Origin of the sequence: Carnobacterium gallinarum DSM 4847 (assembly GCF_000744375.1) — a bacterium.
Classification (GTDB): Bacteria; Bacillota; Bacilli; order Lactobacillales; family Carnobacteriaceae; genus Carnobacterium; species Carnobacterium gallinarum.
On sequence record NZ_JQLU01000005.1, the window covers coordinates 2,306,859 to 2,422,201 of the forward strand.

The window sequence follows — 115,343 nt, forward strand, 5'->3', positions numbered from 1 at the left end:
GAATTTCTTTGTATTGTTTTATGCTAGTAAAGAATTTTTCAAAAATAAAAAAGCAAGAATTAATTGCTAACTCTTGCTCTCCATTTTAATCACTAATTCCCTCACTATCGCCTCAAATAATTTTGCTTGATGGGGCTGTTGGAGTTCATAGAGCATCTCAATTCCACGTTGCGCTTTTTTTTCGCCGGCATCTCTATGATGCTCTATAATTAATAGCAAGCCAGAATAATAAAGATAGACGATTTTAAAGAAAATTTCGGTATATTCACTAGCTAAGTCATTCAATCTTTCCAGAACTTCTCTAGCTAGCTTACTTTCTTTTGCTAGAATTAATTCATGAATGACGTTTGTTAACAAACCACAAATAGCCAATTTGCCACGATCGTAATGTTTATATTTATCCAATAGCGGTAAAATTAATTGAAAATAATCAGCCTTTTCTTCATAGTTGATAAAATCTATGGTGTTGGCAAAAAGGAGAATCTCATGTAATGTCCAAGATTGTAGCGAGGATAAGTAGCTGGTAATAAAGGTCTGATCACTAACGCGGATACTGTTTTTTGTATAATTACCAGTTTGATTAAACTCTTCTAATTGCAAGAAGCGAGATCGAATTTCTGACAGTCGTAACTTAGAATAGATGTCTTCTTTCCCAGAAAAGGTGTGCATTAATTTTTGGAGACTCTCACTGTCATTTTTATTGCCAGCAGTGGAGTAAGCTAGTAAAAATTGTTCGATTTCAGATGGTTGATAGCCTCGATAAATAAAGAGGAATTCATCCAGTGAGATCATTAAGCGTTGGACTATTTGCTCCATCAAACGCAAGGAAATATCATGATTGCCTTTCTCGAAATCAATGGCATAAGATTTTGAGATAATCTCATGATACACGTCTTTTTGCTTTAAACCTTTATTTAAGCGAATATCTCGGATAACTTCGCCGTATGTTTTCATCACTATTCCCCCGGTCCTATATATCAGACTATTTATGTTATGAATTTGAAAAGTAAGTATAGTATACCTATAGTTTATCAGAAAAGATATTGTAAGCTTTGTATCATCCTGATAGAGAGAACTTTAGGAAAGAAGGAAGCAGGAATGAATGAGTTAATCACAAATCGCAAAATAAACCCTATCAATGGGTTCCTTGGATTCGTAATATTAGGGGGTGGCTTTTATCTAGCGACAAATTATAGTTCTACATTAACAAGTGTCTTTGCTCCATTTAGCTTAATGATTGCTGGGATATTGGCTTTCTTGCTTGTTTTTGGACCATCCGGAATCAAAGTGTTATTTAGCAGGCCGAATGATCCAAAAGGGAATAATCGAAATTTTGTTACTTATTTTTTTCTGGCATTAATAATGGGGTTTGCTTCAGGGGCAATAATGAAATTTTTATTTGGCTTCAATTTAACTGCCAATCCGGCAACTGAAAGATTTTTAGCTATTGCTCCAAAAATTCCCTTTATGTTACTAGGTGAAGAGTTGATTAGTTTTTATATTTTAATTGTTTGTGCACAGTTTATCTATCAAAAAACAGCTAATCAGAAAAAAGCCGAGCTAGTTGGAATCGTTATTAGTAGCATTGTTTTTGGTTTGCTGCATTATACAACTTACGATAATGGCACGATTTTTGAAACCTTGGCACATATTCTTTTGATTCAAGGAAGCGCTAGAGTTGCTTTTAATTTAAGTGGATTAAGAGCTAATTCGATTATCTTGCCTTTGCTGATCCATATTGTATATGATTTATTGTTTTTAAGTATCGGTTCATTTTAAAAGTAAATCAAATAGGACTTGACCTAAAGTTAACTTTAGATGATATGATTAGAGTATCATCTAACATAAAATCTATCGTAAGGGAGTTTTAAACATGGAATATGTAAAGCTAGGAAATACAGGAATGGATGTTTCACGGATTTGCTTAGGCGGAATGAGTTTTGGTGATCCGGATAAATGGTTGCATAAATGGGTTTTAAATGAAGAAAATAGCCGAGTGATTATCAAACGTGCTTTGGATTTAGGAATTAATTTTTTTGATACAGCCAATGTTTATTCTCTTGGAGAAAGCGAAACGATTTTAGGGCGAGCATTAAAGGATTACGCCGATCGTGATCAGATTGTTTTAGCGACAAAAGTTCAGGGGCAGATGTTTGAAGGTCCTAATGGATCTGGATTGTCGCGTAAATCAATTATGAGCGAGATTGATAAAAGTTTAAAACGGTTAGATACAGATTATGTAGATTTATATATTGCACATCGTTGGGATTACAATACACCGATTGAAGAAACGATGGAGGCGCTTCATGATGTAGTGAAATCAGGAAAAGCCCGTTATATTGGTGCTTCTGCCATGTATGCTTGGCAGTTTCAAAAAGCGTTGCATGTAGCTGAAAAGAATGGCTGGACAAAATTTATTTCTATGCAGAATCATTTGAATTTAATTTATCGTGAAGAAGAACGTGAGATGTTGCCTCTTTGTCGGGAAGAAAAGATTGCGGTTACTCCTTACAGTCCGCTAGCATCAGGGCGTTTGACTCGCGATTGGTCAGAAACAACAAAGCGTTCAGAAACAGATAATATCGCACGGTCAAAATATGATGCTACGGCGGATATAGATAAGTTAATTGTTGAACGGGTTGCTGAGCTAGCTGCTAAAAAGGATGTATCGCGAGCAGATATTGCGTTGGCATGGTTGTTGCAAAAAGACCAAGTAGTTGCGCCAGTCATCGGTGCGACGAAAGTAACGCAGCTTGAAAATACACTTGGAGCCTTATCTGTAAGTTTAACGGAAGAGGATGTTCATTACTTGGAAGAACTCTATAGTCCACATCGTATTGTTGGCTTTAGCTAAATGTAAGGACAGGCCATTAAATCAAGGGAGAATCTCTTGGTTTAGTGGTTTTTTCGATAAAATAAAAGAGTGCTACTTGACTTAGAGTAAGCTTTAAGTGTTACGCTACAAGAAGATAGAAACAAAGTTAGGAAGAGGGGATCGTATGAATATTAGTGGAGCTAGTGATGCAACTAATGTTTCCGCAGATACTATTCGCTATTATGAACGAATTGGCTTAATTCCACCAGTTAAACGGAAACTTAATGGAATTCGGGATTTTACTGATGAGGATGTTCGTTGGATTATCTTTAGTCGGTAAATGCGGAATGCAGGTTTATCCATTGAGTCCTTAATCGACTATTTAGCTCTTTTTCGTGTGGGGGATCAAACCGTTCCGGCACGAGTTGAGCTATTAAAAGAACGGTATGACGAGCTAGCGGAACGAATTCAGCTTATGCAAAGTGCGTTAGATCGATTAACATATAAAATCGAGAATTACGATACTCATATGCTAGCCGCTGAGAAAAATTTAAAAAAGTTTGAATAAATACAATTTGTACGAAAAGGTGGCGATTATCGATGAGAATCAATGAAGTAAGTCAACAGTGTGGCATTAGTATTCCAACGTTAAGATATTATGAAAAAATTGGATTGATTGACGAAGTTCAACGAGAAAATGGTATCCGGAATTACCAAGCAGCTGATTTGGAGCGGATTGAGTTTATTCTATGTATGAAAGCTTCGGGAATGTCTTTGGAGGATTTGTGTGTTTATTTTGACTTGTATCGACAAGGCGATGATACATTAGAGGAACGGGAGCATTTATTAAGTCAACATAAGCAGCATACCTTTGAAAAATTACAAAAAATTCAGCAATCTTTGGATTATATTGAGTTTAAAATTGATTTTACTAGAGAAAAAATTCAACAAAGGGATGCTGAAAAAATTCTTTAATGAAAAGATTATTTCTCTTGACTTAAAGTTCACTTTAAGGTGTAAAGTGGTTATATTAATGAATAAGGGAGCGATTTAGAATGACAGATTTAAGCAATAGCACTATTTTTCCAAAAGGAACTAAAGTTGCAACTAATTTTATTGGTGATGCCTATTTAGAAATGTTAGTTCAAGGGGATGAACTTTTTGATGTCCCTGTTGGCAATGTAACCTTTGCACCTGGAGCACGTAATAATTGGCATGTGCATGAAAAATATCAAATTTTATTGGTTACGGGCGGAACTGGATATTATCAAGAAGAAGGCAAACCTGCTCAAGTTTTACGTGAAGGAGATGTTGTTCAGATTCCTGCGGGAGTTAAACATTGGCATGGTGCAACAGCATCAGAGTGGTTTGTCCATTTAGCGATGACTAAAGGAGCAACGACTTGGCTAGAAGAAGTGAGTGACCAGCAGTACCACAGCATATAAAAAAAATCCAGTGAAGGCCATTTTGACTGCGGCTTTTACTGGATTTTTTATAGTAAACAAGATACTTTTATAGGTTTTTAAAGCCTAGCTCAGCTAATCTTTCACTATTTTCTATTCGTTCTGCTTCAGTATTAAATAAAGTTAGACCAATGACAGATGAACTAGTTTCTGTACTGTATGCCTCTGGATTCCAAATACTCAAGGGAATAAATGTCTGGGAGTCAACTAACTTATGAAGCTCTTCTAGCATTTTTGGATAGTCATGCTGAAAAGCAAAAGAGCTTAACTGAGCATTGTCTTTTGAATAAGTTTGAGAGATAAAAGGCATTAAAAGTAATGGAGCAGTCGATGCATTTAATCTAAAATTAAGATCAATAAAGTAGAATTGGTCGTTAGAAATAATCACATCAAAACCAGCAATTCCGTGAAAACCTTGTTCAAAGGCTTTTTTCATAATACTAATTCCTTCAGTTACAATAGCAGAATTCACTTCAACAACAGTTCCCAGAATATTGCCTTTATGAATTCCTTGTAAAATCAGTTGTGCCGTTGTGCCTAAATAGCTGATTTCACCAGAAGGACTACAGGCGAACTGAACACAAAAATTTTCTTCTGGATGAATGTACGTTTCAATGATAACTTGAGGAGACTTATCAAAAAATAAGATAGCTTCTGCCAAATCAACGGCATTCATGCAAATATAAACGCCGTATCCTCCTGCTGTTGGTGTACCATCTCCATTTTTTATCACAATTGGTTTTGTAAAAGATAGCTCTTTTAAAGAGTCATAAGTGATGATTTCCCTAGGAGGAATATGTTGCAAGCTAACTAATTTTTCTAGAGTAGTTTTGTCAGATAAATCCAGAATAATCTCAGGAGAAACATGATAGGTTGAATAGTTTAATCTGCTTTTTTTATGAGGATATTGCATGATTAATGTTTGATTTGATTCAGCGCAAGTAGAGAGCAATTCATGGTACTCCTCTGGATTCTTGTAGCGATAGATTTCTTTAGGAATTGAGAGACCAGCATATTTTAATAGCTCAAGCGCATCATTTTGATTCACATTTTCACTACATATGATGGATTGATTCCCCATGATGGCAAATTCTCTACCGGTTATCATGTCGAAAATTTGTGGATTTTTTGGAAGAAATCCATAGTCATCAAAAGATACTCTTGGATTAAAGATATCTTCAGTATCAAAAATGCTGTTCATTAAGAGTGGATAGTTGTCCATATAATTCCTCCTTCATTTTATAGTAAATTTGATTTTAAAGTATTTAGTTTTAACGCATAGAGTAGAACAAAGACAGATAGTGTTAAGGCAATTAAGGAGATGGAAAAGTAGCTGTCAAAAAGATCAAGTAATTTGCTACTAAGATAGACACCAAGTAAGCCACTAAATTGGTGAATCAATATATTTAAAGCCAATAATTTACCTGTTGCTGCGGTTGTATGTTCTACAATCAAGATGACGGCTAGCATAACTACTCCAGAATAGGTGAAGCCGAATAGTAGAACAAATAAGGTAAATTGAAGCATAGGTGCAAGAGGAAGTAGTAGAATAGGGAAGTTAATGGCGCGTCCTAAAAATAACCATTTTAAAATAGTAACCTTTCGCTGATATCGATCAGAGGTAACACCAACTAGCAACCCACCTAGGATAACGCCAATGCCAAATAAAGACATCAACGTACCTGTATGATTTGTAGTCAACTGGTTTTTAATCATCATAGAAACTAACTGAGTATCAATAATCCCCATTGAAAAACCACAAACAAACACAGCACTAAAAACATATTTAATGAGTGGCGTATGAAAAGCAGAGTGAATTGCCATTGTCCATGTACTAGGAATAACCGGGATGGAAGCACTCTTTTTAGAATCTGGATTTTTCAAGGTGAGGATTGTAAGAGGTAAGAGAATAATTAAAAAAATGGCTAGATTTTTATAGGTTGTCTGCCAGGGTTGATTTTTAGCTAACTGAGACCAGACAGGTGCTAAGATCGCCAAACCTATGGAGTTACAATTATTTAGGAGAGCTAAAGCGAGCCCTTTATTTTTTTGAACCAATGAGAGATATAATATTGAGTGGGGACACCCCAAGACATTCCGTAGCCTAACCCACCAATTAGACCATAGATAAGGACAAAGGATTCAGCGGATACGAGTTGAAATAAAATGACGGAAGCTGTTAAAATAACACGGATTCCCATAAAGAACACAGTACGTAGACGAATACGATCAATTAACTAACCTGAAACCACTCCGCCAATTCCAGAAGCGACCATAAATAGTCCTGAAGCGATAGACGTTACGTTACTATTGAAGTCCTTAGCTAAATAAGGCAGAAAGAACTTGAATGAATTTCTTAAAGAATTGATGCTAATGCCATAAATACAAATAATTGCTAAAGTTATCCAAGGGAAATAAGTTGTCTTTTTGTTGAGTTTTATCGTTAGAATTCCTCCTTTAGATTATATAATGATTTCATTATGATTAAAATAAGATGTGAAAAAGAATTGTGTATGTAAATATATCAAATAGCCAGAATGATTACAATACTTTTTGAGAAAAAATTTGGAATAGTAACGACTGCTGAAAAATAACAAGAAATCGAGTAAAAAGCAGCCACCTTAGAAATAATCTGAAGTGGCTGCTTTTGATTGCTGTTTATTCATAAATTTCTTTCGCAAGATTGAACGCAGACCAAGCTTTAGGCCAACCGGCATAGAAAGCAAGGTGAGTAATTATTTCGGCAATTTCTTCTTTAGTAACGCCATTCTTCTTAGCTTTTTCCAAATGAGGACGCAATTGTTCAAAATTCCCACCAGAGATTAGACTACTAACGGTAATTAAGCTTCGATCACGAGCTGAAAGCTGATCTTCACGAGACCAAACTTCTCCAAATAAAATAGCATCATTTAATTCTGCGAATTTTGGTGCAAACTCTCCCAGTTGTTCTTGACCTGCTGTTTGTTTTTCAAATGCCATTATGTTTTCATCCTTTCAAATCAAAGTTTCGTTCTTAAGAAGAGTATAATCCCTAAAGTGGACTTTAAGTCAAATGAAATCAATTGCTTTAATTCTAAAATAAGTAATGCTTGACTTAAAGTGAACTTTAAGTGGTAAGTTAACTTTATCTAATAAAGGAGGAATAAATATGTCAATTAATTCAGGCAAGGTTGTAATAGTAATGGGGGCATCAAGTGGGATCGGAGAGGCAACTGTTCGCCGTTTGGCTAAAGAAAAAAATAAACTAGTTATCGCTGCTCGACGTGAAAGTCATTTAAAAGCAATTAAGGAGTCATTACCTCATGCGGAACTTGTCTATCAAGTAGCGGATGTTTCAAAGTATGATGAAGTTCAAAAAGTGATAGAACTTGCATTAACAACATTTGGTAAGATTGATGTTCTGTATAATAACGCAGGCATTATGCCAACAGCACCTTTAGCAGCAGGGCATCGTGAAGAATGGCAACAAATGTTGGATATTAATATTACCGGCGTTCTAAATGGAATTGCAGCAGTGTTGCCGATTATGGTGAAGCAAAAATCCGGTCATATTATTGCTACTGATTCAGTAGCGGGGCATGTCGTTTATCCGGATTCAGCTGTTTATTGTGGAACTAAATTTGCCGTACGAGCAATTATGGAAGGCCTACGTCAAGAACAACATCAAAACAATATTAAATCAACAATTATTTCACCTGGAGCAGTAGATACCGATTTGTATCAAACGATTAGTGATGCGGCAACAAGAGATGCTGTTATGAAAAATCAACAAACGGCAGGGTTTGGTTTAACCTCAGAACAAGTAGCTGATGCGGTAGCCTACGTCATTGCTACGCCTGATAATGTTTCCGTTAGCGATATGATTATTCGACCTACGAAACAACCCATTTAATTTCTGTTAGTTAGCGAATTTTGTTGTTTTCCTATAATTAGAGTTATAATATTAAGTAAAGATTAGATACCTAAGGAGGCAACTAGAATGACGTACTCAATTGGCGAATTTTCAAAATTAGTTGGTGTAAAGGAACATACTCTGCGTTTTTATGAAAAAGAAGGCTTAATTCAAGTATCAAGGAACAAAAATAACATCCGAATGTATAATGATTTAGATGTAGGATGGATTGAATTCCTATTGCATATGAAGGGAACCGGAATGTCTCTGGCTGATTTAAAAAAATATACAATCTTACGAGCAATCGGTGATTCTACGATCTACGAAAGAATGATGTTGCTAAAAAATCAGAAAAAAGAAGTAGAGAGCGAGTTGGAAAAATTCTTATTTAATTTAGAAGTTTTGACTAAGAAGATTGAATTTTACGAAGATCGTTTAGAGGGGAAAGAATACAGCTTTCGTTTACCAACGAAAAAGTAAAACGTGTCTGAAAGCTACGCTAGCAAATAGGTTCATAATGATGATGGAATTTGTCGTTATAAATACTTACTTATGCATCACATAGGCTAATTTTATTTTCAGGTTTCCACAATGCTTATTGAAAAATTCGGATGTCACTGTTGTTTTCAGATAGACTCTAGTAAAATAAGCATTCGTATATTTCTAAATGTAAGAAAATCGTTGGTCACTCGAGAGATTCAAGTAGGATACTTGTGGTCCCTCTTGAAACAGTCGTTAGTTGTATTCCTCTAGCCATTTTACGATTAAAACTAGCATCAAATGATTTAGCTCTAGCTAGATTGTTTGATGTTTTTTAGATAGGTTTTTCAATATTGTTCAGTAAATTATTTCTAGTGATGAATTAGACTTAATTTTAGATGGTTATATATTTGACAAATGTAGTTTTGTAGAGTAGTTTTACTTTAGACATAAGCTAGTTTTATTTTGTGAAAAAATTATTAAAGTGAGGTTTATTATGATTCAAATAATCTATTTTTCTTGCTCAGGAAATACTCGAGCTTTTGTTAAAAGTTTGATCGAACATAGTCAGTTGCAACATCGTTTTAGTGAAAATAATCCAGTGATTGAAGCGAAAGAAATCACAGACCAAACCGAATTTTTTAAGGAAGAACAATCATTTATTGCATTCGTGCCAACGTATTTAGATGGTGGCAATGGAATTGACAATGGGACGACTGAGATTGTAACAAATACATTAGGTGAATATATAGCATATGAAGATAATTTTGAGTTGTGCCTTGGTGTGGTAGGAAGTGGCAATAAGAATTTTAATTGGCAATACTGTCTAACCGCTAAACAATATGCGGAAAAATTTGGTATTCCTTTCTTAGCAGATTATGAACTTAGAGGAACATCTAAGGACACTGAGCGTATTTATCAAGTTTTAAAGGAGTTAAAAGAAAATGGTTAATAGAAATATGTGTTTGACGGAGCAAAATTTTCAGCTTTTTGACCGAGAAGTGAAACAATTTTTTAAATTAAAACAAATGTATCCGTTAGAAGAAATTGAAGCAATTAAGCGTGATTATAAAACAACTTGGGATTTGTGGAAAGCAATTAACTTATCCGCGTATGAAGAGCTTCAGACAAAGATTGATTTAATGAAACCGAAAGTTGAAAGTTGGACAAATGGTTGGCAAGTTAGAGGGCATTATTGGGTATCTTATCGTAGCATAGATAGACAGTCAGATGCAACATGCATAGGAATTTTATTGAATCGCAAAAATCTTAGAATTAATTTATTATGGCAAAAATATAAAGAAAAGCAGTCAGAAGTTTCTGCTAGTGACTATAATGAAAAATTAAATCGTATTCCTGAGTGGGCTAAAACAGTGAATCCAGAGGAGTATTTTATTTGGACAAGTCGGCAAGAAGAACTAGATGATTATATTAGTTTAGCGACCTATCTAGAGAGTCCGATTGAACAAGCACGAATTGAAACGGAGTTAGCGGAGGGGGAAACGTTCAAAGTTGGACGAGTTATTCCAAAGCAAGTTCTTATTTCAGAAGTTAACCAATTAATTGCACAAAGTGTTGTAGAGTTATATCCACTTTATGAAGCTTAAAGCTAAGACAAGTAACCTGATAGAAAGGTTACTTGTTTTTTTGTATACCGTAATTAAATGGGTTAAGTTATTTACAAACAAAGGTGTTTCAGGTATAATTGAGTAAATTTTCTGAAAAATTAAATTATGGTTAATTTTCAGAGAGAACATACTTATTTTTAGGATGGAAAGTTAGATGAGAGGGATGGATGACAGATGAAAAAGATTTTTGCTGAAGCCAATGAATACAATTTAAAAGATTTTTTTATTGAAGAGGGTTTGTCGGTAAGTAGTTTTAGAATGGGAACAATTTCTGTTTTACCAGGTGAACGCGTTCCAAAAGAAGGTGTTTCAGTTCATGAAGAAAATGAATATAGTTACATTATTTCTGGTGGTATGACTGGTGAAAGTGGCGGAGAAGCCTTTGAAATTAGTGGAGGAATGGGAACCTTGATTCCTGCTGGAGAAGAGCATTGGTGTATCAATGAAAGCGATGTTCCATGTGAGATTTGTTGGGTATTGATTAAGTAAGAAGACATAGGGGGAGTTAGATGAAAGTTAAAGGGTTTTTGGGGGTATTGGCTTTAGGAGTAGTAGCTGTGACGTTAGCGAGTTGTGGTGCTAGTACAGATAAGCAAAGTAAGGATGATAGTAAGGTTGGAAGCAAAACACTTAATTTAATGGTTGCCTCAGAAGTGACAACGTTAGATTCACTAAACATGTTAGATTTTCCTGATGCAGTAGTACAAACAGCAATTTTTGAAGGCTTGTATGCACTGGATTCAGACGAAAAAGTAACGCCAGGGGTAGCGAAAGAGTTGCCAGAAATTTCTGAAGATGGAAAAACCTATACGATAAAATTAAGAGAAGATGCAGTGTGGTCGAATGGAACAAAGGTAACGGCGAATGATTTTGTTTATGCTTGGAAAAAATTAGCGGATCCAGCAGAAGGTTTGGTTTATAGCTTTTTGATTCAGCAGACTATTTTGAATGGCGCAGAAGTTGTCACTGGTGAAAAACCTGTTGATGAATTAGGTGTAAAAGCTATAGATGATTATACACTTGAAGTTCAATTAAGTGAGCCAAAACCTTTCTTTACATCTGTTTTAACGTTCCCAGTTTTCTTCCCACAAAATCAAGAATTTGTGGAAAAACAAGGTGATAGTTACGGTGCTTCTAGTGATAAGGTGATCTACAATGGTCCTTTTACAATTAAAGAGTGGAAACAAGGACAACTTGGTTGGGATTTGAAAAAGAATGAAACTTATCACGATAAGAAGAATGTTAAATCGGATACGATTCACTACGAAGTAATTAAAGAAAGTTCAACAGCTTTGAATTTATATGATAATGATGAGTTAGATGTAGCTACGTTAACGGGTGTTTTAGCTTCGGAAAATACAACACATCCAGACTTTATATCTAAACCAACGGCAATAATCAACTATGTACGATTAAATCAAAAACGTGATGGACAAGCAACACCATTAGCGAATGAAAATGTTCGGAAAGCTTTGGCTTTAGGTCTGGATAAAAAAACAATGGCTGAAAAAGTAATTGCAGATGGTTCTAATGGGTTAGATGGTATGATTCCATCAGGATTTGTAGGGAATCCAGAAACGAATGAAGATTTCCGCAAACAAGCGGGCGATGTGATGAGCTTTGATAAAAAAGCAGCTCTTAGTTACTGGGAAAAAGCTAAAAAAGAATTAGGTAAATCAACGATTGAAGTTGAATTAATGGTGACAGATGATGGCGTCTATAAAAAAATGGGAGAATATCTACAAGGAAATTGGGAAGAAAACTTGCCTGGTTTGAAAATTAGTATTCGTTCGATGCCAACAGAAGCAGCCTTAAATTTTGCTAGAGAAAGTAATTACGATATGTTCTTAATTTATTGGGCACCAGATTATCAAGATCCAATTTCAACGTTAAATGTTTTTAAAACAACGAATGCAATGAGCTATAGCAATCCAAAGTATGATGAATTGTTAGAAAAAGCTTCGACAACCTATGCATTGGATTTGGAAAAGCGCTGGGAGACATTGATTGAAGCTGAGAAATTCTTATTAGAAGATACAGCGGGTACGGTAGCAGTTAGTCAACGAAATGATGCAATTTTACAAAAAGATACAGTTGAAGGAATTGATTATCATTCTTATGGCGCGCCAATCGTTTTAAAAGGTGCTTATAAAAAATAAAAAAAGAGGAGACTGATTTTTTACCAGCCTTGATACAGATAAAAAGCTTGAGACAAAACTTTTTTAAGTTTTATCTCAAGCTTTTTTTATGCATGTTTGCATTTGCATTTTTTCGTTGGATGATGATGATTGTGGTGTTTACGATACTCGGCTTTTTTTAATGCTGAATCTGCTGCATACCAAGCAAGAGCTCCACTAATAATGGTTGCTCCACCTAAAATGGATGCTGCACCAAATCCAATGAATCCATTTCTAATTGCTCGTTTCATTTTTTCATCCCCTATCTAATTCATTCCTATAAGCCAATCCTAGCATATTCAATGAACAGATAGCAACTAATAATCCATTCGTGGTTTAGGGAAATCCCTTAAGCCGTTTTGGCGAAGGCGGAAATCAAAGAGAAAGCCTTATATAATCAGAAGAATACTGACATTTTTTTATGAAATAGATTGACAAAATGGCTGAAATACGATAAATTTAACAGTGTAGTGAGAATGATTATCATTGTCAAATGAAAGAAACTTTATTTTTAAATAAATATGTGAAATGATAATCAAACGAAAGTTTTTTAATTGTAGGGATTTAAATCATAAAATTAGAAAAGAGGCGAAAAAATGGTGACTGAAAAAATGATAGGTGGTTTGCCATTGGCTTTTTTTGAAATAGATCGGCAGGCAGTTATCCTTAAAATTAAAGGTGTTGGAGAAATCAAACAACGCTTGGCTTCAATTGGAATTGCTGAAAATGAAGAGATTATCATTGTAGCTAAAAATGCTCAAAGCTGTATTGTTAAAGTCAAGGAATCCAAAGTTGCTCTTGATTTTAAAATGACAAATAAAATTATTGTAAAGGAAAAAACTGAATGGACAAATTAACCTTAAAAGAAGTCGCAATTGGTGAAACGGTGCTTGTTCAAAAAGTTCTCGGACAAGGGCCTACAAAAAGAAGATTAATGGATATGGGAATTACTCGTGGTGCTAGTATTTTTGTTCGCAAAGTTGCTCCATTAGGAGATCCAATTGAAGTAACCATTCGTGGTTATGAATTATCCTTACGAAAAGAAGATGCTGAATTAATTAGTGTTCAACAAAAAAAGGAGGAGTAAGATGATAACCATTGCTTTAGCAGGAAACCCTAATAGTGGGAAAACAACGCTGTTTAATAGTTTGACTGGATCCAATCAACGGGTAGGGAATTGGCCTGGCGTGACAGTTGAGCGTAAAGAAGGTAGTCTGAAGTCTGATAAAGCAATCCGTATTATGGATTTACCTGGTGTTTATTCCCTATCTCCTTATACAATGGAAGAGATAGTGACAAGAGATTATCTATTAGAACAAAAACCAGATGTGGTTATTAACTTAGTTGATGCTACAAACTTGGAAAGAAATCTGTACTTAACTTCACAATTAGCTGAATTAAATATTCCTATGATTATTGCCTTAAATATGATGGATATTGTTAAAAAAAATGGGGATACTTTAGATTATAAAAAATTAAGTCAGAAACTTGGGCTTCCAATTGTTCCAATTTCCGCTTTAAAAAATGAAGGAATTTCTGAATTGATTGAGGAGGCGAAGGCCAATGTAGAGCAGCCTCCAATAAAAACAGACTTTATCACATATTCTTCCTCTCTTGAAAAAGTAATAGAAAAAATCGAGAGCCAGATTCAACCATTCATTGGATCAGAAAATATCCGCTATTATTCAATTAAATTATTTGAAGCAGATGAAGACACTCTTAGCAAATTAATGAAGATTCCTTCTGAGGCTAAAGCTGAAATGACAAAGTTATCAGAAAGTTATCAAGAGGAACTTGATGACGATGGTGAATCGATTATCACCTGCGAACGCTATGAGAGAATTACTGAAATCGTCGCAACTGTTCAAAAAAAGAAAGCAACTGGACACAGTACAGTGTCGGATAAAATTGATCGAGTCGTAACCAACCGTTTCTTAGGCTTACCAATCTTTGCAGTGATTATGTTTGGTGTTTATTACTTTTCAATTTCAACCATTGGAACGCTAGGAACGGACTGGGTAAATGATGTCCTGTTTGGTGAATGGATTCCAAACTTAGCTACAAATTTCTTGACAGGTATAGGTGTCAATGATGTGGTGATTAGTTTAGTAGTTGATGGCGTTATTGCAGGTGTAGGAGCTATCTTAGGTTTTTTACCACAAATGGCCGCTTTATTTTTATGTTTGGCTATTTTAGAAGATTGTGGGTATATGGCTCGCATCGCATTTGTAATGGACCGTGTATTTCGGAATTTTGGCTTGTCAGGGAAGTCGTTCATTCCATTATTAATTGGTTCCGGTTGTTCCGTTCCAGGAATTCAGGCATCGCGAACAATTGAAAATGTAAAAGACCGACGAATTACCATTATGACCACTTCCTTTATTCCTTGTGGGGCGAAGTTACCTGTTATTGCACTAATTGCAAATGCAATTTTTGGTGGCAATGGTTGGCTAGCAGTGTCAATGTACTTTATGGGAATTATTGCAGTGATTGTTTCAGGTGTTATTTTGAAAAAAAGTAGCTTTTTCGCTGGTGATCCAGCTCCTTTCGTAATGGAATTACCTGCGTACCATTTGCCAAAATTAACTGGTTTGTTGCGTTTGGTTTTAGATAAATGTTGGGCCTTTGTTAAACGCGCAGGTTCGGTGATTTTTGTTTCTTCTTGTATTATCTGGTTTCTTGGTAGTTTTAGCTGGAGTTTTAATCTAGTCGAAGACAGTAGTGTCAGTATATTAGCCGGAATTGGTCGCTTCTTTGCCCCTGTTTTTGCTCCTTTAGGTTTTGGAACGTGGGAGGCCTCAGTGGCGACTATCCAAGGCTTTGTTGCGAAGGAAAATGTAGTTGGAACAATGGGTGTCCTAGCAGGAATCGGAGGCGAGGCAACTGAAACAACAGGTGGTTTATTAGCAGTATTTGCTAGTCAATATACGATTGTTTCAGCCTTATCTTTCTTAGTCTTTAACATGTTATGCATGCCCTGCTTTGCAGCCGTGGGTGCGATGCGGACAGAGTTAGGTTCAAATAAATGGACGGTTATGGCTGTTGCTTACCAAATGGTTTTTGCTTACAGCATTGCTTTTATGGTCAATCAGTTTGGCAATGTAATCTGGTTACAGACTGGATTTTCATTTGGAACAGCTTTAGCGCTAATTATTTTAGCGATTCTAATTTATTTAATCGTTCGTCCAGTTGCGAAAGTTAGCAATAAATATGCCGAAAGAGTCTTACAATCCTAGTAAGAGAAATGAGGGGAAAACTATGAATCTTCCATCTTTAATTGTGTTAGTTCTAATTGTTGGTTTAGTTATTTTCTTTCTAGCTCGTAGCTTTAAAGGACTAAAATCAGGTGAAAGTCAATGCTCTGGGTGTACAGTAACTAGCTGTCCTTTGAGTAGTTACGCGACTAAAGCTCAAGATGACAGCAACCAATCAATCTGTTGCCAAAAAGAAAGTGATAGGTTAAATGAAAATGGTCATCCTGTGACTTAACTATTAAATAAAGAAAAAACTACGACAGATCATTCAATTGGTCTGTCGTAGTTTTTTTGCTTAATGATACGTTTAAGGTGGTTTTTTTGAGATAGATTCAGTACACTTAAATAAAGAAGAAAATTAGGAGGAGATGAGAAATGAAGGGTGTTTTAAGTTTTATTATCTTATTGTTGGTGGCAATAGTTATTTTAGTAAATCTTCAAAAAAAGAACCGAGTAGACCAGATCTTGATTGAACCTAATTTAGTAGAAGATGTAACAAAGGAAGAGTATGAAACGGTGGTTCTAGAGATCGCCAATCTATTATCAATGAATAATCAAGGCTTAGAAGAAAAATTACTTTATTGCATAAATGATTATAGTGGTTACTTTGTTCGTTATCAAGATGAATTAGCTTTAAGAGGAATTGAGAATCCAGATAAAATTAGTTTTAAACTAGTTTTATGGTTAGGAATGATTGATGGGTTACAGCAATTGGATTTAGTAAGTAGCCATGATTGGAAGGATAACTTAGATGGATTTTTAGCGGGAATCCTCTTTACTTCTAAAAAACAAAATAGTCCATTGTCTGTTATCGTAAAACCTAGTGGTTCAGAAGAAATCTTTGCACCCGAAGCTTTTGCTTTGATTGTAAATCAGCTGCCGACGTTGTATCACTTAGTTAATCTAGACTCTGATGGAGATGAATACAACTTAATTGTAGTAGAAGAAACTGTTTTGGTTAAACTACAGAAATTGGCTAAACAGATAAATGTGAAAATAGTGGATTTAAAGTAAAGTGAAGGCAACATGACTTGATAATCGAGAGAGTAGGAATGTTGATTAGTGGAGAGCTCTAATTTTTGAGTTGGATGACCTGTCTTTACTGGCTCATTATGATTGGAAATACGAGTTGATTGAGTTTTATGATAGTGTGGCTAAGTTATCTAAAAATAAAGGGATCGAGTTATCTGTTAAAGAACCGGCTAAGTCAAGGGCGTTATTTGCTTCACAAGCAATTGCTTGGATCGGTTTTATTCAGTTACCAGATGAAGAGTGATGACGTTAATATAGTGATGATTTGGTAATTGATAAGGACGTATTTAGCCAAGCAGAAGAATTGAGGAAGTTAGGGAATTTGAACTATTAAATTGAGAATTTTTATTTTCTTGATTTAATAGTTTTTTTATTTTTATTTTGCTATAATTATATGTATGATATTATTTGAATTAACAATATGTTTTTTACTGGAAAGGTTGGAGAAAATGAATTTAGCTGGTTTCATTTTATTCTCCGTATTATTTTTAATTGCGGTTGTAACTGGAATAATCAATGGTACTAAGAATTCCATTCGTTTAAATGAATGGTCAGATCAAAAGAAATTTAAGAGAGTTGTCTTTTTTCAAAAGTTGTTTATTACTAGAACGATTAAACATATGATTTTGTTATATGGTGGATTTTGTTTATTACTTGCTATACATATCCTCAGAATAATACCGAATACACCAATGAATTATGTTTATTTTACTAAGTTTTTGTTGATACTATTTTTTGCCATGATTTGTCTGGAAGTCATTAATAAATTAATGAATACTCAAACAGTTTTTGCTAATTTGTATCTTTTATTTTTTATCTTATTGAGTTTATTAATGGGTTTGCTTTCCAATATTGAAAAAATGGGGAACTCAAGTTATCTATTTTTTGCTCTTCTATTAGTAGTTTCCATTCGATTTACCTATCTTTTAGTTAGTTTATTGCGAAGCATGAGCTTTTCAACTTTTTTTTATTCATTTATTATGCTTTTTGTTTTTAGTTTCCTCATTTTACTTAATGGTTTTTTCTTCGGACTGATTTATGTTGGAATAGGAACAGAAAATATGACTAATTCATTTATATCCGCCATCGATACAGAAAAATTAACAAGATTAAGCGAGTTATCAGCAAGTGGCAAAGGGATGATTAAGTTTACTTTGTATCTTTCTTATATAGGCAATCTGCCTTTTTTTAGTTCGATTGAACCGCCTAATAGTGGAGTGAATTTTACTTCCTATCTACCTTATCTAGAGCGGTTATTTGGTTATTTTTTCTCAACGATCTTCATCAGTTATCTAATTTTAGGTGAGCTGAAAAATGGGAAAACTAAATTAGAATCTGGGAAAAATAGTAATATTTTATTTAAAGACAATGGATTAGCAAAAGCAATTGGGAAAGAGCTTTATAAATTGACGAAAGATCCAACTTATTTAAGTAAACAAAAAAGATTTAGAGAAAAGGAATTAAGCAAAATTATTACACTTCATGCATACAATTATGAAATCAAAAATTTAGCTGGTTTGGAGTATTTAACTTCTTTACGGGAGTTGGATTTAAGAAATAATTTTATCAAAGATGGAACAAAGATTGCTCATTTAACTTATCTTGAAAAGTTGAGTATTAGTAATAATTTGTTAACAGATAGTCACTTTGTAGAAAAACTGATAGATTTAGAAACATTAATTATTGATAAAAATTATCTTGAAACTAGCGAAGAATTAGTTAATTTAGAGAAGTTAACCAATTTTTCTGGAAAAGATAACGGTTTTCTGGATATATCTTTCTTACAAAAAAATCTGAATTTGAGATATATTGATGTCCGTGAGAATCGCTTAAAAAATTTGCCAACTTTTGAAAGTAACGAGAACCGCTTAATTTTAAGGGCTGATAGAAATCGTATTATGGCTATTCCAGAATCTAAAGGGGTTCGCTATATTGCTCGTAAACAATTGATCCTAACGAAAGAGATCAAAAGAGTTGAGAAGCAGTTGAAGTCTCAAAAAGACATGCTGATTTTCAAAGAAGAATATCAATTAAATGAATTGTTATCTTTTCGATATAAGAGTTCTGGGAAGAAGAAACTTTCAGGCAGGGTTAAAAAGCTGAATACGTTAAAATAAGGAATGGCAGATAGTTCAGTTTCTTATTATCGTGGTAGGTAACTGTAACTACAGAGCTTTTATTGGAGAATTATTTAGAGCTAGTGGATACTTTGTTAGGCTTTACTGGGGGGCCAGTCAGCCAGCCGGGTACGGTAGGGAATCAATGAAACTTCTTTATGAAGGAGTTGGGGTTTGAAATAGAATGATTTATATTTGTTTTTACTTATTCATTGCTAGGTCATTTTGAAAAACTGAATCATTTATCATTTTTATATGTTTATTATTCACGAGCCTTTATTTATTTAAACCCGTCAACTAACATCGTTTCTATGAAATTAAATAGTTATCACTTAATTTCAGCTGTATTTCTTATAGTACATGGTATTCGGGTTAAGATGATGATGTGAAGTACCCTAGTTCAAAGGGGAACAGTTTAATTTTTATGCCTGTATACTTTTGACGATTGTTCAGTTTTTAAAGATATTACAGCTTTTCAGTACGATGCCCAATTACACTTTTTCTGAAATGAAACAAGGGCTTAGCTTCGTTCAAGATCCATTTATCCATAGTTTAGGATGATTTTATCTACGAGTTAATTAGTTATGCTACAGTAAGCTTGTTACTAAATATTTTATAAGGAGCATGTGTACATGAAAAGCGTTAAAGAACTAAATAAAAAAGAAATGCAACAAATTAATGGTGGAGCTACCTCTTATGGCAATGGTGTTTATTGTAACAAAAAGAAATGTTGGGTAAACAAGGCAGAAAACAAACAAGCTATTGCTGGAATAGTTATCGGTGGATGGGCTTCTAGTTTAGCAGGAATGGGACATTAAAGAGGTATCTAGTCATGATAAAAGATGAAAAAATAAATAAAATCCATGTTTTAGTTAAAAGTGCGCTTGATAATACGGATGTTAAGAATGATAAAAAACTTTCTTTACTTCTTATGAGAATACAAGAAACATCAATTAATGGAGAACTATTTTACGATTATAAAAAGGAATTACAACCAGCTATTAGTATGTACTCTATTCAACATAACTTTCGGGTTCCTGACGATCTAGTAAAACTGTTAGCATTAGTTCAAACCCCTAAAGCTTGGTCAGGATTTTAACTTTAGTTCCAGATGAGTTAAAATCATAAAAAATAAGGAATGCTGTTAAATCAGCGTTCCTTATTTTTTTATTCAATCATACTATAACTTTACTTAAAGATGTTCAATGGACTTTTATAGAAATGCTTTATACAAAAGATCATATTGAAATATAGCTGTTTTCCAAGATTTCGACATTTCTGTACGGTTCAGCCCTTTTGTAACGTTATTGTAACATTTCTAAACGATAGGATTTTTCCAATTAACGAAGATTATTGGGAAGACTCTATTTATTTGATTAGATATTTCTAGTTAGTTCGTTAAAGATCGCCAGTTAAAAATTGAGCCTTTCCGTAACCAAAACTCCAATCCTCATCTTCTGTAACAATCATTGAGACAAAGAGGTTTTTTGATTCAATGTGACAGACTTCCTCAAGTTGCTGAGCGAGTTGTTGATAGAATTGTTCTTTTTGGGTCTGGTTTCTTTTTCGAGTAATCACGGTAAAAGAAAGCATTTTTTTTGGATCACGTTGAAAGCCTAAGCCAGTGTCTTCTAAAATCATTTCATAAGGTTTGTGTTGAGTGACAATCTGGTAACGATCACCTGCAGGCACGTTGAATACATCTAAAGTTACTGCATAGGCAACATCTAAAATTGCTTTAATCTCTGATTCTGTTGGACCTTCAATAAGGTCTAATTTTAGTAAGGGCATTAAACTACCTCCATAAGTTTAATTACAAAATAAAAGTTCAATATTATTTTGTTGGCAAAATTCTTGGTATTCTTTTGGCATATCTCGTGTTGTAATGATTGCTTTGACTTTTTGCAAAGGAGCGTAGGTTAGCAGTGTCGAATGATCGAATTTTGACTGGTCGACAAGTAAGTAAATTTCTTTGGCTTTTTCAGCAATGATTGATTTAATATGATGTTCCATTAAATCAGAATTTGTTAAGCCGTTGGCGATTGAAACTCCTGTAGCAGTCATAAAAGCTTTACTAATATTATAAGGTATAGCGTTTTTTTGCGTATCCAGCTCAACAAAAGAACGAGTTTTGCGTTTATATGTTTTCCCGATTAACACAAGTTCAACATTGTTCATTGCTGCTGCTGCATTGATAATATCGAGATTGTTGGTTAAAGTAGTAAAAGCTAAGTTTGGATCGACTGTATTCAGAATTTTGCTAGTAGTTGTACCAGAGTCAATAAAGATAATGTCATTAGCATGAATCAAAGATGAAGCCCTTAATGCAATGGCTTCTTTATTTTCTTTGTTGTGAACAGTACGATTTTCAAAAGAAATAAGGGGAGTTGTTAGAGAAACGACACCACCATATACTTTTCTTAGTTTGCCACTTTTTTCTAGTTGATTAATGTCTCTACGAATTGTATTTTTAGATACGTTAAAGACTTGGCAAAGTTCATCTAACGAAGTACTATCTTGTTTTTGAATGTAAGCTTCAATTTGTTGAATGCGCTGTAGTTTCATGTAGTCACCTTTCACTAATTAAATTTGATACAGTTACTATAACATGTTACCAAAAGTTAATCAATATATGTGCAAAAATGTAATTGTTAAATAAATGACTGAGCAGTAAATATAACGAGTAATATAAAGAGAAGTTGAAAAAATAGATTGACAGAGGGCAAACATTAATTGTAGAATATAACCAAGAGTTACTCAATAATAACCAAGATATACTCGTTTGATAGTGAAATAAATTGAGAAAGAAGTGAATTGTTTATGGTAGCTAGTCGGCAATTAAAGAACTATATTGGAGGAAAATGGGTAGAAAGTCAGACAGAAGAATATGAAAGCGTTTTTAATCCAGCGACAAAAGAAGAGCTCTGTCAAGTTCCACTATCAACAAAGGAAGATTTGAATGTGGCTGTCAGTATCGCTGAAGAGGCATTTGAAAAATGGAAGCAAATCGGTGTACCACGTAGAGCTAGGATATTATTTAATTATCAACAATTATTAGTAAAAAATAAAGAAGAGTTAGCTCATTTAATTACGATCGAAAATGGCAAGAACTTAACAGAAGCTAGGGGCGAAGTTCAACGGGGGATTGAAAATGTTGAATTTGCTGCTGGAGCACCAACCTTAATGATGGGAGATTCATTGGCAACAATTGCGACAGATGTGGAGGCTGCTAATTATCGTTATCCGATTGGCGTAGTTGGAGGAATCACTCCATTTAACTTCCCAATGATGGTTCCTTGTTGGATGTTTCCAATGGCAATCGCTTGCGGCAATAGTTTTATATTAAAACCTTCAGAACGTACACCATTATTAGCAGAACGGTTAGTTGAATTATTTACGGAGGCAGGGTTGCCACCAGGAGTCTTTAATTTAGTCTATGGAGCAAAAGAAATTGTTAATGGAATGTTAGAACATCCAGAAGTGAAAGCGATATCATTCGTAGGGTCGAAGCCTGTAGGGGAATATGTATTTAAAGAAGGCAGCAAACACTTGAAACGTGTGCAAGCATTAACAGGTGCTAAAAATCATTCTATTGTACTGGCAGATGCCAATATAGAAGATGCAGCAACAAACATTTTATCTGCAGCATTTGGTTCGGCTGGAGAACGATGTATGGCTTGTGCAGTTGTAACGGTGGCAGAGAGCGTTGCTGATGAATTTGTTCAACGTTTAGTTGAAAAAGCCCAAAAGATGACAATTGGTAATGGATTAGATGATGGTGTCTTTTTAGGTCCAGTTATTCGTGAAGAAAATCAACAAAGAACAATCAACTATATCGAAAAAGGTGTAGCAGAAGGAGCCGTTCTAAAATTAGATGGACGAGAAAATAGTCCAGCAGAAGGGTATTTTGTTGGCCCAACAATTTTTGATCAGGTAACAACTGACATGGTCATTTGGCAAGATGAGATTTTTGCTCCAGTATTATCAATTATTCGTGTCAAAGATTTAAAAGAAGCGATTCAAACGGCGAATCAATCGGAATTTGCTAATGGTGCTTGTCTATTTACGAATAATGCAGCAGCGATTCGCTTTTTCAGAGAAACGATTGACGCTGGGATGTTAGGGATTAATCTGGGAGTGCCTGCTCCGATGGCATTCTTCCCATTCTCAGGTTGGAAATCTTCGTTTTATGGAACGCTACATTGTAATGGAAAAGACAGTGTCGATTTTTATACTCATAAGAAAGTTGTGACAGCTAGATATCCACAATCTGAAATTTAAAGAAAGGCGGTTTGTTAAACCATGTCTCATTTGAAATATCAAGGAGTAGCAGAAAAATTAAGTGAAGGCGTTACTCTCTTACAAAAAATTGATGGAACCAATGCTCCGTTAAACTATATCGAAGCAAAAGTATTGGCTATGGCGACTTCTAGTGAGTATCAAGAAATACTTGAAAAAAAAGAAGTCTGTGTCGTTGTATTAACAGGCAAAGTCATGGTATCTGATAGTCAGCAAACATTTGCACATCTTGGTACAAGGAAATCAGTTTTTGAAAAGATTCCCACAGATAGTGTCTATCTTTCAGCCGGAGAGACTCTGACTATTCAAGCTGAAACAGACGCAAAAGTAATTCTTTGCTATGCCCCCTCGGAAAAAAAACTACCCACGGCATTAATTAAAGCCACAGACAATCAGATTGAGCATCGCGGCATTTATCAAAATCAACGTTTAGTTCATACTATTCTCTCTGATACTAGTCCAGTATCAGAGAAGTTACTAGTAGTTGAAGTCTTTACAGATGGCGGGAATTGGTCAAGCTATCCACCGCATAAGCATGATGAGGACAATCTTCCGAATGAATCCCTATTAGAAGAAACGTATTATCATGAAATGGATCCTTCCCAAGGATTTGTATTTCAAAGAGTGTATACCGATGATCGTTCATTGGATGAAACTATGACCGTTGAAAATGGAGAAATGGTGGTTGTTCCAAAAGGGTATCATCCAGTTGCTGTTCCGGATGGTTATGATAGCTATTATTTGAATATAATGGCTGGTCCTATCAAAAAATGGCAATTTAAGAACGATGTAGCTCATGAATGGATAATAGATCGAAAGTAAAGGAGAAGATGTAGATGAAGAAAGAGTTTGATTTAATTGCTTTAGGGCGTGCGTGTATCGATTTAAATGCAGTGGAGTACAATCGTCCAATGGAAGAAACGGCGACATTTAAAAAATATGTAGGTGGATCGCCAGCCAATATTGCGATTGGCAGTGCCAAATTAGGTGGAAAAGTTGGATTTATCGGTAAAATTCCCGATGACCAACATGGGCGTTATATTCAACACTATTTTGAAGAAGTTGGAGTAGACACAAGTCAATTAATTATTGATAAAGAGGGGCATAAAGCAGGGTTGGCTTTTACTGAAATCAAGAGCCCAGAGGAATGCAGCATTTTAATGTACCGAGAACAAGTTGCTGATTTGTATTTACAACCAGAAGAAATTGATGAGGACTATTTAAAAAAAACCAACTTACTTTTGATTTCTGGAACGGCTTTGGCACAAAGTCCTTCGCGCGAAGCGGTCTTAAAAGCAATATTTTTAGCGAGAAAGAATCAGGTGAAAATTGCTTTTGAATTAGATTATCGCCCTTATACGTGGAAATCAGTTGAAGAAACAGCGATTTACTATTCTATTGTTGCAGAACAAGCTGATATCGTGATTGGAACACGAGATGAATATGATGCTTTGGAAGGGAGAACGGGAGGAAATAATGAAGCAACAATAGCATATTTATTCAAGTATTCACCGGAACTTATTGTCATTAAACATGGAGTTAAAGGGTCTTACGCGTATCAAAAAGATGGAAGCCAGTATCAAGCATCGTCGTATAAAACAAAAGTATTAAAAACTTTTGGCGCAGGTGATTCTTATGCAGCCGCATTTTTATATGCGTTGACTATCGGGAAAGAGATTGATTTGGCTTTGAAATACGGCAGTGCCTCAGCAGCGATTGTTGTCAGTAAGCATAGTTCTTCAGAGGCAATGCCCACGGCGATAGAGATTGAAAAACTAATTGAAGAACAGGCTTAATGGAGGTCAAAAAATGAATAGAAAAATTCGTTTAACAACGGCTCAAGCTTTAATACGATTCTTAAATCAGCAATACATTCAAATTGATGGAAAAGAATTTCCCTTTGTCGAAGGTGTATTTGGTGTATTTGGTCACGGCAATGTTTTAGGAATTGGTCAAGCGTTAGAAGAAAATCCGGGGCATTTAAAAGTGATACAAGGAAAAAATGAACAAGGGATGACTCATGCTGCGGTTGCTTTTAGTCGACAAAAACTACGGCAAAAAATTTTTGCAGTTACTGCTTCAGCTGGACCGGGATCGGCGAATATTATTACGGCGGCAGCAACGGCATTTGCAAATAATATTCCAGTTTTAATCTTACCAGCTGATACATTTGCCTCAAGACAGCCTGATCCTGTTCTGCAACAATTGGAACATGAAACTAGCAATGCGACAACGACAAATGATGCATTTAAAGCCGTATCAAAATATTGGGATCGGGTGCAACGACCAGAACAGTTAATGAGTAGTTTATTACGTGCTTTTGAAGTCATGACAAATCCAGCAACGGCAGGTCCGGTGACAATTTGTATTTCTCAAGATACTGAAGGCGAAGCGTATGATTATGATGAAAGTTTCTTTAAAAAACGGGTGCATTATATGGATCGTCAGTTGCCATCGCAGCGGGAATTAATCGGTGGAGTTGAACGGATTAAGCAAAGTAAAAATCCAGTCATAATTGTTGGTGGTGGCGCACGTTATTCTAGCGCAGGTGAAGAATTAATGGATCTTTCCAAAGCGTATCATATTCCTTTAGTAGAAACGCCAGCTGGAAAATCAACGGTACCATCCGATTTTGAAAATAATCTAGGCGGAGTTGGTGTTTTAGGGACTGCGGGTGCAAATGCAGTGATTGCTCAAGCCGATTTAATTATTGGAGTGGGGACTCGATATACTGATTTTACAACATCTTCTAAAACAGCCTTTCCATATGATCAAGTAAAGTTTTTAAATATAAACATTAATCGAATGCATGCTTCAAAATTGGATGCGTTTCAAATGATTGGGGATGCCAAAGAAATATTGGCTGTGATTATACCAGAACTATTAGGCTATAAAACAGCTTTTAATAAAGAGATTGGTCAACTGAAGGAGGCGTGGGCAGTTGAGCGAGAACGCTTAAGAACCATTGAGTTTACTAAGGAAGATTTTACACCAGAAGTAAGTAATCATTTTTCACAAGCAGAGTTAAATGAATACGCAAAAGCATTAAAGACAGAGTTTACGCAAACAAGTGCATTTATTACGATTAATGATGAAGTTGCTGAGGATAGCAACGTGATTGGCGCAGCAGGTTCTTTACCAGCTGAAATGCAAAGATTGTGGAAATCTAACGTTCCAGACACCTACCATTTAGAATACGGTTATTCCTGTATGGGATATGAAATTTGTGGCGCACTTGGAGTGAAATTAGCGAATCCAAAGCGAGAAGTATACGCAATGGTAGGGGACGGGAGCTTTCTAATGCTTCATTCGGAACTAGTGACAGCAATACAATATAACCAAAAAATCAATATCATGTTGTTTGATAATTCTGGATTTGGAAGTATTAATAATCTTCAAATGAACAGCGGTGGCAATAGTTATAAATGCGAGTTTAGAGATTATCAAAATAAAGTGATGTCGATTGACTATGCTAAAATTGCTGAGGCCTATGGTGCAAAAGCTTATCGTGCTACTACTCGTGAAGAACTAATTGATGCACTAGCAGATGCTAAAAAGCAAACGGTTTCAACTTTGATTGAAATGAAAGTTTTGCCAAAAACTATGACAGATGGCTATGGTGGTTGGTGGCGTGTTGGGCTTTCTGAACTCTCAAAAAATCCTAAAGTGCAGACAGCCTATAAAAATAGTCAAAAAATGATTCAAGAGCAAGCAAGAGAGTATTAAAAAAATAAATTTTGAGAAACTACCAATTAAACCAGATATAAAAATAGACAGATGGAGGCAAATAATAATGGAAATTAAAGTAGGCGTAATCGGAACAGGTGCAATTGGGCGTGAACATATTAAACGGTTAAATGGAAAAGTTCAAGGAGCTGTAGTTACAGCCATTTCGGATATTGATGTGGCTGGGGCAACAAAGCTAGCCAACGAAATGAATGCTACTTTTTTTAAAACTGGAGAAGAGTTAATTGCTTCTGAAGAAGTAGATGTTGTTTTAGTTACTTCATGGGATCCTACTCACGAACAATATGTTTTAGAATCCATTAAACAGGGCAAATATGTTTTCTGTGAAAAACCTTTAGCAACAGATAGTGATGGTTGCCGAAGAATTGTTGAAGCGGAGTTGGCAGCAGGCAAACAGCTTGTGCAAGTTGGCTTTATGCGTCGTTATGATCGTGGGTATATTGAATTAAAAGAAGCAATTGAGTCGAAAAAATTTGGAGAAGCTTTAATGCTTCACTGTGCCCATAGAAATCCTAGTGCAGATAGCAACTATACGACTCCAATGGCCATCAGTAATACAGCAATTCATGAAATTGATGTTTTAAGATGGTTGTTAGAAGAAGACTATGACACCGTGCAAATGATTTTGCCGAAGAAAACAAAGAATACTCATGAAAAATTACACGATCCTCAGTTATTGATTTTCCAAACAAAATCAGGCGTGACAATTGATTTAGAAGTGTTTGTTAACTGCCGATTTGGGTACGATATAAAATGTGATGTTGTTTGTGAAACGGGAGAAATAGGTTTGGTTGATCCAGTTTATACAAAAATAAAATCTGAAGGAAAAAATTATACACAAGTTTCACCAGACTGGCAAACACGCTTTATTGAAGCCTATGATTATGAGTTTCAATTGTGGATTGACTCCATTCGACGTGGAGTCATTGATGGGCCTTCAGCATGGGATGGTTATGTGGCATCTATCACGATGGTTGCTTGTCATGATTCCAGAGAAAGTGGTGAAAAAGTTAAGATTGAAATTGAAGAACGTCCAGATATGTATAACTAAAAGATAAATTGGAGGAATGAAAATGACTGGAAAAGTTCAATTAGCGATTGCACCAATTGCGTGGACAAATGATGACATGCCAGAGTTAGGACAGGAGAATACATTTGAACAGTGTATTAGTGAAATGGCCTTAGCAGGATATACTGGAACAGAAATTGGAAATAAATATCCTAGAGATGCCGAAGTTTTACGTAAATATTTGGATCTTCGAGGTTTAAATGTAGCGAGTGCTTGGTTTAGCAGTTTCTTAACAACAGAGTCCTTTGAAGAAACTAAAATGGCTTTCTTAAAACATCGTGATTTTTTATATGGGATGGGAGCAAAAGTGATTGTTGTTTCTGAACAAGGTCGAAGTATTCAAGGTGAGATGGAGACGCCTTTATTTGAACAAAAGCCTATTTTTACAGAAGAAGAATGGCAAAAGCTAGCAACAGGACTAGAGCGCTTAGGCGAGTTGGCTCATGAAAAAGAGATGGAGATTGTTTACCATCATCATATGGGAACAGGAGTCCAAACAACAGCTGAAATCCACCAGCTGATGGAACGAACTGATCCCAAAAAAGTTAGTTTACTCTTTGACACGGGGCATTTAGTTTTCTCAGGAGAAGATCCATTAGTAATTTATGCAGACTACAAAGATCGGATTAAACACATTCATTTTAAGGACTTACGATTGGATGTATCAGAGGGTGTTAAACAGAACAAGGAGAGCTTTTTAACAGGAGTTAGAAAAGGTGCCTTTACTGTTCCAGGAGATGGTTTAATCGATTTTGCACCAATTTGGTCAGCCATTCAGGCAAATGGATATGAAGGTTGGATTGTCGTTGAAGCAGAACAAGACCCTGCTATCGCAAATCCTTTTGAATACGCAAAAAAAGCAAGAGAATATATCCGAGGGATTACAAATATATAAGTTAAAGTCAGGAGCTGGAAGAAGTGAATCTTTTTTCTCTAATTAGTTTTCTTGTTATTGTAAGCTGTGTATGGCTGTTTGCGTATAAACGCTCTCGAGGTGTAGATACCTCTGGAGCTGAGGGGTTCTTTATGGGGGGGCGCAGTTTGACGGCAATCCCAATTGCGGGGACCATTATTATGACAAACCTATCCACTGAACAAATTGTCGGTCAAAATGGTCAAAGTTATTTTGCGGGGATGGAAGTAATGGCGTGGGAAGTCACTTCCGCTATCGCAATTGTTGCTTTAGCTGTAATCTTTTTACCAAAATATTTTAAATACGGTATTGATACGGTTTCTGATTTTATTGAAATCCGTTATGATACATTAACTAAAAGAATTATTTCTATTTTATTTATTATTACGTATATGGTTTCTTTTTTACCAGTAGTACTTTATTCAGGTTCACTAGTCTTTAATAAGATTTTTAGGATAGATGAGCTTTTAAATGTTCGCCCTATTGTTGCGATTATATTAGTTGCAATGGTGATTGGTGTTGTGGGGATTTTATATCTATTAATTGGTGGACTTTCATTAAGCGCAAATAGTGATACGGTTTATGGTGTTGGACTCTTAGCTTGTGGTTTATTGATTCCAATTTTAGGCGTAATGAAATTAGGCGATGGTAGCTTTATTGGTGGAATTGATTCGATTATTGATCAAACTCCATGGCTACTAAATTCAGTAGGATCAATTGATTCAGCAGTTGTTCCTTGGCCAACATTATTTACAGGGATGCTATTTAATAATCTATATTTCTGGTGTACAAATCAAATGATTGTTCAAAAAGCATTGTCAGGTAAAAGTTTGGCAGAAGCTCAAAAAGGTGCCTTTTTAGTTGGTTTGTTTAAAGTTTTTGGTGCCTTATTCTTAGTTTTCCCAGGAATTGTCGCACGGAATTTGTTTGGTGAAACTTTAATGAATAATCCTGATAATGCTTATCCTCAGCTCGTGACGGTTGCGTTGCCACAAGTTTTATTTGGAGTTTTTGCGGCAGTTATCTTTGGAGCTATTTTATCTTCTTTTGCAGGAGCTTTAAATGCAACTGCTACACTATTTTCTTTAGACTTTTATAAACCACTAATAAATAAAAAAGCAGATGATCGGCAAGTAGCTCGAGCTGGGAAAATTACGACGATTATTGTTGGAATTATTTCTGTAACCGTAGCACCATTCATTTCATTTGCTCCAGCAGGCTTGTATCAATTCGTTCAGGAATTTAACGGTTTGTATAATATGCCTTTATTAGTCATTATTCTTTTTGCATTTTATTCAAAAAAAGCTACGGCATTTTCAGCAAAAGTAACAATTAGTACTCATATTATTCTCTATATATTATCAAAAATTTTCTTGAAAGATATTCATTTCCTCTATGTTTTAAGTCTTCTGTTTTTCTTAGACGTGCTGATTATGTTGGCAATCTCTAAATGGAAACCAGACGGAGAATTTCACTTGGATTCTTTCAAAACCAAGGTGGATATTAGACCTTGGCGGCATACCAAAGTCGCTTCGATTGTTTTAGTAATTGTTGTAATTTTGACCTATGTTGCTTTTTCTCCAATTGGATTAGCCGGTGGAGGATTGTTTTAACGAAGCAATAAGTAAGTAGGAATTTAGAGTGAAATGAGGAGAAATGATGAATAAAACGATTTTAATTATTTGTGAAACTGGAATTAGTGCGTCCTTACTAGTATCTAAGATGTTAACATCGGTGAGAAAGCAGAAGTTAGCTTATGATATTGATTATGCACCTGTTGGACGAATACAGGAAAAATTAAGTTATGGAAGAAACTATGATGTAATTTTATTAACACCACAAGTCACTCGTTATGAATCAGAAATTAACCAACTTATTCTAGAGGAAGAACCAAATTCACAGTTTATTTTTATTCAACCAGATGAATTTCGCTATATGGATGCAGATAAAATTATTCAACGTATCCAATAAAAAAGCACTGGTATAGAGAGAAACTGAGACGAAAGTATTTATGTAGATAGAAACCTTGAAATAAAGCTATTTTTTAGTTTTGTCCCAAGGTTTTTGTTATGTTATTAAAGACGTAATTTATTTTTAAGAAAATAAAAAATTAAAGAGAACTAAATTTAGAAGAGAATAAAACGATTTTATTCATTTTTAGATATATGACATGTTATAATATGTTTTTAAGCTGAAAATGGAGTGAATAAAATGATTTGGTACAGTACATTAGGATTATTATTTTTTATTTTTAGTTGTCTTCTAGTTGTTTCATTTTTCTTACAGATTTTGTTTCGGATGGAGTTACGGAATTTAAAACGCAGAAAGCCACAAAAAGAAAAAAATATTCTTAAGTGGGAAGAGAGAATGATTCCTCTTATAAAAAAAGTGAAATTAATCAATTATATTTTTATAGTTAGCGTATCTAGCGTTGTTGTTCTTTTTTTCGTATTAAGTTTGTATACAGCCATATTACAACGTACAAATCAACTATCCTTGGAGTCAATTACGAATCAACTAAAAGCGGAATATATCTGGGAATAGACTAAAATGAATTATCTAGTTTGCAACAGCTTTCATTAAAGTGTAAAATAAACACAGTAAGGACAAATGTGGAAAATAGGAGGAACTAGTGTGAATAAAATTAATTTAGGTCAAAGTGGTTTATTAGCCTCAGAGATTGCTTTAGGATGTATGCGTATGGCAGATCTTTCGGTGGAAGATGCTAGCAAAGTGATTCAAACATCATTCGACAATGGCATTAATTTTTACGATCATGCCGATATTTATGGTGGTGGAAAATCAGAAGAGGTTTTTGCCAAGGCTTTAAAAGAAACATCGATTACACGTGATGAGATTTTACTTCAATCAAAATGTGGCATTCGTAAAGGAAGCTTTGATTTTTCTAAGGAACATATTATTCAATCGGTTGAAGGTAGTTTGAAACGCTTAGATGTAGACTATCTTGATGCCTTATTGCTACATCGTCCAGATACATTGGTGGAGCCAGAGGAAGTTGCAGAAGCTTTCAATGAACTGCATCAAGCCGGTAAAGTGAAACAATTTGGTGTTAGTAATCAAAACCCAATGCAAATTGAATTATTGCAAAAATTTGTTGATCAAAAATTAATTGTGAACCAATTACAATTCGGTGTTATGCATACTGGTATGATTGATGCTGGAATTAATGTAAATATGAAAAATCCAGCAAGTATCGATCATGATAACAGCATCTTGGATTATTCACGTTTACATGATATGACGATTCAAGCCTGGTCTCCTTATCAATATGGAATGTTTGAAGGGGTTTTCTTAGGCAACGACAAGTTCCCAGAAGTGAATGCATGTATCGATGAGTTAGCAGCGAAAAAAGGCGTAACGAATTCAGCCATTGCCACGGCTTGGATATTGCGTCACCCTGCTAAAATTCAAACAATTATTGGATCAATGAATCCAACTAGAATTAACGATATTGTGAAAGCATCAACGATTACCTTAAGTCGTGAAGAATGGTATAGCATCTATCTAGCTGCTGGAAATGTTCTTCCGTAAAGTACAAAAAACTAGACACGTGAGTGCCTAGTTTTTTTACATAAACAAGATTAAGATTCCAGTCATAATAAGTAAGGACAAGAGAATACTGGCAGATGATAAAAACCCTGCAATTGATTCTTTTGCACCAAACACAATCGAATTAATTGTAGATAAACTAGCAATTGGAGCAAAGGCAATTAAAACCAATACTTTTCGGACTAATTCAGGAAAGGGCAATGCAAAATAAAAGAAGCAAGCCATAATACTAGCAAAGAAATAACGAGTTGCTAAAATTTTAAGTACAACACTTAAATCTTTTTTATCAATCTTAATTTCCAAATATAACCCAATCATAAACATTGAGAGAAAGGCATTGCCACTAGAAAATAAATGGACAATCGAAAGAACTGATTCAGGTAAAGTGAGGCGGAAAACAGCTAATAGAAACATCAGAATATAGATGCTAAATGGTGGCGAAGCAAAAAGTCGTTTGATGATTTTTATTAAGGAAAATTTTTCTTCTTTTTTACCGGTCATTCCTTCAGTTACGGCCATCGTTCCCCCAGAAAGCATTAAGGCATTTCCCATATCAAACATTCCTAAGATTGGAACAGCAGCACCAAAAAATCCTTGAACAAAGGGCATGGTAAAATTGCCAATATTGTAACCAGCAATACTAAACATCAACAAGCCACGTTCAGTAGGTGCTTGTTTACGAGCAAGAAATCCACCAATAGTTACTAGTAAAATATTGGAGCAAAGACCAAGTAAGATGAGTAGGAAAAAGGTTGAATTAACTTGAATACCGTTGAAACCAACAATAATAGCTGCTGGCAAAGTGAGATTAACAATTAATTTAGACAGTAAATGACCATCACTTGTTTTGAAAAGTCCAGCGCTTTTTAAGACATATGCCATAAAAATAATTAATAAAAAGCCAAGTGCTTGCAATAAAATAATTGACATAAATTTGAAAACTCCTTTGTTAAATAATGTGTTTGTGGCGTCTACTAGTAGTTCCTACTTTGATCGAATAAGATTCGATTTATGCTATTTAAGTATACCGAACCTGAAGACTAAAACCTAGAAAATTCAATTAAAATTAAAAGAAAAGGAGTAAGGATAGAGATGTCTAAAAATAAAAAAATGTTCCTTTTTTGTTTTATAGGATTTATTGGCGTTATTTGCTTAACCTATGTGGTACGGAATCAGCAAAATAATATTATTGAAGCATTTTCTAAAAACACTGGAAAATGGCAAGTATCAACTAGTGGAACTGAATGGGGAGAATTAGTGATTCAAAAAAATCAACAGGCTAGTTTAGTTTGGAGTGATGGAACACAAATTTCTGGCAAGTATAAGGTCAATAATTTTCAAAAGACCTTTATCATTGAAGATCAAAAAACAAAAGAAAAGGCTGTTTTTGAAGGTGTTTTTGTGAATCAAAAAAATATAGGTAAGTTTTCCTTACAAGCAAATTATCAAGGGGATAATACGTTACTGGTTTTTTTAGATTGATACGATGCGACTGTTTTTTTATTGTGTGATTTTATACAAACGGTTTCAATTTATCTGGAAAAAGTTTATACTAGTAAGTAAATAAACCAAAAAATTCTAGATACTGGGGGAGTAAGAATGTTCATTGGGATACCAAAAGAAATTAAGAACAATGAAAATCGAGTTGGGATTGTGCCAGCTGGGGTTACTGAATTAGTTAGTGCTGGGCATCGAGTAATGGTTGAAGCTGGAGCAGGAATTAATGCAGGATTTACAGATGAGGCCTATCAAAAAGCTGGAGCAGAAATTCAGATAGATGCAGCTACTGTTTGGCAGGCTGAAATGATTATTAAAGTAAAAGAACCATTAACTGAAGAATATCGTTATTTCTATGAAGGATTAATTCTCTTTACTTATCTGCATTTAGCACCAGATTTTGTGTTAACTAAAGCCTTAAAAGATGCTGGTGTAACAGCTATTGGCTATGAAACGATGAAGGGAATCGATGGCAGTTTACCATTGTTAACCCCAATGAGCGAAGTAGCTGGCCGGATGTCGGTTCAGATTGGCGCACAATTTTTAGAAAGCCAAAAAGGTGGTCGTGGAATTTTATTATCTGGCGTGCCAGGTGTTCAAAGAGGTCGTGTGACAATTATTGGCGGTGGAATTTCAGGGACACATGCTGCTAAAGTAGCGATTGGCATGGGAGCTGCCGTGACGATTTTAGATATTAATCCAAAACGTTTGGCAGAGTTAGATGATTTATTTGGAAGTCAGATTAATACGTTAATCTCTAATCAATACAATATTGCTCATACCGTTCGACATGCAGATGTGGTAATTGGCGCGGTTCTAATTCCAGGTGATAAAGCGCCTAAGCTTGTTACAGAGGAAATGGTGAAAACGATGAAACAAGGTGCGGTTCTAGTAGATATTGCGATTGATCAAGGTGGGATTTTTGAAACGACAGACCGAGTAACGACTCATGATCAACCAACATATGTAAAACATGGAGTTGTTCATTATGCAGTTGCTAATATGCCAGGAGCAGTTGCGAGAACGTCTACAATGGCTTTAACGAATGTGACATTACCATATGCCTTACAAATTGCTAATAAAGGAATTCAAGTGGCAGCTAATGAAAATCCAACTATTTTGACAGGGATTAATTTAATTAGTCATGAAGTAACGTTCAAAGCAGTTGCAAAGGCTCATGGATTTGATTATACAGATGTTTTAGAATTAATTTAATTGAGTCGATAAACAAAGAAATCTTGTTAAAATTAGAGATTTCTTTGTTTTTTTTGAAATATTCGTAAAAAAGCTAAGTTTAGGGTTTAGTTTTTTGTGAAAAAGCAATATACTAGTAAAGAACAGCAATGAAGCAATCAAGTTATTAAATCACTTAAAGGAGCGCGCTCATTTGTCAAGAGGTAATAAAGAAGTAAAAGTAGAAGTAAGAGAAACTGAACGAAATACAGAGGATTTTGTGGAATTAGAATTATTCATTAATGACGAAAAAATTGGTTCTGTCCAACAAGAAGGCAAAAAAAACCCAACTGTTTTTATGAAAGATGGTAAAAGTTTTGTTGTTAAAAATGTTGATGCCGGAATTAACGATTTAATTATGGACTACAATTTACACAATTAAAAATTAAATAGGTTAAACAGTCATTTCCTTGATAATTAAGGAAATGATTTTTTTATGCAAAACAAAAATTTAAGGCGAACCTAAAAAGTGTTGACCAGTTAAAAAAGATATGGCATACTTTAATAAATAAGTTAGGGTTACCTAAAAAAGGAGTAGCGTTATGGAAATTAAAAATTTATCGGTAGCATTTAATCATAAAAAAGTTTTAGATTCAATTTCATTAGATATAGAAGAAGGAAGTTTAACTGGTATTGTTGGTCCCAATGGAGCTGGTAAATCAACTTTAATCAAGGCAGCTATTGGTTTAGTGAAAAGCGATAATGGAGAAGTCTTTTATCAGGGGCTTCCAATCAAGCAAATGAAAAAGCAAATTGCGTATGTCCCTCAAAGAAATGAAGTAGATTTAGATTTTCCAATTACTGTTAAAGAAATGGTTTTAATTGGAACATATCCTAAGTTAGGATTATTTAGGCGACCTAATAAAGCAAGTAAACGCCAAGCAATGGCAGCTTTAGAGGCAGTTGGTATGGAGCAATTCGCTCATCGCCAAATTGGGCAACTTTCAGGTGGACAATTGCAACGGGTTTTTATTGCTCGGGCATTAAGCCAAGAGGCGGAACTATTTCTATTGGATGAACCATTTGTTGGAGTTGATAGTCAAAGTGAGACGATTATTATTCATTTATTGAAAGAGCTTGTAGCTGCCGGGAAAACGATTGTTGTTGTGCATCATGATTTAGATAAAGTAGCGCATTATTTTGATAATGTAATTTTGCTAAATCAACGAGTAATTGCTAATGGAACGGTAAAACAGGTTTTTAATGAAGAAAATCTGAAACATACGTATGTTAGTTCTGAATTATTAAGTTATGGAATAGGCGGGATATAATGTTTATTGAAGGATTAATGCAATATGAATTTTTACAAAAAGCTTTATTTACTTCTATTTTAGTAGGAATTGTTTCAGGAGTGATTGGTAGCTTTATTATTTTAAGAGGAATGTCTTTAATGGGAGATGCCATTTCTCATGCGGTTTTGCCAGGGGTGGCGATTTCTTATATGTTTGGGTTTAATTTCTTTTTTGGGGCAGTAGCATTTGGATTAGCTGCTGCAATGGGGATGGGCTTCGTTACTCAAAAAAGCCGTATTAAAAATGATACAGCAATTGGGATTGTCTTTAGTTCATTTTTTGCATTAGGGATTATTTTAATTACTTTTGCGAAAAGCTCAACGGACCTCTATCATATTCTTTTTGGAAATGTGTTAGCTGTGCGGGATGCAGATATGTGGACTACATTAGTTATTGCTATCATTGTTATTTTCTTAGTGTGGTTATTTTATAAGGAATTGTTAGCAAGTTCATTTGATCCTGTAATGGCACAATCCTATGGTTTAAATACCCAACTCATGCACTATTTTATGATGGGACTATTAACTCTGGTAACGGTTGCGGCGCTACAAACGGTTGGAATTATCTTAGTAGTAGCAATGTTGATTACACCAGCAGCAACAGCTTATCTGTTAACGAATCGTCTAGCCATTATGATTTGGTTAGCAGCTGGGTTTGGCACATTAAGTTCAATTGTAGGGTTGTATTTTAGTTATCGATATAACTTAGCTTCAGGAGCATCGATTGTTTTGACAGCAACAATTTTATTTATCTTTGTATTTCTTTTTTCACCAAAGCAAGGCTTGATTAAATTTAAAAGAAAAGGAGTGGCAACAAAATGAAAATCAAAAAAATTTCTTTATTAATCTTTTTAGCAGTAGGGTTAGTGGTGACTCTTGGGGCATGTGGTATGAAAAAAGAAGCTCAACAGTCGAAAACTGAAAAATTGAAAGTAGTAGCAACCTATTCTATTTTATATGACATTGTAAAAAATGTTGGTGGGGAGAGCATTGATTTATATAGTATTGTGCCAGTTGGAACCGATCCTCATGAATATGATCCCCTACCAAAAGATATTCAAAAGTCCCATGATGCAGATTTAATTTTTTATAACGGATTGAATCTAGAAACAGGAAATGGCTGGTTTGATCGGATGTTAGCGACAGTTGGTAAAGAAAAAAATCGTGAAACGACTACATTTGAATTAAGTCAAAAGGTAGAACCCCACTATTTGACAACAGCCGGTAAGGAAACGGAGACCGATCCTCATGCATGGTTAGATATTAGCAATGGTATAAAATACGCTGAACGTGCAAGGGATGTCTTGATTGAAAAGGATCCAATAAATAAAGCAAGTTACACAAAAAATACTGAAGAGTATGTTAAAAAATTGACGGAACTAGATACAGCAGCAAAACAAAAATTTGCAGATTTACCAGCAGATCGCAAGGTGTTAGTAACAAGTGAAGGAGCCTTTAAGTATTTTTCTAAAGCTTATGGATTAAAGGCAGCCTATATTTGGGAGATTAATACGGAGAATCAAGGAACCCCTAATCAAATGAGAGATATCTTGAAAATTATTCAAACCGATCAAGTAAAGAGCTTATTTGTAGAAAGTAGCGTGGATTCACGAAGTATGGAAAGTGTTGCTAAAGAAACTGGACTACCGATTGCAGCTGAAATTTTCACTGATTCTACAGCTAAAAAAGGTCAAGAAGGGGACACTTATCTTGGAATGATGAAGTGGAATTTAGAGAAGATTCACGAAGGTTTAGCGAATCCACCAAAAAATTAACGAATAAGAATAAGTCGAGTTGTTAGTGAGACTCGGCTTTTTTGCGGTTAAACTAACAGATTCTTTTAATTTAAAAACAAAATATGCTATTCTTAAGACAGGAATGTATCTGAAAGGGAGGATTGAAATGCTTGAGTTATCCGAAAAGGAACAAAGAAAAGCCAAATTAACGAAAGTTTTAAAGATTACGGAAGAGAATTGGACAAAAGCCAATATTTCCTCACAAGCGGCACAGTTAGCCTATTATGTATTGCTGTCTTTATTTCCTGTTTTGTTAGTAGCGGGAAATTTAATTCCATTTTTGCCGATCAATGTGAATCAGATTTATCCTTATTTGGAATCTTCAGTTCCAGCGGATATTTATAAATTACTGACACCGATTTTAGATTCGATTCTACATTCATCAAGCGGAACGGCTATTTCATTCGGTGTGATTACAGCAATTTGGTCTTCATCTAGTGGGTTTAATGCATTGCAGCAAGTATTAAATGTTGTTTATGGAGCAAATATGCGTAAGAATTTTATTATTGCTCGTATTTTTTCGTTCTTTATTGCATTAGTCATGATTGCTGTTTTAGGGGCAGTTATTTTAGTCTTTGTTTTTGGTGAACAAGTGATGCAGTTTCTGCAAGAGAAATTGAATTTTAGTATGACACTTTTACCAGAATTCACAAGTATTAAATGGATAGGAACGATTGTTGTGCTACTAGTCGTCTTTATTATGCTTTATTGGCTTGTTCCAAATGTGAAATGGGGATTTAAGTACACACTACCTGGCGCTATATTTGCAACAGTTGGTTGGCTAGTATCATCTCAAGCCTTCTCATTATATGTTCGTTTTCAAGGTGGAAAATCAATTGGAACGGGTACCTTGAGTATTTTTATTGTGCTGATGTTATGGTTATATCTAATCGCGACAATTTTGTTATTGGGTGGTTTTTTAAATGTTTTAGTCTACCATTATCGCAAAGAAATTAAGGCTCCTAAAGAAATGGTTGGGCTACCTAAAAAAGGCAATCGGCAACGACGAAACTTAAGACGAAACTTAAGACAAAATTTATGAATGTTTAGTGAGTATTATTCATCAATTCTATTAAAAAAATTGGTTAAGTCTAGTATTACATTAGGGCTATGCTAAAATAAATAGAAAAGAGTGAAAATAGGAGATTAGTCATTTGGAAAAAGAAAATAAGCCGATGTTAGATGGACATTCCAAAGTTGGTTTTTTACCTTTGATAACTATTGTCATTGGGTCGACAATTGGTGCAGGGATTTTTAATTTAAGTAAAGATATGGCAAGGGGAGCAGCTCCAGGGGCGGTTTTAATTAGTTGGGTGATTGTGGGCTTAGGGATCGTAACATTAGCTCTTTGTTTTCAAAATCTATCCGATCAACGACCAGAATTAGATGCGGGCATTTTTCAATATGCAGAAGATGGTTTTGGTAAATTTGCCGGTTTTATCAGTGCGTGGGGATACTGGTTATCTATTTGGTTAGGAAATGTTGCTTTTGCAACGATGCTGATGAGTAGTCTAGGATTTTTCTTTCCACTGTTTAAAAGCGGTCAGAATATACCTTCGATTATTGGTGCCAGTATTTTATTGTGGCTTTTAAATTATTTAGTTACGCGTGGTGTTGAAAATGCTACTTTTATTAATTTTATTGTGACAGTTTGTAAGCTGATGCCGATTTTTGTTTTTATTGTAATTGCTATTATTGCATTTAAATTAGATGTTTTTACAATGAATTTTTGGGGAACCATCAATCACCAATTTGATTTTAAAAGTGTTATGGATCAAGTGAAATCTACGATGCTAATCTCCATTTTTGTATTTGTAGGCATTGAAGGCGCCAGTATTTTGTCTTCTCGTGCGAAGGTGAAAAAGGACGTTGGTCGAGCCACGATTATTGGAGTTTTATGTGTATTAATTGTATATGTGTTAGTAACGGTACTTTCATTTGGCATTCTACCACAAGAAAAGTTGGCTAATCTACCAGAACCTGCGATGGCTTATATTTTAAAAGATATTGTGGGATATTGGGGAGCAGCTTTTATCTGCGGTGGTCTATCGATTTCGATATTAGGTGTTTGGTTATCATGGACGATTTTACCAGCTGAAACAGGATTGATTGCAGCTAAACAAGGTGTATTTCCTAAAATATTTGGCAAAGTAAATCGCTACGGCGCACCTGCTGAGGCATTAATGATTACGAGTGCTTGTATTCAGTTATTTATGTTTACGTTTTTAATTACAGATCAAGCGTATCAATTTGTCGCTTCATTAGTCTCAAGTGTTGTGATTATCACGTATATATTTGTGACAATGTATCAGATTAAATTTTCCTATCGTCAGCCAAAAAGTCGACAACGAACTGTTCAGTTGGCTATCGGGCTGGTAGCAACGGCTTTCCAAATTTGGGCCTTTGTAAGTGCAGGGTTGAAGTTTATGCTCTTATTGACCATACTGTTTGTACCGGGAATTTTTGTTTATATAAAAGTACAAAAGGAACAAGGAGAGACACACTATTTTGCTCCACTGGAAAAGCTTGTTGTTGCTTTAATTTTTATGGGTAGCTTTGTAGCGATTTACTTTTTAGCAACAGGTGGAATTACGTTATAAAAAAGGAATTGTCTAATTAGGATATAGGCAATCCTTTTTTTAGTAAGGAAAGCGAATTTTCTTATAAGTTTTTGCTAAGAAACAAAAGTCGAGCTTTTTTTTCAACGGGAACTCTTATATAATAGATAAAGACTATAAAATAAGGTATGATTAAATAGAGATTAAATATAAGGAGATTTTAGAAAACATGGCAGAAAAAAATAATAGTGAGTCTAAAATAGATTATGGGATCATCTTATCCGTCATGTTATTGTGTATTATTAGTATTGCGACTATTTATTCAACAACTGTGATTGATGCTGGCGGAGGTATTCGTGCAACTTTAATGCATATCGCATGGTATGTTATTGGCGCAGTAGCAATAGCTATAATTATGCAGTTTGACTCAGAACAATTATGGAAATTAGCCCCAATCGCTTATTTTGGTGGAATTGCCTTACTGATTCTAGTTTTAATTTTTTATGATAAAGATACGGCTGCCGCAACTGGAGCTAAAAGTTGGTTTAAAATTGGTTCATTAACCTTCCAGCCTTCTGAGGTAATGAAAGTTGCCTTTATTTTAATGATGGCTCGAGTTGTGACAAAACACAATAGTCGATTTAGTCGTCATCAAGTTTCAACAGACTTTTTATTATTAGGCAAAATGCTATTAACTGCGGCTATTCCATTAGGTCTTGTGTTAGTTCAAAATGACTTAGGAACTACTTTAGTGTTTATTGCTATTATTGGTGGAATGGTTCTAATGTCAGGGATTACTTGGAAAATATTGATGCCACTCTTTACCTTCGGTTTTAGTGTTTTTGGTGGGGCATTATGGTTAGTGATGAATGATCGACCATTTCTTTTAAAATTAGGGTTTAAAAATTATCAATTTGCCCGAATAGACTCGTGGTTAAATCCTTATCATGATATTTCAGGTGATGCCTATCAGTTAGTACAGAGTATGAAAGCAATTGGTTCAGGAAAAGTATTTGGTAAAGGCTTTGGAATTTTTGAAGTTTATGTTCCTGTTCGAGAGTCAGATATGATTTTCTCAACGGTTGCAGAAAACTTTGGTTTTATTGGAAGTTGTTTATTGATTTTCCTGTATTTTCTTTTGATTTACCAAATGATTCGTGTCTGTTTTGATACGAAAAATGAATTCTATACCTATATTTCAACTGGGGTTATTATGATGATTCTATTCCACGTATTAGAAAATATTGGAATGAGTATTGGATTACTACCATTAACTGGGATTCCGTTACCTTTTATTTCTCAAGGTGGAACGGCTTTGTTAGGAAATATGATGGCGATTGGATTGATTCTCTCAATGCGATTCCATTATAAGAGTTACATGTTCTCAGATGAGGAAAAAGAATTTTAAGTTTAATTTAACGAAAGACACAATGCATGTTATACTATTTGTTGGGATATAAATTCAAATTAAGTTCATAAATCAGGAGGTACGAAAGCATGATTCAGTTTTACGAACATCCAAGATGCTCAACATGTAAAAAAGCTCGGGCATGGCTAGATGAAAACAAGGTTGATTATCAAACAATTAACTTACTAGAAACACCACCAACCCCAGAACAATTGGCGACTTGGATGGAAGCATCTGGCTTACCAATTCGACGTTTCTTTAATACAAGTGGTGAGAAATATCGTGAATTAGGCCTGAAAGATCAAATTGACGGAATGGACATAAAAGAAGCTAGTGAATTATTAGCAACAGATGGAATGTTAATTAAGCGTCCGTTAATGACAGATGGTCAAAAATTAACATTAGGTTTTAAAGAAGTGGATTTTGAAGGAAACTGGATATAGAGTGGAGAGATAAACATGACCGTTCGCTATAGTGAAAATGGATTATGGGTGGAAAAAATTTCTGAAGGTTATAAAATTGGCCTTTCTGCTAAAGGGCAAGATGATTTAGGTGAAGTTATGTTTGTCGACATTACACCTGAAACAACTGTGGTAGCTAAGGACGATACCTTAATTGGTGTTGAAGCATCTAAAGCAGTGACTGAATTAACAGCACCTTTTAAAGGAACAGTTCTTACTTGGCATACAGCTTTAAGTGAAAATCCTGAATTTTTAAATAGTACTGACTCTAAAGAAAACTGGATTGTTGTTTTAACAGATGTTTCAGAAACTGAATTTACTAACTTAGCTACAACTGAAGAATTCTAATTAAGCAGTTGACAGAAGTTAGTAAGTTCTGCTAAACTAGAAACTATTAAAGAATGCAACGATAAGAAGAGTAAGTTTTTACAAGCATTTAATAGAGAGCCTTGTTTGCTGAAAAGAGGTAATGTATGTGAAGCTGAAGATGAAGATGGTCTTTGAGCAGAATAGGTGAATAGAGTATTCTATAAGCTTATTACGGGAGCGCCCGTTATAGTGCCACAGTATAGCAAGTTGTTTTTGGCTTAAGTACTGGTAGAGGTTGGCTTAGTGATAAGCTGGCAAAACAAGGTGGTAACACGAATGTTGAAAACTTTCGTCCTTGAATCAAGTTGTGTACTTGGTTTGAGGAGGGAAGTTTTTTTGTTTGTTGAGGTATCCCTGATAAATGAAGGAAGGAACGATAAAAATGATTGAGTTAAAGAATATTAAAAAAAGATTTCAAACTAAAAATGGCGCAGTTGAAGCAGTTGCTGGCGTAGATTTAACCATTGAAAATGGTGAAATTTATGGAATTGTTGGTTATTCTGGAGCAGGTAAAAGTACGTTGATTCGTATGTTTAATGGTCTTGAAAGTCCAACATCTGGGACAGTATCGGTTAATGGTAAAATTATTTCTCAATTAAAAGGAAAAGAATTACGTAAAGAACGTCAAAAGATTGGCATGGTGTTTCAGCACTTTAATTTATTGTGGTCACGGACAGTCTTGGAAAATATCTTATTTCCGTTAGAAATTGCTGGAGTTCCCAAGGAAGAGCGTTTAAAAAAAGCTTTAGAATTAATTCAATTAGTTGGTTTAGAGGGAAGAGAAGAGGCTTATCCTGCTGAATTATCTGGTGGACAAAAACAAAGAGTCGGAATTGCTCGTGCTTTAGCAAATAGCCCAACATTATTGTTGTGTGATGAAGCAACAAGTGCATTAGATCCACAAACAACAGATGAAGTGTTAGATTTATTATTAGATATTAATAAACGATTGAATTTGACGATTGTCTTAATTACTCACGAAATGCATGTAATTCGCAAAATTTGTGATAAAGTTGCAGTAATGGAGAATGGGAAGATTGTTGAAGCAGGTCGTGTAATGGATGTCTTTAAACGCCCAGAACAAGAAGTGACAAAACGCTTTATTCGTCAAGATTCTAATGATGACGATGATACAGAGATTGTCGTAGAAGAGTTATTAAAAGAGTATCCAGAGGGTAAAGTAATTCGTTTAACTTTCCATGGTGAGCAAGCGAAGTTACCAATTATCTCTAAGATTGTGAAAGAGGATCAGGTTGATTTAACAATTATTGAAGGAAATATTAAGCAAACACAAGAGGGAGCAATCGGCTCTTTATATATTCAATTAATGGGAGAACCAGAGAAAATCCAGATGGCTATCCGCCATTTAACGGATATGCGTGTAGAAGTAGAGGTGATTACAAATGTTTAATACGATACTACCTTTTGGTTTGAATGTAATGCAAATTGATCTTTCTGCTTATTTGGATTTTTCAACAATTAATTGGGAAAAAATGAAAACTGCAACAATTCAGACACTTGGAATGACGGCAGGATCATTGGTTTTTGTCTTTATTTTAGGATTATTGTTAGGATTGTTTTTATATGAAACAAATGGGAAAAATACTGCAGTTGCTAAGGGAGTATTTTGGTTTGTTTCGATTTTTGTGAATGTGTTTCGTTCGATTCCCTTTATTATTTTAATTGTCTTACTAATTCCTGTAACAAAGGCTCTTGTTGGAAGTATGGTTGGACCAACGGCGGCTTTACCAGCATTAATTATCTCCGCAGCACCATTTTATGCCCGAATGGTTGAAATTGGTTTTAGAGAAATTGATAAAGGCGTCATTGAAGCAGCCGAAGCAATGGGGGCTAGCAAATTCCAAATCATTTGGAAAGTTTTACTACCAGAAAGTTTACCAGCGATTGTTTCTGGAATTACCGTTACGGCGATTTCCCTTATAGGTTATACAGCGATGGCTGGAATTATTGGAGCAGGTGGTTTAGGAAATTTAGCTTACTTAGAAGGGTTTCAACGAAATCAGATGGGGGTCGTTTTAGTAGCTACTTTTGTGATTTTAGTGATTGTCTTTACGATTCAATTCATTGGTGATTTTGCTGTGAAACGAATTGATAAGCGTTAGTTAATGAAGAATAGTACTAAATAAAAATTTGGAGGAAAATAACATGAAAAAATCAAAAATTATTGGTTTAGTAGTCGCTTTGGGTTTACTAGTAACATTAGCAGCCTGTGGTTCGGGTTCAAGCTCAGCAGATAAAGATAGTAAAAAAGATAACGTATTAAAAGTTGGGGCAAGCAATGTTCCTCACGCAGAAATTTTAGAGTATGTTAAACCAATTCTGGAAAAAGAAGGCATTGATTTACAAATTACTACGTATCAAGATTACGTTCTACCTAATAAAGCCTTAGCAGATGGTGAGATCGATGCGAACTATTTCCAACATATTCCTTACTTTAATTTACAAGTAAAAGACAATAAATATGATTTTGCCAATGCAGGTGCAATTCATATTGAGCCTTTAGGTTTATATTCTAAACGAGTTAAAAAATTAGCGGATGTTAAAGATGGTGGAACTGTATTAGTTAGTAATTCAACAACTGACTGGGGACGTGTCATTAGTATTTTACAAGATGCAGGTTTAGTAAAAGTGAAAGATGGCGTTGACATTACAACGGCTACGTTTGATGATATTGTTGAAAATAAAAAGAATTTAAAATTCACTTATGAGGCAGAACCAGCTCTAATGACAACTTTCTTAAATAATGATGAGGCTGACATTATTGCAATTAATTCTAATTTTGCTGTAGATAACGGATTAGATCCATTGAAAGATGCGATTGCCTTAGAAAAAACAAGTTCACCGTATACAAATATTATTGCAGTTCGTAGTGAAGATAAAAATAATGAGAATATTAAAAAGTTAGTTGAAGTCTTGAAATCTAAAGATGTTAAAGAATGGATTTTAGATAAATGGAAAGGTGCCGTTATCCCTGTTGATTAAGGCATAAATAAAAGTTAGTTAGTAGAAATACTAGCTAGCTTTTTCTTTTTTATTAAATTATCTTAATTGAAACATACAAAAAAGGAATGAAATCGTTAGTAATTTATTATGAGTTATTTGGAAGGAAAGTATGGTAGTATAGAAAATAGTACAGAATCAGAAAGGAGCTTCTAAATGAAAAAATTGCGTATACTGAATGTAATGAAACAAGATACGAGTAAAGTTTTATTGAAAAATATTAATTTAGAAGTGACTCAAGGTGAAAAAGTTGGGATAAAATGTTCAGCTGATGAAAGTGACGTACTCTTTAATCTAATTGAAGGTAAAACATTGCCAACTAGTGGACAAATTGAAACAGAATTAAGCAGAATTTTATCTGATCGTAAAGCCGATGGTTTGTATGAAAAAATGACGTTGGCTCAATATATTCATTTTTTTACTCAGCTTGCTGGTACGAATGCCGATTTAGCCAGCTTAAAAGTTCAATTTTCATTAATTGATGGTTGGCATTTGCCGTTGTCTAAATTAACGATAGCTCAAAAAAAGCGAGTGATTTTGTTGCGAATGTTTTTATTTAAACCTGAATTAATTTTAATTGAAAGTCCGTTAACAGATTTAGATAACGAAGGGATAGAACTTTATCTAAAATGTCTAGATGTCTATCAGACTGCAAATTGTAGCATTTTATTTACAGCTTCTTATCTGGAAGAGCTTATCCTACTTAGTTCAACAGTGTATGTGAAAAATGCAATAGGCTTAGAAAAAATTGATTTATCAGAAGAAAAAGAGCTTAATGAGGATACTGTAATTGAACAAGTCCAACCAAGTGTATTTAAAATTTCTTGCAAGGTGGAGGATAAGATTATTTTATTTAATCCTAATGAGATTGATTATATTGAAAGTATTGATAGTGTGAGCCAAGTTTATGTGAATCATGAAAGCTTTCCATCTAATTTAACTATGACAGAACTAGAGCGACGGTTGGGAAAATTTGGTTTTTTCCGTTGTCATCGGAGCTATTTAATTAATTTACAAAGGGTTCGTGAACTAATAAGTTATTCCCGAAATAGTTATACACTGATTTTAAATGATGAATTTAAAACAAAACTACCTTTATCAAGAACACGCTTAGAAGAAATGAAGCAATTATTGGAAATATAGTGTACGATTGACCGTCTAAAAACATTGATTTGCCCCTTTTTTAGTACATCTCAGCTTTTTTCTGTACAGTTTAAAGGATTTTTACGACATTTTTGTTTATTCCTAGTATTCTTAAGGCACAGGAATAAGAGCCGTTATTTCCTGGGAAATACTCAAAAACTTAGGAGGAATAAAAATGGGACAAGCAACATTAATTGAAATGACGCATATTTCCAAAATATTTGGCGAGCGAAAGGCACTAAAAGATATTACGATCTCTGTACATGCAGGTGAAATATTAGGATTTTTAGGACCATCAGGTGCGGGAAAAACAACAACTATCAAAATTTTAACTGGGCAACTAGTTCAGACTGGTGGAATAGGACGACTTTTAAATCAAGACACATCTAAATTGACTGAAAAAATTTATAGCCAAATTGGAATTGTAACAGATAATAGTGGTTTATATGAAAAGCTGAGTGTCTATGATAATCTATTATTTTTTGCAAAATTACTAAATGTAAAAAAAGAGCGAATTGATTATTTATTGGAGAAAGTTGGTCTAGCAAACGACCAAAAAAAAATAGTAGAAAAGCTTTCTAAAGGTATGAAGCAGCGTTTGATTATAGCTAGAGCAATTTTGCACGAACCTAAAGTTCTTTTTTTAGACGAACCAACAAGTGGCTTAGATCCATCAACTGCTCTAGATATTCATGAGCTATTATTAGAATTGAAAGCTAATGGAACAGCGATTTTTTTAACTACTCATAATATGGAAGAGGCTACAAAACTCTGTGATCATGTGGCACTATTGTATCAAGGTGAAATTGTTGAATTTGGCACACCGCAGCAAATTTGCTTAAAATACAATACTGAAAAAAACTATCATGTTTTACTAAAAAATCAACGACAAACAGTAATTGGCAATACGCCTAAAGAGTTGCAACAGTTGAATCAGTGGATGCTAGCAGATGAGGTTATGACCATTCATTCATCTGAACCAACATTAGAAACGGTGTTCTTAGAAGTTACTGGGAGGAAATTACAATGAGTATTTCAATGAGAAAAGTAAATGCACTATTTATGATGAAGTTACAAATGATTTTAAAGAATTTTGCTATTATGATTGGTCCTTTGATGGCGATTGGTTTTGTTTTAATTTTTAATCAAATTATGCCAACTCAATCTATTGCTGATCTAAAAGCAGAAGGAGCAGAATTCATGGTTGGTTTTTATTTTCAATTTGGTGTAATGTTTAATGTGTTAATGACGGGAATTATGGCATCAAGTATTCCTTTGGCTGAAGAAAAAGAAAAAAATACATTGCGTGTGTTAATGACGTCATCTGTAAATGCGCTTGAATTTTTTCTTGGTAGTTTGCTACCTGTGCTAGTGCTAATGATAGTGATAAACATTCTACTTCTTCCAATAAGTGGGATGACAGGAATCAATATACCTATATATATTCTTGTGACAACGATTGCAAGTTTCATTACAATTATCATCGGTTCATTAATTGGTTTAATATCTAAAGATCAAAAAGCAACTTCGCTTATCTCAACACCAATTATGTTAGTTTTGATGATGTTGCCAATGTTTGCTGGGATGAATTCAACTTTGCAAGATTTTTCTAAGTTCTTTTATACAGGGTCAATGAATGAGATTTTAATAAATTTAGTTTTAGATAAACCAACTTCAGTCAGTATATTCAATAGTATAATTTTAGCGGTTTGGTTGGTTAGTTCATTAGTTATTTTTGTTCATTATTATCGAAAAAATGGCTTAGATAGGGATTAATAAATAAAGTAAGTAGTTTGCTTATGAGGAAGATTCATAAAAATCAAGATATGTTAAATGCATTGAATACGAGGAGTCTACTTAAAAACAGAAAGAATCGAATGCTCAATTGCTTTACATTTCTTAAATAATAGGTTAGCCTTTTTGATAATGCAGTTTATTTAGCAAATATGTGAATGAAACAGGAGGGAAATTAAGTGAATTTACAAGCGCTACATCATGTTGCCATTATTGTATCAGACTATCAAAAATCGCGAGAATTTTATGTGGACTTATTAGGATTTGAAGTCATTCGTGAAAATTATCGTGAGAGTCGTGGCGATTATAAATTGGATTTGAAGCTTGGAACAAGTGAATTAGAGATTTTTGGCATGCCAAATAGCCCCAAACGGGTGTCTAATCCAGAAGCTTGCGGTTTGCGTCACTTGGCATTTGCTGTGGACAATATTGAAGAAGTGATTGCCGAGTTAGCTGGAAAAGGCATTGAATGTGAGCCTATTCGGATTGATGATTATACAAATAAAAAAATGACCTTCTTTTTTGATCCAGATGGATTGCCACTGGAGTTGCATGAATGACATATTTTTTTTAAATCAAGCATAGAAAAAGCAATAAAGTTAGAATCATAACATATTCTAACTTTGTTGCTTTTATTGTTTGCTAGTTGACTATCCTGACTAATTTAATTCAATTATATTTTATTATAAGCTATAGGTTTAATACCAACCGGTTGGATTATACCAACAACTAAAAGTATCGTTACTATTTCCATAAGCTGTTGCGTTAGCCCATTGTCCTTTATATGCATTTACCCTATGCACATTACTGCCAACTTGTGCCTTTGCACCATGTCTAGCAGCAGTTCTACTATAATTATTAGAATGCCCTTTTTTCTTTGACAGCCAAGAACCATATAGTTAAGAATAATAGACCCATCTTCCTAAGGATATTTCCATTTGCATCAAAAGAAATAAAGCCTTCAGCATTTGAGTTATAGTCAATGGTTTCTGCTGATGCGGGTACTGCGATAGTTACACCAACTAAAAGTAGTCCTATAAAAAGACTAGTTACTATTATTTTTTCATATTATCTCCCCTAGCAAAGTTTAAAATGAAAAAAATGTTAGGTAAGTTGAATGACTTGAGTGCTTTTTTGTATCAGATAATCATCATGAGAAACTAATATAACTGTTTTCCCGAGAGTTGTTTGTTCTAGAAGTAACTCAACTATTTTATTTCTATTTTCGGTATCTAATGATCCTGTTGGTTCATCAGCAAAGATAATCTCATTAGGCTTTATTAAGGCCCTTGCCAATGCTACTCGTTGTTTCTCCCCACCAGATAATTCATAAACCTTTTTAGTTGGACGATAAAGAATACCAACTTTCTTCAAAGCCGTTTCTTTTTCTTGTTGTTTCGCCTTTTTTGTCAATTTTTTATATTTTAGACCTATATCTAAATTATAATCAATACTTTCTTCTTCAACTAAACCATAATTTTGAAATAAAAAAGCTAAATTTTTTCTTTTTAATAAAAGTTTTTTATGTGTGCTTAAACCTGATGTAGTTTGTCCAAATAAAGAATAACTTCCAGTACTATATGTTTCATTTAATCCTAGAATATTTAATAAAGTTGTTTTTCCAGAGCCACTAACACCATGAATCGTAGTTAGTGTGCCTTTCTTAATTGAAAAAGTTACGGGATTAAATACTTCTTTTCCATTAAGTTCTTTAGTAAGGTTATTTACTTCAAGCAATATATCTGTCATAAAATTTAGCCTCCATTGATCATTTTTAGTTTAGATTTTCTTTCAATAAAAAAGAGTAGCCCTACGGAAACAATTAGTTCAATTAGTAAATAAAGGAATAGATTTATAAAAAAGGTAGTACTATCAATTTTTTGAATATATTTTAGTATCATTACCATTGGTAGTTGCATGATAAGAATAAAGAAGTAGGACTTATAAGTGGCAAAGAATGAGTAACCATTCAATCTTAATAATGCAAGTTTTTTACCATTTAAGTTGAAATAGTAAATCGATGTGAAAAAGCTCATAATAAAAAAGATAAAGAAAAGAACAAAGGTAGAAATAAACATTTTATTTAAAGAAGTGCCCATTATTTTAAGAAACGTTAAATTGGCTTTTTGATAAGGAGTAAAAACCATTAAATTATCATCTAGATGGTTCTCTTTTAGTATTTTCTTAATCTTTTTTCCAATCTTTTGATTGTATTTAACTTTTAATGGTGGATTCATATCACCATCAATAATATTTCGATTAAAATAATCACTATTTGTTTCAGTTAAAACTAAGAGAATGTTGTAATCCGTTATCCAATTGTACTTTTGATCAAAAGTATAGATGGCTTGATGATCTTTTAGCCAAATAATTTGATTTCCAATATTACTATTTTGTAAGTCAGGCTGCCAATAGTAATCTTTAATAGCCTGTTCTTGATCTTTATATTTTTGTGGTATTAAAAGAATCCGTTGTTCTTCAGCTTCGGCTATATCAATTTTTTTACTGTATTCATCTAATAAAGGAAACTCTTTTAAGTAATTTGGATTAATAAAAATATGTCTTAACCAAAATTTATTTTCTTTCGTTAAATAATGTTGAATATTCATTAGAAGGCTTCCTTGCTGATTTAGTTCATGATAAAGAGCGTCATCCATATCAATACTGAGTTGATCTGTATAAACAAAATCAGAATAGTTTTTTCCAAAAGCTAATGGATAAAAAACATAATAATCATCTTGTAAATTTTCTTGAGCATTAAAACTTGATTTTAGTTCATTGCTAGAAAAGAAAATGATGTCTGAAATATCCGAACTTATAGCTAGCAGACTTATTAAAAATACAGCTTTAATTGTATAAGGTAGAATGGAACGTAATAAATTCCAACATTTCTTATAAAGTTGTTTTGGATTAGATACCCAGTATGTGAAAAAGAGAGTACAACCATATAGGTATCCATAAATAATAAACAATAGGAAAAAGTAAGTTGCAATAAAACTAATCATTTCCGTTACATGATAGAGTTGACAAAGAAAAATCGTTAAGATAAAAAATAGAAAATGAATGATAAATGTTTGTTTTTTTATTAATGTATTTAAAATACTTATTATTGAAAAGCCATTTCTTCTTAGGATACTAATTGTTTCTGATAAAGAATACAACCAAAAAAATGAAATAAAGAAAAGAAAGAGGATGCTTATAGGTAAATAATTACTTATTCCATATGTATCAGAAGATAATGTCATCATTTCAACTTCTTCATTATTAAAATCAGAAAAGCTATCATCTTTGTAGGTTGTTTTAAATGTTTCATTGTATTTAAGCGAAAAATCTTTAATGAAATGAGTATAAATGGTATCTTCTTTAGTTGAAATAAAGAATTGACCTTCAAATTCCTCATCCTTAATTGAATCGGCAATGGATAAAAATTTAAACTCTGCTTCAGTTAAAGGGGGATTATACCGACTTTCTTTACCATTATTGGGAATATAGTAAGTCACTATTATTTTAGAGATGAACTTAAAATTAAATCCATCTTTGATTTCTTGCGTATTGTTCATGACTTTTTTCATATAAAAAAGGTCATATTTGCTAGTTGTTTCAGAAAGAATAGTAACTAATTTTTGATAATCAGATTTAGTATTTGGTCGCTCAGGAATCTTAAGAGCACTGTAATTATCAGAATAGCCATTTAATTGATAGGCTTTACTAATAGATGTCTGTTTAACCGCCAAAGCAAACAGACAAATTAAGATAAATAGAATAAGGCTATTCATTAAAAATTTTAAGTTAGTAGTTTTCATGGGCGTACTCCTTTATGTGTATAGAAATTTTGTAGAGTTTTTTTAGCTACAAGTGTTTAAAAATTAATTTTTTTATTAAGTATAGTTGGTTTAAGCTTATTAAGTTAAATAAAAAATGAGGTTTTGTTTATAAAATTACAGGAATTATAATTATAGTTTATATTATAAAATGATTATAAGTCAAGGGTTTTTTAATCAATTTTTAATTATTTGGATTTTTTAAACAAAAAAAGGCATCCATGATGAATTAAGTCATGGATGCCTTTTTATTCAACTAATTAAGCTTTCTTACTCCGTTGAATAAAGTCATCAAACAAAGCTTGCATAGGTGTATCTTCATTCAGCATTAATTCTGGATGCCATTGAACTGCCACAATACTTTGCGCTGGATCACGGGATTCATAAGCTTCAATAATCCCATCTTTGCTCCAAGCAGTTGCTACAAAAGAATCAGCAAGTTTTTTCACAGCTTGATGATGATACGAGTTTACATGATAATTATCTGGCAAGATACTTGCTAAATGACTGCCAGCATCAATTGTAATGCTATGCCCACCAACACTTGGAATACTTGCTTGCAAATGTTGAATGTGCCAATCGGGGTAGTCACTTAAGTCTTGGTAAAGCGTTCCACCTTCAACAACATTTAATAATTGAATTCCTCGACAAATTGCAAAAATAGGTTTCTTTTGCTTCAAAGTTTCAATGATTAGGGCTTTTTCAAAATAATCCCGTTTTGGTTCAGTTTCTTGAATTTTAATACTAGGTTCTTCATTATAAAGAAAAGGGGAAATATCTTGTCCGCCAGCTAGTAATAGCCCATCAATTTGATTTACATAAGTTTTTGCAGTTTCAGGATCACCAATAGGTAAGACTAGAGGAATTCCCTGAGCATTTTGAACACCATCAACAAAGCCTTGTGGTGTATAAGTAACGAGATTATCATGAAAAACCTCTGCATGTTTTGTTAAAATATTGCCTGCAATTCCAATGATCGGTTTCATTTTTGTTCCTCACTTTCTATTCAATTTATTTTACCTTAAAATAGAAATAAAAGCTAATTAATAGTAAGTGCTATTGCTGTTGATAATAACTGCACTTAGTTAATATAAATTCTAAATAAAGTGCCGGAATACAAGGTTTTCAACATTTGTTTGATAATTGTTAACTGAATTCATTGCGAAAGATTCTCAATTGAGCTAAAATAGAGAGAAGACAAAATTTATAAGTAAGCCAATATACACTTAAATTAAATTTGACGAATCACACATTTATTTGTGTAAATAAAGAAAGTAAAGGGGAAAATAAAATGGCTGTTTTAGAAGTAAAAGATTTACATGTGTCGATTGAAGACAAAGAGATTTTAAAAGGCGTTAATTTAACAATGAAAACGGGAGAAATTCATGCCATTATGGGACCAAATGGAACCGGTAAATCAACGTTATCTGCAGCGATTATGGGACATCCAAGCTACGAAGTAACTCAAGGAGAAATCCTTTTAGATGGTGAGAATGTTTTAGAAATGGAAGTTGATGAACGTGCTCGTGCAGGGTTATTTTTAGCAATGCAATATCCAAGTGAAATTGCTGGAATTACCAATGCTGAATTTATGCGTGCAGCGATTAATGCTCGTCGTGAAGAAGACAATAAAATTTCTGTTATGGATTTCATTAAAAAATTAGATAGCAAAATGGAAATCTTAGATATGCCAGAAGAAATGGCTGAACGTTATTTAAACGAAGGTTTTTCAGGTGGCGAGAAAAAACGGAATGAGATTTTACAATTAATGATGATTGAACCAACTTTTGCAATTTTGGATGAGATAGATTCAGGGTTAGATATTGATGCTCTTAAAGTTGTGTCAAAAGGTGTCAATGCGATGCGTGGTGACAATTTTGGTTCATTAATTATTACCCATTACCAACGTTTGCTAAACTATATTACGCCGGATATTGTTCATGTTATGATGAATGGTGTTGTTGTGAAAACTGGTGGAGCTGAGTTAGCGAAACGTTTAGAAGCAGAAGGTTATAAAGGTATTCGTGATGAATTAGGTATCGAAATTGAGTTAGATGAAGATTAAGGAGGATTCAAGATGACAGAGAAAACTTTTACAACCCATCTTGATGCCTTACGTGATTTTTCATTAAGTCATGGTGAGCCTGAATGGATGTTGGATTTACGCTTAAAAATGTTAGCAAAAATAGATGAATTAGACTTACCTTTTATTGAACGTGTGAAAATAAACCGTTGGCCGTTATTAACTGTACCAGCATTAAAAAATGATACAGATGCAGTGTTATTAGCAGAAGATTTCTTAGTTGAAACGAATGATGCGCCAAAAATTATTCAAGTTGGAACCCAGACTGCATTTGAACAATTACCGATGGAACTAATTGAAAAAGGTGTTATTTTTACAGATATCTTTACGGCCTTAACAGAACATTCTGATTTGGTGAAAGAAGCCTATATGCAACTAGCGGTTAAAGCAGATGAAGACAAATTAACAGCATTCCACGCTGCTTTTATGAACAGTGGTGTGTTCTTATATGTTCCTAAAAATGTGGTGATTGAAGAACCACTTGAAGCGTTGTTTGTCCAAAACAGTCAAATTGAAGAAAACTTTATTAAACATGTATTGATTTTAGCGGATGCAAATAGCCAATTTAGTTATGTTGAAAAATATCAAACGATTGGTGAAACAAAAAATACAGCCAATATTATCGTTGAAGTTATTACTAAGCCTGGTGCAAAAGTAAAATTTTCAGCGGTAGATCAATTAGGCGTGAATACAACAACGTACTTTAATCGTCGTGGGCATTTATTAAAAGACTCAACAATTGATTGGGCCTTAGGGATTATGAACGATGGCGATATGGTTGCTGATTTTGATTCAGATTTAATTGGTGAAGGTAGCCACAGTGAAGTGAAAATCGTAGCAATTAGTACGGGTAGTCAAGTTCAAGGAATCGATACACGTGTAACGAATTATGGACGTCATTCGATTGGACATATTTTACAGCATGGTGTAATTCGTGATAAAGCAACCTTAACCTTTAATGGGATTGGTCATATTATCAAAGGTGCAAAAGGCGCAGATGCTCAACAAGAAAGTCGTATTTTAATGCTTTCTGACAAAGCTCGTGGCGATGCTAATCCAATCTTGCTAATTGATGAAAATGATGTAACTGCAGGACATGCTGCCAGTGTTGGCCGGGTTGATCCAGAAGAAATGTACTATTTAATGAGTCGTGGAATTGCCAAAATCGAAGCGGAACGTTTAGTTATTCGTGGTTTCCTAGGTTCCGTAATCGCAGCAATTCCAGTCAAAGCTGTTCGTGATGAACTGGTGGATGTTATTGAAGGGAAGTTGACAAAATGAGTTTAGATGCTGCAAAGATACGCGTGGATTTTCCAATTTTAAATCAGATAGTCAACGACGAAAACTTAGTCTATCTAGACAATGCAGCAACGACTCAAAAGCCTACAGCTGTGATGAATACGATTGTTGAAGACTACTATTATAAAAATAATGCCAACGTTCATCGTGGCGTCCATACTTTAGCGGAACGAGCAACAGAGCAATTTGAAGCCGCCCGTGAAAAAGTCCGTTATTTTATCCAAGCAAATGAAACCGCAGAAGTTCTATTTACTCGGGGAACAACGACCAGTTTAAATTGGATTGCCCGTAGTTATGGCGATTTAGCGATTTCGGAAGGGGATGAAATCGTGATTTCCTACATGGAACATCACTCGAATATCATCCCATGGCAACAGCTAGCGAAGGCTAAAAAAGCCACATTAAAATATATCGGTCTAACCTCAGATGGTCAACTAGATATGGTAGATGCGAAAAAACAAATTACGACTAAAACAAAAATTGTCTCAATTGCCCATGTTTCCAACGTTCTAGGTGTAATCAATCCAATTGAAGATTTAAGAGAGTTCGCTCATAATGTTGGGGCAGTCATTGTTGTAGATGGCGCTCAAGCCGTTCCACATATGAAAGTCGATGTTCAAGCGTTAGATGTAGATTTTTACTGTTTTAGTGGACATAAAATGTTAGGACCCACTGGAATTGGAATTTTATACGGCAAACGCAAACACTTAGAGCAAATGGAACCTGTTGAATTTGGTGGCGAGATGATTGATTTTGTGCATTTGCAAGAGAGTACGTGGAAAGAATTGCCATGGAAATTTGAAGCAGGAACACCGAACATTGCTGGTGCAATTGGACTTGGTGCAGCGGTGGATTATCTAGAGAATCTTGGCATGGATCAGATTGAAGCTCATGAACAAGAATTAGTTGATTATGTGATGCCAAAGCTTTTAGCAATTGAGGGGTTAACCATTTATGGACCACAAAATCCAGCTGAACATACAGGAGTGATTGCTTTTAATCTAGATGGATTACACCCTCATGATGTTGCAACAGCTCTTGATATGGAAGGTGTTGCCGTTCGAGCAGGTCATCATTGTGCGCAACCATTACTAAATTATTTAGATGTTTCAGCAACAGCGCGAGCAAGTTTTTACGTATACAATACAAAAGCAGATGCAGATCGTTTAGTCGAAGCCATTCTGGCAACAAAGGAGTTTTTCCAACATGGCGCTATCTAGATTAGATAACTTATACCGTCAAGTCATCTTAGACCATTCAAGTCATCCTCATCATCATGGGGTTTTAGATGCATCAACCAATCAGATTGAATTAAATAACCCAACTTGTGGCGATGTGATTCAAATCCAATTAATCGTAGAAGATGATGTGATTCAAGATATTCGTTTTTCAGGACACGGTTGTTCGATTAGTACAGCCAGTGCCAGCATGATGACGGATGCTGTAATTGGCAAACCCGTAGCAGAAGCCCTTGAATTAGTACAAGATTTTTCTGAATTAGTGCAAGGTAACGAAGTCGTTAATTTGGACGGACTAGGGGATGCAGCGATGTTAAGTGGAGTCGCAAAGTTCCCAGCTCGTATCAAATGCGCAACTCTATCATGGAAAGCTTTAAATAGAGCCTTAGTCGAGGGCGGAACAACCGTTGATGGACATCTTCATCAACCAGACGAATCAATTTAAAAGGAGTGAGATAAATGAGCGAAGTACCAGAGTTAGAAGAATATAAATTCGGTTTCCATGATGACGTGGAGCCTGTCTATAGTACCGGTAAAGGTCTTACAGAAGATATCGTTCGTGAAATTTCACGAGTAAAAGAAGAACCAGAATGGATGCTGGATTTCCGTTTGAAATCATTGGCACAATTCAATAAGATGCACATGCAAGAATGGGGCCCAGATTTGTCAGATATCGATTTTGATAGTATTAAATACTATCAAAAATCAAGTGATAAAGCTGCTAGAGATTGGGACGATGTACCAGATAAAATCAAAGAAACCTTTGAACGAATTGGAATTCCAGAAGCAGAACGCAAATATTTAGCCGGAGCTTCAGCGCAATATGAATCAGAAGTGGTTTACCATAATATGAAGGACGAATTTTCTAAATTAGGAATTGTCTTTACTGATACAGATTCAGCTTTGAAAGAATATCCGGAGTTATTTAAAGAATATTTTTCAAAATTAGTCCCTCCAACAGATAACAAATTAGCTGCATTAAACTCAGCAGTTTGGTCTGGGGGAACCTTTATCTATGTACCAAAAGGCATCAAATGTGATGTTCCTTTGCAAACCTATTTCCGAATCAACTCGGAAAACTCTGGACAATTTGAGCGGACATTGATTATCGTTGATGAAGGCGCAAGTGTCCATTATGTGGAAGGGTGTACCGCACCAACGTATACAAGTAATAGTTTGCATGCAGCGATTGTAGAAATTTTTGTTCGCAAAGATGCTTATTGCCGCTATACGACTATTCAAAACTGGTCAGATAACGTCTATAATCTTGTAACCAAACGTGCTAAGGCGTATGAAGGCGCAACAATGGAGTGGATTGATGGCAACTTAGGAGCCAAAACAACCATGAAATACCCAAGTATCTTCCTAGATGGTCGTGGCGCACGTGGAACAATGCTATCGATTGCCTTTGCTGGTGCGGGACAAAACCAAGATACTGGTGCAAAAATGATTCACAATGCACCAAACACATCAAGCTCAATCGTCTCAAAATCGATTGCCAAAGACGGCGGCGAAGTAAACTATCGCGGTCAAGTAACCTTTGGACGTAACAGTGGCGGATCGATTTCACATATCGAGTGTGATACGATTATTATGGATGACTTATCGAAAAGTGATACCATTCCATTTAATGAAATCCGTAATAGCAATGTTTCACTGGAGCATGAAGCAAAAGTTTCTAAGATCTCTGAGGAGCAATTGTACTACTTGATGAGCCGTGGATTGAGTGAGCAAGAAGCTACTGAAATGATTATTATGGGCTTTGTTGAGCCATTTACAAAAGAATTACCGATGGAATATGCCGTTGAATTGAATCGTTTGATTCAGTATGAAATGGAAGGCAGTGTGGGTTAATTTTAATATATAAGCTAGAAGCGTTGATATATCAATGTTTCTAGCTTTTTTGTTTGCCTGAATATTAGAAATGACCAGCTTTTGACCAGCTTATTTACTGATTAGCCATCATATCAGCAAAGTCCTGACCAGTCTTCTTAGGCGCATTGTTTGTGATATGAACATAAATATCCATTGTGACTTTACTATTTTCATGCCCTAACCGATGTTGAACCACCTTGATAGATTCCCCTGCTTCTAGTAATAAGCTAGCATGAGTATGTCTGAACCCGTGCGGAGTAATACGAGACAATTTATATTTTTTTATGATATATCTTAACCAATCATTCACGGTATTTGGAACGTACAAGGTGTTCTTAAGGCTTGTAAAAACATGTTGGTTATCTGAGCTAGTATTATAACCTAACTTAAGATAGTCTGTTCTTTGTTGTATTCTCCAATCGTTTAAGATTGCCAATGTTTCAGTATCAAGTGATATAGTTCTTTTTGATGCTTTTGTTTTAGGTGTTTGAAGTATGATGTTCTTATGTTCATCTATAGCTACAGTTTTGTTAACATGTAGTTCCTTGTTAAAAACATCAATATCTTTCCATTGTAAGGCTAAAGCTTCGCTTTTTCTCATACCTGTGTACGCTAACAATCTAAAAAAAGCATACTGTTTAGTGTTACCAAAGTTTTTGAAAGAATCTAGTAAGGTCTTTAATTCTTCTTTAGTATAGAACTTGCGTTGTTCTTCATGCTCCTTTCTACGAGGAAGCAGGGTACTTTTCATGACATTACGTTCAATATATTCCTGAGAAATGCCATAGCTTAAAATTTGTGCTGTTTGTTTTCTCATAGTGTCATAAGTTTTATACTTTTTATGCCAATTGTTCACCATTTTTTGACAATAGGAAACAGTAATATCAGTGATCTTCATCTTTCCAAATGCTGGTAATATTTGGTTCTTAGCATATCTAACATAGATAGATATAGTAGATTTTTTTACACTTGAACGTTGGAAATCAATCCACTCTTCATATAAATCTTCAAAAGTCATGTCGCTAGCTTTTTTCTTAGTTCCATATTTTATCTGGTATGCTAGCTCATCATGTGCTTGTTGAGCTTCTTGTCTAGTTTTAAAGCCTCTACGTGTAGTATTTACTTTCTGTCCAGTCTTTGGATCTGTGGCTACATGTCCTTTGAACATCCAAGCTATTTGACCGTTATTTTTTTTGTACTTTGTAACTTTTGCCATTTGTTTTCCTCCTAGATATTGGTCAATAGATATAGTCTATTGGGAGCAATATTTGGAGTAAATCTAGGTTTTAGTTTCTGCTTGCTTTAAGATATTACGTTCAGTATCGCTCCATCTTAAACACCTCCATTTTCAGTTGAATTTGTAATAGCATCTAAATATTGATTGAGACCTAATAGCTGTCCAAAGGTTAATTTTTTATTATTAAAGAAAATGTCCTTTTGTTTATTAATTCCTTTAGATATTATATCTGATAGATTAGTCGAGTCTCTGTAAGGAAAATTTTCTTCTTCGTATGTTTTCTTTTTTACATCTATATTATCTAAAAACTCTCCCAACTTAAAATTAAGATTTTCAAAATCAAAGGTTTTGGTAACATCTCTAAAAGCTAATGCTTCTGGTGTACCAATACGTGTTAATTCATCATAAGAGAGTGGTTCCAATGTTCCGCTGTTATTACTACTAGAGTACTTCTCTGTTAGTTTTTGATATTCACATAAATCTATTAAATTTCGAAGACTGATTCCTAAAGCATCTGATATTTTTGTCAAAGTTTTAAATGATGGCGTTCGTGTGTCGTTTTCAAGACCTCCAATATAGGATTGTCCAACTCCTAGATCTTTAGCTAACATTACTTGAGTATATTTTTTTCCACCAGCAGATTTCATTTGTCTAATACGCTTAAGAGCAAATCCAACCTTTAAGTTACTATTTTCTTCCATTGTGGTCACCTCTTTCTATAACTATAATATCACTTTTAAGTGGTTAAGTAAAGTCTTAAATGTAAATATAATTAAAAATATCACTAATGGGTGTTGATTTATTTGGTGATTCATGCTATACTGTGTATATCAACTAAGAGAGGCGGTGATAATTATGAATAAACGATAGAAGGGAGGACATTCCATGAATAATAAAAAAGAAATTACTTTGGATAGTCTGCTTGAGAGAACAGTCTATGAAGTTTTAAATAAAGAGTTCTTAGAATTAAAAAGCATGTTAGCTACTTTACCTAATTCTAACACTAATCTTTCAGGTTATTTAACTATGAAAGATGCTGGTGACTATCTGTCAGTATCCAGAAATACTCTAGCTAAATTCATCAGTGAGTATGATTTACCTATAACAATAATAGACGGTACTAAGCGTATAAAAAAATCTGATATAGATGAATTTATGCTTAGTAAAAGGCGTTGACTATGTCTTACAAGTATCTTTATTTATTACTAGTAAGAGCAGTTAAAAGAAAGCTATTAAAAATTATAGGAGGATAAGTATGGAAACTAAATATACAAAACAGGTAGAGGATAAAGTAGTAAAACAAATGGATAGACTTTTAATCAGTTATAGAAAGAATTATCTTTTTCAAGTGAAAAATGGAGAAGACGTTGAATTTATAACAACTACTGCTGATAAGGTCAGATTAACCGAATGGAAAGTCAGAAAACATTTAAATGGTGATTATACATTAGGAATAAAATTAGGTTCTGGTGGATTGACTAAGTTTCTATGTTTTGATGTCGATATTATAGATGTGGAAGATAGAATATGGACAACTAAAGAACTGATAGATACACTTCATTCCTATTATGGAATTCCGATGAAAGATATTCATGTTTGGTATTCAGGATTTAAAGGCTATCATGTTGATCTATATTTTGATGATCTTATTAAAGAGCAAAAACTTAATAATTTCTATTATGAAGTTTTGACTCAAATGGGAGAAACAATTCATCGCATTGAAAAAAGACCTACCTCGGGACTTGGAGTCAAACTACCATTGGGGATTCATTTGAAAACAGGGGATTTTTGTTGTTATGTTAATAATCAGACATTAGAACCATTGGCTATTGATTATTTCTTAGCTATAGAACCTCTATCTTTAAGTGAATTCCAAGAAAATATTTTGAATGACTGTATAACTATTGATAAAAAGCAATTAAAAAATAAAAAGAAAGAGAAATCAAAAAAGATAGGTAATAGAATAAAAAAGGATAATAACCACATTATTGGTGACTACGTGAAAAAGACTCTTATTAATGGACACTTGTCAGAATCGAATAGTAGGAATTATTTTACCTTTCATGCATCTCGTTTCTTAAAGTACCAAGGAAACGACATGGAGAGTACGTATGAAATTATCTTTGGTATAATTAAAACTACCTTCCAAAATTCTGAAACTAGAATATTCTTAGATCAAAAATGGAACCTTCAAGGTTTAGAAAATGAAACAAAACGTATAGTTAAGAATGTTTATGTGGGTGACTATGCCTTTAGTTTGAAATCTAGTGATGTTACTTTTTATAAACAAGAGTTAGATGCTATCTTATCTATCTCAAAGAAAAATCTCAGAAATCTTCTTTTTAGTTTACTATATCATTCAAAAAAATATAGTGGCAGTGACGGGGAATTTTATTGTACTCATAAAATTTTAGCAAATATGGGGAATGATAGTAACACTGGAAGAAGTGCTAAGAACATCAGACTGCTAGAGGAAATGGGCTTTGTTAAAGTTATCTCTTTTAGAGTATTTAAAGGAGGGAAATGGATTCCTAACTACTACAAAGTGACCTTAGGAGAACAGGATGTTTCTGAAATTGAGGGGGTTACATATAATTCTGATGAGCCTCTAGATCTAAACAAGGTAATGAAGGATATAAATAACAAAGAAGAAGAACTAACTAAAATTTAAAATGCTGGGATAGATTTATTTACCAGTTTGAAATTGAGAATAAAAAGCACCCATCTGGTTAGGATAGGTGCTTTTTACTTGAACTCACTTCGTTCAGCATCTTGCCTTTTTAATAGCCTCATATAGTCTAATATCTTAACCTTGTCTTCGGACGATAAAGAGCGGTATAAGGCATTGAATTCTTCATCAGCCTCCTCAGATTGTATATCTATAAAATGGCTTAGAGGGACTCCTAGAGCCTTTGAAAGAGCTTGTAAGTTTTCGGTTCGTGGTTCAGTTACCTCATTTTCCCAACGAGCAATTGCCTGTTGAGAGGCATGAATTTTCTCTGCTAACTGTTTTTGAGTCCATCCTAATTTTTTTCTATTTTCTCTTATAGCTTTAGCATATTGTTTCATTTAATTGTTCCTCCAATAATTATACTATACAACGATATGTTGTTTATGAATGTTAAAAACGGTGTATAACTACATATAATTGTTGAAATACTACATTTAGATGTATATAATAGTGAATAAGGAGGAAGATTATGAGAGAAAAAAGAAGACTTTGTTTATACAGAGAAGCATACGGTTATTCTCAAATTGAAATAGCTGAGAAGATGTACGTCACTCAGCAGTCAATTAGTTCATGGGAGACAGGTAGAACAATACCTAAACCTTATCAAATGAAACTATTATCAGAAATGCTAGAAGTTGATTTGGATGAGCTTTTTTATGATATTTTCAATGTAAATAGGGAGGAAAAAGAAAATGTATTGTAGAAATTGTGGAACTAAGATGGAAGAATCAGAAAAATTTTGTTCGTCTTGTGGAGCATCTCAAGAAAATAAAGAGCTCTACACAGAACAGATAAGCCCCAATATAGAAAAATCACTGAATGAAGTAAAAGATCAAATTAATAAGGGAAAAGAAAGCGGAAATCTATATAAAATTGTTGGTTGGATATCAGTTGCCATCTCCCTTTTGTTTATTCCTGTATTTTTTGGTGCTTTTGGAGTTATTATGGGGTATTTGTATAGAGATCACGATGAAAAGCATGGAACTATTTTAATAATAGCAAGTGTAGCAAGTGGTATTTTAGGAATGCTTCTAGGTCTATCATCAGGGTATTGAGGAGGTTAAAAGATGATAAAGATGTTAGGTGGAATAGGGTTTGTCTTTTTTGCAATTGCAATAAGAAGGCTTCTTAAAACACATCATCATCAAAAAGATAGAAAGAAAATACTGATATCAGGTAGCATTCTATTATTTGGCTGTTTTTTAATGCTATTTAGTTCAGGTGGTCGATCAGAAAAAGAATACACACAAGAAGTTATGAACATAGTCAATGATAACGATCTGAAAATCAAAGAGACAGATGTCTATTCAGATGATGATATGAAGGATACAGCTGACTATTTAAGCAAACAAATGAAAAAATTGAAAGATATCAAACCTCCAAGTACTTTGCCTCAAGAGATTAAAGATTCTCATGAAACTCTTTATGAGGGAATTGATAGAATTAGAATAGGGATATTGGAGCACGATATCGAAAAAATTCAAGCGGGGCAAATGATTGTTGCTATGGCACTAATTCTTTATAATGATTATATAGAAAAAAATCCAGATAAATTTGATAAGGAGTAACCATAATGAAAAAAGGGTTGGTTTCATTTGTGCTATTATCCACTGTTTTGATGGCATCCTGTCAAAATAGAAGAGAAACGTCTAGTTCGTCTATCTCTAGTGAAGCATCCAACAGTATTAGTTATATAAAAGAAACTTCTGTCGATAGCTCTTCGGTAGAAGAGGAGATAGTGGAGGAAATGTTATGGAATGCTGAAAAGGCTAAAAATCTTAGTGGCTTTATTAAAACTTGGGGTCAAACAATGAATCAGATATATAAACAGTACAGTCCGAATAACAACGTTGACTTATATGGATTACAGTTACCCAATGCAGTTTTAAAACATGATATTGGGTGGCAAGCAGTTATTGGGAATACACCTATTGTATTGAATTGGTCTGAAAATGGAGAAGTTGATAATGGGTATGCATTGGTTGCTGTATACTCAGATGCTGAGAACCAACCTTACATGGAAAAACATGTCTATTTCTTTACGATTGTAGCAGGTATGCCAAAAGTATTAGTTACTAGTCAGAACCAAGGTAATGGAAATAATTATTTATATTTTACAGAGACTGAAAACATTGAACTTAGAGAAGGTTTTTCTAATATTTTAGGAAGTACCATTGATATGAAAAAAGGACAAGAGATATTTACAAAAGATGAGAAGATAAGCTATTTTGCTTCTAGTTATGAAATTTTGCCGTACGCAGGGATTTTAGTATATGAAGATAGTGGAATTACCTATCGTTTAGAAGAACCTATAAATAATACCCAATCAGCAATTTTAGAAGCTATTAAGAGCATAGGACAAATGAGTTCGGATATACAGGAACAAATCGGTGAGGCTATTCCCATTAGGTTTCAAGAACCAAATGAGAGTGGCTATTCAATTACTATTGTTGATGGAAAAGCAATACAAGCTAATCAACTGTTTGGCAGAATTATACAAGGAATGGAGTAGGACGTACATTTACCCCCACCCCGTTGTTTTAAACTCCAATTTATACTAATATTGGAAGTATAGGTATCTATGCCGGAGGTTCGTTTGTGGATAATAACTTAGAAGGGTAAAATAATTGATGTATATGAAACAATAAATGAAACAGGCTCTAAATGCTTTAAATCAAGCATTTAGAGCCTGTTTCATTTGTTAGTAGAAAACATAAATAATAAATAGTTTTCTATAACTTATAGTTAAAAAAACAACTAAGTAGTTATATATTTCTGTTAAAAGTAACAAAGTAAATATTTCATTTATAAATGAAAGGAGTATAATATTTATTGCTTTGGTTAAAAAAAGTAAGTATTTTTTTTTAGTTCCCAATAAAATTTGTAAATTGACCAGATTTTTATCTTAAATTATGGTTAAACATAGAATGGGAAATATACTTTTAAACTTAGAATCGTTAAAATATCCTACAAAGTAGTAGGGGAAATAAATCTTTAATGGACCTTTAAATATTTCAAGTGGGGACATTTTTAAGCAGTCAATTGGGTAGAAACTCTGTTTAGAAGATTGAGAATTGTTTTTTATCCATTTCCTATTTTTCTAACGTATGGTTTTGTAAATAAAACGATAAATATTTGAATTTAATTTAGAAAAATGAGATAATGAGTTAATATAATGGATATTTTTATTAGTAAAGAAGAAGATAAATTTTTAGGAGGCATTATGAAAACAAATAAACAGTCAAGTCCATAATCCTGTGTAAAATACTATACAACGTTTCTATTGTTTCTTACTTGCTAAAATTTATATACTTTCTTGTAGAACTAATCCATTCTTCATGCAGGTCCATAAGAACTGCCCCAATCAATCGATTGGCTGAAGCATGATTTGGAAAGATTCGAATGATCTTTTCTCTTCTGCGAACCTCTTGGTTTAATCGTTCAAGAAGATTGGTACTTTTTAGTCGATTGTGGGAGTTACCTAGGACAGTATATTGAAAGGCATCTTCGAAGCCATTATCTAAGGTCTCGTAAGCTTTTGTGTATTTCTTTTGGTCGTAGTATTCTTCAACCAGACGATTTTTAGCTTCTCGTGCTAAATTAATATCCGTAAACTTGAAGATAGCTTTTACAGCTTCTCTAAAAGGTTTAGAATTCTTCTTAGGAATTGTTGTAAAGATATTTCTTAAGAAGTGAACTTGGCATCTCTGCCAACTTGCGTTGGTAAAGGATTTACGAATCGCAGATACTAAGCCTTTATGAGCGTCAGAAATAACGAGTTCTACACCTTGTAATCCTCTTTCTTTTAAGTATTCAAAGAAGTTAGACCATGTGTTATCACTCTCTTCATTTTGAATCATGAAGCCAATAATTTCACGATCGCCATCTTTGGTTATTCCAATCGCAATGTGACAACTCTTAGAAAGTACTCGATTATCTTCTCTAATCTTTATGTACAGGACATCAGTCATCAAGTAAGGATAGTTTATATCTGAAAGCGATCGATTTTGCCATTCATTGACCAGAGGGTCTAACTGTTCAGTCAGACTAGAAACAAAGGACTTAGAAACTGATTTACCACATAACTCCTCAACAATCTTAGAGACTTTACGTGTTGAAACGCCTGAAACATACATCTCAAGCATTGAAGCAAGCAGCGCCTTTTCATTTCGCTGATACCGCTCAAACACCGTCGGTGAAAACTCACCATCACGTGTTCTAGGTACTCTTAATTCAAGTGTACCAACGCGAGTCGTAAAGTCACGCTCGTAGTAGCCATTTCGTTGACTCTGACGACTTTCAGATCGTTCATAGTCATCAGCTTTAATGTATTCTGTTCGTTGGTTTTCCATCAACTGATTGAAAACTGTCGTTAAAATATTTTTAGACACATCATCTTTAACGGAATGTTCAATAATACTTTGAACCTCTTCGTTGTTCAGTGTAAAATGTACTTGGGTCATGTAAAGTCCTCCTGGGTATGTTTTTAATGGTTAAAAACATTGTACCGTAAAAGGGCTGTTACATGGCCTTTTAACTTTTACACAATTATATGGACTTTATCAAAAATGCAGTTATTTAGGAATAGATAGGATAATATTAAGAGTTTGAAAAACCAGAAAACGTATAAAATGGCCATTTAATGATGGATTTCATGCGATATTTTATGATGTTAAAATAATTGTTTTAGTTTTCTGATAGATGTTCATCTTTTTCATTTCGAAGTTTAATATGATTAATTTTAATATAGCGATAAATAGTGTTATGTATTTCCTCTTAGAATAAATTACCTTAGATGTTTCTTTAAAATAGAAACGTCTTTTTCTGTGTCTTAAAGGAGAGTATATATTCTAAGATAACGAACTAAATATTACGTTTAGAGAGGCTTATTTAAGCGTATTGAAGCAGAAGAGGGAAAAAAAGTATATTTTAATAAAGAAAATTAAATTAATAAGGAGTTATTCTAAAGTAAAAAGAGCTTAAGATTGGCGAGATAGAAAGGAACTTATTTCTATCTGAGAGGAGTGGAGTAATGGAAAGGAAACCTGCTTTTATTGATGTGAAATTTAATCAAACTGTTTCTGATAGTCATGCGCTGCAAGCAAAGTCAACGATGCTATTTCTAAAAATTGGTACGGACGACTTAAATCAATTCCCGCATGATAGCTTTATGAAAAGTGAAGTTAAAACAAGTTTTTTGAATGCTTGCTTAGGACTGGAAATTTCACTACGAACAATAACCAATTCTTTTCTATTATCGATGGTTAGAATAGATGTATTAAAATACGGATTAATTAACACAGTAAGAACGATAAGAGCAGATATATGATGAGACGGAATGAATGTGAAAATGTTAAGAAGAAGCATAAAAAGCACAAAATTATTAAAGGAATCGGTTTACTGGTTCCGTTGATCCTATTTGGAACTGGCTATTTTCTTTTTTATTCTTATGTGATATCAACCTACAATATTCATATTATTTCAGGATCTTCAATGGAGAATGAATTTAAGGATACAGACACAGTATTGGTAAAAGCTGTTGATTCTTTGAGTAGATACTCTGTAATTTCTTTTGCTCATGAAGATGAAATGTATGTAAAAAGAATCATTGGCGTTCCGGGAGACGCAGTTATTGTTAATCAAAATAGGATAAGTATTGACACAGGTGGGCAAGGGAAGTTTGAATCTGTTTATGATTTTGAATTAAGTGAAACTGTGGCTGATGAATTAAAAAAAATCATGATTATTCCAGCAAATTCTTATTTTGTCGTTGGCGATAATTCAGATATATCAAAGGATAGTAGAGAGTTTGGCTGGGTAATGCGGAACAACATTGAAGGAAAGATTATTTTAAATTTTGAATAATCGGAGGGAGCTTTGAGTGGAAGTAATCGGATTAATTTTAATAGTCTCAGGTATATCTATAATGTGTATGGTACTCTATAGGCTATTTATCCAAAAACAAATACAAAATATTACCATTTCTGAAGATAGCTCTAAAGAATTTTTAAAAAAACTTGAGATAGTTAAAAGGAATGAGTTATCGAAACATGTGATAGCAATTTTTATTATTTCTATTGCCCTTTCTATGATGTTAATTTTAATAACCAGTCGTTTATATAAATTTAATTATAAAATTGATTATTTATCCTCACAAAATTCAAATTTAAAAGATAATTTAGAAATACTGAGAAAACAACAAACAAAAATAATAGACCAAATAGAACTAACTCCTTACCCAGAAAAAGGGTTACAGATAAAAACGTTAGAGTGGAGAGACTTATTTATCAATCAAGAAAAAAAAGCGCAACATTCTTTAGAAATGCAACTATCTCAGAAATTAGCGCCGTATGTAGGTCTAAATAATATTTTAGCAGTTGTAAATACTCATAGTGCAACGTTAGATCTAACTATTGAAGGAAATGCAATTGATAAGAATAATGAAGCAATTAAAGAAAATATAGATTTGTTCGTTGTGGAAATTTCAGAAATTAGTGAACTTAGTCAAATCAATCTAAAACTAAATGATACAAAATCTGATTCTCATCAAACGGTTTATAGTTGCAGCTACACTAGAAATGATAAAGACGAAGATTTTAAACGTACTTCAATGGAAAATTAATATAAAGATGTGAAAGGGGATGCAGCAAACATGGCAAAAGAAAAACAGAATGGATGGTTTTTTCAAAAAATATCTTAGAAGAAATCAATGATATTCCTGAGGAAAATCAAGAACAAATTAGTAATGAAGATGTCGAGAGACTTAATGAAGAAATCACTAGACTAAACGCTCATATTCATCAATTAAATGATGAGAAAGATAACCTGTTGGGAAGTATGGACTCAAATCATTCTGAAAAAGAAAGATTAAACAAATCAGTAGAAGAACTTAGTTCTTATAACGCGAGATGCATCAAGAAATTAGAAATTATGGGAAGTGAAAATGAAAAACTTAAGCATAAGATAAATGAACTAATGTCGGAGGCTACTTCTGAAAAAAGTACATCAAAATCTATCCTAAATAAACTAAATTCAGACATACAATTTTTACAAGCTAAAAATAGTACAACCGCTGAAGAAATAGCGGCATTAGAGATGGCATTAGCAGAAAAAACGAATGAAGTAGGGAACATTCAGAGTCAATTAAAAAGAAAAAACGCAGAACTAGAACAAATGAGCAATGAAAAAGACATGCTTACATCCAAAAATAATAAGCTGAGCCAAATAATAACAAAACTAGAACAAAATATTAAAAATCAGGAAACTACTACTAATGGCTCCTCAGATGAAGTCGTTGACTTGCAAAAGATAGTTAAAGATTTAACAGAGGAAAATGTTATTTTAAAATCTGATTTTGCAGATCAAAAAAATGAAATTAGTGAAGTAATGATTTCTGCACAAAAGCAAGCTAACCGCACTGTAGAAAAAGCATCGCGAAAAGCTGAAGAGCTAATAAGAGATGCAGAAAATAAAGTCTTAGAGATTGCCAATCAAGCAAAAGAACTTAAAGTTGAAATATCGGAATCTAAAGATAACTTTTTCTCGTTATACAATCAGCTGGAGAATCAAGTAAATGATTTGTCACTTAATCAAACTGGAGAGAAGTCAGAGAGTAAATTAAATAAGTTAGCTATCATCAAAGCTTAGTTTTTGTGTTTGGTAATTCAAATAAAAATCTAATTTGTAGGCAACAAGATCAGATAACAATATATATGAAATTGGGAGATAAACAATGAATAATCAGGAACCGTTACTTTTTAAATATCTTTATTATGTATATATGGCTGCATCCATTTTGACGGTCATCATTAGTATTTTTTTAGTGGTTAAATTGTACGTATTTTCACTTAAAGTTACAACAGTTGCAGATGTCTTTTTTGTACTAATCATGATGTTATCCAGTTTTTATTTTAGATTTAATGCATTTCACTATCAAAAATTATTTATAAATAGAGGTGTGTAAGGAGCTATGAAAAAAAACGTTAACTATTCTATTGTCGTTCTTTTTATATGGGTAAGTGTAATGGCAACTACATTGATTTGGCACCTATCTAGTAGTCGTGAAATAAATTTAATGGCTCAAACTTTAGAAACAAGTGTCGAGGAATCGGGTGAATCTGAATCAAGTAGTGTTGAAGAATCGGGTGAATCTGAATCAAGCAGTGTCGAGGAATCGGGTGAATCTGAATCAAGCAGTGTTGAAGAATCGGGTGAATCTGAATCGAGCAGTGTTGAAGAATCCGGTGAATCTGAATCGAGCAGTGTTGAAGAATCGGGTGAATCTGAATCAAGCAGTGTCGAGGAATCGGGTGAATCTGAATCAAGCAGTGTTGAAGAATCGGGTGAATCTGAATCAAGCAGTGTTGAAGAATCCGGTGAATCTGAATCAAGCAGTGTTGAAGAATCCAGTGAATCTGAATCACTCTCTTCATTAGAAAAAGAGGAACCTAATAATAATGAAAATTCTATTTCCACTAATAATGAATCATCTTCAAATAATGATTCAACAACGGTACTCAGTGAAGATACTAATGTAACCAATATTTCTGAAGTTGAATTGGAGGATAATTATTATTTCTCAGTTGCCAAAAACCAAACTACAGGAGATTTTATCAACAGTTTAAAGAATGATGCGCAGAAAATTGCCTGGGAAAATGATTTGTATGCATCTGTAATGATTGCTCAAGCAATTTTAGAGACTGGTTCAGGCAATAGTACACTATCAAGTTCACCAAATTACAATTTATTTGGAGTAAAAGGTGAATACAATAAGAAAAGTGTATCAATGAGTACTCAAGAAGATGACGGTAAAGGAAATTTATACACCATTAAATCTGCTTTTAGAAAATATCCTAGTTACAAAGAAAGTCTTGAAGACTATGCCATATTACTTAGAGAGGGCTTATCAGGTAATTTGAATTTTTATAGTAATACTTGGAAATCAAATACTAAAAATTATCAAGATGCAACAGCTTTTTTAACTGGAAGATATGCAACAGATACACGATATGACAAAAAACTGAATGCATTAATCGAGACATATAAATTAACAAAATATGATACAAAGTTAAATAGTAGCAGCGAAGTAAAAAGTTCAAATAAGAAAGTGGAATCTAAAGTAGAGGCACAAATAAAAAATGCAAGTACAGAAAAAACAAAGGAACAAAAGAGCAAAGAAAATAATGATGTTGGATTAGTAATTTATGAAGATACTTCTATTTATGAAAAAGAGAGTACAGAGCTGAGTAATGAAAATGACAGCTTAATGGATATTAAAGTTAGTGAATTTTCGACTCAGAAAAAAGTTGATTTTTAATAGTTCTTCTAAATGAACCAGTTGTTTTTTAAGAATAGGGGTAAACTTATGAAATGTTTTGAGCAAGTGGCAACTGATGAAAATGGTTTTTCGCTTATTGAAGTATTAGCGTCTATTATTATATTCGGAATTGCTCTACTAGGATTAACCTCTCTTATGTATCAAAATTTTAGTGCAATTGATCAGAACGAATTAACTGAACGAGCATTTTATGTAAGGGATGACATAAAGGAATGGTTGAATTATAAAGCACAGAGCCAAGATATTGCCAATCTAAATCAATTTGTTCTGACTTTGCCCAAACAAGGGGAAGTCATGTATACAGAAGAGCAGCAAGTGCGAAGTCGTTACTTAATTGTTGATGAATCAGGTATACAAGTAGATCCAGGTACGAATAAATCCAAATTTGGGGAAATTGCTAGGGATACTTCTGTTGATAGAGGAAAAATAGTTGAAAAGGTTCATTATGATTTTTCTGGAAATCAGTTACCAGATATATTGAATCAAGACAAATTTAATAAATATTATATGGGGGAATATGTAGAAGATCCCTCTTTTCTTGTGAAAATTTCAGCAAAAAAAAAATCGGACTCTTCATATGAACCTCGAACAGATGGCATGATGCTAACCATTCAAATTTACAGTAAGGAAACAGGAAAACTTTTGACGGAGACTTATACTAACTGGGTGCCTGAATATTGAGAGGGGATAAATCGTTTTGCAAAGAAAGTTAAAAGAAGAACGAGGAGTAACTTTAGTTGAACTGATAACTATTTTAGCACTTTTAGGCATCGTTTTTAGTCTGTCAGGCGGACTCTTTTATAGCATAGCGAAAACCAGCTCAATCCAAAAGCAAATGGTTGAGATTCAACAAACGGCTAATGGAATCGTTTCCGAAATTGAAAGCATTAGCAAGATTCCTGGATTATATGAAGAGGCCGGATACATTGGTAAATATGTTGGGAAAGAATGGGAAGAAACACATATTATTAAGCCGCTTAAATTTGATGAGGCAGGAGATCCTGTAGAAATGACTGTGACAGATGAAGGTGAAAATAGAATCGCATTGACAGATATTACAGATACGCTAAATCAGTCTAAGCAAGTATTTCAACTAAATAATCCTGAAATCAAAATTAAAATTATGCAAGAAAAAAACGAAAATGAACTTACGAAAACAATCTATTCTACACCAAATTATCGGGATACCTTTTCAATTCAAACAACAGTGATGGTTTTATTTTATAGGGATAAAATAGATTTTTCCAAGTACCATGATGATCGGACTGGTGGCTGGTCATTTGATGAATTAAAAGCTCTTTCTAATGTGGTTTATTCAAGAGAAACAGTTGTTCAATACCGAGATAATGCGAAGGCGAAAGGAGATATCCCTGGAAATGGAAGATGGTAAAAATGAATCAGGATTTGTACTTTTATATGTACTAGGTGCAATCATTTTAATATCTGTAATGATAGGAGGCATATTTCTACTTGCCAGAACCGTTTTTTTTCAGGTGAACAAAGTAGATCAGTTTAAACGGGTACAACAAGTAGAAGAGTATGCCATGCAAGATGGAACCAATCAAATTCAAAAAAAAATTGAAGGCTATATATCCGAATTAGAAACCATTGATTTTGGAAATGATATTTCAAAACTTAGTGTAGATATGGACAAACTTTTTAATGATTTTTTGATGTCTGAAAAAGATATCGGAAGTGATCATCAGTTTTCTTACGTGGTTAGGATTGAGGAAATAAATAAGGAAAAAGTTAATCCGTATAGATTAACAGATTCATCTGGAAATTTTGGGTGGAAAGAGGATCCATCTGTAGCAAATCAAACTAAAGCAACGAATGCTCAACTTTCATTTGTGATTGAAGTAGATGTCACTGAAAAAGAGAACAGTGGTAAGAAAGTTAAATCATCAGCAACTGCAAATTATGTTTATCAAATTCAATGGAACGATGTTGATGTTGAAGAGTCTGTTACTGAGATGGATGTGTGGCGAAATGTTGTTTATTCTCATTATATACCAAATAGTGCACGATATTTGTCTGCCGATTCATGGATGAGAAAAATGGATGATGTATATAGATACAACGAAAATCATTCCTCTTTTGGCTATTCAAAATTTGACAATCACACAGCTCAAGTCTTTGGTTATTCAAATAATACTGTTGTAGATATAACTGATGATACCTTTTTAGATTTTTCTTCAAAAGGAAAACCGTTATATTCAACATTAACATTTGAAGGTTCCTTGCTGATGGAGCATGGGATCAGTTTTGAAGGGAATCATTCAGCCTCACAGTTAATAACTGGTAATATTCTCTCTTTAAGAGCTTCTGATTCAAAAGAAAACGTTATTCAAAATTTGAATGTGAGTGCTGGCAATGGAACTTATATAGATCTTTTTGGATCAAGTAAGTTTTTAGCAATAAATGAGAAGGATAAAAGTTTTCAAACGAGTGGTTTGTTGATCAATAATACGAACAGTGCTACGAATGCTAGTTCAGAAGGTGTCTTATTTGGGAGTGGAAAACTGTTAGTAGAGACGCAGGAAAAGGCCAGAGAGTTCCGCTTTGCAAATTACGCAAGCAATGCTCTTACAAGTACCCCACAAGATGATCTTTGGAATGAATTTATTAAAGGTTCTATGGTTATAGCCAGCTCTAATTTCTATGCTGGCGCGTTTAATTTAGGAAGAGATTTGCAAGCAGCTGAAAATGATCAAAGACAAATAGCAGTTGATGGAAATTTATTACTAACGAATGCAATGCTAGATAGTAACACAGGACAAGATGGGTTTTCTTATTTTCAAGAAGAAGAACTTTATAGCAAGCCTAACGCATCTTCGATACTAAGCTTAAATGGTAGCAATACAAGGCTGACTGTTGATGGAATGACCTTTATTGATGCGCCCAAAACGGATAGGCGAAAATCAATTGCCGAACAGAGTGGAGAAACAGCAAAATATTATGGTGATAAAGAAGATTGGAATACGGTTAGTCTTAAAAATGGTGCAGCCCTCAACTTAGGGTATACGGGTACAGAACCTTTCAATCTAATCTTAGGGAAAGACTCAATTCTTTCGTTAAATGTACTTCCAAATTTGGCTTATTTTGATACTACGTTTCTGGTGAATAGCCTAAATGAAGGGGATTTAAACGGGAAAGTCATTTTACGTGTTTTCAACCAAACAGATATGAACCTTTTAGAATCCGAGCTGAAGAGCCGTAGAATACCTGTGACAGTCCAATTAACGGAAGATGCTGTACAAAACGGTGAAGTGACAATTATAAAACCTGATAATCCAACTGGATCAGATACGTCTCAAATGATCACAAGAACATTTTCTTATGTGGAAGAAGTAAATCACTAATGAAAGGAATGGGATTTTATGACTAAAGATGAACATAGTGCAGGTTTAGAAGCCAATCAACCGCAAGTAGTTGACCTTTTTAAACATTCTCTTGACACAAGTTTGATTGAACTAATTCCTAGAGCTTTTGCAAAAAAATTTAGTGTTATTCCATTGGAAGTGGATTCTGAAGGGAAACGTTTGGCAGTTGCAATCAGCAACATATCAAACTACCCAGTCTTAAATGATTTACGTTTAACAACGGGCATGCAAATTGTTCCTGTCAAAGCAAATGAATCTGATATACAACAAATCATTGTTCGTGATTATCCCTCTGAAATCAGCTTAGATGGATTGACTACTCATGAAGAAGTGACAAATCTGGAAGAAATGAATCAACAAAACAATAATGATTCTCCAATTATAAAATTGGTAAATAGTTTGCTAAATGATGCGATAGATCGAAAAGCAAGTGACATTCATTTTGATTCGCAAGAAAAGTATATGATTGTTCGGATTCGAATTGATGGAGATCTGCGGGATTTAAAAAAGATTCCTAAAAATATTCAACCAGCTGTTATATCCAGATTAAAAATTATTTCTTCACTTGATATTACTGAAAGTAGAATCCCCCAGGATGGGCGTGCAATGCTAAAGAGTGGATCGAAAGTAGTTGATTTACGGGTTTCTGTGTTACCAACAATTCATGGAGAAAAAACAGTTATCCGGATTATGGATCGTTCAGTAGGTATTAGAAAGCTAGAAGAGTTTAAGTTTCAACCAGAAAGCTTGGCCTCATTTAGAAAAATATTGAGAAATCCACATGGCATTATTTTAGTGACTGGACCAACTGGTTCAGGAAAATCTTCCACTCTGTACGCGGCGTTAAATGAGCTAAATGAGCCAAATGTCAATATTATTACGGTAGAAGATCCTGTGGAGTATCAACTAGAAGGCGTCAATCAAGTTGCCGTAAATAGTCATATTGGTTTGAGTTTTGCTAGTGGTTTGCGTTCAATTCTAAGGCAAGATCCTAATGTCATTATGGTGGGAGAAATTCGGGATAGTGAAACAGCTGAAATTGCTATTCGAGCTTCTATGACAGGGCATTTGGTCTTGTCTACTATTCATACGAATGATTCAGTGAGCACCATCAATCGTTTAATTGATATGGGAATTGATCCATTTTTAGTAGCTAATTCTTTAGCAGGAGTTCTTTCTCAACGCCTAGTTCGTACCATTTGTTCAAATTGTAAAGTTGAAGCTCCTGTGTCCCTTGAAGACGCAGTGGTTTTGCAAGAATATCACCTTCATCCTGATAGTTTATATCATGGTGAAGGGTGTGCTAAATGCAATTATACCGGTTATCAAGGCCGAATGGCCATTCAAGAATTGTTGGTCATCACAACAGAAATTAGAAAAAAGATTACAACTAATATCACTAGTGAAGAATTGACGGAATATTTGGGGGATTTAGGAATGCGCTTTTTAATTCACGATGCATTAGATAAAGTATTGGCTGGCTATACAACGATTGAGGAAGTTCTGAAAGTCGCAGCAGCAGAAGTCTAAGAAAGGAGATTTATTGATGAAGCAAGAGCGTTTTTATTTTCAAAGTAAAGAAATCGAAGAAAATGAATTGAATTTTTATGAAGAAAAAAACAATTTGACGACTGAGTTATTTGAGAATGATTCAGTTGATCAGCCAGAATTTTCTTCTCCTCATTTTGAAAACAATGCTGAAAGGACAAGTGACACGAATAACGAAATCGACTTAAAATTGGATTATTCCTCGTTTTTATCAGAGGAAATGCTTGATATAACAGATCCATTAATTCATACCATTAGTGAAGCAGAACCGAGTTTAACGAGTAATGATCCTGTGGAGCAGCTAAATATCTGGTTAAAAGAGACCGTTACACTTGGTGTTTCCGATTTGCATTTAATTGAAGGAATTGAACCAATCTTTAGATTGCATGGTGATTTACAGCCGGTGACTGGCTCAAAAGTACTTTATTCCGACACCATAACAGCGATGGGAAGAGGTATTTGTAATGACAGCCAATGGCAGGAATTTCAAAAAAATGGTGAAGTGGATTTAGCATATGAGCTTAAAGAGTTTGCCAGGTTTAGGGTGAATATTTTCAAACAGATGGATACGACTGCGATTGCGTTGCGTCGGATACCAATCGAGATTCCTAGCTTAAATTCCCTTGGTGTACCGGATATTTTAAAGGACCTAATTTACAAAAGCCAAGGATTGTTTCTTGTAACAGGACCTACTGGATCGGGAAAATCCACGACATTAGCTGCAATGATTGATTATTTAAATGAAATGAAAAATACACATATTCTGACATTGGAAGATCCAATTGAGTATGTTCATAAGCACAAGAAATCTATTGTGTCCCAACGTGAGATTGGACGAGATACCGAGTCTTTTGGCAATGCTTTACGAGCAGCATTGCGACAAGATCCAGATGTCATTTTAGTTGGTGAAATGCGAGATTTTGAAACAATTTCAATCGCGTTAACCGCAGCTGAGACAGGGCATTTGGTTTTAGGAACGCTCCATACATCAAGTGCTCCAGCAACAATCGAGCGAATTGTCGATGTTTTTCCAGCTGTTCAGCAACCGCAAATCCGTTCCCAGCTAGCCGGTGCATTATTAGGTGTTCTCTCTCAACGATTATTGCCAACTAAAGATCGAAAAGGACGAGTTGCGGCAACTGAAATGCTAGTTAATTCAAAGGGGATTGCAAATATTATTCGATCTGGAAAGACCCACCAAATTAGCAATATGCTTCAGATGGGTAAGAAAGAAGGAATGCATACAATGGAAGCTTCCATTACTAAATTGATACAAAGACAACAGGTAGATTTTGAAGTGGCTGAGTCTTTTATTGAGCAAGGGAGTGAAGCATAATGCCTTTTTATAGCTATGAGGGAATCAGTACTAGAGGTGAAGGGTTGTCAGGTGGTATTAGAGCCAAAACGGTACTTGAGGCAAAAATAAATCTAAGAGAAAAAAAAATAAAAGTAACCTCTATTATTGAACAAGAAGAAAGTATCGCGAATAAAGAAATTCAATTGTTTAACAAAATTAGTGAAAAAGAGTTGGTTCCATATTTACGTCAAATGTCAACGTTGATTACTGCAGGAGTGTCGGTGTTAGATGCATCCATTATACTAGAAAAACAATTAAAAAAAGGGCGCTTTAAAGAAATAATCTCAGAGATTCGCAAGGATTTAGAAAATGGAGAACCGCTTTCAAACAGTTACCGTAAACATCCAAATGCCTTTCCACCTTTGCTCATTAATGTTATAGCTGTTGCTGAAATATCTGGAGCATTAGAGAGTAACTTAAATCAAATTGCAGGATACTATGAAAAACGAGTAGAAAATAAAAGTACGATGATTACAGCCATGATTTATCCAATGATGATGCTTATAGCGGCTCTTGGCGTAGGTGTTTTTATGATGGTTTCGATTGTGCCAATGTTTGTTTCATTTTTTGAAAGTTTCGATGCTCCTTTACCTAAAATTACCATTATAACCATGGGAATTAGTAAATTTATTACCTCGCAAGGTCTTTGGATATTCTTATTCAGTGTTATTTTAATAGTGTCCTATAACTTAGCAAAAAAGAAACCGAAGTTTAAGTTACAAGTAGATACTTTAAAATTGAAAATGCCTATTTTTGGAGAATTGTTACAAAAAAATGATTTTTCCGTATTAATGACTACATTGTCTACTTTACTATCTAGTTCTGTTCCAATGGTGAAAGCTTTAGATATGAGTAAAGAAGTGGCTAGCAATAGTTGCATTAAAGAGTTGATTGCCAAATGTGAGACAGTTATTGAACAAGGTGGAAAATTAAGTACAGTATTTAGTGAAAGCCCGTTTGTACCTGTGATGCTTTCTCAAATGATTTTAATTGGAGAAAAAACGGGAACTTTGGAAGAGATGCTTAAAAAACTAAGCATTATTTTTGAAAAAGAAGTTGACGAAAATAGCAAGCGAATTAAAACGATTGTAGAACCTTTAGTAATGGTTTTAATTGCCAGTATGGTAGGGCTTATTGTGGCGTCTATTATGTTGCCAATGTTCTCTATGTACACGACAATTCAAGGATAATCTAGCTTTAGTTAGATTACTTTAATGTTTAGGATCTCATACTTCTAAACATTAAATTAACTTAATTAATCAAATCTTAGGAGGAAATAAACAAATGACAGAAGTATTGGTATTAAGAGAAGAAAATAAAGTGAGTCGTATGTTAAAAGATGAACGAGGGATGACTTTAGTTGAATTATTAGCAACCGTAGTTATTCTTGCAATTATTGCCGCAATTGGTGTTACCGCAATTGGTAGAGTGATTCAAAATACACGTGAAGATGCAGGTGTAGCAAATGTCCAACAAGCAATGAATGCTGCAAAACTGTATCAATCAACTGAATCGAAAGCTACAGGTGGTAAGTTCTTTACACTAAAAGAAATTTTGGACGGAGGATATCTTGAAGCAGCTAAAGGTACATGGGAAACTCCAGATACGGTTGTATTTACAGTTGAAACAGATGGTTCATTAACCCTTGCGGTTCCTGCTAATCAACTTACAGCGGGTAATAAGAAGAGTCAGCCGATTGCAGCTGGTACAACAAATGATGATATTCTCAGCTTAACAAGAGCTGACCTATGGACACCACCAGCTAATCCATAATAGGACAAAATAGAAAGAGGGAGATTCAAATGGATTTATATCAGATGAATGTGTTTTTAGCATTTACGTACGTTTATGTATTTATTCTTGGAATGTGTATGGGCTCCTTTTTTTTGGTGGTAGGATACAGAGTTCCTCAAAAAGAAACAATAATGGGCAGGTCTCACTGTGATGCGTGCAAAGAAGAGTTAAAGTGGTGGCATGTTATTCCACTATTTTCGTATAGTATTCTTAAAGGGAAATGTTATTTTTGTGCTTCTAAAATTGGGTTGAAAAATCCAATTTTAGAAGTCTTTATTGGATTGCTATTTATGAGTAGTGCCTATTTCTTGCAATTAGAAACAGAAGTTCTAGTTAGTTTTACGTTCATTTGTCTGTTGTTCACTATTAGTATTTCAGATTATCTTTATCAAATTATACCCAACAAAGTGTTGTTGCCGTTTTTCTTAATCGGTATGATGGAACGTTTTTTTATTCCGCAAAGTGACTATTGGTGGTATCCTATTGCCGGTGTTTTAGCGGGATTTCTACCGTTATTTTTGGTAGGAATGCTCAACGAGAAAGCCATTGGTGGTGGCGATATTAAGTTATTTGCAGTAGTAGGGTTGTTTATTGGACCAATAGGTGCGTTAATTTCATTATTTTTATCATCAGTTTTAGCTATTATATTTTATGTAATAACATTTATTCGAACCAACGAGAAGCAAAAATTCATTCCATTTGGACCTGCAATTGCTGTCTCATCCTATCTGATTTATCAATTTACATCAGGTCAAATAGACACCATGCTGCAATTATTTTCAAGATAACAACACGAAAGAGGGTTACTAGTATGTTTGGACGTACAAAAACGACAATCGGTATTGATATTAAAAAAAACGTAGTGAGATACTGCGTTTTGTATAAAGGGCAGTTTACTTGTGGTGAAAAACTTGCCAATAAAGAACTGATTAAAAATGATAAGCTGAAAAATAAACAAGAACTGGTAAACATCCTAAAAGTAATCTTTAAAGAGACACATATAACAAATCCATCCGTTATTATTTCTGCTTTAAATTCAAAAGTTCTTATTCGTCAAATTCCTCTTCAAGAAATGACCACAGAAAAAGAAATGCGAGAGTTTCTTTTTTTTGAAATAGGTGAATCCATTACATTACCTTTTGAAAAACCTGTATTTGACTTGCTCATTTTAGACACAATTAAAAAAAGAAGCTCTAAAAACCAGAAACAACACAAAAGAAAAAATGGGAAACAATTAATTGAAAATGTGAATCATATAAAAGGTAAGATTCCAATCTGTATTACTTCAGAAGAGTTGCTGGAAGAAGTTGGTGATGTCATTCAAAAATGTAACGGGAATTTAGTTGGTGTTGATTTCAGTCCATTAGCGTATATGTCCGTTTTAAAACGAGAAATAGACTGGGAAAAAAATTTTGCGTTAGTTGAGATTGATTCAGGTGAAGCCACGATTACCATTTTTGAAAATACGGTACCGATTTATGTTCAATATGAAGATTACAATAAAAGTAATTGGCGCTATATAGAATTAGAGGATCAAATTGTACCTGAATATAGGGGAGAGGAGGAAGCACTATATAAGTTAGGTGAAATCATTAATAATGTTGTTCATTACTTTGAATCAGAACTATCAAATGATGGGACTATCGCCAATATTTATCTTGTAGGAGGACATCCTAAATTAAAACGCGGAGTGATCGATATTATTAGAAAAAAGAATACCATACAAGTTAACACATTAACCTCTTCTCTTGAAAAAATTAAAGTGCCTGATCGTTTTTTGTTAACTTTAGGATTAGCACTTAAGGAGGTTTAGTGAATTGAATATTAATTTATTACCACAAAAATTTGTTAAAAATAAAGCAACAACTATCATTTTTTTTAGCACAATAATTATCAGTATTACCATTGCATTACTTTTTGTTGGATTGTATTTTTTCTTAACGATCAGGTTAAATCAAGTGATGGTAGACGAACAGCAGAAAAATCTTGAAAGAATTGGATTAGAAAAAAAAGTATCAGAATTAGAAAATGCTCAATCAAAAGACATCCAAGAATTTTTAATAGATTTGAAAAACGATAAGTATTTAATAAGTCCAGTGATGGCTAGCTTTGATAAAACAGCAAAAGAGTTAGATTTGAAATTATTAAATTATCAAATAGGGCTAAGTGATATAGAAAATCAAACGGAGCAAGTAGAAAAATCTAGTAATGATGAAGAATTATTACCTGCTATTACGCTTCGTTTGCAAGGTGATTTGTTTACAAATATGCCTAAATTAAAAAAAGAACTTGAAAAGAATGATTGGGTATATGATGTTATGCCAGTGAGTGTATCTAATGATTCAGATAACACAGAATCTGAGTTTATTATTCGAATCAAAAAAAATTTAGTAGACGAAACAACCGTTGAGGAAGGGGCCAAATAATGAATCGTATTTTTTTTACTAAAAAACATATATTTTTTTCAGCAGGTATTGTGCTGACATTATTGTTAGTTATTTTGGTTGGTTGGTTTCTAGCCATTGCTCCCAAAATAAGCCAACTATCGGTTACCAATGAGCGGTTTACAAAGCTAAGTGAAGAAGTAAAAAGTATTGGCACAGAATTTACGGACTTAAATAATAAGCCAACGTTAATTAAATCAGAAATCGTAAACGAGGCACCAATAATATCAAATGGTCTTGAATTAGAAAGCTATTTTAAAGAGATAGAAGCAATCAGTCAAGATTCGTCTATTTCAATTAAAAATATTAAGTTTGAAAATTTACAAGTATTTCCAGAAGTACCTAATGCCGAAAAGCAGCTACGAAAGAGTGTAGTAGGTTTTGATATTACTGGAAACAGCAGTCAAGAAATCATCAGATTTGTTGATCAGTTGGAGCAAGGAGAGCGTTTTGTTAACATTCAAAATGTGATCTATCGTGCTAGTGAAATGACTTCTGCTAATGGAGATTATGCCTATGCTGCCACTATTGTTGCTGACTTGTATTATTTATCGCAGTATGAAACGGGAAAATCGATAGAGCCATTATTAGTTGAAGAAGCCTTGAGGTTAGAGGAGGAGAAACAATGATAAGGAAGTGGCAAGCCAGTATTCTAGTTGTTGTAGTGTTGATTAGTAGCATGGTAGCTATTTATGTTCAAAAAATACGAAAAGATTCGTTGCTTGAAGCAGCAACGATTGTAGTGGAAGGTGATTTCAAATTAAATATTTCAAATGTTTGGGATAAAATCGCAGAAAAACCTGCTGTAACTCTTGATTGGGAAAACATTGATAATTTAACACAAAAAGGGTATCGAATGTACCAATCAGAAGACAGTGGCAGTACATGGGAAGTCCGTTCATTAAATTACGGCAAGCAGGTAAAAGTGTTAAATGTGTATCCAGATATAGAGGAATCAAATACATTTAAATCATGGATGGATAGCTTAAATTTGACGACAAATGATGGAGACAAGTTGATCGATGTGATTCCAGTAAAGTATAGTGATTTTAACAATAATTCGTTAAATTATTTGCAGGATGATCAAGGAAATTGGAAATATGATGTTTTAATGTTTGGTTCATGGGATTATAATAATCATAGGACTTTGAATGAAGAGTCAGCGGGGTATGTTATGGACTTTATAAATGACGGTAGAGGGGCTCTATTCGGTCATGATACATTAGCTGGTCCCTGGGACCTTTACGAGCATAACAAATACATGAGACCTTTTGCTGAAAAGTTAGGTGTAACCTTCGGATGGTCGGAAACAGTGTCCAGTGGGTCAGAAAAAATTAAATTAATCAATAATGGATACCTTATGAAGTACCCGTTTGAAATGGAAAATGATGTAGAACTAGAAATACCTGCGTCCCACTCTCTTGAACCACAAATTAAAAATGTTGGTGAGGTATGGTTTGAATTAATAGACCTTTCTTTTTTTGAAACGACCGTTTTTGATGATGGCATAAATAGGGGTGCATGGTATTTAAAAACGAATGAAAATATTGCTATGATACAAACAGGTCATAGTGACGGACAATCTACTATGGAAGAAAGAAAAATCATTGCGAATACCTTGTATAACTTAGCTCAAATTTCAATCGAATCCTATGCAACGGATCAGTCCGTTCAAGACAATGTAGCACCTGAAAAAGCGAAATTAGAAAAGAAAAATGGAACATTCTATGATTTTTCTGTTAATGTTGAAAGTATCGATCTAGGTAAAAACTATCAATGGTATGTAGAAGCAGATACGAAAGACACAGGTTTATTAAAATCCGACACTATGAAAGAAACCATTACCAGCAACGTTGCCGGCTATTTCTATCGAATGGATGAATCGGAAAGCTCTAATTTAGCTAAAGAAGTAGAGGGTTTCAAAGATGGATATGGTAGAATTCCCAAAGATAAATACGATTTATATGTTGCACCTACAGATAGTACTGAATCCGATTATTCAACAGCATCTGAAATTAAAGGCTTGAATGGCGATAAAGATGCTAATAAATATATCCATGTAGTATCTGTTGATCGCTCAAATAATGTTAGCGAAGTAAGCAGCATAAAAGTTAGCGATCTTATAGAGGATGGGGACTTTAAACTCTCAGCTAAAAATGCTTGGGATAAAGATGCTGAAAAAAGTTACGCTGATTTAAAATGGGATGAAGTGCAAAATTTAAGTCAAAAAGGATATCAGTTGTTTCAATCAGAAGATGAAGGTCAGAACTGGGTTGTTAAGCCTCTTAATTATGGCAAGCAGGTAAAAGTGTTAAATGTGTATCCAGATATAGAGGAATCAAATACATTTAAATCATGGATGGATAGCTTAAATTTGACGACAAATGATGGAGATAAGTTGATTGATGTGATTCCAGTAAAGTATAGTGATTTTGACAATAATTCGTTAAATTATTTGCAAGATGATCAAGGAAATTGGAAATATGATGTTTTAATGTTTGGTTCATGGGATAGCAATAATGGTATGACTTTGAATGAAGAGTCAGCAGGGTATGTTATGGACTTTATAAATGACGGTAGAGGGGCTTTATTCGGTCATGATACAATAGTTGGTTATGATCCAGAGGATCCATATTACAAGAAGAACATAAACATGAAGCCTTTTGCTGAAAAGTTAGGTATAACTTACGGATTTAACAATCCGGCAACGGTGATTGTGTCAGAAAAAATTAAATTAATCAATAATGGATATCTTATGAAGTATCCGTTTGAAATGGAAAATGATGTAGAACTAGAAATACCTCCGTCCCACCCTAATGAACCACAAATTAAAGAAGTTGGTGATGTTTGGTTTGAATTTATAAGTCCTACAATTTATGATGATGGAACATATCGTGGAGGGTGGTATTTAAGAACGAATGAAAATATTGCCATGATACAAACAGGTCATAGTAACGGACAATCTACTATGGAAGAAAGAAAAATCATTGCGAATACCTTGTATAATTTAGCTCAAATTTCTATTGATGAAGGGGCTAAAGAACAAACGGTAGTAGATGACGTTCAATCAGAGGCACCAAAAATTGAGTATAATAGTGGTACTTTTGAAAACTTCTCTCTTAATTTGAATTCAATTGACCATGGAAAACCGTATCAATGGTATATTGAAGCCAATACCAAAAATAGTGGTGTTTTACGATCAAATATCGCCAAAGAAGAGATAAAAAGCAACATCGCTGGCTATTTTTACAGAATTGACTCATCTGAAACTTCTGATTTAAGCAAAGAGGTTGAATCTTTTAAAAATTCTTACGGAAGAATCCCAAAAGATAAATACGATGCTTATGTTGCACCACACAATAGTGATGCTGTAGCGTATGAAACGAAGACAGAAGTAACTGGTTTAAATGGTGCTGAGGATGCTAATAAATATATTCATGTGGTAGCCGTTGATCGAGCAAACAATGTCAGTGATGTTAGCAGTATGCAAATCAGTGAATTGATGATGGAATTTCAAATTACAGAAACGTATCAAGATGAATTTAACAATTCACTGAAACCAGATACCAAAGTGTTGATTAATAAAAATGAAAACTACGTGAATGCTTTTCCTGATATCGTACCGTATAGCAAATATGGTTATCAAATTGATCAATCAGATATTATTGAGATAGATAACATCGAATCGGGTAATGCAACTATCTCCAATGTAATTAAAAATTATACAATGAAATATATATACACTAAACCTATCAATCTACATGTAAGACAAGTTATCACTTCAGAGAGTGGTAATATAGCAGTCCCTGAAAAAGGAAAAGTAGAAGTATGGACGATGAAGGATGAGTCAACAAATGATATTTTGACGAAAACGAATTACGACATCAAGTCTGGACTTGGGGATATAGGATTTTCCAATATAGAATTTGATAAAACATTTGGCTACAACTTTTTATATTTAAAACCGCATGAGCCTAGTTTCTATTTATATGACGGTGTAGTCATAACAAAAGAAAATATCCCTCATAACAGTGCGGATAAAATTAATGCCTATCCTTCGTTAGCTCTTTCTAAGGGAAATGAATATTGGATAACGATCTATTTGAAGTCAACAATTACTGCAGATGTGTATTTGAATGTGGTCAATAATCGATTAAATGTATATTACTCTAATATAGATCATTTTACAGTTTATATTGATGGAGAAGAGTATAAAGATTTTACAGTAACAGATAAACCAACAGTTGAATCAATGGTTCTAGACATTCCAGTAAGTGAAATTCGTAATAAAGTATCTGTAAAGTATACGAGTTCAGATGGTGAAGTAATGAGAGCATATTGGAATAACACATGGGATTTTGTTGATTAAAATAATTAGTCAAAGATTCTAGGACATAACTAATCTATTGGTTAAAAAACTATCTGAATTCAAATGAAAAATCCCATGAAATAAGCATTGTAAAAAATGTTTTTCATGGGACTTTTACTATTTAGAGACTTGTGTTCTAAGTTCTTTATTTTTTACATTTAAAGTCAGATCGTTTTAAATTGTGTCTACGGACTTAAAATAAGTTTGTTCAATATAATAGATATTTAAATGAAATATTTTGTTTTTCTGATTAAACACGGTATAATGTCAGTGTATTTGTTCATTAAAACACAGATTTGAAGTGAAATTTAATATTATAAAATTTTTCATTCTATTTAAATTAATAATATATTCGAAAACAATAGATATTTGATTACCCATAATTAAATGGAGAGGAATGATTTAATATGAATTTAAAGATTGCCATATGTGATGATGATAAAATAATATGCTCTCATATTGAAAGTATGATCCTGCAATATGCAAAAAGTTCTTCATTTACTGCAACAGTAAGTGTTTTTTTCGATGGTCATATGTTGATGGAGGATATACGGAGCGGACGAGGTGATTACGATTTAATTTACCTTGACATAGAAATGAATGAAGTCAATGGGGTTGAGGTCGGTCTTTCTCTCAGAGGTGAATTAAGAGATCATAAAATTCAAATTATTTATGTTTCTGGGACAGGGCAGTACGACCGACAATTATTTGATGTTCAGCCTCTACTGTTTATTTCAAAACCGATAGAAGAGAACCTGATAGGGCGTTCCTTAGATTTAGCAATAGAAAAATTAGAACTAGTACCTAAGTTATATCATTATAAAAAACGAAAAGAGCATTTTAGTTATCGAATGGAAGAAATTTTATATTTTGAAAATAGTGGTCGAAAGGTGAACATCATTACAGTTGACGGAAGAGATTCTTTTGTTGACAATATTAGAGACGTAGCAAAAGAAGTAATGCCTTTTGGATTTATCAAAATTAGCCAGTCTATTATTGTTAACTATCTTTTTGTAAGTAAATATTCTCGTGAAGAGATTATCTTGTTAAACAAAGAAATAATAGCTATCCCAAAAAACAAAAGGAATGAAGTAAAAGAACAATTTTTAAGAGAAAGTGATCGGCATCAATAAAAATAGTTGCTTATTAAAATTGGCTTTAATTCTTGTGATTTTTAGAAAGGAAAATAAACCTCATGTTTAATTTACAAACTTTTTTCATTCATATTTATGAAAGTGGATTGCAATATTTATTAATATATTATCTCTTCTCTCAATACAAAGTAACTGTATTGAGAACAGATAAAGTCCATATAATTGTGTAAAAGTTAAAAGGCCATGTAACAGCCCTTTTACGGTACAATGTTTTTAACCATTAAAAACATACCCAGGAGGACTTTACATGACCCAAGTACATTTTACACTGAACAACGAAGAGGTTCAAAGTATTATTGAACATTCCGTTAAAGATGATGTGTCTAAAAATATTTTAACGACAGTTTTCAATCAGTTGATGGAAAACCAACGAACAGAATACATTAAAGCTGATGACTATGAACGATCTGAAAGTCGTCAGAGTCAACGAAATGGCTACTACGAGCGTGACTTTACGACTCGCGTTGGTACACTTGAATTAAGAGTACCTAGAACACGTGATGGTGAGTTTTCACCGACGGTGTTTGAGCGGTATCAGCGAAATGAAAAGGCGCTGCTTGCTTCAATGCTTGAGATGTATGTTTCAGGCGTTTCAACACGTAAAGTCTCTAAGATTGTTGAGGAGTTATGTGGTAAATCAGTTTCTAAGTCCTTTGTTTCTAGTCTGACTGAACAGTTAGACCCTCTGGTCAATGAATGGCAAAATCGATCGCTTTCAGATATAAACTATCCTTACTTGATGACTGATGTCCTGTACATAAAGATTAGAGAAGATAATCGAGTACTTTCTAAGAGTTGTCACATTGCGATTGGAATAACCAAAGATGGCGATCGTGAAATTATTGGCTTCATGATTCAAAATGAAGAGAGTGATAACACATGGTCTAACTTCTTTGAATACTTAAAAGAAAGAGGATTACAAGGTGTAGAACTCGTTATTTCTGACGCTCATAAAGGCTTAGTATCTGCGATTCGTAAATCCTTTACCAACGCAAGTTGGCAGAGATGCCAAGTTCACTTCTTAAGAAATATCTTTACAACAATTCCTAAGAAGAATTCTAAACCTTTTAGAGAAGCTGTAAAAGCTATCTTCAAGTTTACGGATATTAATTTAGCACGAGAAGCTAAAAATCGTCTGGTTGAAGAATACTACGACCAAAAGAAATACACAAAAGCTTACGAGACCTTAGATAATGGCTTCGAAGATGCCTTTCAATATACTGTCCTAGGTAACTCCCACAATCGACTAAAAAGTACCAATCTTCTTGAACGATTAAACCAAGAGGTTCGCAGAAGAGAAAAGATCATTCGAATCTTTCCAAATCATGCTTCAGCCAATCGATTGATTGGGGCAGTTCTTATGGACCTGCATGAAGAATGGATTAGTTCTACAAGAAAGTATATAAATTTTAGCAAGTAAGAAACAATAGAAACGTTGTATAGTATTTTACACAGGATTATGGACTTGACTTGAGAACATCAAAAAATAAGCTCGTTTATATTTTGATTGTAGTGATTTTCATCCAGGCTTTTCTCAGTTCATTTGAATACTTTTGGATTAATGTTGTCGTTTCTACAACACTATGTTTAATTGTTTCATTCTTCTTTTTTTCAAAGTGGAAAGACGTTTTAATGTCTTCAATTATAGCCATAGCTGTTATTAATATTGGTGAAGGAATGGCTTCAATGCTATTGATGAGTACGTCAGCTAGTAAACAAGATATGACAAATCTTATGTCGGACGCATTAAATACAATATTAGTTTTCACTATAGCTCGTTTAATTAGTTTAGCACTTATACTGGTTATTTTGAGATTTAGAAGAGAGAATATAGGAAAGAATATCTTACCGCCCATATTTTGGGCAACTTTTCTATTTATTACTATGAAGGATGCTTTATGGATTTTACTTTTAACAGATTCCTATACTGAATTATCGTTTTACTACTGGGCAGCAGTTATTCCCTTACTACCAGTTTCATATATTCTAATTTTTTTAACACGAAGAGCCATAGGAAAGATGATCAGCATTCAAGTGGATAGTAAATTGTTAGATGAAAAAAATAAATATTATAAACAACAGCTTTTTACAATGAAACAAGTGCTTGAATCACAAAAAACGGTTCGCCATGATCTGAATAATAAGTTATCACCTCTCGTTTATTTAGCTGAAAATGGCAGATCTGATGAATTGATTCAGCAAGTAAAAAAACTTAGCAGTCTAAGTATGTTGGAGGAAATATATGCTGAATCAGGAAATATCACCATTGATTATGTCATTAATCTAAAACTACAAGATTTAGAAAATATAGGGATCGGCATTACCTGCGAAATAAATGTACCAAAGGATATTGATATTGCACCGTTTGATTTATCAACAATCTTAGGGAATTTAATTGACAATGCTATTGAAGCAGTAAATCATGTAAAGGATAAAAAATGGATTGCAATTCAAATAAGTTATCAGATTGGTTTTCTCATCATCAAAATAGCCAATTCTTTTGATGGCACTATATATTTGGAAAATGAACGAATTATATCTAGAAAAAAGGAAACTGAAAATCATGGTTTTGGATTGAATAGTATACAAAAAATTTCTCAAGACTATAATGGTGAAATGCGTGTTGAGCATGAAGATAAACAATTTGAAGTTACTGTAAAATTAGTGGTGTAGTTTTTAACACATGAGGCGTTCCTACTTTAAGGACGTCTTTTTTTATTTCTTAATTATATATATAATATCTCGTAATGACGGTACTTAATTTTAAATAATAGGATAAAAAACTATTTAGTGCGAATTTGAATGAAAAGAAGTAATGTATTCCATAAGCATTATATCCAATAATGGGATATTCAATAGGATATGTATCATACCAGATAACATTAATCAAGATTCCATTAAATCTTATCTTGCAATATCTTTATATATACGAGAGGAGGCTGTTGAAATTCTAACCAAAAAAGAAGTTTATGTGCTGGATAATAAAATTAATGAGACATGAGTATTCACTAATTAGCGCATAGATGAATACTGGTTAGATGTGACTGAGTATTTCTTAGAAATTGCGTAAGAAAAATTAACTCTAAATTCTAAAATTATAGCAGCAATGGACACAGGGGAAAAAGATATAGAAAATATTTTTAGTATATATCATCCAAAAGCCAAAGTCTTTGTAGCTAATTTTAAAGATTGCTAGTTAATGAACTCGAGGAAAAGACAAAAGATACAGAACGATTATAAACTAATTTTAGTCCATTATATTGCACATGAAAATATTCAATATATAAATGGTGATTTGTTATGTATATCATGCTATCATTTTTTTATTTACAGAAGTTTACATAAAGATATTACGTCTAGAGGGGTCGAATAAGACGCTTTGTCGCAGAAGAGGGGGGGGAAGAGTATACTTATTTTAAATACGAAGAACTTAAGATTGGTGAGTATAGATGTGTAAAGTAACCATTTATTAAATTTACAATTTTTAAGCGTGAAGCTATTAATGAATTTGAAAAGGAGAGAAAAAATGAAAAAGAAATTTTTATCACTTTTTAGTGTAATGCTGCTTGTAAGTTCTTCTTTAATAGGGACTGTGCAAGCATTTGCGGAGACTACTGAGTCAGAGCAAACACAGGAACAAGAGGATCAAACTCCAAATAAAGTAGGTTCGTCTGATAGTCTTGAAAATAGTTCAGCTAGTGAGTCAAATGAAAGTATAGTAAGGGATTCTGTTATTCAAACCAATAGTGTTGAAGTAACTAATAGTACAATATCTCCCAGTGAATCTTCAACAAACGCACATGAACAGGATTCAGTGTTACAAGAAGAAAATATAAATGGAAAATCAAGTTTATTAGCTGACACAATTGTATCTGGTAATTTGGGTTCTGTTGCTTGGGAAATTGATGCAGACGGAACCTTGCGTATTGATGGAGGTCAATTACCTAACGTTATTATGATAAATAATAGATCACCATTTGATGCATATAAGAATCAAATTATCTCGATTATTTTTGAAGGAAAGGTGACATCAGGTGGATCTTTAGAAAATCTATTTTTTGATTTGGGAAAAGTTAAAAGTATAGAAAATCTGAGCTATCTTGATACTAGTCAAACAATTAATATGCAGCGTATGTTCTTTGGTATGACTGCGTTAACTTCAATTGATGTATCGGGTTTTGACACAAGTAAAGTGTCAAATATGATAATGATGTTTAATAATGCAAGTAGTTTGACATCCCTTGATCTATCTGATTTTGATACAAGCTCTGTAACAAACATGGGACAAATGTTTTATGGAATGAAGAATTTAACATCCCTTGATTTATCTAATTTTGAAACATCTAATCTTACTAATATGTACGCTATGTTTTCCTATTCAGGTATAAAATCACTGAATATATCAAATTTTAATACCTTACAGGCAAAAATGGGGGCAGATATTTTTTGGCAAACACCAATTGAGCATATCAAATTAGGAGAAAATTTTGTATTTAAAGATTCTTTGCTAGGCTCACCACCAATTGATAATACTTATATTGGAAAGTGGCAGAATCAATCTGGGACTCTTTACACTTCTTTAGAGTTAGCCACTAATTATAATGGTGCAACCATGAACGGAGATTGGTACTGGGCAACTTCGCAAGAAGTTATTGAGGTGATTGATTCATCCATTTATATAGGTGATAAATGGGAAGCGAAAGATAATTTTATTTCTGCTAAGGACAAAGATGGCAATGTTCTTGATTTTGCAGATATTACAGTAGATGCTAGTCAAGTCGATATCAATCAAGCTGGAACCTACGAAGTGAAGTACAGTTATGGTGGTTTAACAAGTCATGCGAAAGTTACGGTAAAAGATAAACAAACAGTGATAAATGTGCATGATTCTACTATTTATGTAGGAGATACTTGGAAAGCTGAAGATAACTTTGACAGTGCTTTGGATAAAGATGGAAATATAGTTAACTTTGAAAAGCTTACAGTAGATGCTAGTCAAGTCGATATCAATCAAGCTGGAACCTACGAAGTGAAGTACAGTTATGGTGGTTTAACAAGTCATGCGAAAGTTACGGTAAAAGATAAACAAACAGTGATAAATGTACATGATTCTACTATTTATGTAGGAGATACTTGGAAAGCCGAAGATAATTTTGACAGTGCTTTGGATAAAGATGGAAATATAGTTAACTTTGAAAAGCTCACAGTAGATGCTAGTCAAGTCGATATCAATCAAGCTGGAATCTACGAAGTGAAGTACAGTTATGGTGGTTTAACAAGTCATGCGAAAGTTACGGTAAAAGATAAACAAACAGTGATAAATGTACATGATTCTACTATTTATGTAGGAGATACTTGGAAAGCCGAAGATAACTTTGACAGTGCTTTGGATAAAGATGGAAATATAGTTAACTTTGAAAAGCTCACAGTAGATGCTAGTCAAGTCGATATCAATCAAGCTGGAACCTACGAAGTGAAGTACAGTTATGGTGGTTTAACAAGTCATGCGAAAGTTACGGTAAAAGATAAACAAACAGTGATAAATGTACATGATTCTACTATTTATGTAGGAGATACTTGGAAAGCCGAAGATAACTTTGACAGTGCTTTGGATAAAGATGGAAATATAGTTAACTTTGAAAAGCTCACAGTAGATGCTAGTCAAGTCGATATCAATCAAGCTGGAACCTACGAAGTGAAGTACAGTTATGGTGGTTTAACAAGTCATGCGAAAGTTACGGTAAAAGATAAACAAACAGTGATAAATGTACATGATTCTACTATTTATGTAGGAGATACTTGGAAAGCCGAAGATAACTTTGACAGTGCTTTGGATAAAGATGGAAATATAGTTAACTTTGAAAAGCTCACAGTAGATGCTAGTCAAGTCGATATCAATCAAGCTGGAACCTACGAAGTGAAGTACAGTTATGGTGGTTTAACAAGTCATGCGAAAGTTACGGTAAAAGATAAACAAACAGTGATAAATGTGCATGATTCTACTATTTATGTAGGAGATACTTGGAAAGCTGAAGATAACTTTGACAGTGCTTTGGATAAAGATGGAAATATAGTTAACTTTGAAAAGCTCACAGTAGATGCTAGTCAAGTCGATATCAATCAAGCTGGAATCTACGAAGTGAAGTACAGTTATGGTGGTTTAACAAGTCATGCGAAAGTTACGGTAAAAGATAAACAAACAGTGATAAATGTACATGATTCTACTATTTATGTAGGAGATACTTGGAAAGCCGAAGATAATTTTGACAGTGCTTTGGATAAAGATGGAAATACAATATCATTTTCAGACATTATAGTAACGATTGAATCAATGAATACGAGAATTTTAAATACAAAAAGTCTAGATGCAAGTAAAGTTGGAACTTACAAAGTATCTTATAGTTATGATGGAGTAATGAGCACGATTCAGATTACAGTGAAAGATAAACAAACAGTGATAAATGTGCATGACTCTGCTATTTATGTAGGAGATACTTGGAAAGCCGAAGATAACTTTGATAATGCTTTAGATAAAGATGGAAATATAGTTAACTTTGAAGAGCTCACAGTAGATGTTAGTCAAGTGAATACCAATCAAGCGGGTACCTATGAAGTTGTTTATAATTATGATGGATCGAGCTCAAAAGCGATTGTGACTGTAAAAGCAGTTGCGGACGAGGAAAATGTCAGCAATGAGAATCATAATAATGATGAAAATACTTCTACTAATAATCAAGCAGAAAATGACAAACAAGCACTACCTCAAATGGGCGAACTGGACACTATGAATGTTTCTATTTTAGGTCTGATTATGGTAGTAATTTCTCTATTACTGCTTAGAATTAGAAGAAATGGTTATGCTAAATAGTAAGAAGCTTCATTATTTATATGGATGGACTAAATGAATTGTTTAATTAGAATAACCAATATTTAAATAGAAGAAGACCTGATAGAACGATGTCAGGTCTTCTTTAATTTATTTTAAAAATTAATAACTATCTAGTTTCCTTGCTTTTTTCGTAAGTACTAAATCAAATTGTGAAATTTAAATAATTCTGATGATGGGGATATTCTACTAATAGTGCCACAAGAAGATAAAATAATGCTATTCTTTTGAGAGTTGGTAAGCCACAAGAATCTACCAATTGACTAATTTATGGTATTTTACTGATAGAATGTGTAGGGTTAATTATTACAAAATATAGAAAACAGATAAACTATTTGTTAATTACCCAGTAAATAATGTTATGTGCCGCTTTGTATAATGATAACGAAGAGCTAAAACAAATGTGTCAGTATGGATTTCTGAAATGATAACTAATAACTCTAGTTTATGGAATGAAGATTTAGAAGTTAATACGGTTCATTTAGTAGAAAACTTGATGAAAGAATACATCTATAAGAATCGTGAAAAAATAAAAAGAAATGTGCAATTGAAAAAAGAAGTTCTTGTTTTACTAGGATTTGTTAGTAGTGAACGGATCAGTTGCTAGTTATATGCATAGAGAGAATATTTCACTAATAGAAGAATAAAGATAAAACGCATGGAAACTGGAAGTATTTAATTTTAAAAGAGTAACATTAAGTTTGAATGATAAACATTATTATGATAGAGTGTTTGAATTTAGTCATGAGGTGATTTTTTGAAAAGAAAGAAAAAAAAGCAATGTGTTCTCTGTCAGGAATATTTTAATAATTCTAATATGAGTGAAGAACATTATCCTGCTAAAAGTACTGGTAATGATGATATAGTCGCTTTAGATTTTGGTAAAATGATAGATTCAATGATGTCAGGAGAAGTTAATAAGCATATTTATGACCCACAAAATAAAGGGAAATCAATTGAAGAAATTAGTGGAGATTATTTTGATAATGAGTTATCATACTCTCTTTATCCTAAAGGTAGAACAATACGTTCACTATGTAGATCTTGTAACACTTTTTTTGGGAAGTATGATGAAGCTTATAAGAAATTTTTTGATAATGAGGGAGATCCTACAATAATAAAAGGTTTTCAAATTTTGACTAGACTTAAAATTGTTAAAGCTATATATGCTAAATTTTTATCAGTCCCTGAATGTAAGGGATGGAAGTTTGATTTCATTAATTTTTTAAGAGATGAAAAAATTGAAACTTATAACGGAAAGTGGCAAGTTTATTTACTTAAGAGAGATTATAGCACGGATATAATGGGTTTAGGAGGTTTAGAAACTGGTAAAATGGACTGGGATGAAGGAGTTATTTTTGAACTGTCAGATGAAAAATTTATTTTTCATTTGATGAACTTTGAGCCCCATGAATGCTACAAATCAATGAACATGAAGGATATTCTTGGGAAAAATTATAAGCTTGTCAATGGTCAAGAGGTTCAAGGTGGGTATCATGGACAATTTACGATACAAAATATGTTTGAAGACGGATTTGAAATATAATAAAGAATCTGTTTTACACTGATAAAAATATTATAATACATGAAGTTTTGACAATAATGTTTTTAACTGGAAAGTTCAATTGAGAAATTTATAACTGTGGTCTTTAGGTATTGAAATATCGATGCTTAGGGGCTTTTTTTATACTTGAAAAAATTTGAAATTTTTAATACATATGAGAGCTTCTAGACTTACTAGTAACTCCCATACATAAGTATTCTTATCTAGTTGGTAATAATCCAATTTTCTGATTTTCGTAAAATTAGATTAAATTCAGAAGTTTGAGTAGTTTTTGTTGCGGGATCAAGATATTTCACTGATACTTGTGTAGCGACTTGATCATTCTCTAATGAATAATTAGAAGAAGTTAGTTCCAAAAATTGATACTCTTTATTAATAGGTTTTAAAGCATGATTATTAACGTAGTAGGATAGTTCTTTCTTAGTTGCTTTAGGATAAAGTTTAAAGAATGTTTTTAAGAATGAATCTATTTCATCTGTTGTTTTGGCATCTACCGTTCCGTCACTATCATTAGCTTTTGGCTTATAATTTGATTTAGCAGGAATTGAGCTAACCGTTGGATTTTTAACAATAACCATATTTCCTTTATCATCCAAATGAACAGTAAGAGTATAAGCAGAATCAACGACTTTCTTTTTATTTTGTTCGGTAATAGTTTGAGTAACAGAAAATAAAACATCAAAGTTATTTTTATCGATTGGCTTAATATCCCAAAATTGAATGGATTCAACTGTAGAGTTTGTAGGAATGTCAGTCCTCACCATGTCTGTATTTAGGACTTGTAACTCTTCTGTGAGATAATCTTTTAATTTTTCAGTTCGTTGATCTAATGCTTTTTGATTATGTTCCCAAGAATAGAAAACCGTAATGAAGTTTCGACTGAAGCTTTCGATTTTATTGGTATCAATGACTCGTTGTTCAGTGACTTCTTTTTCATGAGTCGTATGTTGATCGATGGCTGTAAAGTTTTTATAAACGCCAAAAGTAATACTTGTTAAAAGTAAAATCCATAATGCTGTTGTTGTTTTTTTATGCGTTCCGACTTTTATTGTAGGAACTTTTTTGACTTTATTTCGTTTTTCTTTTCTTTCTAGTTTTATTTTCATGAATGTGATTCCTTTCTCTTATTTAGTAATGATTCTACCTGCACCAATCAGATGTTGTTGCCAATAGGATGAGGTAAGATCACCATAACCAATGGGATCTCCTGCGTGATACATTTGAGTTGGGGATACGACGATGCCAACATGTGTAACATAGTCTGATGTATCATAGGTTGAGTGGAAGAAAACTAAGTCCCCAGCTTTTGCTTCAGTTAGTGGAATATGTTGTGTGGCGTCATACTGTGCTTGAGCGATTCTAGGAAGGGTTATGCCTGCTTTTCCAAAACACCATAACGTAAGACCACTACAATCAAAACTTGTCTCAGGGCTGGCGCCACCAAAGACGTAAGGATAGCCCTGATACTTCAACGCTTCATCCATGATTGCTTGGACAGTTTTATTATCAAATTCAGTCACTGTTAGATATTGAGAAACTAATTTCACATAAAATTGATTTCCATAGTTGTATCGCCACCCACCATTAATGGGGATGGCAATTGGATTGGGATAGCTAACCCTAGCTCCACCCGATTTTTCTTTTGAGAAGTTTTCTGCTAGTTCATATGAATACTTCTTTCCATGAGAAGCAACGTATTGAAGAAAGTCACCACCATAATTATAGGATTGAATGACTGAATCAACATCGCAGCCTAAGTCATTGGAAGATTTCATAAGTTCGCTAAAGTACTTACAGCCTTGTTTAATTGATTCTTCAGTAGACAAGGTATTTGGAGGAAGTCCTAGAGACTCGCTACTTTGCATCACATCTTGCCCTTTCCCACCAGATTCTACTTGCATAATCGCAAGAATATAGTGAACATATTTTGAAATGTCATATACCTTGCAGTATTTCTCAACGGTATTCTTATGAGAAAGAACCTCCTTTGAAACAGACAACCCACTTGTATCAGAAGAGTCTTGAGCACTACTGTCATCATCTGAGAAAAAAAGGGTAATGCAGAAAATTAATCCAAATAGGATCATAAATAAACTACCAAGTAGTAGAGTAAACTTTAGTTTTAAGAGTTTCATTTTTTAGAACCTCGTTTGTTTGGTTTCTTTTTTTTCTGTGTCGTGTTTCTCGGAGCTTGATTTTCTTGCGAGTTTTTAGGGTGAGGACTCTCATTTTTAGAGTATCTATTTTCACGGATGGTTGGTGTAGTTGATACACTTGCTTTTTCTGATTTTGGATAGGGGTTAATAGTATCTTGTGTAAGTGGTCGTTGATGATCTGGTATTTTTGAATTTGTTTTCTTGTGAGTTTTAGTTGTGCTAGCTTTACGATTGGTTTTCGCTTGTTCCATTTCTACTCTTTTTTGAGCGATTGTTTGTCGATGCTGATGTTGTTTTTTCAATCGTTCGGCTTGATTTGTTTGTGGTGTATTTTTAGACGTATCAGAAAAGTTTTGAATGCCTTCTTTTAAGTGAACTTTCTTTTTATGAATCGCATATTTCGCTTGTGTCGGTAAATCTTTGGTTTGTTCTTTTAACAGTTTGGTTTTATCACTTGCTCGTTGTTTGATATCTAGCGCATTGCCTGTTGTTTTCCCAAGTCGTTCTGATAATGGTTGCTTCGGTTTAATAGGTGAAGGAACATTATTTTGTCTGTCATGAGTTTGAGGAACGGATTTACTATTAGCTGCTGCTTTCTTTTTAGAAGGCGAGCCTTCTGAAGTAAGACTTTTACTGAGTTGCTGTTGGATTTTTCTTGTTTGGCGATTAACTAAGCGTTTAGGTTTACGGAAAATTTGTTTTCCAACACCTTGAGAATCATTGCTTTGTAATGCAAACAGACTCATCAAGTCGCCTAATTTTAAATAGATACCAGCGAACGTCACAATCTGTAAGAATGCCGTCATGAAAAAGGGTGAACTTGCGGACAATGAATACAACATGGTAGAAATGCTAAAAGCAACGGTAATAATCAAGGTAATACCAGCACGAGTCATGATGACATTAAAGAGCTTCATAACAGCTTTTTTACTAGTACTTTGAAAACTAGGAATCATACTTAGCAGAAAACTAATTGGTAAAAACATCGCGTAGACAATGAAGAGGACTTGAGAGAAGATCATAATCCCTGTGAGTAAAAAGATAAAAATAGAAATGCCGATGTTAAAGAAAAATAAGAAGAAGACAGTTCCCAATCGATTAATGGCTTTGTTGATACTCAAATTGTTGTTTTTCTTATTCTCAATCTCATCTTTAACAGTCGTTTCTCTGTCTTTTCCGTCATTAAGTGTTGGACTAACGGAAAGAAGTTTTTCAACACGAGATTCTCCTAGTGATTCAATATTAGAATCATCGTATTGTAAAAGAAGCCAAGGTTGTTGTACTTGGATAGAAAATAGGCTATCTCGAATTAAATCAACACTGTCTTTCCCTTTAGAATCAGAATTAGGCAAAATAATCTTTGTGCCAATATCTAAGCTTGCTTTGCTTACATCGGCAGAGAACTCATTAATTTTTTGAATGTAATCAGGTGCATAAGCAATAAAAGAAGCAGATAAAATAAAGACTACGAAAAAGTTGATAACGGCTTGAACAGATTTGGTAGTTTCGCGTTTTAATAATCCTGTATAAGCGACATAGATACCCAAAACTAAAACTAGAATCAGTAGGAAGCCCACATAGAATCCAGAACTGGAAAAGCCATGTTTCGTAATTCCTGCAATGGTTTGCATATTCTTACCAATTGCATCAGTTGTTTGAGAAATAAAGTCTAACTTGTACGCTTCTTGAATCAAGTAACCTGTCGCATTTGAAAGATACAGTGATATTGTCCAAATGAAATTGGTAATGGCATAAAGACCATATGTTACTTGTTTCCCAATCCCATCACCCCAGTTCCAAGGCAACCAGCCCCATGAATTATCGACATAAAAATCGAGTTGGTAATTATCAAGAGGGTATTTTGAATACACATTACTGGAATTAATGGTATCGTCTACTAACCCAGCTGCTTCTACAAAGGTTCCTAGCAAAATTAGCGAAAGTAAAATAATCCCAACCAGTAGAAGTAGCGATAAGATGATTTTCTTTAAAGACCATTTGGGTTTCATTAGGACACCTCTTTTCTCACAGGTGGTCTTGTATCAAAAGCATGAAGTAATTCTTCAAAAATCGGGTGGAATTGAATTACACCTACACGACCATATAAATCTGAAAGGAGACACTGACCATTTTCTAAATCTCTTAATCGTTTTTGATTGCCTTCATCTTCTTTATCAATACCAAAGAATTCCAGTGTCTTTTTAATTTCATGAATATCCGTAGAACGGAAAGCGAATTTCAATCCAAGATTATTTTTTAGTTTTTCATCCAGTAAGTCATCCGCATTTTGCGTAACAAAATAGACCCCTGCATTCATGGCTCGTCCAGCACGGACTAGCTTCATCGAAAGGGTCTTTCCTTGAGCAACTTGAAGAAAGCTCCAGGCTTCGTCTAGGTCAACAATTTTAAAGATAGAGCGGTCAGAGTGAATGAAATCTAAAGCAAAGGTACTAATAACAATGAGCATAGCGACACTTAGTAATTCCATTGTCGTATATTCTTCAAAACCTGTTTCAGCATCAGGAAGAACTAAATCCGCAACTTGAATGATATTAAGCTGCTTATCTAAACTAATAGACTGTCCAACAGTTCCATCACTAAACAATAAGTGAGCAAAATCGTAGTCGGTAAAAGATTCAATGTGATCGGCTATATGGTTACTGATGACCGTATTTTCTTTTCTTAGTTCGTCTAGAACAAGTAAGAGACCACGCGTTTTACTTTTGGTAACACGACGAATCGCTTTTCGTAAGACAGGGAATTTTTCACCATCCCGACTGGATATTCCTGTTAAGAATGTCAAAATATCAATCGCTAGGCTTTCACTATCTTTAGGACGTTTTAAAATGACATATGGATCAAGTAGCCCTTTATTGGTTTCTTCGCTTGTCAGATTCACAATATTAATTTCATGCGCAATATCGGGCAACGTTTCTTTCCAGTTTCCTCGTTCTGCTTTTGGATCAACGATAACGGCTTGACCTCCAAATAAAACAGCATAATAAACAAGCATATTATTACTAAAGGATTTCCCACCACCAAGAGAACCAATGAAGGCAGAAGCCAAGGCATTGGTAATAGAGCCTTTCACACCTTGACTAGCTAGGCTAGGTTTTAGATAAACATTTCTTCCTGTATCCAGGTTGTATCCTACATAGATACCTTCTGTTTCTCCTAGCATTTGAGTCGCACCAAAACCTAGTCCAGCAAGAAAATCAGAGGTAACGTATTGGATGTAGTCGTTTATATACCGTTTGGAGGCTGGAATAAATTCACCATGTAGCCCAAGCATATCACCAAAAGGTCGAATCAATTTGATGCTAAAATCATCATAGAAATCTTTGACTTCATTGCATCGACGTTTTAATTCATCTGGATTACTTGCGGAGACACGAACAACATAGCTTAGTTTATACATGGACTCTTTTGTTTGATCTAAGGTACTTTCAAGTTCATCTACAGAATCTAAAGCCTCTACGACGTTTGAACTCGTTTCATTGTTGCTTTCAAACGCATGATTGTCTAAATCTTTGAGTTCTTTCTTTTTGTTCCGAACAGTAGAAAGAGCTTTTTTATTGGTCACAATTTCTACGTTCATTGAAGTATCAATTGGGAAAGAGAATTGTTGTTGCTGGTAATAAAAGATTTCGCTGTTAGGAAAGCCAAGTTCTCCAATAACAGAGTTGATTGTAAAATAAGCAGCGTAGGTTGTTTCATCTTCATTTTCAATTTTCAAATAGCGCTGATTTTCTTCGATTAAGCAACGTGTCGGCTTTAAGAGGTCATACCGTTTTACCAAAGTCTCTTTTTTTAGTTTTTTAGTTGGCAGATGATAAGAGTATTCTTCATACGGCATTCCTGTTTGTCCATAAATATGTTCAATGATATAGCCAAAATCATCTTTAGATACTCGTCGAATCCTAAAGCGTTTTGAGATTTTATTTTCAAGAAGGTGTTCCATTTTTGAAAAACGATTAATCTCATCATTACTCATAGAGACAAAATCTCCCATAAGTTTATGATTTACATCATGAAAAAAGTCTTGTAAAGAAATCCAAAACTCGTTTGATACATTCTTAATTGTCACTTCTTGATCATTTAAGGATAATTTAAAGCCAATAAAAAAGCGATAGTCAACTTGATTGTCTCCAATCATTTCAACTAACGCTTCAGTTTGTTCGTCTATTTTTTTAGCTGCGACTTCTTTTAATTTACCAGTGACTTCGTTTTTAGATCGTTCCTGTGTGGCCCGAATACTGGATTCGGTACTAAGCTGCAAGGCATGAATTTTTCCATCCCGATTTTGAGCAATCAACTGACGGAAGCTATCATGTACTTGAAACTTTTCTTCTGGACTCAGAAAACTGTAGTTATAAGGTATCAATTCATAGTAGGCAAAGCATTCACCATCATGATTGAATACCAGGTTATTTTCAATATATTTAATCGGATACTTCATAAAGTTCACTCCTTACAATTGTAATGGATTCATTTAATTTTTGAGTGTTTAATTTTATAGGCTTGTAGGCATACGTTAGTTTAGAGCGAAAAAAATAGGAGAGGATGGATTTTAAGAATCCATAGGGTTTCTTTCCATCAAATGTCTTTTGACTCATAAACCAAGTAATGGCGATGGGTAAGCCAAGGTATTTTAGAAACGCCCCATCAATGAAGGACAAAGGTGGCATATGACTAAATAGAATGACAAAAAGAATGGATACCACGAACCATGTCATTTGTGTAAATGTAATAGGAAAAGGCAGTTGTAGGTCATTGATAGCGTAAATGACTTTTTCGACATTCCAGATGCTGGTGTAACTTTTTATTTTTTTCAAATAATCGCTCCTTTCAAAAAAAGAGCAGCCATTTTAATAGGCTACTCTAGAAATCTTATATATGAATTTAAATATTTTTTAGATATTCAATTTGCTTTTCTATTTCTATTTTTTGATATTTATCACCTTGTCCTGCAAGTGTTAAAGTATTTTCCCAATCATTAATATTTACAGGAGCAATAGCTTTATTAATATCAGTTAGCATTGCGTATGAAAATCGGCAGAAGTCTAAAGCAAAGGATAATAACTCCTCAATTTCCTTAAAATTTAAAGGGAACGAATTAATAATTTCATCTAAACTATGTTTCATAGTAGCTTCATCATTATGAGCATACACTTTATTGCGTTGTTTTAGTAAATTCTTTATTTTAGGCTGAATTTTTTCCAGACGCCATTCATAAAGTTCGAAGTATCTATCAATAGTCATTTCAACTTGAATCGGTAATTCTTTAATGTTCAGTTGCTTGTTTATAAGTCGTTCTTTTTCTACTTCTTTCTGAAAAAATTCAGTTTCATATTCTTTTACAGTATGATGGAAAGGCAATGAATATTCATACATTTCACCATCTACCTTTATTTTTTCATTGGGATAAGAATTTGGAAAGTAATCAATATTCTCTCTGCACTCTTTTATTAATTTTTGAATATTTTCTGAATATTTGTGGCTATCGTATATTTTAGAGAGCTCCATAAAAGTTGATACCACTAAAGAATTGTATGTGAATGAGTAAAAAGCACTAGAGAGATTCATTTCCTGATAATATTTACTTCTATTTTGTTTAAATTGCTCAATTATTAAAAAATAACAATTGGCTTGGCGAGCTTGATTCATAAAAATATCAATTTTTTTAATTAGTCGTTCTTTTTCCATAGAGACTCTCCTTTTGTACAAAGTATTGATAATTATAATATACCAGAAAAATGAACATAAATTACAGTCTTTTAATGAATATACTCAAATACTCCATGAGATGTTACTAAAAAATTTCCTTCAAGTTCCATATCTCGTCCCAGCGCTTGGTAATCAATGTAGTTCTGTAAATTACTTGGAACCTCACCAAGACTTCCAGTTTCTTCTACATAGTAACGAGCCACATCCTCCATACTGTCGCAATCTGGATAACAAATGATATCATCTTTATTTTCTATTAATTCTTCAATATCACTAAACCAGTCATTCATAAATTCAGATATATTTTCGTAGAAAGGGGTACCTTCTAATACTTCAATCATTGCACATTTCCGATTAATTTCTGATATTGGGGTATATTCACTAATATCAAATGGAAGTTCATAATCGTGGATGGCATATTCTTCATATTCATCGTTTAATCCAATTCGTTCCTTAACTTTATCAAAATCAATAGGAGGTGTGAACCAATCGCCAACCAGTTCACCCTCGTTGTACTTGCCAAGATTAGCAATATAAATTTGCATGTCCAAGTTACATTCAATCCTTTCTTAAAATAAAAAAACAACAAGCAAAAAACTTGTTGTTTTTAAATAATTACTTTATTAGTTGAGGCATATATGAATTAATTCTAACAATTTTATTATTTCCTGTTGAGGTATAGAAAGAGTAAGTCTGTTTATACTGTCTTTCTTGAATATCACAAAATACAATGTTAAATTTCCAATTGATGTCAGTAGTAGGATCAACCATGTTGGAACTTTCATCAATTGCAGTTAAATACAAACAAAATTCAGTTTGATTCTGAACACGTAAAACGTCTGTATCAATAGGTTCCCTTACACCAAGAATATTATACCCATTTTTGTAGTTGTCTTTAAAAGCAACAGCAATGTTTCTCATATTTTTAGGTTTGACATCATTATCTAAATAGTCAAGATGGATGGAAAAAGCAATCCCTGCTCCTTCATTTATCAATTCAAAAGGGATTGGTCTAATACTAAGATTGTCAATTTTATCCATTTCACCTTCAAATCTATTGTTCTTATATTTTGGAACAATAGATAGGTAGGGTAAATATTTTAGTCTCTCGTTTTCTTCATTGATACTTAACTGTTCTTGATATTTTTTTTCTGCTATTTTCATACTCTCTATATGATTTTTTTGTTGTAGATTGAGTGTTTCCTTGTTTCTTTTGTGTGTAAAATAAAGAGTAATATAGCATACAGCTAATGATGTTAAGACAGGTATCATAATTTTAATACTATCTACAGTAAAAACTTCCATTAATCAATCACCACCTTCGTTTAATAAAATTTTATCAAACTCTTCTTTGATATTCAATATACATTAAGCACCAATAATTTTATTAAAAATAGTCAACAGTACATCCTTAACACCAGCTGCATTGAAAACCAATCCAACCGCAATCAAAGCAATCACTAAAAATCCAATGAGTTTTGAAAATTCACGTTTAAAGCCCAAATAAATGCCAATCACAACAATGGCCATTAAAACGAGCGATTGTGCATTGGATAAAAACCAGGTATATAAATTTTGTCCAAAGTTCATAATTCTATTTTGCTCCTTCCGTTTAAATAATTTGTTCTGTTCGATAAATAGATGCGCACACGTTCTAGCAATTTAGCAGGGGTTAAATGTTTTCCATATGTTGTGACACTATTAGAGTGGTACTTATGAAAAGTTTGTTTGTAAAAGGTGTATTGATAGTAAATGTCGCTTGGTTTCTTGTATCCTTCAATGACTAAAGAAGTGTACTTTCCTGTATCTAACATATATAGTTCATTTTCTTTGAAACAAAAAAATCCCAGTAGTTTTAATTCTTTTGTTAGACGATTCATAAGATGACGTCCTCCGTACTATAAGATTGTTGTTCTATTATTTTTTCATGTCGCTCATTTAAACGAGCCTCACGAATAAGTTCATCTACAATATCTGTTTTATTTAAGGTATCCAACATTTTAGCCACTTTTAAAGTTGGCGCAACTTGATGCCGTAACCAATTTAATGTTCGTTCAAACGAGTAGGGTTCAGGTTCGGTTGTTAATCTTAGAGCGCCACGATCTTTGCCTATAAACCATTCCCAACGTTCATTGGTCTCCCAATCTGTTCGACGTTTTGTTTCATCTTTATCTACAAACCGTAAATAGCGGTTAATGATATCAAAGGCTGTCTTTTCAGCATTGTTAAAAGCTAGTAAATCCTGAACAGCATGTATGGCTCTATCATTTTTTAAACGAATTTCAAAACGATTTTTGATGTCTGCTTCTTCAATAGGGACAGCATTTTTGACGTATTGTTCATAATCTTTTTCGTAGATACAAAAATAGACTTCACTTTTCAGTGAGCCTATATATAAGGTGTTTCCCATATCTGCTTTTTCGTCACGATGAACCAATTCTCCAGAACGATAATTTTTAAAGCTACGAAAAACTGAAATACATTCTTCTTGTTTACATTTTCGGGTCAGTTCAGGAATATCTAAGATGCCAACTTTGTCATTAATTGCTAGATCCAGTCGTTTAAAGACTGCTTTTTCTTCTAAGCATATCCGAAAAAAATCAAACCAACTACGATGTTGAGCCAACAAAAAGCTTTCGAATTGACGACACCCTTTTCCTTTGAGTTCAAGTAGTGTGCCTTTGGTACTATCATAAGAAATCATGACAACAATATCACCAAAACGAAGATGTTCTTGATAACCATAAAAAGCAAAATCTTCATGAAGCATGTAATCTATGTTGATTCGTAAAATATGTTCAATCACATGAGCCACCTTATCGGTGGGGAATCGAATTCGGACATAATCGAAAAGCATCTCCAAAGGATTATCTGGGTTAAACCTTTCTAAAGTGCTATTTAGAGTTTCTTTTAACTTAAGTGTAGGCATTACTTTTCCAGTTTCTATGTCACTTATATAGGAACGAGTAATGCCAGAAGCTAGGGCGAGCTTGTTTTGTGAGAGACCATAAGTTAATCGTTTATTTTTTAGTTCTTTTCTCCAAGTTTCATCTGTATTCAATCGCAAACCTCCAATAAAAAAGGCAGATGTAAACTTTTGGTACTTAGTTTACATCTGCATAGTATTTTCAAAAGCCTTGTGAGTAAGGGCTTTGGGATATTTTAAGAACTATTTCCAGTTGTTTTTGTGCCCCCCTGTTAGGTATAGGGGGGCTGAACCTGTTGGTGTGGCTTGCGCCACACCAACAACAAGCTAGTCTGTATCTGCATCTTTCGCTTCGCACGATGCAGCCACAGCCTGCTTGTGTTGATTGAGCTCTTGAATAGCTTCTAAAAAATCGTGCTCTTTTGGAACAAAAGGGGTATAAAACTCACTAATGACACTTGTTCCAACATCTACATAGCCACGACCTTTGATAGGTTTTAAGAAAAAGTCTTTATCATTTTCGCCAAACATCATGTTATAGCCAAGTTCTGACATTCTGCCTAAAGCTACTCTGAAATTAAAGTTATCACGGATGCCATCACCTAAATATTTTGCATCAGGTCTTTGGCAAGCCAAAATCAAGAAAAATCCAGATTGCCGTCCTAACATCACGATTTGTTTTAATTTACTCATCACTTCGATACTGTCACGTCCAATCATTTCCATGAAAGAAGTATACTCATCGAAAACTAAAAAGTGAGCAGGTAAATTTAAATAGGCATAATTTTTACCAGTTTTATATCCATCCATTAATTTCATCGTTTCATTTCGTAGCATCATTTCATCATAAAATTGGTTTAGGCAGTCGATCATGTCTTCTTTCTTATAATAAACATTTGGCATAACCGTTTCTAAGTCAGCCAAGTCAGCATTTTTTGGATCAAGGACATAAATAGTGGCATTGGTTTGAAGAAGAGCTTCAATAATCGTTAGGATAAAATAAGTTTTTCCTCCACCAGTTCCGCCAGCAATTAACATATGGGGCAGGGAGTCATAAGACCACCAAATGTTGTCCATTAATTTTAATTGCCCATTTTGAGTTTGAACATCATCAATGGTAATCCGACTGTTAATCGTATCGTAAAGAAGGATGTATTCCACATAAGAGTCTTTGAGAATTTTATCTGTAAGTTCACAATACAATCCTGTTTCTAATTTCTTTTCCAATTTCAAAAGTTGCTCTTGGTATTTTCCCATTGTGATCTCTACCTGAATATGAATCAATCCATCTTTTAAACGATAATAAACTTTTGGAAAATAACGGATTTTTTCTTTCGTTTTACTACTACCTAAGTCTTTAAAAAAGTTGTCTGATTGTACTTGTTCGGATTCATACCAGCCATTTTCTAGAATCATTCGAGCTAGTTTTTGACGGTGCTGCATTTGTTTAATATGGTCAATTCGGTAGTGATAATAAAGATAAGTTACTAAAAGGCAAACAAAAAGAGCAGTGAAGAAACTGCTCATTAAATAGGGGATATTTAATTGGATGTTTGCATCTATAAGACTTACAGTTTCCCAGTTCGTTTGAAGAAGTTGTTTATGATAGAACAACAAAAGAATAGAAAGGAAAAGAGGTAGTAGTCTAGCAAGTGTAAAATGATAAAGCAACTGTTTATTACTCGGTCTAATTCGTTTTCCGCGATAAGTTCAGTTCATTTTGAGAGTCTCCTTTCATTAGAGTAAACTTTTGTGTGGTATATGCATGACAATTTTTATCAAAAGATGGTTGGGGAATTCTTTCGTATTTTCGATAAGCGATTCGCTTTTCAAATCGAAGTTCATTTTCTTTTGGGTAATTGCCTCTCATATACTTTGGTGAGCGTTTCAGGAGTTTTTCAGCATCCTTTGTTAAAGGATAAAGATAACGAAACATACGGCCATTAATCTTTTCAATGCCTTTATATTCACAAAAATCGTGAGTTAACCAATTTCTTTTAGATACACCATCAAACTGGGCGTTTTCTTCTAACAAAATTCGCGCACTTCGAGGATGAATTTTTTCAGAAGTTTTACTATGCCGATAAACACTTGTCTTGAAGTAACCGCCATAATAAAAATTAGCAGCTTGATAAACATAGCCACATTTTCCTTCAATCCCATCAGCTAACGTATATAAAAAGAGACAGTCTGTATTCTCTTTAAGCCACTTAACAAGCGTCGAAAGAGCAAGACTACCAAAGTAGTTCGTTTGATTCATTTTGGGTAGAAAACACATTTTCCCAATTTCTAAATAATCCTTTGTAACTAAATTCTGTTCGGGAAAAATTTTTCGAATCGTTTGTAATGGCTGAGTTCCCCAACCAAGCTCGATTACACCTAGCAATTCATTTTCACAGTAGATTCCTAGAAAGTATTTGCACAATCTAGGAATCACTTTTGAATAGTGGTAACGTCGAATAAAAGATATTGCCTGTTTTCTAGGAATAGGTTCTATCACAAGCGATTTAGAAATCATCTAACATACTTCCTATTTCCCGTTAGCAGGTTCTTTTTTTGACATTTGCACTTTTTCCTTTAGTTTAATATCATCGGCTTTAATATACCAGTCTACATCTGCACCTTGATAAGTGGCATTAGCGACTGTATCTGCAATTGGATTGATTAATTCCACTTCTGTATTGTACTCAAATTCTTTTAGTGGAACAGAAGCAGGGATACTTACTTGAATCATGCGTCCTTGACCTGTTGATTTTAAATCGTAAGTGCGTTCTTTGATATTGTTTGAAGCTGTTCCATCTTCATTTTGGATCCGAACTTCTCGACGCAAAGCCGAAAATTTTAACGTACCAAATGTTTCTTCTTTTTCAATGATAATTCCCTCAGCTAATCTCATAATTTTTTCCTCCTATAATTTCACAATATCATTAGCGTGCATGATGTAATTTGTGAATCCTCTCGTTCCAATTTTGTATCCTTCAGCTGTGATTTTGGGATTCACAAGCTTCACTTTATCATCTACTTCAAAATGCTTTTCACCAGCATCGGCAGGTAAAATGACTTCAATATCATCTGCGCGTTGAATCGTTGAGTAAAGATTGTAACTACGAGAGAATACAGTCGGTTTTCCATTGATTCTTCTTTGTTCAACTGTTCCTTCACCAGCATATTCCAGCTGACCGAATGTTTTTTCCATATTGGGGATAATGTGTTTTAATTCCATTTTTAGTTACCTCTTTCTTTTAGTTGATTTAAATTTCTTCATTTTTAATAGTCTGTTGTTGGTGAGCGAATAGGATTCATACTTAGCCTCCTAGAATACATAAAAACACAAGAATCTTTTAGAAAGTAGATTCTTGTGTTTAGTCGTTAGTTTCTTTTGATTTTTTTACTTTCTTTGCGCCAATAAAAGCTAATGCGCTCAGAGACAAGGCAAACCCAATGCCAAGTAGAAGAGAACTGCGTGATTCTCCTGTTTGTGGCAATGGGTTTGTTTCTGTTCTTTTATTTGTCATGTCACATTTCACCACCTTTCCATGTTCTTTGATTTCGAACTTCACTGGTGTTTGATCTAATTGGTAGCCTTGTGGCGCACCAAATTCTTGGAAGTAATAGATTCCTTTTGGTAACTCTTTAAAGGTGAAGATTCCTTTTTCATCCGTTTTCCCTTCAATAATGCAGTTTTTATTTTCATCAAGAATTCTAATATCTGTGTTTGGAAGAATTTCACCAGTAGAAACATCTTTCTTCGTTAATTCAGCACTTCCTTTTATTAAGTCATTTTTGATATCTAGTAGAATAGTTGTTTCTTCATTTTCAGAAAGTTGTTCTCCTATCACTTTTCCGTCCATATCTGTTGCTTTAATGCCTTCTTTAGTAGAAGTTATTTGAATGATAGAATCAAGAGGGAGGTAATAGTCGGAAGAAGGGGACTTTTCTTTCAGATAGAATGTCCCTACAGGAATATTTGAAAAAGTACCTATAGATTCTTTGTCGATCGAAACGATTTGTAAAACTTTCCCATCTTCATCTTCAAGTGTAAATTCAGCACCTGTTCCTAGACCATCATAATTAAATTCATACCCATTTTTATTTTTTAATGTCGCTTGTTCATTGGTTTTCTTGATACGAAATTCATTAAAATGTAGTTTGTTTAAGATTGGAATATCAGAACCTTCTTCGGTAGGAGATTCATAGATCGTAATTTCTTTCAGTGAATCATTATCTTCAGCTTTGAAGCTAAAAGGGTACTTATTGGGATTCAAGCCATGATCAGTGCCTGAATCTAGCTCTTTAAAGTAATAGTCACCTTCTGGATACTGAAGCTCATCCAACGTTAAAAGACCTTCTTCGACTGTTCCATAGTTAATTAAAGAGTCTTGAGGGAGTTCTTGATCAGTGAAGGTCATAGGTTGATTCGTATATAAACCAAATATTTTATCATTTGCTTCTTGGACATCAAGAATAGGGAGGTTTTCTTTCCAATCTTTGATAATCTCTTCAGATTTGTGAAGGGTTAATTTTATTTTTTGAAATTCATTGGTAGCGGATAAGGATTCAGAGACCAACTCAATCGTTTGTCCTTGATAAGTGAATTCAAAAGGAATCGGAGTGGAATCAATAATGAATCCATCAGGTGCCGATTTTTCAATAGCTTGATATTTACCAAGGTAGAGAAGAGGCATATCAATTAATTCTCCATCATCACCCGTTACAACAGTAGCCAGGGTATCGCCTTTTTTAGCGTGAGTGGTACTGCCTACTTTGATATCTTCTGTAGCTTGAATTTCGTAAGTTACACCTGCAAGAGGTTGATAATCAAATTTGAATTCATATAAATCACCGTATTCTGTTTCATTTTTTTCAATTCCTACAGGTACTTTTCCTTTTTTCATTAGGGAAAGTTGTCCTTTTTGAGGTTTATTGTCCAAAATAACTTCAATGGTTTTGTTTGGTTCCACCATCACTTTTTTTAGTTCACCTTGATTAAAGAAACCATCTGGTGCAGTCACTTCACTAATCGTTACGGTTGTTCCTTGAGTAATATCATTTATTTGAGCAAGTCCGTTAGAATCTGTCATCACTTCTTTGGTTTGATTGTCGTACTCAAATTTCAATTTAGCATTTGGTAAAGGTTTTCCTGTATCTTTATCGATTTTCTTTACTTTGATAGTGCCATTTAGTTTCACTTTGACATTCAGATTGAATTCACCCGCATTTGAAAGTTTAAAGGTGGCGACTTTTTGTTCATTAGGTTTAGCATAAACAAAGCTTTGACCCACTGAATTGGAATCAGCAATACTATATTTAATGGTTCCAGATTCCTTTGAATCTTTCGTAGCAGTCAATGTCAGTTTATTGCCGTTTTTCTCAATTTTGAGGTTAGCAGAATTACTAAGCTGCTTAACATACTTGGACAAGACATTGTTTTTGTCTTCTAGAGTAACAGATTCGCCAACTTTTAGATTGATGATTTGGTTATTAAAAGTCGGTTTAGTATTATGATTTTTGACTTGATTTAAAATCTCATTTCTTCGATTGTCAAAATTGGGAATATTTGTAGTTAATAATTCATCGCCAAATTCGAGCCAAACTAAGTTTTGAGTTATTCCATAATTATCAACAGTTGGGTCTATTTGGTAACCATAGTACGCGATTAATGAAAGGCGTTCTTTTTCTGCGATAGTTAGTTCTGATGGGGTGAATCCAGAACCACCAGTAAGAAGTGTGCCATGTTCAATACAGAAAGCAGGTTGATTGTCCGCTTTAATCATATGGATGCCTTCATCGGTCCAGTGCAAACCACCTAATGCTTTGACATGCCAAGTGGAAATGTAATCTGCTACTTTTTCATAATTGACTGTGGCAGCGAATGAAGTAATAGGGGAAATAAAAAAAGCGATTAGGACTGTTAGTAAACTAAACAGCGTAATCGCTTTGTATTTTTTTATATTCATTATTTTGTCTCCTTCTTATAATTTATTTAAAAGTTGTATCTCTATTTTTATTGGTTACTTTCTCATCCTAGGCTGTTGTTTAAACTTCTTTAATTTATATAAAACACCATTATTTGAAGTTAACTTCAAATAATGGTAAAATTAACATTGAATAGAAGTTTACTTCGAAGGAGTGATAGAGATGTTTCAAAGACCTACTTACCTTAAGCAACTTATCCAATTTAAAGATTCTGACTTCATAAAGGTTATTACAGGAGTACGCCGTTCTGGAAAGTCAGTCTTATTAATGCTTTTTAAGGAATACTTACTACAAGAAAATGTACCTGAGGATCACATCATTTACATGAATTTTGAAAGCTTTGACTATCAGACAATTACAACTGAAGAAAAATTTCGTAAAAAATTGAATGAATTGATCCCAAAAGATAATGAAAAAATTTATTTGTTGTTTGATGAAATTCAAGTTGTGGAAGGTTGGCAGCGAGTTGTTAATGGTATTCGAGTTAGTTTCGATAGCGATATTATTATTACAGGTTCAAACGCAAACATGTTATCAGGTGAATTAGCGACACTTTTAAGCGGACGCTATATTGAAATTCCCATTTATCCATTTTCTTTTCATGAATTTTTAAGCGTAAAAGGAATTGAAGCAAAATCTCGTAAAGTAGATGGCGCTTATGATGAATACGAAAAATATGGTGGATTTCCTAGTGTTGTCATTGCAGAGGAATCTATTAAAGATACTATTTTATCTGGGATATTTGATACAATTGTTTTAAATGATGTTGCGTTAAGAGCAGGTGTAAAAGATCCTACAGCCTTAAAATCAATCATTCGCTTTTTGTCAGATAATGTTGGTCAGTTAGTTAATGCATCAAAAATTGTGAATACTTTAAAAAGTGAAGGTGTTGAAACAACTACTCATACTGTAAATCGTTATTTAGATTTGCTTGAGAATGGCTATTTATTTTATCGAGCCAAACAATATGATATTCGTGGACGAGAATACCTTAGAACTAATGGGAAATACTTTATTGTAGACTCTGGATTACGTAGAAATGCTGTTGGCAGAAAAGACGGTAATTATAGTAATCGTTTAGAAAATATTGTTTATATAGAATTAATGAGAAGAGGTTATACTGTAGATGTCGGAAGACTTGATAGTAAAGAAATCGATTTTGTTGCAAGAAAACTAGATGAGACTCTTTACGTACAAGTGGCATATGAATTACCAAATAATACACATGAAACGGATAACCTTTTAAATATCAAAGATAATTATAAAAAAATAGTTGTAACTGGTAGATATTATGATGTAGAGCAAATAGATGGCATTCCAATTATTTATATCGTCGATTGGTTATTGTCAGAGTAGCCGAATCAATTATTAGAAATGTTAAGTGAAGTTCATTTTTTGGTAGTATCACTTA

Annotated in this window: 113 protein-coding genes and 1 pseudogene; 83 read left to right on the forward strand and 31 right to left on the reverse strand. The window is 33.8% G+C overall.

Going from position 1 to position 115,343, the window contains the following annotated elements:
- Nucleotides 1–66: 66 nt before the first annotated feature.
- A complete protein-coding gene (locus tag BR43_RS15495; protein ID WP_051933994.1) occupies nt 67–954 on the reverse strand; it encodes a helix-turn-helix domain-containing protein in 888 nt (295 codons plus the stop codon).
- Between the two features lie 144 nt (nt 955–1,098).
- Between BR43_RS15495 and BR43_RS15500 the strand changes: the two genes are divergently transcribed.
- The 5 genes and pseudogenes from BR43_RS15500 to BR43_RS15520 all read left to right on the forward strand — a co-directional run bounded on the left by BR43_RS15500 (nt 1,099) and on the right by BR43_RS15520 (nt 4,260).
- The gene (locus BR43_RS15500) at nt 1,099–1,779 is read left to right on the forward strand and encodes a CPBP family glutamic-type intramembrane protease (protein WP_034563578.1); all 681 of its coding nucleotides are present in this window, start codon (nt 1,099–1,101) and stop codon (nt 1,777–1,779) included.
- A 94-nt stretch (nt 1,780–1,873) separates the two neighbouring features.
- Nucleotides 1,874–2,854 carry an aldo/keto reductase gene (locus BR43_RS15505; RefSeq protein ID WP_034563581.1) on the forward strand — a complete coding sequence of 327 codons (981 nt, stop codon included), beginning with the start codon at nt 1,874–1,876 and terminating at the stop codon, nt 2,852–2,854.
- Between the two features lie 145 nt (nt 2,855–2,999).
- Nucleotides 3,000–3,383, forward strand: a pseudogene (locus BR43_RS15510) (MerR family transcriptional regulator).
- A gap of 32 nt (nt 3,384–3,415) precedes the next feature.
- Nucleotides 3,416–3,790 (forward strand): MerR family transcriptional regulator, encoded by a 375-nt coding sequence (locus BR43_RS15515; protein WP_034563584.1) that lies wholly within the window; start codon nt 3,416–3,418, stop codon nt 3,788–3,790.
- A gap of 80 nt (nt 3,791–3,870) precedes the next feature.
- Complete coding sequence (locus BR43_RS15520; RefSeq protein ID WP_034563587.1) at nt 3,871–4,260, forward strand: cupin domain-containing protein; 390 nt, start codon at nt 3,871–3,873, stop codon at nt 4,258–4,260.
- A 67-nt stretch (nt 4,261–4,327) separates the two neighbouring features.
- On the opposite strand, the gene BR43_RS15525 is transcribed toward BR43_RS15520, so the two are convergent.
- From BR43_RS15525 to BR43_RS15535, 3 genes are all read right to left on the reverse strand, one after another.
- Nucleotides 4,328–5,500 carry an ATP-grasp domain-containing protein gene (locus BR43_RS15525; protein WP_034563589.1) on the reverse strand — a complete coding sequence of 391 codons (1,173 nt, stop codon included), beginning with the start codon at nt 5,498–5,500 and terminating at the stop codon, nt 4,328–4,330.
- Between the two features lie 17 nt (nt 5,501–5,517).
- Nucleotides 5,518–6,276: an MFS transporter gene (locus BR43_RS15530; protein ID WP_157464072.1), complete on the reverse strand. Its 759-nt coding sequence runs from the start codon at nt 6,274–6,276 to the stop codon at nt 5,518–5,520.
- A 660-nt stretch (nt 6,277–6,936) separates the two neighbouring features.
- The gene (locus BR43_RS15535; RefSeq protein ID WP_034563593.1) at nt 6,937–7,257 is read right to left on the reverse strand and encodes a carboxymuconolactone decarboxylase family protein; all 321 of its coding nucleotides are present in this window, start codon (nt 7,255–7,257) and stop codon (nt 6,937–6,939) included.
- 169 nt (nt 7,258–7,426) lie between these two features.
- On the opposite strand from BR43_RS15535, the gene BR43_RS15540 reads away from it, so the two are divergent.
- From BR43_RS15540 to BR43_RS15565, 6 genes are all read left to right on the forward strand, one after another.
- Nucleotides 7,427–8,170, forward strand: coding sequence for an SDR family oxidoreductase (locus BR43_RS15540; RefSeq protein ID WP_034563595.1), 744 nt, complete (start codon nt 7,427–7,429; stop codon nt 8,168–8,170).
- An 87-nt stretch (nt 8,171–8,257) separates the two neighbouring features.
- Nucleotides 8,258–8,650, forward strand: a complete 393-nt coding sequence (locus BR43_RS15545; RefSeq protein WP_034563598.1) for a MerR family transcriptional regulator — start codon at nt 8,258–8,260, stop codon at nt 8,648–8,650.
- A gap of 499 nt (nt 8,651–9,149) precedes the next feature.
- Nucleotides 9,150–9,602, forward strand: coding sequence for a class Ib ribonucleoside-diphosphate reductase assembly flavoprotein NrdI (gene nrdI, locus BR43_RS15550; RefSeq protein WP_211252961.1), 453 nt, complete (start codon nt 9,150–9,152; stop codon nt 9,600–9,602).
- Nucleotides 9,595–10,257: an HI_0552 family protein gene (locus BR43_RS15555; RefSeq protein WP_034563602.1), complete on the forward strand. Its 663-nt coding sequence runs from the start codon at nt 9,595–9,597 to the stop codon at nt 10,255–10,257. The genes nrdI and BR43_RS15555 overlap by 8 nt, the downstream gene beginning before the upstream one ends.
- 195 nt (nt 10,258–10,452) lie before the next feature.
- A complete protein-coding gene (locus BR43_RS15560) occupies nt 10,453–10,767 on the forward strand; it encodes a cupin domain-containing protein (RefSeq protein WP_034563603.1) in 315 nt (104 codons plus the stop codon).
- A 20-nt stretch (nt 10,768–10,787) separates the two neighbouring features.
- The gene (locus BR43_RS15565; RefSeq protein WP_034563605.1) at nt 10,788–12,437 is read left to right on the forward strand and encodes a peptide ABC transporter substrate-binding protein; all 1,650 of its coding nucleotides are present in this window, start codon (nt 10,788–10,790) and stop codon (nt 12,435–12,437) included.
- 86 nt (nt 12,438–12,523) lie between these two features.
- Here BR43_RS15565 and BR43_RS15570 read toward each other — a convergent pair whose 3' ends face one another.
- Nucleotides 12,524–12,706: a hypothetical protein gene (locus tag BR43_RS15570; RefSeq protein ID WP_034563607.1), complete on the reverse strand. Its 183-nt coding sequence runs from the start codon at nt 12,704–12,706 to the stop codon at nt 12,524–12,526.
- A 345-nt stretch (nt 12,707–13,051) separates the two neighbouring features.
- Between BR43_RS15570 and BR43_RS15575 the strand changes: the two genes are divergently transcribed.
- The 9 genes from BR43_RS15575 (at nt 13,052) to BR43_RS15615 (ending at nt 19,957) form a co-directional block, all read left to right on the forward strand.
- Entirely contained in the window at nt 13,052–13,312 is a 261-nt protein-coding gene (locus BR43_RS15575; protein WP_051933995.1) for a FeoA family protein, read from the forward strand.
- Nucleotides 13,300–13,542 (forward strand): FeoA family protein, encoded by a 243-nt coding sequence (locus BR43_RS15580; RefSeq protein WP_034563610.1) that lies wholly within the window; start codon nt 13,300–13,302, stop codon nt 13,540–13,542. The genes BR43_RS15575 and BR43_RS15580 overlap by 13 nt, the downstream gene beginning before the upstream one ends.
- Before the next feature lies 1 nt (nt 13,543).
- Nucleotides 13,544–15,691 (forward strand): ferrous iron transport protein B, encoded by a 2,148-nt coding sequence (feoB, locus tag BR43_RS15585; RefSeq protein WP_034563612.1) that lies wholly within the window; start codon nt 13,544–13,546, stop codon nt 15,689–15,691.
- 22 nt (nt 15,692–15,713) lie between these two features.
- The gene (locus tag BR43_RS15590; RefSeq protein WP_034563614.1) at nt 15,714–15,944 is read left to right on the forward strand and encodes a hypothetical protein; all 231 of its coding nucleotides are present in this window, start codon (nt 15,714–15,716) and stop codon (nt 15,942–15,944) included.
- Nucleotides 15,945–16,084: 140 nt separating this feature from the next.
- Complete coding sequence (locus tag BR43_RS15595; protein ID WP_034563616.1) at nt 16,085–16,723, forward strand: DUF6630 family protein; 639 nt, start codon at nt 16,085–16,087, stop codon at nt 16,721–16,723.
- Between the two features lie 70 nt (nt 16,724–16,793).
- A complete protein-coding gene (locus BR43_RS15600; RefSeq protein ID WP_034563618.1) occupies nt 16,794–16,985 on the forward strand; it encodes a hypothetical protein in 192 nt (63 codons plus the stop codon).
- Between the two features lie 205 nt (nt 16,986–17,190).
- On the forward strand, nt 17,191–18,858 hold the full coding sequence (locus tag BR43_RS15605) for a leucine-rich repeat domain-containing protein (protein WP_034563620.1): 1,668 nt from the start codon (nt 17,191–17,193) through the stop codon (nt 18,856–18,858).
- A gap of 632 nt (nt 18,859–19,490) precedes the next feature.
- Complete coding sequence (locus tag BR43_RS15610; protein WP_034563622.1) at nt 19,491–19,676, forward strand: class II bacteriocin; 186 nt, start codon at nt 19,491–19,493, stop codon at nt 19,674–19,676.
- 14 nt (nt 19,677–19,690) lie between these two features.
- Nucleotides 19,691–19,957, forward strand: a complete 267-nt coding sequence (locus BR43_RS15615; RefSeq protein WP_034563624.1) for a hypothetical protein — start codon at nt 19,691–19,693, stop codon at nt 19,955–19,957.
- 299 nt (nt 19,958–20,256) lie between these two features.
- Here the strand turns inward: BR43_RS15615 and BR43_RS15620 are convergent, their stop codons facing one another.
- Nucleotides 20,257–20,649, reverse strand: a complete 393-nt coding sequence (locus BR43_RS15620) for a tautomerase family protein (RefSeq protein WP_034563626.1) — start codon at nt 20,647–20,649, stop codon at nt 20,257–20,259.
- An 18-nt stretch (nt 20,650–20,667) separates the two neighbouring features.
- Complete coding sequence (locus BR43_RS15625) at nt 20,668–21,423, reverse strand: DeoR/GlpR family DNA-binding transcription regulator (RefSeq protein ID WP_034563628.1); 756 nt, start codon at nt 21,421–21,423, stop codon at nt 20,668–20,670.
- Nucleotides 21,424–21,678: 255 nt separating this feature from the next.
- Between BR43_RS15625 and BR43_RS15630 the strand changes: the two genes are divergently transcribed.
- The 10 genes from BR43_RS15630 to BR43_RS15675 all read left to right on the forward strand — a co-directional run bounded on the left by BR43_RS15630 (nt 21,679) and on the right by BR43_RS15675 (nt 32,438).
- Nucleotides 21,679–23,139 carry a CoA-acylating methylmalonate-semialdehyde dehydrogenase gene (locus BR43_RS15630; RefSeq protein WP_034563630.1) on the forward strand — a complete coding sequence of 487 codons (1,461 nt, stop codon included), beginning with the start codon at nt 21,679–21,681 and terminating at the stop codon, nt 23,137–23,139.
- A gap of 21 nt (nt 23,140–23,160) precedes the next feature.
- Nucleotides 23,161–23,979, forward strand: coding sequence for a 5-deoxy-glucuronate isomerase (gene iolB, locus BR43_RS15635; protein ID WP_034563633.1), 819 nt, complete (start codon nt 23,161–23,163; stop codon nt 23,977–23,979).
- 14 nt (nt 23,980–23,993) lie between these two features.
- Nucleotides 23,994–24,953 carry a 5-dehydro-2-deoxygluconokinase gene (gene iolC / locus BR43_RS15640; RefSeq protein WP_034563635.1) on the forward strand — a complete coding sequence of 320 codons (960 nt, stop codon included), beginning with the start codon at nt 23,994–23,996 and terminating at the stop codon, nt 24,951–24,953.
- A gap of 13 nt (nt 24,954–24,966) precedes the next feature.
- Entirely contained in the window at nt 24,967–26,883 is a 1,917-nt protein-coding gene (iolD, locus tag BR43_RS15645; RefSeq protein ID WP_034563637.1) for a 3D-(3,5/4)-trihydroxycyclohexane-1,2-dione acylhydrolase (decyclizing), read from the forward strand.
- Nucleotides 26,884–26,950: 67 nt separating this feature from the next.
- Nucleotides 26,951–27,955, forward strand: a complete 1,005-nt coding sequence (locus tag BR43_RS15650; protein WP_034563639.1) for a Gfo/Idh/MocA family protein — start codon at nt 26,951–26,953, stop codon at nt 27,953–27,955.
- 22 nt (nt 27,956–27,977) lie between these two features.
- Nucleotides 27,978–28,868 (forward strand): myo-inosose-2 dehydratase, encoded by an 891-nt coding sequence (gene iolE, locus BR43_RS15655; RefSeq protein ID WP_157464073.1) that lies wholly within the window; start codon nt 27,978–27,980, stop codon nt 28,866–28,868.
- A gap of 23 nt (nt 28,869–28,891) precedes the next feature.
- A complete protein-coding gene (locus tag BR43_RS15660; protein ID WP_084679957.1) occupies nt 28,892–30,499 on the forward strand; it encodes a solute:sodium symporter family transporter in 1,608 nt (535 codons plus the stop codon).
- A gap of 46 nt (nt 30,500–30,545) precedes the next feature.
- Entirely contained in the window at nt 30,546–30,857 is a 312-nt protein-coding gene (locus BR43_RS15665; protein WP_034563643.1) for a PTS sugar transporter subunit IIB, read from the forward strand.
- Between the two features lie 240 nt (nt 30,858–31,097).
- Nucleotides 31,098–31,430, forward strand: coding sequence for a hypothetical protein (locus BR43_RS15670; RefSeq protein WP_034563645.1), 333 nt, complete (start codon nt 31,098–31,100; stop codon nt 31,428–31,430).
- 90 nt (nt 31,431–31,520) lie between these two features.
- Nucleotides 31,521–32,438 (forward strand): aldo/keto reductase, encoded by a 918-nt coding sequence (locus BR43_RS15675; protein WP_034563647.1) that lies wholly within the window; start codon nt 31,521–31,523, stop codon nt 32,436–32,438.
- Between the two features lie 36 nt (nt 32,439–32,474).
- Here the strand turns inward: BR43_RS15675 and BR43_RS15680 are convergent, their stop codons facing one another.
- Nucleotides 32,475–33,386, reverse strand: coding sequence for an AEC family transporter (locus tag BR43_RS15680; RefSeq protein WP_034563649.1), 912 nt, complete (start codon nt 33,384–33,386; stop codon nt 32,475–32,477).
- Between the two features lie 162 nt (nt 33,387–33,548).
- Here BR43_RS15680 and BR43_RS15685 point away from each other — a divergent pair, with 162 nt between their 5' ends.
- The 18 genes from BR43_RS15685 (at nt 33,549) to gloA2 (ending at nt 49,587) form a co-directional block, all read left to right on the forward strand.
- On the forward strand, nt 33,549–33,938 hold the full coding sequence (locus BR43_RS15685; protein WP_034563652.1) for a hypothetical protein: 390 nt from the start codon (nt 33,549–33,551) through the stop codon (nt 33,936–33,938).
- A 117-nt stretch (nt 33,939–34,055) separates the two neighbouring features.
- Nucleotides 34,056–35,168, forward strand: a complete 1,113-nt coding sequence (gene ald / locus BR43_RS15690; protein ID WP_034563655.1) for an alanine dehydrogenase — start codon at nt 34,056–34,058, stop codon at nt 35,166–35,168.
- Between the two features lie 172 nt (nt 35,169–35,340).
- Nucleotides 35,341–35,568 (forward strand): DUF2969 domain-containing protein, encoded by a 228-nt coding sequence (locus BR43_RS15695; protein ID WP_034563657.1) that lies wholly within the window; start codon nt 35,341–35,343, stop codon nt 35,566–35,568.
- Between the two features lie 160 nt (nt 35,569–35,728).
- Nucleotides 35,729–36,457, forward strand: coding sequence for a metal ABC transporter ATP-binding protein (locus tag BR43_RS15700; protein ID WP_034563659.1), 729 nt, complete (start codon nt 35,729–35,731; stop codon nt 36,455–36,457).
- Nucleotides 36,457–37,299 carry a metal ABC transporter permease gene (locus BR43_RS15705; RefSeq protein WP_211252934.1) on the forward strand — a complete coding sequence of 281 codons (843 nt, stop codon included), beginning with the start codon at nt 36,457–36,459 and terminating at the stop codon, nt 37,297–37,299. Before BR43_RS15700 ends, BR43_RS15705 begins: the two co-directional genes overlap by 1 nt.
- Nucleotides 37,296–38,252, forward strand: coding sequence for a metal ABC transporter substrate-binding protein (locus BR43_RS15710; protein ID WP_034563664.1), 957 nt, complete (start codon nt 37,296–37,298; stop codon nt 38,250–38,252). Before BR43_RS15705 ends, BR43_RS15710 begins: the two co-directional genes overlap by 4 nt.
- 127 nt (nt 38,253–38,379) lie before the next feature.
- A complete protein-coding gene (locus tag BR43_RS15715) occupies nt 38,380–39,315 on the forward strand; it encodes a YihY/virulence factor BrkB family protein (RefSeq protein WP_034563666.1) in 936 nt (311 codons plus the stop codon).
- A 112-nt stretch (nt 39,316–39,427) separates the two neighbouring features.
- Nucleotides 39,428–40,873 (forward strand): arginine-ornithine antiporter, encoded by a 1,446-nt coding sequence (arcD, locus tag BR43_RS15720; protein ID WP_034563668.1) that lies wholly within the window; start codon nt 39,428–39,430, stop codon nt 40,871–40,873.
- Between the two features lie 187 nt (nt 40,874–41,060).
- Nucleotides 41,061–42,239: an FtsW/RodA/SpoVE family cell cycle protein gene (locus tag BR43_RS15725; protein ID WP_034563670.1), complete on the forward strand. Its 1,179-nt coding sequence runs from the start codon at nt 41,061–41,063 to the stop codon at nt 42,237–42,239.
- A gap of 89 nt (nt 42,240–42,328) precedes the next feature.
- On the forward strand, nt 42,329–42,682 hold the full coding sequence (locus tag BR43_RS15730; RefSeq protein WP_034563673.1) for an arsenate reductase family protein: 354 nt from the start codon (nt 42,329–42,331) through the stop codon (nt 42,680–42,682).
- A 15-nt stretch (nt 42,683–42,697) separates the two neighbouring features.
- Nucleotides 42,698–43,048: a glycine cleavage system H family protein gene (locus tag BR43_RS15735; RefSeq protein ID WP_034563675.1), complete on the forward strand. Its 351-nt coding sequence runs from the start codon at nt 42,698–42,700 to the stop codon at nt 43,046–43,048.
- A 403-nt stretch (nt 43,049–43,451) separates the two neighbouring features.
- Nucleotides 43,452–44,480, forward strand: a complete 1,029-nt coding sequence (locus BR43_RS15740; RefSeq protein ID WP_034565278.1) for a methionine ABC transporter ATP-binding protein — start codon at nt 43,452–43,454, stop codon at nt 44,478–44,480.
- A complete protein-coding gene (locus BR43_RS15745) occupies nt 44,473–45,192 on the forward strand; it encodes a methionine ABC transporter permease (protein WP_425393637.1) in 720 nt (239 codons plus the stop codon). The genes BR43_RS15740 and BR43_RS15745 overlap by 8 nt, the downstream gene beginning before the upstream one ends.
- 43 nt (nt 45,193–45,235) lie before the next feature.
- Entirely contained in the window at nt 45,236–46,072 is an 837-nt protein-coding gene (locus BR43_RS15750; protein WP_034563677.1) for a MetQ/NlpA family ABC transporter substrate-binding protein, read from the forward strand.
- Nucleotides 46,073–46,246: 174 nt separating this feature from the next.
- Nucleotides 46,247–47,233 (forward strand): LytTR family transcriptional regulator DNA-binding domain-containing protein, encoded by a 987-nt coding sequence (locus BR43_RS15755; RefSeq protein WP_034563679.1) that lies wholly within the window; start codon nt 46,247–46,249, stop codon nt 47,231–47,233.
- A gap of 175 nt (nt 47,234–47,408) precedes the next feature.
- A complete protein-coding gene (locus BR43_RS15760; protein ID WP_034563681.1) occupies nt 47,409–48,263 on the forward strand; it encodes an ABC transporter ATP-binding protein in 855 nt (284 codons plus the stop codon).
- Nucleotides 48,260–49,009 carry an ABC transporter permease gene (locus BR43_RS15765; protein WP_034563683.1) on the forward strand — a complete coding sequence of 250 codons (750 nt, stop codon included), beginning with the start codon at nt 48,260–48,262 and terminating at the stop codon, nt 49,007–49,009. The genes BR43_RS15760 and BR43_RS15765 overlap by 4 nt, the downstream gene beginning before the upstream one ends.
- A 197-nt stretch (nt 49,010–49,206) precedes the next feature.
- The gene (gloA2, locus tag BR43_RS15770) at nt 49,207–49,587 is read left to right on the forward strand and encodes an SMU1112c/YaeR family gloxylase I-like metalloprotein (protein ID WP_034563685.1); all 381 of its coding nucleotides are present in this window, start codon (nt 49,207–49,209) and stop codon (nt 49,585–49,587) included.
- Nucleotides 49,588–50,131: 544 nt separating this feature from the next.
- Here the strand turns inward: gloA2 and BR43_RS15775 are convergent.
- The 3 genes from BR43_RS15775 to BR43_RS15785 all read right to left on the reverse strand — a co-directional run bounded on the left by BR43_RS15775 (nt 50,132) and on the right by BR43_RS15785 (nt 53,834).
- Nucleotides 50,132–50,776, reverse strand: a complete 645-nt coding sequence (locus BR43_RS15775) for an ATP-binding cassette domain-containing protein (protein WP_034563688.1) — start codon at nt 50,774–50,776, stop codon at nt 50,132–50,134.
- A 5-nt stretch (nt 50,777–50,781) separates the two neighbouring features.
- Complete coding sequence (locus BR43_RS15780; RefSeq protein WP_034563690.1) at nt 50,782–52,830, reverse strand: DUF1430 domain-containing protein; 2,049 nt, start codon at nt 52,828–52,830, stop codon at nt 50,782–50,784.
- 278 nt (nt 52,831–53,108) lie between these two features.
- Complete coding sequence (locus tag BR43_RS15785; RefSeq protein WP_034563692.1) at nt 53,109–53,834, reverse strand: gamma-glutamyl-gamma-aminobutyrate hydrolase family protein; 726 nt, start codon at nt 53,832–53,834, stop codon at nt 53,109–53,111.
- 305 nt (nt 53,835–54,139) lie between these two features.
- Between BR43_RS15785 and sufC the strand changes: the two genes are divergently transcribed.
- From sufC to sufB, 5 genes are read left to right on the forward strand one after another with little or no spacing between them, the layout of a single operon-like run.
- A complete protein-coding gene (gene sufC / locus BR43_RS15790) occupies nt 54,140–54,913 on the forward strand; it encodes a Fe-S cluster assembly ATPase SufC (protein WP_034563694.1) in 774 nt (257 codons plus the stop codon).
- A gap of 12 nt (nt 54,914–54,925) precedes the next feature.
- On the forward strand, nt 54,926–56,212 hold the full coding sequence (sufD, locus tag BR43_RS15795; protein WP_034563696.1) for a Fe-S cluster assembly protein SufD: 1,287 nt from the start codon (nt 54,926–54,928) through the stop codon (nt 56,210–56,212).
- Nucleotides 56,209–57,450: a cysteine desulfurase gene (locus tag BR43_RS15800; protein WP_034563698.1), complete on the forward strand. Its 1,242-nt coding sequence runs from the start codon at nt 56,209–56,211 to the stop codon at nt 57,448–57,450. Before sufD ends, BR43_RS15800 begins: the two co-directional genes overlap by 4 nt.
- Nucleotides 57,437–57,913, forward strand: a complete 477-nt coding sequence (gene sufU, locus BR43_RS15805) for a Fe-S cluster assembly sulfur transfer protein SufU (protein ID WP_034563700.1) — start codon at nt 57,437–57,439, stop codon at nt 57,911–57,913. The genes BR43_RS15800 and sufU overlap by 14 nt, the downstream gene beginning before the upstream one ends.
- A gap of 14 nt (nt 57,914–57,927) precedes the next feature.
- Nucleotides 57,928–59,322 carry a Fe-S cluster assembly protein SufB gene (gene sufB, locus BR43_RS15810; protein WP_034563702.1) on the forward strand — a complete coding sequence of 465 codons (1,395 nt, stop codon included), beginning with the start codon at nt 57,928–57,930 and terminating at the stop codon, nt 59,320–59,322.
- 94 nt (nt 59,323–59,416) lie between these two features.
- Here the strand turns inward: sufB and BR43_RS15815 are convergent, their stop codons facing one another.
- A complete protein-coding gene (locus tag BR43_RS15815) occupies nt 59,417–60,559 on the reverse strand; it encodes a tyrosine-type recombinase/integrase (protein WP_034563704.1) in 1,143 nt (380 codons plus the stop codon).
- Nucleotides 60,560–60,675: 116 nt separating this feature from the next.
- Nucleotides 60,676–61,281, reverse strand: a complete 606-nt coding sequence (locus tag BR43_RS19295; protein WP_051933996.1) for a helix-turn-helix domain-containing protein — start codon at nt 61,279–61,281, stop codon at nt 60,676–60,678.
- A gap of 184 nt (nt 61,282–61,465) precedes the next feature.
- Between BR43_RS19295 and BR43_RS15825 the strand changes: the two genes are divergently transcribed.
- Together BR43_RS15825 and BR43_RS15830 are read left to right on the forward strand one after the other, a co-directional pair.
- Entirely contained in the window at nt 61,466–61,756 is a 291-nt protein-coding gene (locus BR43_RS15825) for a helix-turn-helix domain-containing protein (protein WP_034563706.1), read from the forward strand.
- Nucleotides 61,757–61,835: 79 nt separating this feature from the next.
- Nucleotides 61,836–63,251, forward strand: coding sequence for a TOTE conflict system archaeo-eukaryotic primase domain-containing protein (locus tag BR43_RS15830; protein ID WP_034563709.1), 1,416 nt, complete (start codon nt 61,836–61,838; stop codon nt 63,249–63,251).
- A gap of 74 nt (nt 63,252–63,325) precedes the next feature.
- Here BR43_RS15830 and BR43_RS15835 read toward each other — a convergent pair whose 3' ends face one another.
- Nucleotides 63,326–63,649, reverse strand: a complete 324-nt coding sequence (locus BR43_RS15835; protein WP_034563711.1) for a helix-turn-helix domain-containing protein — start codon at nt 63,647–63,649, stop codon at nt 63,326–63,328.
- A 131-nt stretch (nt 63,650–63,780) separates the two neighbouring features.
- Here BR43_RS15835 and BR43_RS15840 point away from each other — a divergent pair, with 131 nt between their 5' ends.
- Genes BR43_RS15840 through BR43_RS19300 form a run of 4 tightly spaced genes read left to right on the forward strand, consistent with a single transcriptional unit; the run spans nt 63,781 to nt 65,823 of the window.
- Nucleotides 63,781–64,014, forward strand: a complete 234-nt coding sequence (locus tag BR43_RS15840; RefSeq protein ID WP_034563713.1) for a helix-turn-helix transcriptional regulator — start codon at nt 63,781–63,783, stop codon at nt 64,012–64,014.
- 16 nt (nt 64,015–64,030) lie between these two features.
- Nucleotides 64,031–64,366 carry a zinc ribbon domain-containing protein gene (locus tag BR43_RS15845; protein WP_425393638.1) on the forward strand — a complete coding sequence of 112 codons (336 nt, stop codon included), beginning with the start codon at nt 64,031–64,033 and terminating at the stop codon, nt 64,364–64,366.
- A gap of 12 nt (nt 64,367–64,378) precedes the next feature.
- Nucleotides 64,379–64,879, forward strand: coding sequence for a hypothetical protein (locus tag BR43_RS15850; RefSeq protein ID WP_034563717.1), 501 nt, complete (start codon nt 64,379–64,381; stop codon nt 64,877–64,879).
- Nucleotides 64,880–64,884: 5 nt separating this feature from the next.
- Nucleotides 64,885–65,823, forward strand: a complete 939-nt coding sequence (locus tag BR43_RS19300) for a DUF4767 domain-containing protein (RefSeq protein ID WP_051933997.1) — start codon at nt 64,885–64,887, stop codon at nt 65,821–65,823.
- Between the two features lie 778 nt (nt 65,824–66,601).
- Here BR43_RS19300 and BR43_RS15860 read toward each other — a convergent pair.
- The gene (locus tag BR43_RS15860; protein ID WP_034558139.1) at nt 66,602–67,774 is read right to left on the reverse strand and encodes an IS256 family transposase; all 1,173 of its coding nucleotides are present in this window, start codon (nt 67,772–67,774) and stop codon (nt 66,602–66,604) included.
- 569 nt (nt 67,775–68,343) lie between these two features.
- On the opposite strand from BR43_RS15860, the gene BR43_RS15865 reads away from it, so the two are divergent.
- The 23 genes from BR43_RS15865 (at nt 68,344) to BR43_RS15980 (ending at nt 97,129) form a co-directional block, all read left to right on the forward strand.
- Nucleotides 68,344–68,640 carry a hypothetical protein gene (locus BR43_RS15865; RefSeq protein ID WP_034563719.1) on the forward strand — a complete coding sequence of 99 codons (297 nt, stop codon included), beginning with the start codon at nt 68,344–68,346 and terminating at the stop codon, nt 68,638–68,640.
- Nucleotides 68,637–69,176: a signal peptidase I gene (gene lepB, locus BR43_RS15870; RefSeq protein WP_051933998.1), complete on the forward strand. Its 540-nt coding sequence runs from the start codon at nt 68,637–68,639 to the stop codon at nt 69,174–69,176. The genes BR43_RS15865 and lepB overlap by 4 nt, the downstream gene beginning before the upstream one ends.
- Nucleotides 69,177–69,192: 16 nt before the next feature.
- Entirely contained in the window at nt 69,193–69,933 is a 741-nt protein-coding gene (locus BR43_RS15875) for a hypothetical protein (protein ID WP_034563721.1), read from the forward strand.
- Between the two features lie 53 nt (nt 69,934–69,986).
- Entirely contained in the window at nt 69,987–70,958 is a 972-nt protein-coding gene (locus tag BR43_RS15880) for a hypothetical protein (protein ID WP_034563723.1), read from the forward strand.
- A 322-nt stretch (nt 70,959–71,280) separates the two neighbouring features.
- Entirely contained in the window at nt 71,281–72,627 is a 1,347-nt protein-coding gene (locus tag BR43_RS19305) for a glucosaminidase domain-containing protein (RefSeq protein ID WP_245617875.1), read from the forward strand.
- 48 nt (nt 72,628–72,675) lie between these two features.
- Nucleotides 72,676–73,329, forward strand: a complete 654-nt coding sequence (locus BR43_RS15895; RefSeq protein WP_034563727.1) for a type II secretion system protein — start codon at nt 72,676–72,678, stop codon at nt 73,327–73,329.
- Between the two features lie 16 nt (nt 73,330–73,345).
- Entirely contained in the window at nt 73,346–74,038 is a 693-nt protein-coding gene (locus tag BR43_RS15900; protein ID WP_034563730.1) for a pilus assembly FimT family protein, read from the forward strand.
- Nucleotides 74,025–76,010, forward strand: a complete 1,986-nt coding sequence (locus BR43_RS15905) for a hypothetical protein (RefSeq protein WP_034563732.1) — start codon at nt 74,025–74,027, stop codon at nt 76,008–76,010. Before BR43_RS15900 ends, BR43_RS15905 begins: the two co-directional genes overlap by 14 nt.
- A gap of 18 nt (nt 76,011–76,028) precedes the next feature.
- Nucleotides 76,029–77,561 carry a GspE/PulE family protein gene (locus BR43_RS15910; protein WP_051934000.1) on the forward strand — a complete coding sequence of 511 codons (1,533 nt, stop codon included), beginning with the start codon at nt 76,029–76,031 and terminating at the stop codon, nt 77,559–77,561.
- A 16-nt stretch (nt 77,562–77,577) separates the two neighbouring features.
- Nucleotides 77,578–78,915: a type IV pilus twitching motility protein PilT gene (locus tag BR43_RS15915; RefSeq protein ID WP_245617876.1), complete on the forward strand. Its 1,338-nt coding sequence runs from the start codon at nt 77,578–77,580 to the stop codon at nt 78,913–78,915.
- A complete protein-coding gene (locus tag BR43_RS15920) occupies nt 78,915–80,126 on the forward strand; it encodes a type II secretion system F family protein (protein WP_034563734.1) in 1,212 nt (403 codons plus the stop codon). Before BR43_RS15915 ends, BR43_RS15920 begins: the two co-directional genes overlap by 1 nt.
- 94 nt (nt 80,127–80,220) lie before the next feature.
- Entirely contained in the window at nt 80,221–80,709 is a 489-nt protein-coding gene (locus tag BR43_RS15925; RefSeq protein ID WP_034563736.1) for a type IV pilin protein, read from the forward strand.
- A gap of 29 nt (nt 80,710–80,738) precedes the next feature.
- Nucleotides 80,739–81,518: a prepilin peptidase gene (locus BR43_RS15930; protein WP_051934001.1), complete on the forward strand. Its 780-nt coding sequence runs from the start codon at nt 80,739–80,741 to the stop codon at nt 81,516–81,518.
- Nucleotides 81,519–81,541: 23 nt separating this feature from the next.
- Nucleotides 81,542–82,543, forward strand: a complete 1,002-nt coding sequence (gene pilM, locus BR43_RS15935; RefSeq protein WP_034563738.1) for a type IV pilus biogenesis protein PilM — start codon at nt 81,542–81,544, stop codon at nt 82,541–82,543.
- A 4-nt stretch (nt 82,544–82,547) separates the two neighbouring features.
- Nucleotides 82,548–83,156 carry a hypothetical protein gene (locus BR43_RS15940; protein ID WP_034563739.1) on the forward strand — a complete coding sequence of 203 codons (609 nt, stop codon included), beginning with the start codon at nt 82,548–82,550 and terminating at the stop codon, nt 83,154–83,156.
- Nucleotides 83,156–83,803, forward strand: a complete 648-nt coding sequence (locus tag BR43_RS15945; RefSeq protein ID WP_034563741.1) for a hypothetical protein — start codon at nt 83,156–83,158, stop codon at nt 83,801–83,803. The genes BR43_RS15940 and BR43_RS15945 overlap by 1 nt, the downstream gene beginning before the upstream one ends.
- Nucleotides 83,800–87,543, forward strand: coding sequence for a hypothetical protein (locus BR43_RS15950; RefSeq protein ID WP_034563743.1), 3,744 nt, complete (start codon nt 83,800–83,802; stop codon nt 87,541–87,543). The genes BR43_RS15945 and BR43_RS15950 overlap by 4 nt, the downstream gene beginning before the upstream one ends.
- Nucleotides 87,544–87,950: 407 nt before the next feature.
- The gene (locus tag BR43_RS15955) at nt 87,951–88,676 is read left to right on the forward strand and encodes a LytR/AlgR family response regulator transcription factor (RefSeq protein WP_034563745.1); all 726 of its coding nucleotides are present in this window, start codon (nt 87,951–87,953) and stop codon (nt 88,674–88,676) included.
- 268 nt (nt 88,677–88,944) lie between these two features.
- Nucleotides 88,945–90,117 carry an IS256 family transposase gene (locus BR43_RS15960; protein WP_034558139.1) on the forward strand — a complete coding sequence of 391 codons (1,173 nt, stop codon included), beginning with the start codon at nt 88,945–88,947 and terminating at the stop codon, nt 90,115–90,117.
- Between the two features lie 92 nt (nt 90,118–90,209).
- Nucleotides 90,210–91,370: a sensor histidine kinase gene (locus BR43_RS15965; RefSeq protein WP_245617910.1), complete on the forward strand. Its 1,161-nt coding sequence runs from the start codon at nt 90,210–90,212 to the stop codon at nt 91,368–91,370.
- Between the two features lie 853 nt (nt 91,371–92,223).
- Nucleotides 92,224–95,565 carry a bacterial Ig-like domain-containing protein gene (locus BR43_RS19705; protein ID WP_169741070.1) on the forward strand — a complete coding sequence of 1,114 codons (3,342 nt, stop codon included), beginning with the start codon at nt 92,224–92,226 and terminating at the stop codon, nt 95,563–95,565.
- Nucleotides 95,566–95,986: 421 nt separating this feature from the next.
- Nucleotides 95,987–96,190 (forward strand): hypothetical protein, encoded by a 204-nt coding sequence (locus tag BR43_RS15975; RefSeq protein WP_034563750.1) that lies wholly within the window; start codon nt 95,987–95,989, stop codon nt 96,188–96,190.
- Between the two features lie 150 nt (nt 96,191–96,340).
- Nucleotides 96,341–97,129: a hypothetical protein gene (locus BR43_RS15980; RefSeq protein ID WP_034563752.1), complete on the forward strand. Its 789-nt coding sequence runs from the start codon at nt 96,341–96,343 to the stop codon at nt 97,127–97,129.
- Between the two features lie 221 nt (nt 97,130–97,350).
- On the opposite strand, the gene BR43_RS15985 is transcribed toward BR43_RS15980, so the two are convergent.
- From BR43_RS15985 to BR43_RS16060, 16 genes are all read right to left on the reverse strand, one after another.
- Nucleotides 97,351–98,253, reverse strand: coding sequence for a conjugal transfer protein (locus BR43_RS15985; RefSeq protein ID WP_034563754.1), 903 nt, complete (start codon nt 98,251–98,253; stop codon nt 97,351–97,353).
- 18 nt (nt 98,254–98,271) lie between these two features.
- Nucleotides 98,272–99,282, reverse strand: a complete 1,011-nt coding sequence (locus BR43_RS15990) for a bifunctional lytic transglycosylase/C40 family peptidase (protein WP_034563756.1) — start codon at nt 99,280–99,282, stop codon at nt 98,272–98,274.
- Nucleotides 99,279–101,312 (reverse strand): CD3337/EF1877 family mobilome membrane protein, encoded by a 2,034-nt coding sequence (locus BR43_RS15995; protein WP_034563758.1) that lies wholly within the window; start codon nt 101,310–101,312, stop codon nt 99,279–99,281. The genes BR43_RS15990 and BR43_RS15995 overlap by 4 nt, the downstream gene beginning before the upstream one ends.
- The gene (gene tcpF / locus BR43_RS16000; RefSeq protein WP_034563759.1) at nt 101,312–103,762 is read right to left on the reverse strand and encodes a conjugal transfer ATPase TcpF; all 2,451 of its coding nucleotides are present in this window, start codon (nt 103,760–103,762) and stop codon (nt 101,312–101,314) included. The genes BR43_RS15995 and tcpF overlap by 1 nt, the downstream gene beginning before the upstream one ends.
- Complete coding sequence (locus BR43_RS16005) at nt 103,746–104,138, reverse strand: conjugal transfer protein (RefSeq protein WP_034563761.1); 393 nt, start codon at nt 104,136–104,138, stop codon at nt 103,746–103,748. The genes tcpF and BR43_RS16005 overlap by 17 nt, the downstream gene beginning before the upstream one ends.
- A 67-nt stretch (nt 104,139–104,205) precedes the next feature.
- Nucleotides 104,206–105,009 carry an AbiU2 domain-containing protein gene (locus BR43_RS16010; protein ID WP_034563763.1) on the reverse strand — a complete coding sequence of 268 codons (804 nt, stop codon included), beginning with the start codon at nt 105,007–105,009 and terminating at the stop codon, nt 104,206–104,208.
- Between the two features lie 71 nt (nt 105,010–105,080).
- Nucleotides 105,081–105,575 (reverse strand): antirestriction protein ArdA, encoded by a 495-nt coding sequence (locus tag BR43_RS16015; protein ID WP_211252962.1) that lies wholly within the window; start codon nt 105,573–105,575, stop codon nt 105,081–105,083.
- A 70-nt stretch (nt 105,576–105,645) separates the two neighbouring features.
- On the reverse strand, nt 105,646–106,335 hold the full coding sequence (locus BR43_RS16020; protein WP_034563767.1) for a hypothetical protein: 690 nt from the start codon (nt 106,333–106,335) through the stop codon (nt 105,646–105,648).
- 63 nt (nt 106,336–106,398) lie between these two features.
- Nucleotides 106,399–106,620 (reverse strand): hypothetical protein, encoded by a 222-nt coding sequence (locus BR43_RS16025; protein WP_034563771.1) that lies wholly within the window; start codon nt 106,618–106,620, stop codon nt 106,399–106,401.
- Nucleotides 106,617–106,910 carry a hypothetical protein gene (locus BR43_RS16030; protein ID WP_034563774.1) on the reverse strand — a complete coding sequence of 98 codons (294 nt, stop codon included), beginning with the start codon at nt 106,908–106,910 and terminating at the stop codon, nt 106,617–106,619. Before BR43_RS16030 ends, BR43_RS16025 begins: the two co-directional genes overlap by 4 nt.
- Nucleotides 106,907–108,106 carry a MobT family relaxase gene (gene mobT / locus BR43_RS16035; protein ID WP_211252963.1) on the reverse strand — a complete coding sequence of 400 codons (1,200 nt, stop codon included), beginning with the start codon at nt 108,104–108,106 and terminating at the stop codon, nt 106,907–106,909. Before mobT ends, BR43_RS16030 begins: the two co-directional genes overlap by 4 nt.
- 177 nt (nt 108,107–108,283) lie before the next feature.
- On the reverse strand, nt 108,284–109,648 hold the full coding sequence (locus BR43_RS16040) for an FtsK/SpoIIIE domain-containing protein (protein WP_034563778.1): 1,365 nt from the start codon (nt 109,646–109,648) through the stop codon (nt 108,284–108,286).
- Nucleotides 109,644–110,474: a Mom family adenine methylcarbamoylation protein gene (locus BR43_RS16045; RefSeq protein ID WP_034563780.1), complete on the reverse strand. Its 831-nt coding sequence runs from the start codon at nt 110,472–110,474 to the stop codon at nt 109,644–109,646. Before BR43_RS16045 ends, BR43_RS16040 begins: the two co-directional genes overlap by 5 nt.
- 12 nt (nt 110,475–110,486) lie before the next feature.
- Complete coding sequence (locus BR43_RS16050; RefSeq protein ID WP_157464078.1) at nt 110,487–110,855, reverse strand: YdcP family protein; 369 nt, start codon at nt 110,853–110,855, stop codon at nt 110,487–110,489.
- A gap of 9 nt (nt 110,856–110,864) precedes the next feature.
- Nucleotides 110,865–111,179, reverse strand: coding sequence for a YdcP family protein (locus BR43_RS16055; protein ID WP_034563784.1), 315 nt, complete (start codon nt 111,177–111,179; stop codon nt 110,865–110,867).
- 139 nt (nt 111,180–111,318) lie between these two features.
- Complete coding sequence (locus BR43_RS16060; protein ID WP_034563786.1) at nt 111,319–113,913, reverse strand: SpaA isopeptide-forming pilin-related protein; 2,595 nt, start codon at nt 113,911–113,913, stop codon at nt 111,319–111,321.
- Nucleotides 113,914–114,094: 181 nt separating this feature from the next.
- Here BR43_RS16060 and BR43_RS16065 point away from each other — a divergent pair, with 181 nt between their 5' ends.
- Nucleotides 114,095–115,288, forward strand: a complete 1,194-nt coding sequence (locus BR43_RS16065; protein WP_034563788.1) for an ATP-binding protein — start codon at nt 114,095–114,097, stop codon at nt 115,286–115,288.
- Nucleotides 115,289–115,343: the final 55 nt, after the last annotated feature.

What these genes read in the sequence shown, in the direction of transcription:
- BR43_RS15495 (WP_051933994.1), bottom strand. Translation starts at nt 954, where the DNA reads ATGAAAACATACGGCGAAGTTATCCGAGATATTCGCTTAAATAAAGGT.
- BR43_RS15500 (WP_034563578.1), top strand. Translation starts at nt 1,099, where the DNA reads ATGAATGAGTTAATCACAAATCGCAAAATAAACCCTATCAATGGGTTC.
- BR43_RS15505 (WP_034563581.1), top strand. Translation starts at nt 1,874, where the DNA reads ATGGAATATGTAAAGCTAGGAAATACAGGAATGGATGTTTCACGGATT.
- BR43_RS15515 (WP_034563584.1), top strand. Translation starts at nt 3,416, where the DNA reads ATGAGAATCAATGAAGTAAGTCAACAGTGTGGCATTAGTATTCCAACG.
- BR43_RS15520 (WP_034563587.1), top strand. Translation starts at nt 3,871, where the DNA reads ATGACAGATTTAAGCAATAGCACTATTTTTCCAAAAGGAACTAAAGTT.
- BR43_RS15525 (WP_034563589.1), bottom strand. Translation starts at nt 5,500, where the DNA reads ATGGACAACTATCCACTCTTAATGAACAGCATTTTTGATACTGAAGAT.
- BR43_RS15535 (WP_034563593.1), bottom strand. Translation starts at nt 7,257, where the DNA reads ATGGCATTTGAAAAACAAACAGCAGGTCAAGAACAACTGGGAGAGTTT.
- BR43_RS15540 (WP_034563595.1), top strand. Translation starts at nt 7,427, where the DNA reads ATGTCAATTAATTCAGGCAAGGTTGTAATAGTAATGGGGGCATCAAGT.
- BR43_RS15545 (WP_034563598.1), top strand. Translation starts at nt 8,258, where the DNA reads ATGACGTACTCAATTGGCGAATTTTCAAAATTAGTTGGTGTAAAGGAA.
- BR43_RS15555 (WP_034563602.1), top strand. Translation starts at nt 9,595, where the DNA reads ATGGTTAATAGAAATATGTGTTTGACGGAGCAAAATTTTCAGCTTTTT.
- BR43_RS15560 (WP_034563603.1), top strand. Translation starts at nt 10,453, where the DNA reads ATGAAAAAGATTTTTGCTGAAGCCAATGAATACAATTTAAAAGATTTT.
- BR43_RS15565 (WP_034563605.1), top strand. Translation starts at nt 10,788, where the DNA reads ATGAAAGTTAAAGGGTTTTTGGGGGTATTGGCTTTAGGAGTAGTAGCT.
- BR43_RS15570 (WP_034563607.1), bottom strand. Translation starts at nt 12,706, where the DNA reads ATGAAACGAGCAATTAGAAATGGATTCATTGGATTTGGTGCAGCATCC.
- BR43_RS15575 (WP_051933995.1), top strand. Translation starts at nt 13,052, where the DNA reads ATGGTGACTGAAAAAATGATAGGTGGTTTGCCATTGGCTTTTTTTGAA.
- BR43_RS15580 (WP_034563610.1), top strand. Translation starts at nt 13,300, where the DNA reads ATGGACAAATTAACCTTAAAAGAAGTCGCAATTGGTGAAACGGTGCTT.
- feoB (WP_034563612.1), top strand. Translation starts at nt 13,544, where the DNA reads ATGATAACCATTGCTTTAGCAGGAAACCCTAATAGTGGGAAAACAACG.
- BR43_RS15590 (WP_034563614.1), top strand. Translation starts at nt 15,714, where the DNA reads ATGAATCTTCCATCTTTAATTGTGTTAGTTCTAATTGTTGGTTTAGTT.
- BR43_RS15595 (WP_034563616.1), top strand. Translation starts at nt 16,085, where the DNA reads ATGAAGGGTGTTTTAAGTTTTATTATCTTATTGTTGGTGGCAATAGTT.
- BR43_RS15605 (WP_034563620.1), top strand. Translation starts at nt 17,191, where the DNA reads ATGAATTTAGCTGGTTTCATTTTATTCTCCGTATTATTTTTAATTGCG.
- BR43_RS15610 (WP_034563622.1), top strand. Translation starts at nt 19,491, where the DNA reads ATGAAAAGCGTTAAAGAACTAAATAAAAAAGAAATGCAACAAATTAAT.
- BR43_RS15615 (WP_034563624.1), top strand. Translation starts at nt 19,691, where the DNA reads ATGATAAAAGATGAAAAAATAAATAAAATCCATGTTTTAGTTAAAAGT.
- BR43_RS15620 (WP_034563626.1), bottom strand. Translation starts at nt 20,649, where the DNA reads ATGCCCTTACTAAAATTAGACCTTATTGAAGGTCCAACAGAATCAGAG.
- BR43_RS15625 (WP_034563628.1), bottom strand. Translation starts at nt 21,423, where the DNA reads ATGAAACTACAGCGCATTCAACAAATTGAAGCTTACATTCAAAAACAA.
- BR43_RS15630 (WP_034563630.1), top strand. Translation starts at nt 21,679, where the DNA reads ATGGTAGCTAGTCGGCAATTAAAGAACTATATTGGAGGAAAATGGGTA.
- iolB (WP_034563633.1), top strand. Translation starts at nt 23,161, where the DNA reads ATGTCTCATTTGAAATATCAAGGAGTAGCAGAAAAATTAAGTGAAGGC.
- iolC (WP_034563635.1), top strand. Translation starts at nt 23,994, where the DNA reads ATGAAGAAAGAGTTTGATTTAATTGCTTTAGGGCGTGCGTGTATCGAT.
- iolD (WP_034563637.1), top strand. Translation starts at nt 24,967, where the DNA reads ATGAATAGAAAAATTCGTTTAACAACGGCTCAAGCTTTAATACGATTC.
- BR43_RS15650 (WP_034563639.1), top strand. Translation starts at nt 26,951, where the DNA reads ATGGAAATTAAAGTAGGCGTAATCGGAACAGGTGCAATTGGGCGTGAA.
- iolE (WP_157464073.1), top strand. Translation starts at nt 27,978, where the DNA reads ATGACTGGAAAAGTTCAATTAGCGATTGCACCAATTGCGTGGACAAAT.
- BR43_RS15665 (WP_034563643.1), top strand. Translation starts at nt 30,546, where the DNA reads ATGAATAAAACGATTTTAATTATTTGTGAAACTGGAATTAGTGCGTCC.
- BR43_RS15670 (WP_034563645.1), top strand. Translation starts at nt 31,098, where the DNA reads ATGATTTGGTACAGTACATTAGGATTATTATTTTTTATTTTTAGTTGT.
- BR43_RS15680 (WP_034563649.1), bottom strand. Translation starts at nt 33,386, where the DNA reads ATGTCAATTATTTTATTGCAAGCACTTGGCTTTTTATTAATTATTTTT.
- BR43_RS15685 (WP_034563652.1), top strand. Translation starts at nt 33,549, where the DNA reads ATGTCTAAAAATAAAAAAATGTTCCTTTTTTGTTTTATAGGATTTATT.
- ald (WP_034563655.1), top strand. Translation starts at nt 34,056, where the DNA reads ATGTTCATTGGGATACCAAAAGAAATTAAGAACAATGAAAATCGAGTT.
- BR43_RS15700 (WP_034563659.1), top strand. Translation starts at nt 35,729, where the DNA reads ATGGAAATTAAAAATTTATCGGTAGCATTTAATCATAAAAAAGTTTTA.
- BR43_RS15705 (WP_211252934.1), top strand. Translation starts at nt 36,457, where the DNA reads ATGTTTATTGAAGGATTAATGCAATATGAATTTTTACAAAAAGCTTTA.
- BR43_RS15710 (WP_034563664.1), top strand. Translation starts at nt 37,296, where the DNA reads ATGAAAATCAAAAAAATTTCTTTATTAATCTTTTTAGCAGTAGGGTTA.
- BR43_RS15715 (WP_034563666.1), top strand. Translation starts at nt 38,380, where the DNA reads ATGCTTGAGTTATCCGAAAAGGAACAAAGAAAAGCCAAATTAACGAAA.
- BR43_RS15725 (WP_034563670.1), top strand. Translation starts at nt 41,061, where the DNA reads ATGGCAGAAAAAAATAATAGTGAGTCTAAAATAGATTATGGGATCATC.
- BR43_RS15730 (WP_034563673.1), top strand. Translation starts at nt 42,329, where the DNA reads ATGATTCAGTTTTACGAACATCCAAGATGCTCAACATGTAAAAAAGCT.
- BR43_RS15735 (WP_034563675.1), top strand. Translation starts at nt 42,698, where the DNA reads ATGACCGTTCGCTATAGTGAAAATGGATTATGGGTGGAAAAAATTTCT.
- BR43_RS15740 (WP_034565278.1), top strand. Translation starts at nt 43,452, where the DNA reads ATGATTGAGTTAAAGAATATTAAAAAAAGATTTCAAACTAAAAATGGC.
- BR43_RS15745 (WP_425393637.1), top strand. Translation starts at nt 44,473, where the DNA reads ATGTTTAATACGATACTACCTTTTGGTTTGAATGTAATGCAAATTGAT.
- BR43_RS15750 (WP_034563677.1), top strand. Translation starts at nt 45,236, where the DNA reads ATGAAAAAATCAAAAATTATTGGTTTAGTAGTCGCTTTGGGTTTACTA.
- BR43_RS15755 (WP_034563679.1), top strand. Translation starts at nt 46,247, where the DNA reads ATGAAAAAATTGCGTATACTGAATGTAATGAAACAAGATACGAGTAAA.
- BR43_RS15760 (WP_034563681.1), top strand. Translation starts at nt 47,409, where the DNA reads ATGGGACAAGCAACATTAATTGAAATGACGCATATTTCCAAAATATTT.
- BR43_RS15765 (WP_034563683.1), top strand. Translation starts at nt 48,260, where the DNA reads ATGAGTATTTCAATGAGAAAAGTAAATGCACTATTTATGATGAAGTTA.
- BR43_RS15775 (WP_034563688.1), bottom strand. Translation starts at nt 50,776, where the DNA reads ATGACAGATATATTGCTTGAAGTAAATAACCTTACTAAAGAACTTAAT.
- BR43_RS15780 (WP_034563690.1), bottom strand. Translation starts at nt 52,830, where the DNA reads ATGAAAACTACTAACTTAAAATTTTTAATGAATAGCCTTATTCTATTT.
- BR43_RS15785 (WP_034563692.1), bottom strand. Translation starts at nt 53,834, where the DNA reads ATGAAACCGATCATTGGAATTGCAGGCAATATTTTAACAAAACATGCA.
- sufC (WP_034563694.1), top strand. Translation starts at nt 54,140, where the DNA reads ATGGCTGTTTTAGAAGTAAAAGATTTACATGTGTCGATTGAAGACAAA.
- sufD (WP_034563696.1), top strand. Translation starts at nt 54,926, where the DNA reads ATGACAGAGAAAACTTTTACAACCCATCTTGATGCCTTACGTGATTTT.
- BR43_RS15800 (WP_034563698.1), top strand. Translation starts at nt 56,209, where the DNA reads ATGAGTTTAGATGCTGCAAAGATACGCGTGGATTTTCCAATTTTAAAT.
- sufU (WP_034563700.1), top strand. Translation starts at nt 57,437, where the DNA reads ATGGCGCTATCTAGATTAGATAACTTATACCGTCAAGTCATCTTAGAC.
- sufB (WP_034563702.1), top strand. Translation starts at nt 57,928, where the DNA reads ATGAGCGAAGTACCAGAGTTAGAAGAATATAAATTCGGTTTCCATGAT.
- BR43_RS15815 (WP_034563704.1), bottom strand. Translation starts at nt 60,559, where the DNA reads ATGGCAAAAGTTACAAAGTACAAAAAAAATAACGGTCAAATAGCTTGG.
- BR43_RS19295 (WP_051933996.1), bottom strand. Translation starts at nt 61,281, where the DNA reads ATGGAAGAAAATAGTAACTTAAAGGTTGGATTTGCTCTTAAGCGTATT.
- BR43_RS15825 (WP_034563706.1), top strand. Translation starts at nt 61,466, where the DNA reads ATGAATAATAAAAAAGAAATTACTTTGGATAGTCTGCTTGAGAGAACA.
- BR43_RS15830 (WP_034563709.1), top strand. Translation starts at nt 61,836, where the DNA reads ATGGAAACTAAATATACAAAACAGGTAGAGGATAAAGTAGTAAAACAA.
- BR43_RS15835 (WP_034563711.1), bottom strand. Translation starts at nt 63,649, where the DNA reads ATGAAACAATATGCTAAAGCTATAAGAGAAAATAGAAAAAAATTAGGA.
- BR43_RS15840 (WP_034563713.1), top strand. Translation starts at nt 63,781, where the DNA reads ATGAGAGAAAAAAGAAGACTTTGTTTATACAGAGAAGCATACGGTTAT.
- BR43_RS15845 (WP_425393638.1), top strand. Translation starts at nt 64,031, where the DNA reads ATGGAAGAATCAGAAAAATTTTGTTCGTCTTGTGGAGCATCTCAAGAA.
- BR43_RS15850 (WP_034563717.1), top strand. Translation starts at nt 64,379, where the DNA reads ATGATAAAGATGTTAGGTGGAATAGGGTTTGTCTTTTTTGCAATTGCA.
- BR43_RS19300 (WP_051933997.1), top strand. Translation starts at nt 64,885, where the DNA reads ATGAAAAAAGGGTTGGTTTCATTTGTGCTATTATCCACTGTTTTGATG.
- BR43_RS15860 (WP_034558139.1), bottom strand. Translation starts at nt 67,774, where the DNA reads ATGACCCAAGTACATTTTACACTGAACAACGAAGAGGTTCAAAGTATT.
- BR43_RS15865 (WP_034563719.1), top strand. Translation starts at nt 68,344, where the DNA reads ATGGAAAGGAAACCTGCTTTTATTGATGTGAAATTTAATCAAACTGTT.
- lepB (WP_051933998.1), top strand. Translation starts at nt 68,637, where the DNA reads ATGATGAGACGGAATGAATGTGAAAATGTTAAGAAGAAGCATAAAAAG.
- BR43_RS15880 (WP_034563723.1), top strand. Translation starts at nt 69,987, where the DNA reads ATGGTTTTTTCAAAAAATATCTTAGAAGAAATCAATGATATTCCTGAG.
- BR43_RS19305 (WP_245617875.1), top strand. Translation starts at nt 71,281, where the DNA reads ATGAAAAAAAACGTTAACTATTCTATTGTCGTTCTTTTTATATGGGTA.
- BR43_RS15895 (WP_034563727.1), top strand. Translation starts at nt 72,676, where the DNA reads ATGAAATGTTTTGAGCAAGTGGCAACTGATGAAAATGGTTTTTCGCTT.
- BR43_RS15905 (WP_034563732.1), top strand. Translation starts at nt 74,025, where the DNA reads ATGGAAGATGGTAAAAATGAATCAGGATTTGTACTTTTATATGTACTA.
- BR43_RS15910 (WP_051934000.1), top strand. Translation starts at nt 76,029, where the DNA reads ATGACTAAAGATGAACATAGTGCAGGTTTAGAAGCCAATCAACCGCAA.
- BR43_RS15915 (WP_245617876.1), top strand. Translation starts at nt 77,578, where the DNA reads ATGAAGCAAGAGCGTTTTTATTTTCAAAGTAAAGAAATCGAAGAAAAT.
- BR43_RS15920 (WP_034563734.1), top strand. Translation starts at nt 78,915, where the DNA reads ATGCCTTTTTATAGCTATGAGGGAATCAGTACTAGAGGTGAAGGGTTG.
- BR43_RS15925 (WP_034563736.1), top strand. Translation starts at nt 80,221, where the DNA reads ATGACAGAAGTATTGGTATTAAGAGAAGAAAATAAAGTGAGTCGTATG.
- BR43_RS15930 (WP_051934001.1), top strand. Translation starts at nt 80,739, where the DNA reads ATGGATTTATATCAGATGAATGTGTTTTTAGCATTTACGTACGTTTAT.
- pilM (WP_034563738.1), top strand. Translation starts at nt 81,542, where the DNA reads ATGTTTGGACGTACAAAAACGACAATCGGTATTGATATTAAAAAAAAC.
- BR43_RS15945 (WP_034563741.1), top strand. Translation starts at nt 83,156, where the DNA reads ATGAATCGTATTTTTTTTACTAAAAAACATATATTTTTTTCAGCAGGT.
- BR43_RS15950 (WP_034563743.1), top strand. Translation starts at nt 83,800, where the DNA reads ATGATAAGGAAGTGGCAAGCCAGTATTCTAGTTGTTGTAGTGTTGATT.
- BR43_RS15955 (WP_034563745.1), top strand. Translation starts at nt 87,951, where the DNA reads ATGAATTTAAAGATTGCCATATGTGATGATGATAAAATAATATGCTCT.
- BR43_RS15960 (WP_034558139.1), top strand. Translation starts at nt 88,945, where the DNA reads ATGACCCAAGTACATTTTACACTGAACAACGAAGAGGTTCAAAGTATT.
- BR43_RS19705 (WP_169741070.1), top strand. Translation starts at nt 92,224, where the DNA reads ATGAAAAAGAAATTTTTATCACTTTTTAGTGTAATGCTGCTTGTAAGT.
- BR43_RS15985 (WP_034563754.1), bottom strand. Translation starts at nt 98,253, where the DNA reads ATGAAAATAAAACTAGAAAGAAAAGAAAAACGAAATAAAGTCAAAAAA.
- BR43_RS15990 (WP_034563756.1), bottom strand. Translation starts at nt 99,282, where the DNA reads ATGAAACTCTTAAAACTAAAGTTTACTCTACTACTTGGTAGTTTATTT.
- BR43_RS15995 (WP_034563758.1), bottom strand. Translation starts at nt 101,312, where the DNA reads ATGAAACCCAAATGGTCTTTAAAGAAAATCATCTTATCGCTACTTCTA.
- tcpF (WP_034563759.1), bottom strand. Translation starts at nt 103,762, where the DNA reads ATGAAGTATCCGATTAAATATATTGAAAATAACCTGGTATTCAATCAT.
- BR43_RS16010 (WP_034563763.1), bottom strand. Translation starts at nt 105,009, where the DNA reads ATGGAAAAAGAACGACTAATTAAAAAAATTGATATTTTTATGAATCAA.
- BR43_RS16015 (WP_211252962.1), bottom strand. Translation starts at nt 105,575, where the DNA reads ATGCAAATTTATATTGCTAATCTTGGCAAGTACAACGAGGGTGAACTG.
- BR43_RS16020 (WP_034563767.1), bottom strand. Translation starts at nt 106,335, where the DNA reads ATGGAAGTTTTTACTGTAGATAGTATTAAAATTATGATACCTGTCTTA.
- BR43_RS16025 (WP_034563771.1), bottom strand. Translation starts at nt 106,620, where the DNA reads ATGAACTTTGGACAAAATTTATATACCTGGTTTTTATCCAATGCACAA.
- BR43_RS16030 (WP_034563774.1), bottom strand. Translation starts at nt 106,910, where the DNA reads ATGAATCGTCTAACAAAAGAATTAAAACTACTGGGATTTTTTTGTTTC.
- BR43_RS16045 (WP_034563780.1), bottom strand. Translation starts at nt 110,474, where the DNA reads ATGATTTCTAAATCGCTTGTGATAGAACCTATTCCTAGAAAACAGGCA.
- BR43_RS16055 (WP_034563784.1), bottom strand. Translation starts at nt 111,179, where the DNA reads ATGGAATTAAAACACATTATCCCCAATATGGAAAAAACATTCGGTCAG.
- BR43_RS16060 (WP_034563786.1), bottom strand. Translation starts at nt 113,913, where the DNA reads ATGAATATAAAAAAATACAAAGCGATTACGCTGTTTAGTTTACTAACA.
- BR43_RS16065 (WP_034563788.1), top strand. Translation starts at nt 114,095, where the DNA reads ATGTTTCAAAGACCTACTTACCTTAAGCAACTTATCCAATTTAAAGAT.